Genomic DNA, 112,094 nt, shown 5'->3' with positions numbered 1-112,094 from the left:
AACTGGGACACGCCGTCCTACGATCTCGGCAACGGCTTCGGCCACCTGGCGGTGGCGGTGGAAGATGCCTACGCGGCGTGCGAGAAGATCAAGGCGCAAGGCGGCAAGGTCACGCGCGAAGCGGGCCCGATGAAGCACGGCACGACCGTGATCGCGTTCGTCGAGGATCCGGACGGCTACAAGATCGAGTTCATCCAGAAGAAGGCGCACTGAGCGCTGGATGAACGAACCGCGGCGCGCGATGCGCGCGGCGGTGGCGCGAACGGGCGGTGCGGGGTGACCCGCATCGCCCGTTCGCGTTTACGGCAAGGCGGCGGACGTTACAACGACGGCAGCAGCTCGGGCGGATGATGCTTGAGCGTGTGACGTGCCTCGCGGAACTCGGGGAAGATCGATTCGACGGTCTGCCAGAAGGCCGGGCTGTGGTTCATCTCGCGCAGGTGCGACAGCTCGTGCGCGACGACGTAGTCGATGATCGACATCGGGAAATGGATGAGCCGCCAGTTCAGGCGGATCTTGCCGTCGCTCGAGCAACTGCCCCAGCGCGTCGCGGCGGACGACAGCGCGTACATCGAATACGTGACGCCGAGCATTTCCGCATAGACCGCGAGGCGTTCGCCGAAGATCCGCTTGGCCTCGCCCTGCAGCCAGCCCTGCACGCGATCCTTGATCTGCTGCATGTCGGCCTGCACGGGCAGCGGCAGCGAGAGCCGCAACGCGTCGGCATCGAACGCGACGGCGCCCGCGCCGAGCGCGATCGTCACCGTCTTGCCGAGATACGGAAGCTCTGCGCCGTCGCGCCAGTCGATCTGCGGCAGCGCGCGCTGCTCGGTGCGTGTCTTCCACTCGGCGAGCTTCGCGAAGATCCAGCGCTGTTTCTCGGAGATCGCGGCTTCGATGTCGGCGAGCGTGACCCAGCGCGGTGCGGTGATCGACAGCCCGCTGCCGTCGATCGTGAAGCCGATCGTGCGGCGCGCCGAGCGCTTCAGGCGGTATTCGAGCACGCGGCTGTCGAGGGCGAACGTGCGCACGCGCGAGCGATCGGGTGCCGGGCCCGGATCGAGAGGCGCTGCGGGCGCCGCTTCGGGGGGCGCCGGCGGTTTGGCGGGCGCCGACGGTGCGGCGGCCGGCCCGTCGAAGAGCGGCAGATCCATCTGGCGATGATCGAGGGCCACGACGGCAGGCCGTGGCCGCGGACGCTGTTTCATCAGTTCGCTTCTTGTTGTCGTATGCAACGGCTGCAATCCGGGGGATTCAGACGCGCGCGGCATCGCGCGTGCCTGCATTGCCCGCCTGGCGATAGGAGTCGGGATCGATGCGGCGCATTTCCGCTTCGATCCATGCTTCGACCTGCGAGTTCAATGCATCGGGCGTCAGCCCCTCGACGGGGATCGGTTTGCCGATCGACACGGTGACGACACCCGGGAATTTCGTGAACGAGTTGCGCGGCCACACCCGTCCTGCATTGTGTGCGATCGGCACGACGGGCGTGCCGGTTTCGATCGCGAAGCGTGCGCCGCCCGTCTTGTACTTGCCCTGCTTGCCGACCGGCGTGCGCGTGCCTTCGGGGAACATGATCATCCACGCGCCTTCCGACAGGCGCTTCTTGCCCTGGCGGATCACCGAGGTGAACGCGTTCTTGCCTTCCTTGCGGTTGATGTTGACCATGTGCAGCATCCCGAGCGCCCAGCCGAAGAACGGCACGTACAGCAGCTCGCGCTTGAACACGTAGCAGAGCGGCTTCGGCATCAGCGCTGGAAACGCGAGCGTTTCCCACGCGGACTGATGCTTCGACAGCAGCACGGCCGGGCCGTCGGGCAGGTTGTCCATCCCTTCGATCCGGTAGCGGATGCCGTTCAGCCAGCGCACGACCCACAGCGTCGATTTGCACCAGCCGGCCGCCATCCAGTAGCGCGCGTCGGGGCGCATGAACGGGAACGCGATGAAGCACGCGGTGGCGTACGGCACCGTGTACAGGATGAAGTAAATCAGGAGCAGCAGGGAGCGGACGAAGCGCATCGGCGTGGGTCTGGCGTTAGGGAGGATGCGCGCGGCGGCTGCATCACTCGTGTTCGTGTGAAAGGAAATCGAGCGCGAACGCGCGCAGGTCGTCGTGGACCTTCGTGCCGGACGGCAAATTGCCCGCGGCGAGCGTTTTCTTGCCCTTGCCGGTCAGCACGAGGTGCGGCTGGAAGCCGACCGCGACGCCGGCCTGCAGGTCGCGCAGCGAATCGCCGACGACCGGCGTGTGATCGGGATCGATCTCGAAGCGTTCGGTGATCATCTGCATCATGCCGGGATTCGGCTTGCGGCAGTCGCAGTGATCCTCGGCCGTATGCGGGCAGAAGAACACCGCGTCGATGCGCGCGCCGACCGCGGCCGCCGCGCGATGCATCTTCAGGTGCATCTCGTTGAGCGTGGCCATGTCGAACAGCCCGCGACCGATGCCGGACTGGTTGGTCGCGACGACCACGCGATAGCCTGCGTGGTTGAGCCGGGCGATCGCCTCGAGGCTGCCGGGCAGCGCGATCCATTCGTCGGGCGTCTTGATGAACGCATCCGAATCGACGTTGATCACGCCGTCCCGGTCGAGGACGACGAGCTTTCGGTTGGGGCTGGTCGGCATCGTGCGGCCCTTATGCGGCGAGCTTCGAGATGTCGGCGACGCAGTTCATCTGCTGGTGCAGCGCGGACAGCAGTGCGAGACGGTTCGCTCGCAGCGCGGGATCCTCCGCGTTGACCATCACGTCGTTGAAGAACGTGTCGACCGGCACGCGCAGCGCGGCGAGCGCCGACAGCGCGCCCGTGTACGCACGCGCCTCGAGCTGCGACTGCACGTGCGGCGTCACGGCCGTGAGTTGTTCGTGCAGCGCCTTCTCTGCGGCTTCGACGAGCAGCGCCGGCTGCACCGTGCCGGTCGCGCCGCCTTCCGATTTCTTCAGGATGTTCGAGATCCGCTTGTTCGCGGCCGCGAGCGCTTCGGCTTCCGCGAGGCGCGTGAACTCGCGCACCGCGTCGAGACGCGCGACGAGATCGTCGACGCGCGTCGGGTTCAGGCTCAGCACCGCGTCGACTTCGCCGGCCGAATAGCCGCGCTCGCGCAGCAGGCCGCGCAGGCGATCGATGAAGAACGCGAAGATGGCGTCGGTCGATTCGGCCACGCCCGGCACGCCTTCGAAGCGCGCATGGGTCGTGCGCAGCAGCGACACGAGATCGAGCGGCAGCTGCTTCTCGAGCAGCAGGCGCAGCACGCCGAGCGCGTGACGGCGCAGTGCGAACGGATCCTTCTCGCCGGTCGGCGCGAGGCCGATGCCCCAGATGCCGACGATCGTCTCGAGCTTGTCGGCGAGCGCGACGGCGGTCGACACGGGCGTGGTCGGCAGCGTGTCGCCGGAGAAGCGCGGCTGGTAATGCTCGGCGCATGCGAGGGCGACGTCGTCGGCTTCGCCGTCGTGGCGCGCGTAGTACGTGCCCATCGTGCCCTGCAGTTCCGGGAACTCGCCGACCATGTCGGTCAGCAGGTCGGCCTTCGCCAGGCGCGCGGCACGCTGCGCGTGCGCGGCGTCGGCGCCGATCGCGGGCGCGATCTCGCCGGCCAGCGCCTCGAGGCGCTCGACGCGCGCGAGCGCCGAACCGAGCTTGTTGTGATACACGACGTTCGCGAGCTGCGGCACGCGGTCGGCGAGCGGCTTCTTCTTGTCCTGCTCGAAGAAGAACTTCGCATCGGCGAGGCGCGGGCGCACGACGCGCTCGTTGCCTTCGATGATCTCGCCCGGCGTCTTGGTCGCGATGTTCGACACGATCAGGAAGCGCGAGCGCAGCTTGCCTTCGACGTCGGTCAGCGCGAAATACTTCTGGTTCGTCTGCATCGTGAGGATCAGGCATTCCTGCGGAACCTGCAGGAATTCGTCCTCGAAGCGGCACGGGTAGACGACCGGCCATTCGACCAGCGACGTCACTTCGTCGAGCAGCGATTCGGGCATCACGACCGTGTCGCCGTTCGCGTGTTCGTTCAGTTGCGTGCGGATCGTTTCGCGGCGGTCGACGAAGTGCGCGATCACGCGGCCCTTGTCGCGCAGCGTGTCGGCATACGCGCTTGCGTGCTGGATCGCGACGAGGCCGTCGGACAGGAAGCGATGGCCGAGCGTGGTGTCGCCGGCGTCGATGCCGAATGCGGTGACGGGCACGACGCGATCGTCATGCAGCACCGTCAGGCGATGCACGGGGCGCACGAACTTCACGTCGGAGCCGTCCGGGCGCTGGTAGGTCATGAACTTCGGGATCGGCAGCTTCGCGAGCGTTTCGTCGAGCGCGGCCTGCAGGCCGTCGGCGAGCGTCGCGCCGGCTGCCGAATAGTTGACGAAGAACGCTTCGGCCTTGCCGTCCTGCGCGCGCTCGAGATCGGCGATCGACAGGTTCGGGTGGCCGAGCGCCGCGAGCTTCTTCGCGAGCGGGGCCGTCGGCTTGCCTTCCGCGTCGAGCGCGACCGACACGGGCAGGACCTTTTCGCGGACCTGCTTGTCCGGCGCGACGGCGCGCACGTTCTGCACGACGACGGCGAGGCGGCGCGGCGTGGCGTAGCGTTCGAACACGAGTTCGCCTTCGACGAGGTCGCGCGCCGCGAGGCGTTGCGCGAGACCTTCGGCGAATGCGTCGCCGAGGCGCGCGAGGGCCTTCGGCGGCAGCTCTTCGGTCAGCAGTTCGACGAGCAGGGGGGCGGGATGATTGTGCGTCATGTTTGGAATAAATCTCGTCTCGTCAGTCCTGATCGATCTTGCGTTCGACCTTGAGCGGCGGCGCCCATGCCGGTTGCGCGGCTTCCTGGGCGTCGGTGGTGAGGCCCGGCACGCCCGGCGGGTTGCCGAGCATCGGGAAGCCGAGCTTCTCGCGCGAGTCGTAATAAGCCTGTGCGACGAGACGCGACAGCGCGCGGATGCGGCCGATGTATGCCGCGCGCTCGGTCACCGAGATCGCGCCGCGCGCATCGAGCAGGTTGAACGTGTGGCCGGCCTTCAGCACGAGTTCGTACGCGGGCAGCGCGAGCTGCGCGTCGATCATCCGCTTCGCTTCGGCTTCGTAGCTGTTGAAGAACGTGAACAGCAGATCGACGTTCGCGTGCTCGAAGTTGTAGGTCGACTGCTCGACTTCGTTCTGGTGGTACACGTCGCCATACGACAGGCGGCGCAGCTCGGGGCCGTTCGGGCCTTGCTCTTCCCACTCGGTCCACACGAGGTCGTACACGTTCTCGACCTTCTGCAGGTACATCGCGAGGCGCTCGAGGCCGTACGTGATTTCGCCGAGCACGGGCTTGCATTCGAGGCCGCCGACCTCCTGGAAATACGTGAACTGCGTGACTTCCATCCCGTTGAGCCACACTTCCCAGCCGAGGCCCCATGCGCCGAGCGTCGGGTTTTCCCAGTCGTCCTCGACGAAGCGCACGTCGTTCTGCTTCAGGTCGAAGCCGAGCGCTTCGAGCGAGCCGAGGTACAGGTCGAGGATGTTCTCCGGCGCCGGCTTGAGCACGACCTGGTACTGGTAGTAGTGCTGCAGGCGGTTCGGGTTCTCGCCGTAGCGGCCGTCCTTCGGGCGGCGCGACGGCTGCACGTAGGCGGCGCGCCACGGCTCGGGGCCGACCGCGCGCAGGAACGTGTGGACGTGCGACGTGCCCGCGCCGACTTCCATGTCGATGGGCTGGAGCAGAGCGCAACCCTGCTTGTCCCAGTAGGACTGCAGCGTCAGGATGATTTGCTGAAACGTAAGCATGAAGAGCCTTCGTGGCGCTGGCGCTCCGTTGCGGGCGGCGCTCCGGGCGGGCCCGGAGGGTCGGCTCGCGCGGCGGCGCGGCTTGTTAGTGTGCTGAAACGCGTAATTTTACCGGATCGGCGACCGGATGCGGCCGGAACGCGGCAGAAGGCCCCGTCGCGCCTGTTCGGGCCGCAGGTTCCGCGCCGCTCCGTGCGGGCGGTAAGATGCGCGTATTGCGGCGCGCGACGCGTGCCGCGCCACCGCTTGCCGATCCCGATTGCATGGACGACTCGACCGACATCCTCATTCCGCTGCTTCCGCCATTGCTTGCGCTGCTCGGGCAGGCCGCCGATGCGCAGGCGCGCGGCGAGCGCGCCGCGCACGATCTGTGGCTCGCCGCCGCCGCCCATCTGCATGCGGTCGACGCCGATGCGCTCGCGCAACTCACGGTGGCGCTCGTCGCGCGGCAGCGCGTGGCCGACGCGCTCGCGCTCGCCGAATGCGCGGCGCGCGTGCAGCCGGGTGCCGCCGCGCACTTCAATCACGGCTACGCGCTGCAGATGGCCGGCCGTCACGCGGACGCCATCGCGCCGTACCGCGCCGCGCTTGCGGTCGATGCCGGCTGGCCGTCGCTGCGCAACAACCTCGCGATCGCGCTGCGGCTGTCGGGCGGCGACCGCGCGGAGGAGATCGCGCTGCTCGACGCGGCCGTGATTGCCGATCCGCGCGACGTGCAGGCGTGGATCAACCTCGTCGTCGCGCGGATCGCGACGCACGACCTGGACGGCGCGCTCGCGTGCGCCGCGCGGCTCGCGGACCTCGCGCCCGACAACGGGCTCGCGATGAACAACGTCGCGATGGCGATGAAGGAGGCGCAGCGCTGGGACGATGCCGAGCGTTTCGCGGCGCGCGCGTGCGAGCTGGCGCCCGACGACGCGTCGTTCCGTTTCAACCTCGCGATCATCCAGCTCGTGCGCGGCAATTACGCGGCCGGCTGGCGCGGCCACGAGGCGCGCTGGGACGGCGCGGGCGAGCTGCGCGGCCGCCGGCCGGTACTGCCGGGCCCGCGCTGGCAGGGCGAGCCGCTCGCGGGCAAGACGCTGCTCGTGTGGGGCGAGCAGGGGCTCGGCGACGTGCTGCAGTTCAGCCGCTTCGTCGCGCCGCTCGCCGAGCGCGTGCATCGCGAGGGCGGCCGGCTCGTGTGGAATACGTTCCCGCAAGTGGGCACGCTGATGCAGCGCAGCCTCGGTGCGCATGCGGACGCGTTCGGCGCGGGCGGCGGTGTCGACGTGCTGCCCGCATTCGATTACGAAGTGCCGCTGATCGGCCTGCCGCTGATGCTCGGCATGGAGAACGAGACGCTCGGATCGTCGGTGCCGTACCTGCGGGCCGATCCGCGCGCGCGCGATGCGTGGCGCGCGCGGCTCGCGGGCGACGGCCGGCTGAAGGTCGGGCTCGTGTGGACGGGTAGTGCGGGCCACCAGCGCAATCCGTTCCGGCGCGTCGGGCTCAAGCGTTATGCCGATGCGTTCCGCGGGATCGACGGCGTCGCGTTTCATTCGCTGCAGCCAGGCGCGCACGCGGATGTCGCGGCGGCGCGCGCGGCCGGCTTCGCGATCGAGGACTGGACGGCGGAACTGACGAGCTTCGACGATACGGCCGCGTTCATCGGCGCGCTGGATCTGGTGATTACCGTGTGCACGTCGGTCGCGCACCTGTCGGGCGCGCTCGGCGCGCGCACCTGGGTGCTGCTCGACGTGAATCCGCACTGGCCGTGGCTGCTCGAGCGCCGCGACAGCCCGTGGTATCCGACCGCGACGCTGTACCGGCAACGGACGTTCGGCGCGTGGGAGCCGGTGATGGAGGGCGTGAGTCGCGACCTGCGGAGCCTGGCCGCGCAGCCGGCGCGGCAGGGCTGAGCGGCCGACCGGTTCGCGGTCGCGGGCCGCCGCGCGCGGCGGCCGCCTGCCGCGTCAGGCCTGCTGGTCGTCGCCGTTCCTGCGGCCGTTGCGCCGGCGCAGCCCGGGCCCGAACGTGAAGCCGAACGCGAGCAGCACGAACGACACCGCGAGCACGATGTTGTTGCCGCTCGTCACGTAGGGCGTGAAGCCGCTGGTGCCTTCGATCCGCACGTCGAGCGAGCCGATCGTGAACGGCTTCAGCTGACCGAGCACGCGGCCGTGCGCGTCGATCGCGGCCGTCATCCCCGTGTTGGTCGAGCGCAGCATCGGCCGGCCCGTCTCGAGCGAACGCATCCGCGCGATCTGCAGGTGCTGGTCGAGCGCGATCGTGTCGCCGAACCACGCGAGGTTCGTCACGTTGACGAGCACGCCCGGCGGCTGCGGATTGTCGCGGATCGTCGCGGCGATTTCCTCGCCGAACAAGTCCTCGTAGCAGATGTCGGCCATCACGGGCTGGTTGTGCACCAGGAACGGCTTCTGCACGGGTGCGCCGCGCGCGAAATCGCCGAGCGGCATCTTCATCAGGTCGACGAACCACCGGAAGCCCCACGGGATGAATTCGCCGAAGGGCACGAGGTGGTGCTTGTCGTAGTGATAGATGTCGCGCGAGTTCGGCGTCACGCCGTACAGGCTGTTCGTATAGTCGACGTAACGACCGTCTTCGGTCACCGAGGCGCCGACCGCGCCGAACAGCACGGCCGAGCCCGTTGTGTCGCTGAACTTGCGGATCGCGACGGCGAACGGCTCGGGCAGCTCCTGGATCATCACCGCGATCGCGGTCTCGGGCGTGACGATCAGGTCGGCCGGCTTCTCGACGATCATCTGCTGGTACATCTTGATCGCCGCGTCGATGCCCGCTTCCTCGAACTTGATGTCCTGCTTCACGTTGCCTTGCAGCAGCCGCACTGTTAGCGGCGCGTTCGCGGGCACGGTCCACGTGACCTGCGACAGCCCGAGGCCGGCCGCGACGAGCGCGACGGCGATGCCGGCCGGCGCGGCGATTCGCACGCGCGCGTTGCCGCCGGCGCCGCTTTCATGCTCGGCCGACGGGCGCGCGGCGGCGAGCGCCTGCACGACCAGCGCGGCGAACAGCGCGAGCACCCAGGCTATCCCGTACACGCCGACGATCGGCGCGAAGCCCGCGAACGGGCCGTCGACCTGCGGGTAGCCGCTCGCGAGCCATGGAAAGCCGGTGAAAAGGGTGCCGCGCAGCCATTCGCTGAAAGCCCACGCGCTCGCGAACGCGAACGCGTCGTGCCAGGTCGGCGAGAACGGCCGCGGGTCGGGTTCGCGGCGATGCCACGCATGCCCCGCGCAGAACGACCACAGCCCGGCCGAGAACGCCGGGTACAGCGACAGATACAGCGAGAACAGCACGAGCGCGCCGCCCGCGAGCGGCGCGGCCATCTCGCCGTACACGTGCATGCTGATGTAGAGCCACCAGATGCCGCTGATGAAGTTGCCGAAGCCGAACGCGCCGCCCGTGAGCGCGGCGCCGCGCCAGCTCGACGTGCGCGTCAGTTGCGCGAAAAACCAGACGAATACGACGAGTTGCAGCCAGCCGCCGTGCGGCGTCGGTGCGAAGCTGAGCGTATTGGCCGCGCCGGCGAGCAGCGCGGCCGGGTAGTGCCAGCGCGGCAGCGCGCGGCCGGGCGCCGGCGCGAGAAGGCCGCCAGCCGGGCGGGACGGGATCGGATCGTCCATGTGAAGCGGAAGTGGGCGAGCGGTTGAAGGAAACGCGGCTGGCGCGGGACGCTCAGTCCTCGTGCGAGGTTTCGGCGCGACGGCTGGTGAGCGGGTTGCGGCGCACCAGCAGCACATGAACCTGGCGCGCATCGCCGCGCTGGATCTCGAACACGAGGTTGCCGAGCTGCAGCTTTTCGCCGCGGTGCGGAACGCGTCCGAAATGATGGGTGATCAGGCCGCCGATCGTATCGACCTCGTCGTCGGGGAAATCGGTGCCGAACACGTCGTTGAACTGTTCGATCTCGGTGAGCGCGCGCACGCGGTAGCGGCCGTCCGGGCCCGAGATGATGTTGCCGGCTTCCTCGTCGAAGTCGTATTCGTCCTCGATGTCGCCGACGATCTGTTCGAGCACGTCCTCGATCGTGATCAGCCCCGCGACACCGCCGTATTCGTCGACGACGATCGCCAGGTGGTTGCGGTTCACGCGGAAGTCGTGCAGCAGCACGTTCAGGCGCTTCGATTCCGGAATGAACACGGCCGGGCGCAGCATCCCGCGCACGTCGAACTCTTCTTCGGCGTAGAAGCGCAGCAGATCCTTCGCGAGCAGCACGCCGATGACGTTGTCGCGGTTCTCCTCGTACACGGGGTAGCGCGAGTGCGCCTTCTCGAGGACGAACGGGATGAAATCCTCGGGCTTGTCCGCGATGTTGATCGCGTCCATCTGGGCGCGCGGCACCATGATGTCGCGGGCGCACAGATCGGATACCTGGAACACGCCTTCGATCATCGACAGCGAGTCGGCGTCGATCAGGTTGCGTTCGTGGGCGTCCTGGAGGATTTCCAGCAGCTCGCCGCGGGATTCGGGCTCGGGCGAGATGAAGTCGGTCAGGCGCTCGAGCAATGAGCGCTTTTCTTGCGGTTTGTCGGTTGGCTTACGACTGGGATACGAATCGTTCATGGTGGTGCGCCCGGGTCGTGCCGGGGCGCGCTGTCACGGAGTAGGCAAGGATACACCAAGGGCACGACGCGACCGTGTCACACCGGCCGCACGGCCAGGGTGGGCAGCTCGCGCGGGCCCCGCTCGCGGACGGCCGCGCCGGGCGCGACATCGTCCTTGTGTCCATCCTATCTCAGAAAAGGCCGGCGGCGCAGCAGCGGCAAAAAACGGGTGCGGGAAGAGCGGGCCGGTATGACGTGGAAGGGCGCCCGGCCGGCCGGGCGGCGCCGGCGGCATTCTGCCGCATGCGATCGCGTTCGGCGCGCGGCTCAGAACCGCATGCCGGCCGCGCAGCCGCCGGCGGCTCCGCCGTTGCTCGCGGCGCCGCCGCAACCGAATATTCCGCAGCCGGACAGCGCGACGCTCGCGGCGACGAGCAGCGCGGCGATCTTGCAGCGCGACCAATGTGACGGTTTCATCGGCAGGGGCCTCGTTCGAATCAGCGGGGAGTGCGGCATCGGGTGGCGGCAAGCGGGGCGGCGCGTGGCGTCACCGGCATCGCGCGAGCAGCCCTTCCAGCGCGCGATCGGGGATGCCGCTCGCGCGCAGCGCGTCGACCGTGCGGCTCACGTAGTCGAGCGTCGTACCGTAGCGGCCGGCCGCGCAGCTGAAAACTTCCTTCACGACGGGGTCGGACAGCTTGCCCGTATAGGTCGGCGCGTCGCGGCGCATCACGAACGCGAGCGCGTTCACGCGTTCGCCGTTCTCGAGCGAGCACGGCAGCCACGCGGGCCGATACGACCCCATCGGCATCTCGCGTTTCCACAGCGTCTCGAGGTGCGGCTGCGCAGTCGGGCCCGCGAGCCGGAACGCAATGCCGGAGCACGAGCCGCCGCGATCGAGCGCAAGCACGAGGCCCGGGCGTTCGGGCGTGCCGCGGTTCACGCGCGACCACAGGTAGAGCCCGCGATGGTAGCCGTGTACCTTGCCGTGCACGGCGGCAACGGTCGGCAAGCCCGGGTTCCAGATCAGCGAGCCATAACCGAACAGCCAGAGATCCTGCCGGCCGTCCCAGTCGCGCATCGTGTGCGCGAGCGATGCCGCGAGCTCGTCTTCCGTCAGCAGCCGCCCGTCGCCGATCGACGGCGGGTAGGCGGGCGGGAGCATCGCGGCGTTGCGCATCGGGCGACTGACTTACTGATACGGATTCGGGAAGCCCAGCTTCGCGAGGATGTCGACTTCGAGCGCTTCCATTTCGGCCGCGTCCTCGTCGCTCGTCTCGTGGTCGTAGCCCTGCGCGTGCAGCGCGCCGTGCACCAGCAGGTGCGCGTAGTGGGCCGCGAGCGGCTTGCCCTGGTCGTGCGCTTCCTTCTCGACGACCGGGCAGCACAGCACGAGGTCGCCGATCACGGTGCCGTCGGGCGCCGCGTCGTATGCGAAGGTCAGCACGTTGGTCGGGTAGTCCTTGTGGCGGTAGCCGTCGTTCAGCGTGCGGCCTTCCACTTCGCCGACGAAGCGCACGGTGAGCTGCGCGCTGGCGAACAGCGCCGGCTCGATCCATTCGGCGATCAGCTTGCGCTTGGGTAGCGTCTTGCGCACGTCGCTCGTGATCTCGTCGCCGTACTGCACGGACAGGTCGAGTTCCAGCTCGAGCAACTCGTCGTCGGTTTCGTCTTCGCGCGGCGCGGGCTCGGCACCCACGTGCAGCGTCACGCTGTCGTAGTGTTCGGGTTGCAGCGCGAGCTTCGCGCGCATCGCCGGATCGTTGTGCTGAGCGACGATCGCGACGGCCGCGTCGCCCGAGCTGCCCGACAGGTCGAACATCAGGCTGCGACCGTCCGGGAAGTCGATCCGCAGCCCTTGCGCGTTGACGGTCCGGGCCTTGCCCTTCGCATCGAACAGCGAAAGACGGGGAGATTCGGGCGCGGTGGACTGGGCGCGCCCGGACTTGCGAGAACGGGAGGATTTCATGACGCGTGCGGCGATTGGGACGCGTTGAGGATACACCAAACGGCCGATCGCACCCGAATTCGCGCGGGCGAAAAAAAGCCCGGCGCGCCGTCTGGCGGGCCGGGCCGGGATGCCGGGGCAGCGCGCGGGCGCCGCCGGCCGGTCAGCCGTCCTGGTGCTGCGCGTGGAATTCGTCGTACGCCTCGACGATGCGCGCGACGAGCGGATGGCGCACGACGTCCGCGCTCGTGAAGCGCGTGAGCGCGATGCCGCGCACGCCGTTGAGTACCTGCTGCGCCTCGACGAGGCCGCTCTTGTGGCCGCGCGGCAGGTCGACCTGGCTCGTGTCGCCGGTCACGACCGCCTTCGAGCCGAAGCCGATCCGCGTGAGGAACATCTTCATCTGTTCGGGCGTGGTGTTCTGCGCCTCGTCGAGGATGATGAACGCGTGATTCAGCGTGCGGCCGCGCATGTACGCGAGCGGCGCGATCTCGATCATCTGGCGCTCGAACATCTTCGCCGTCTTGTCGAAGCCGAGCAGGTCGTACAGCGCGTCGTACAGCGGTCGCAGATACGGGTCGACCTTCTGCGCGAGGTCGCCCGGCAGGAAGCCGAGCCGCTCGCCGGCCTCGACGGCCGGGCGCGTCAGCACGATCCGCTTGACCTGGTCGCGCTCGAGCGCGTCGACCGCGCAAGCGACCGCGAGGTAGGTCTTGCCGGTGCCGGCCGGCCCGATGCCGAGCGTCACGTCGTGCGACAGGATCTGTTTCAGGTATTCGCGCTGCGCGGGCGTGCGGCCGCGCAAGTCGGCGCGCCGCGTGTAGAGCTTCGGCCCCTGCTCTTCGAGCGCCTCGTCGTCGAGCTGCACGACCGGCTCGTCGAACGGATGATCGGGGTCGCCGCGGAATCGCACGTCGAGCGTGGTCTCCCGGCCGTTGCCGGCGGTGTGGCGCACTTCGACCAGCGCGAGTTGGATGTCGTCGACCGACAGCGGATCGCGCGCGCGGTTGTAGAAGTTGTCGAGCGCCGCGAGCGCGAGCTTGGCGCCGCGCCCGCGGATCGTGATCCGGTGGCCGCGTCGCGCGAGCGTCACGTCGAGCGCCTGTTCGATCTGCCGCAGGTTTTCGTCGAGCGGGCCGCAGAGATTGGCGAGGCGCGCGTTGTCGTCGCGCGGCGCGATGAATTCCAGGGGTTGGGTGGTCTTCAAAGTGGCGTCGGGCTCCGGTGATGCGTCAGTCAGTGGGTGGCCGCGCTCGCGTCGTCGCTGACGAGCACGAGCTCGCCGCGCAGCGAGTGCGGGTACGCATGGTTGATCTTCACGTCGATCATCTGGCCGATCAGGCGCGGGTGCGATGCGAGCGGCGCCGGGAAATTCACGACCCGGTTGTTCTCGGTACGGCCCGCGAGTTCGTTCGGGTCCTTGCGCGACGGGCCCTCGACGAGGATCCGCTCGACCTTTCCGACCATCGACTGGCTGATGCGCGCGACGTTTTCCTCGATGGTCGCCTGCAGATGTTGCAGGCGTTTGAGCTTCACTTCGCGCGGCGTGTCGTCGTGCAGGTTCGCGGCCGGCGTGCCGGGGCGCGGGCTGTAGATGAACGAGAAGCTCGTGTCGTAGCTCATCTCGTGCACGAGCGCCATCATCTTGTCGAAATCGTCCTCGGTCTCGCCGGGGAAGCCGACGATCATGTCGGTCGACAGCGACAGGTCGGGGCGGATCGCGCGCAGCTTGCGGATCACCGACTTGTATTCGAGCACCGTGTAGCCGCGCTTCATCGCCATCAGGATGCGGTCGGAGCCGTGCTGGACCGGCAGGTGCAGGTGGCTCACGAGCTTCGGCACCTTCGCGTAGGTGTCGATCAGGCGCTGCGTGAATTCCTTCGGGTGCGACGTCGTATAGCGGATCCGCTCGATGCCGGGGATGTCGGCGACGTATTCGATCAGCGTCGCGAAATCGGCGATCTCGGACGCACCGGCCGTCAGCGCGCCGCGATAGGCGTTCACGTTCTGGCCGAGCAGCGTGACTTCGCGCACGCCCTGGTCGGCGAGGCCGGCCACTTCGGTCAGCACGTCGTCGAGCGGGCGCGATACCTCGTCGCCGCGCGTGTACGGCACCACGCAGTAGCTGCAGTACTTCGAGCAGCCTTCCATGATCGACACGAACGCGCTCGGCCCCTCGACGCGCGCGGGCGGCAGGTGGTCGAACTTCTCGATCTCGGGGAACGAGATGTCGACCTGCGCGCGGCCGCTCTCGCGGCGCGCGTCGATCATCTGCGGCAGGCGGTGCAGCGTCTGCGGGCCGAACACGAGGTCGACGTACGGCGCGCGCGACACGATCGATGCGCCTTCCTGGCTCGCGACGCAGCCGCCGACGCCGATCAGCAGGCCGGGCTTCGCTTCCTTCAGCTCGCGCACGCGGCCGAGATCGGAGAACACCTTCTCCTGCGCCTTTTCACGCACCGAGCACGTGTTGAACAGGATGATGTCCGCGTCTTCCGGCGTGTCGGTCTTTTCGAGGCCTTCGGCCGCATTGAGTACGTCCACCATCTTGTCCGAGTCGTACTCGTTCATCTGGCAGCCGAAGGTCTTTACGTAAACTTTCTTGGTCATGGGGGTTCGCCGTTCGCAGTGGTTGACCTGGGGGCGTCGTCAAGGGTGAATCGGGACGGCCGCGCGCGGCACGCAGGTGGCGCGCATCAAGCATGGAAAGCCGTCGGAAAAGCTTTCCATTATAGCTTTTCACGCCGCCCCGGACGGGCGGCCGGTTGCGGCGGCGCGACGCCGAGCGTCAGGTTCCGACCCCTGGACGGCGGTGCGCCGGCCGTCAGCGGCACGCGTTCAGCAGGTCGTCGAGCGCGGCTTCCTCGCGCGCGAAGCGTTCGGCGAGAAAGTCGAGCAGCACGCGCACGCGCGGCGCCATGTAGCGCTTGCTGTGATAGATCGCATGCAGCGGCGCGTCCTGATGGCGCCAGTCGGGCAGCAGCACGCGCAGCCGGCCGGCGCGGACGTCGTCCGCGATGTCCCACAGCGATTTCAGCGCGATGCCGTGGCCGCGCAGCGTCCATTCGCGCGTGAGGCCGCCGTCGTTGGTCTCGAACGCGGTCGACACCGGCACCGTGTGGATCTGCACCTCGTCGCCGCGCGTGAAGTGCCAGGTGTTCATCGGCCCGGACGCGATCGTGATCACGTTGCACGGAAAGCGGGCCAGATCGTGCGGATCGGCCGGCACGCCGTGGCGTTCGACGAACGACGGCGCCGCGCACAGCACGCGCCGGTTGGTCGCGAGCCGGCGGGCGATCAGCGCGCCGTCGGGCGGCGCGGCGAAGCGGATCGCGAGGTCGATCTCGTCCTGCCACAGGTTCGACGACGAATCGGACGCCGTCAGCGAGAACGTGACGTCGGGATGGCGCGTCGTGAATTCGTCGAGCCAGTCGAGCAACTGATTGCGGCCGAAATCGGACGTCGACGACAGCCGCACCTTGCCGCTGACGACGTTGCGGCCTTCCTGCAGCATCGCGTCCGCGTCGTCGAGTGCCTGTAGCGCCTGCCGGCAGCAGTTCAGGTACAGCCGGCCCTCGTCGGTGAGTCGCAATTGCCGCGTCGAACGCTCGAACAGCCGCGTCGCGGTCTTCGCCTCGAGCTTCGCGAGGCGCGCGCTCGCGGCGGCCGGCGTGAGGTTCAGCTTGCGCCCGGCCGCGGACAGGCTGCCCAGTTCCGCCGCTTCCACGAACAGCCGGATATCGCCCAGTCGATCCATTCGATTTTCCAAAATTATTTGAAAATGGTTCAAACGCCACGCCAATTATCAAATATAGGCGTCTTCGGGACAATGCGCGCACATCCCGCATTTTGTGCGGTGCGGCACCGACCGGGCGCCGCGTCCGCCGCCCTCCGGAGAACGTCATGCCCATTCCGTTACTGGCGCTTGCGATCAGCGCCTTTGCCATCGGCACCACCGAATTCATCATCATGGGCCTGCTGCCCGAAGTCGCGCACGACCTCGCCGTGTCGCTGCCGTCGGCCGGCCTGCTCGTCACGGGTTACGCGCTCGGCGTCGCGGTCGGCGCGCCGCTCCTCGCGGTGCTGACGAGCCGCATGCCGCGCAAGGCCGCGCTGCAGTTGCTGATGGCGATCTTCATCGTCGGCAACGTGCTGTGCGCCACCGCGTCCGGCTACGCGATGCTGATGGTCGCGCGTGTCGTCACGTCGTTCGCGCACGGGTCGTTCTTCGGGATCGGCGCGGTCGTGGCCGCGTCGCTCGTGCCGGCCGACAAGCGCGCGAGCGCGATCGCGCTGATGTTCACGGGGCTCACGCTGTCGAACGTGCTCGGCGTGCCGTTCGGCACCTTCGTCGGCCAGCTGCTCGGCTGGCGCGCGTCGTTCTGGATCGTCGCCGCGCTCGGCGTGCTGGCGCTCGGCGGCGTCGCCGCGCTCGTGCCGAACCGCCACGACAGCGGACCGGTCGGCCTCGGCCACGAGGTGCGCGTACTGAAGGAGCCGCAGGTGTGGCTCGCGCTGCTGATGACCGTGCTCGGCTTCGGCGGCGTGTTCGTCGTGTTCACGTATATCGCGCCGATTCTCGAAACCGTGTCGGGCTTCTCGCCGCGCGCGGTCGCGCTGATCCTCGTGCTGTTCGGCGCGGGACTGACGGTCGGCAACACGCTCGGCGGCAAGCTCGCCGACCGCGCGCTGATGCCGTCGCTGATCGCGATCCTCGTCGCGCTGATGGCCGTGATGGCCGTGTTCGCGAAGACGAGCCACCTGCCGGTCGCGGCCGCCGTCACGGTGTTCGTGTGGGGGATCGCCGCGTTCGCGACGGTGCCGCCGCTGCAGGCGCGCGTGGTCGAGAAGGCCGCGAGCGCGCCGCATCTCGCGTCGACACTGAATATCGGCGCATTCAACGTCGGCAACGCGGGCGGCGCGTGGCTCGGCGGCCTCGCGCTGGAGCACGGCTTCGCGCTCGATGCGCTGCCGTGGGTCGCCGTCGCGGTGACGTTCGCGGCGCTCGTCGTCACGTGGTTCGCGATGCGGCTCGATGCGCGCGGTCCGGCACGCGGTGCGGCGCCGGCGCCGCAATGAGCGGCGCCATAGCGGCAGGAAAAGGTTCGCGAGGAACGCATTCCTCCGCGATGCTGATAACGGTGTGAAGATAACTTCGTTTGCCCGCGCAAGGCCGGGTGATAGCGTCTCGATACGCGCCATTGCTGGCGCAACCCGATTCCGATCCCGGCTTACCCCATACGCAGGGCCGCGCAGCGGCCCGGAGGCAATGCTATGTCTTCATCCCTGGCGCTCGTGCGCGACGTGTCTTCCTTCGAGTCCGGCAACGCCGCCGACGCGCGGGCGTCCGCGTCGCTCGATGTCCTCGAACAGGTCGTCGGCGTGAACCTCGCGCGGTTGCGTGCCGAGCGGCAACTGTCGCTCGATGCGCTCGCGCGGTTGTCCGGCGTGTCGCGTGCGATGCTCGCGCAGATCGAGTCGGCGCGCAGCGTGCCGTCGATCAAGGTGCTCTGCAAGATCGCCGCGGCGCTGAAGGTGTCGGTCGCCGCGTTCCTGCGCCGCCACGCGGTGAACGGCTTCGAGCACTTGGCGGCCGAGCGCGCGTCGCGCGTCGTCAGCTCGAACGGCCGCTTCTCGGCGCGCGCGCTGTATCCGGAAGGCGAACCGGCCGCGGCCGAGTTCCACGAACTGCGGATCGCACCGCTGCATACGGAGCCCGGCGCACGCCGCGCGCCCGGCACGACCGTCAACCTCGTCGTCAGCGAAGGCACGCTCGAAGTCAGCGTGCATGATCGCCGCCAGTTGCTCGCGACCGGCGACGCGATCGTGTTCGATGCCGACCAGCCGTACAGCCTGCGCAACCCGGGCGACAGCGAGGCGCGCGCGTTTCGCGTGACGGTGAGCCCCGAGGTGCCGCCGCGCTGGCTCGTGCCCGATGCGGCGCACGCGGCCGGCTGACCGCGCAGGCCGCACGGAACGGACGCTGTCCCTGCCTCGGGCGGGGTCGCACCCGGGCCGTCGGCCGTTTGGACGATGCCGTTAGACGGAGTCGTCAGTAAGGTTATCGATGTGGTTCGCTGCGCCGCGCGCGCAGCTGTTGTATGCTTGGCCCGCCGACGATGGGCAGTCCCCATCCGGCAATCAGTGCGTCTTCAGGGCGGGGCGAAATTCCCCACCGGCGGTAGGCTGGCGTAAGCCGGCGAGCCCGCGAGCGCCCGCGCATTCGCGCGGGGTCAGCAGATCTGGTCGAATGCCAGAGCCGACGGTCATAGTCCGGATGAGAGAAGATGTGCAGATAGTCATGTCCGCCAGGGCCGCTTCGCGCTACTTGCGAAACGGGTTGTCGTTCTGTCTGTTTGCAATGCCCTGAAACGTTTTTCGCCCAAATCGTATTTGCGAGGAGCGTTTCACATGTCCTTGATGTCCGTTTCGTCGGCACCCGCCGACGCCTTTGCCGATCTCCCTTTGCTGGATTCCGAACCGGTGCCGCCGCGCATCGCCGCTGCGCTCGACGCCATGCGCGCGGGCCGTGCGGTCGTGCTGCAGGATGACCACGACCGCGAGAACGAGGCCGACCTGATCGTTGCCGCCGAGCGCATCACGCCCGAGACGATGGCGCTGCTGATCCGCGAGTGCAGCGGCATCGTGTGCCTGTGCCTGACCGACGACACGGTGCGCGCGCTCGAGCTGCCGCCGATGGTGCAGACCAACGAGAGCCGCAACGGCACCGCGTTCACCGTATCGATCGAGGCACGCGAAGGCGTGCATACGGGCGTATCCGCGGCCGACCGTGTGACGACGATCCGCGCGGCGATCGCAGAAAACGCGAAGCCGCACGACATCGTGCGTCCGGGTCACGTGTTTCCGTTGCGTGCGCAACCGGGTGGCGTGCTGGCGCGCCGCGGTCACACCGAAGGCACGGTCGACCTGTCGATCCTTGCGGGCCTGAAGCCGGCCGGCGTGCTGTGCGAGCTGATGAATCCGGATGGCACGATGACGCGCGGCGATGATGTCGCGCGTTTCGCGCAACGGCACGGCCTGCCGATGCTGACGATCGCGGAGCTCGTCGAGTTCCGCGAGGCGCTGGCTGCTGCACGCGAAGGCTGCCTGAGCGAAGCGTAGCCGGATGGCCGCGCGGGCTCCGAAATCTGGAGATTCGGTGATGTTCGGCTTCCGGATCGCTACCTATACTCGACCGGGCTCGACGGCATTGCGCACCGACAGTCCGGTTCGTGGTGCCGTGCTTGCACGGGAGCCCGTGACGACCGCGCACGGGGTCGATCACGAACCAACAGAGGTAGGCAAATCGTGCGAACAATCAACGTGACGGAACGCGCGTGCGTCGGTGGCGGGGCAGGCGGCCAGAACACGATTCAGTTGCCGGCAGGCACCATCGATGCGCGGAGCGCGGCCCGCGAGGATACGGCACAGCGTGGCGTTTGGCCGGGGGCGGCGGTTGGCGGCTCGCGCGGCCGCTATTTCATCTACATGTTTCCGGACGGCTACACCCCGCCGGAGATTCCGCGAGAATGGCTGCGTTAAGTGCCGATGGCCCGGCGTGAAGCCGGGCGCCAGCACAGCGAGCCCGGCTTCACGCCGGGCATTACACTGACGACGTGTCCTGCTGATCAAGTCCGGCAATTGGCCGGCCGGCTTCCGTTCCTGCAGCATCCCGCTGCCCTTGCCGCGCTGCACGGCGCATTTCGTTTGCGACGGTTTGTCGATCAACGACGTGCCGTCGCGCTACGTTTACGACTGCACGTCGCCGAATTCACCGCGCATGCCGGCTTCGACGAGCGACGGCAGTTCGTCCATCTTGCGCATGATCCGCGTGATGCCCATCGCGCGCAGCGCGTCCGCGTAGTTGTCGGGGATGTGGCTCGCGCCGACGAACGCGATCGTCTTCATCCCCGCCGCGCGCGCGGCATTCAGCCCCGACACGCTGTCCTCGACGACAATGCAGCGCTCCGGCGCGACGCCGAGCGTTTGCGCCGCATGCAGGTAGACGTCGGGGTAGGGCTTCGGCCGCGATACTTGCTCGGAACTGAACACGCGGTCGCCGAAGATCTCGGTGAGCGAGGCGCGCTTCAACGAGTTGCGCACGCGCACGAGCCGGCTGTTCGACACGACGGCCGCCGGCAGGCTGACCTTCAGCAGCGCGTCGCGCACGCCGGTGATCGGCGCGAGCGATTGCGCCAGCGCGATCTCGATGTTGTGCTCGATGGTCTCGATGAAGTTGGCGGGCGTTTCGATCCCGAAGCGGGATTCGAGCCCGGCGAGGAAGCGCGACGTCTGCTGGCCGAACGCCGACTTCGCGGCAGCTTCGAAATCGATGTTCGGGAACGTGGCGGACAGCGTCTCGAGCAGCACGCGGTCGGCGATGACTTCGCTGTCGACGAGCACGCCGTCGCAGTCACAGATGAGGTGATCGAGCATGATGGTGAAAAAGCGGGTGTCGGCGACGCCGAGCATCTCGCAATGATACGTGCTTTCACGCGCATGCCGAGCGGCGTTTCGGCAAATATGCCCGATGCGCCGGACGGTCGCCGCATTTCGTACAGGTGTGCTGCCGATCGCGCCCGCGCGCCGCGGGGCGGTCGTACGGCGGTGGCCTGCTTGCGCGGGCCGCCGCCGCTTTCGTCACATCTCGATCACGCGCCCCGTTTTCCACGACGTCATCGCGGCCTCGGCCAGCTCGAGCGCGGCGAGCCCGTCGTCGATCGTCGTCCTGACCGGCGTGCCGTCGCGCAGCGCGTCGACGAAGTGCGCGATCTCGGCCGCGTACGCATGCCGGTAGCGTTCGAGGAAAAACGGCTCCGGCACGTCCGTCGCGATGCCGCCCGCGAGCCACGCGCTTACTTCGGTCGGCCGCACGTTGCCGGCCTGCAGCATCCCGTTGCTGCCGAGCAGCTCGAAGCGCTGGTCGTAGCCGTACGCGGCGCGCCGCGACGTGTTGATCTGGCACAGCAGCCCGCGCCGCGTGCGGATCGTCACGGCGGTCGAATCGATATCGCCGGCATCGAGCACGGCCGGGTCGGTCAGGCAGCTACCTGTCGCGTGCAGCGTCTGCGCTTCGTCGCCGAGGATCCAGCGGAACACGTCGAAGTCGTGAATCAGCATGTCCTTGAAGATGCCGCCCGAGCTGCGGATGTAGTCGGCGGGCGGCGCGCCCGGGTCGCGGCTCGTGACGATCAGCATTTCCGGCGCGCCGATTTCGCCGCGCTCGACGCGCGCCTTCAGCGCGGCGAATGTCGGGTCGAAGCGGCGCTGGAAGCCGAGCATGCAGGTCACACCGTTGCGCCGGACGACGTCCGCGCATGCGCGCGAGCGCTCGACGCTCAGGTCGACCGGCTTCTCGCAGAACACGGCCTTGCCCGCGTTCGCGGCCGCGACGATCAGGTCCGCATGTGTGTCGGTGCTCGACGCGATCACGACCGCTTGCACGGCCGCATCGCCGAGCGCGCGATCGATGTCGGCGACCTGCGCGCCGTGTGCGTGCGCGAGCGCTTCGGCCGACGGCGCATGGCGGTCGATCACGTAGCGAAGTGTCGCGCCCGGATGGCGTGCGAGATTCGCCGCGTGGATCTTGCCGATTCTTCCCGCGCCGAACAAAGCGAATTCGATCATTCCGTTCTCCTGTTGAGTGGGTTGTCTTCTGTCGGTGCGCGGCTCGTGTCGGCGCGCACCGTGGCGACGGTCAGCGATCCGCCAGTTCGCCGCGCACGTATTCGATGCTGGCCCGCAGCCGGTCTTCGATGTCGTCGGCTTCGGCGATTTCGTTTGCGAACGGCTCGAACGAGAACGCGCCGCGGTAGCCGCGCTCGAGCAGCTCGCGCAATTGCCGGAGGTTGCCGAGCCGGTCGGCGCCGCCGACCAGCACGCGATGGCCGTCGCGCATCTGGTCGACCGGCAGGTCGTCTTCCTCGACGCCCGAGATGTGCACGAGGCCCGTCAGGTTCGGGAAGAAGATGTCCTCGCCCGACAGGTGATGGTGGAACGTGTCGTGCACGAGCCGGAACACCTGTTCGCCCGCCGCGTCGTAGATGCCTTTCACCGCGTCCGACTTGCGGCGTAGCGCGCACTCCTCGAAGCCGAGCGGCTCGATGAAGCCGAGCAGCCCGCGGGCGTCGAGGATCGGCTTCAGCGCTTTCAGCGCCTTCACGAGATCCGCATGGCGCATATCGGCACCGCGCGTGTCGCCGCGGCTGTTGGTCGGGCACAGCACCAGCGCGCGTGCGCCGCAGTGCGCCGCGTAATCGGCCAGTGCGGTCGCCTCGTCCGCACGCTCGGCGTTCCATTGCTCGAAGCGCTGCAGCGCGTTGATCGTCAGGATCGTCACGCCGCCGGCTTCGGCCGTCGCGCGCACGGCGGCGGCCGGCGTGCCGTCGGCGATCTCGACGCCGTCGAGATCGTTGCGGATCTCGATCGTGTCGATGCCGAGGCGCCGGCACAGCGCGACATAGCGGTCGAGGGGCAGGCGCGGCGCGCTCATGCGGTTCAGCGAAAAGTGGAAGGCTTGCGTCATCGTTCTGTCCTCGTGTCTCGAGTGGGGCTGGGTTCGAATCGGGTGCCGGCGCGCACGACGTCGCCCGCCGGCAGGTTCGCCGGCGGCGCGGCGAGCGCATGCCACGTATCGCGCAGCCATTGCGCGCACGCGACGTTGTTGTCGAAGATCGAATAGCGCGCGCCGCCGCCGTAGTCCGGAAACGGAATGAACTCGCAACTGATCTGCTCGAGGCGAGCCGGCCGCGCATGAACCTGCGCTTGCAGCAACTGGCGCAGCGCGGCCTTCCACGTGTCGAGCGCCGCCGCGCACCATTCGCCGTGCCAGGCGCCCGGCGCGGGCGCGACGAACGGATACTGGATGCCGCGCCCGGGCCTGTCGTCCGCGCGGCGCATCCAGCGGTTGTCCGGATTGTTCGGAATCACGCTGCGCGCATGCGCATGACGGACCCAGCCGCGCGCGATCCAGTCGGCGTAGATGGCCGCGGGCGATGCGGGGTCGAGCACGACGCGGCCGCTGTCGACCTGCTCGCGAATGCCCGATGCTTCGAGTTCGGCGCGATTGCCGATCTTGAACAGCAGGTGCGAATGATCAAGCGTGATCCGGAACGGCGCACCGGCCTGCTCGACATGCCGTGCGACGCGCGCGATGCGCGTGAAATCCTCGCTCCACATGTCGACGTGCACTTCGAGGCTCGGCAGGCAGCCGGCCGGCTCGCCGCGTTCATAGCCGCGCAGGTAGAAATCGGCGACTTCGCGGTCCGACAGCGGATGGCCGTCCGCGTGATGCGCGTACAGCTGGCAGTTGAGCACCGTGCTGCCGAAGCGCGCGCCCGCATCGATGAGGTCGGCCACGTGCGCGTCGTCGCGGCCGGCGCGCCAGATGCCGCCGATCACGCGAATCGGCAGCGCGTGGCGTTCGGCCAGCGCGAAATACGGCGACAGATCTTCGCCGCGCGCCGGGTTCTTTTCGACGTAATCGAACACGCCGGCGCTGGCGATCATCCGGAAGCGTTCGGCCGGCGCGGGCAGCGGCAGGCCGTCGTGTTCGAGCACGCCGTCGAGGTTCACGCCGATGAGGATCGGTTCAGCCATCGTCTCCTGTCCGTTGTTGTCCTGGGGAAGGCTGCCCAATGTACGGATGCGGCGCGCGGGCTGCATGACAAACGTTGACGAAAAATCGCCAATGCGGCGGTCGATTTTTTCGCCACGCGCTGGCGGCGCGCGGCGCGGCGACATTCAGGCCTGCAGGTAGGCGCTGGTCCTCACGTTCGCCGGGCAGAACACGCGGAATTCGACCGGGTCGCCCGGCGGCGGCTGTTCGACGATCCCGCATGCATGCAGCACGTGTTGCAGCGCGGAAATCGCCTGGCCGTCCGGATCCTGGTCGATGGCGAGATCCATCGCGCCGGCTTCGATGAAGGCGCGGTGTTCGTCGAGCATCTCGTGTCCGATCCAGACCACGCGCCCGGTCGCGCCCGCCTTGCGCAGCGCGGCCTCGATGCCGGCCGAGCCGGCGCCGCTGTTGTAGATCGCGACCACGTCGTCGTGGGCCTGCAGCGCCTTCGTCACCGCGCGGTAGCAGCGGTCGTCCTGGTCGAGCGTCTCGACCGGCTCGCCGTCGCAGCGCAGCGCGGCGAACGCGTCGGCGAGCTGGTCGCGGCAGCCGGCCATCCGGTCGACGTGCGCGCGGTAGCCCATGCGCCCGCCGAGCAGCAGCACGCGGCCGGGGCGCGCCGCCAGGCGGCCGATGTAGTAGCCGGCCGTGCGTCCGGCGCGGTAGTTGTCGATGCCGGCGTAGTGCCTGCGTGCGATGCCGCCGATGTCGGTGACCATCGTGACGACGGTCTCGCTGCGCGCGATCGCGCCGGCCAGCGCGTCGCGCACGCGGGCCGTGTCGCGCGCCGTGACGATCAGCGCCGCGCGCCGGTAGGCGGGCCGTTCGATCAACGCGGCGGCCCGTTCGTCGTCCGCGGCGGGCAGGATCGTCCGGTGCACGACCACGCGCCGGTCGAGCATCTGCAGCGAACGCTGCAGCGCCTGTTGCAGCCGCCGGAAGAACGGCGTGTCGGTGTCCGGCAGCAGCACGTCGACGTGGATCAGCCCGTGCCGCGTGTCGGGCAACTGACGCGGCACGCCGAGCTGCCGCGCCGCCGCCACCACGCGTTCGCGCGCCTGCGCCGAGACGCTGCCGCGCTCGTTCAGCACGCGGTCGACGGTGGTCGTGCTGACGCCGGCGAGCGCCGCGATCTCGTCGAAGCGCGCGGTGCGCTTGCGCCAGCGCGGCCCGGATTCACCTGCCATGGTCGTCTCCATCGTGGTGGTCGCCATCATCGGGTGCGTGGCGTTGCCGGGAACGCTAAAACGATGGCGAAATTTCGTCAACGTTTCGATTGAGCGGGGGCGGCGGGACGCCTAATTTCGGAGATATGCCGAAGCCGCCTGTCGCGCTTCTCACGCACAACGAACCCAGGAGACACGAGTGGCCCATTCGGACGACCAGGCGCACGATCGCAGGGCGGCGCGCCGTCAGGAATACCGACTGATCGGCGGCGCCGGCGAGCGCGCACACGCGGCGGGGCTCGTCAACGCCGCGTGGTACCGATGCGCGGTGCCGCGGCCGCTGATGAAGCAGCTGATGCAGCGCGGCGACGCGCGCGCGATCCGCGACACGCTGATCTGGTACGTGGCGATCGCGGCCAGCGGCGTGCTTGCGTGGTTCGCGTGGCACACGCATTCGGCATGGGCGATTCCCGCATTCTTCGTGTACGGCACGCTCTACTGCAGCCCGGCCGACTCGCGCTGGCACGAATGCGGGCACGGCACCGCGTTCCGCACGCGCTGGATGAACGACGCGCTGTACCAGGTCGCATCGTTCCAGGTGTTTCGCGGCGCGACGGCATGGCGCTGGAGCCACGCGCGCCATCACACCGATACGCTGGTCGTCGGGCGCGATCCGGAAATCGCCGCGCCGAAGCCGACCGACTGGCTCGCGCTCGTGCTGAACGTCGTCGCGCTGAAGCATGTGGCCGGCGAGTTGCGCAAGATGATCGCCGTCGCGTTCACCGGCCGGCTCGACGACGAGGCGCGCACCTACGTGCCTGAATCGGAATGGCCGAAGGTCGCGCGCGAGGCGCGCATCCATCTCGCGGTCTACGCGCTCGTGGCGGGTGCTTCGCTGTACTGGCGCACGATCCTGCCGCTGCTCTACATCGGGCTGCCGAGCCTTTACGGCGCGTGGCTGTACCTGTATTTCGGCCTCACGCAGCACGCGGGCATGCCCGAGAACGTGCTCGATCACCGGCGCAACTGCCGGACCGTGATGATGAATCCCGTGTTCCGCTTCCTGTACTGGAACATGAACTATCACGTCGAGCACCACATGTTCCCGATGGTGCCGTTCCACGCGCTGCCGAAGCTGCACGAGGCCGTGAAGGCCGACATGCCGCCGCCGTACCGCAGCACGCTCGCCGCGTATGCGGAGATCGTGCCGGCGCTGGTCCGGCAGACGCGCGATCCGTCCCATCACGTCGTGCGGCCGGTGCCGGACACGGCGCGCGCGTGACGGACATCGAACCACCCGATCAAGGAGACACGCATCATGACGCAATGGATCGACACCGGCGCGCTCGACGACATCGACGATGAAGACGTCGCGCGCTTCGATCACGCAGGCCGCACGTACGCGATCTACCGGATCGACGGTCACGTTTATGCGAGCGACGGCCTGTGCACGCACGAGCACGTGCATCTCGCGGACGGGCTCGTGATCGATCACGTGATCGAATGCCCGAAGCACAACGGACGCTTCGACGTGCGCGACGGCCGGCCGCTGTCCGCGCCCGCGTGCGAGAAGCTGCGCACGTATCGCGCGAAGGTGGAAGGCGGCCGTATCCTGATCGAGGTGTGACGCGATGACGACCGACCGTGTGATGGCGATCGTCGGCGCGGGCCATGCGGGCGGCCGCGCGGCGCAGGTGCTGCGCGAGTCCGGCTGGCGCGGGCGCATCGTGATGATCGGCGCGGAAGCGCACTTGCCGTACGAGCGTCCGCCGTTGTCGAAGGGCGTGCTGACGGGCGAGCGCAGCGCGGCGCAGTGCCGGTTGCGGGATCCGGCCGCCTGGGCGGCCGACGGCATCGAGCCGGTCGTCGCGACGGTCGAGCGCATCGATCCGCACGCACGCGAAGTGCGCGTGTCCGGCGGGCGAGTGTTCGGCTACGACGCGCTGCTGCTTGCGACCGGCGGCCGCGCGCGCCGTCTCGCGATTCCGGGCGCGGCGTTAGACGGCGTGTTTGCATTGCGCACGCTCGACGACGCGGCGGCGCTCGGCGCACGGCTCGTACCCGGCGCACGGATCGTGCTGATCGGCGGTGGTTTCATCGGTCTCGAAGTCGCCGCGTCGGCGCGATTGCGCGGCTGCCGCGTGACGGTGCTCGACGCGGCGCCGCGCCTGCTCGGGCGTGCCGTGCCGGAAACGATCGCGGCGCGCGTGCAGGCGCTGCACGAGCAGCAGGGCGTGGCGATCCGTGTGAACCGGAAACCCGTTGCGATCGAGCGCGCGGCAGGCGGCGCGCTGACCGTCGTGCTCGACGACGGCGACACGCTGATCGCCGATACGGTCGTGGCCGGCATCGGCCTCGAACCGGCCGACGAGCTGGCGCGCGAAGCAGGCCTCGCGGTCGATCGCGGCATCGTCGTGAACGCGCGGCTCGAGACATCGGTGCGCGGCATTCATGCGGCCGGCGACGTCGCGGTGTTTCCGAGCGCGTTGTCGGGGCGGCTCATCCGGCAGGAGACATGGCACGGCGCCGAGACGCAGGCGCGCATCGCCGCGCGCAACATGCTCGGCGCCGACGAGCCGTATCGCGAGACGCCATGGTTCTGGTCGGATCAGTACGACGCGCAGTTGCAGGTGGCCGGGGAGCCGGCACTCGGCGAACGGTCGGTCGCGCGCGTGCTCGGCGACGACGCGGAAATCCATTTCCATTTCGACACCCACGCGAGGCTGGTCGCGGCAAGCGGTTTCGGCCGCGCGTCGGGATTCGTCAAGGAGATGCGCGTGGCGAGAATGCTGGTCGAGCGGAGGATCGACGTGACGCCGGCCGCGGTCGCGGATGCGGGCGTGAAGCTGAAATCGCTGGTGTCAGCCGAAGGCGAGCGGTAGCGGGAGGCGGTGCCGGCGAAGCGGCGGTGATGCGGGGGAGGGGAGGCGAAAAACGCGCGGCGATGAACGCCGCGCGTTTCGGTGAAACAGCGATCAGACCGTCGCGTGCAGGTGCAGATACAGCCCGGCCGCCGCGGCGCCGCCCAGCAGCGGGCCGACGACGGGCACCCATGCATAGCGCCAGTCGCTGTCGCGCTTGCCGGGAATCGGCAGCAGCGCGTGCATGATGCGCGGCGACAGGTCGCGAGCGGGGCTCATCGCATAACCGGTCGGGCCGCCGAGCGAGATGCCGATGCCGAGCACGAGCAGGCCGACGGGCAGCGCGTCGAGTGCGCCGAGGCCGACTTGCGGCGAGGCGAGGTACAGCACGCCGAGGATCAGCACGAACGTGCAGATCGCTTCGGTCAGCACGTTGTGCGTGACGCTGCGGATCGCGGGCGCGGTGCAGAACACCGCGAGCTTCAGGTCGGCATCGGCTTCCTTCGCGAAGTGCTGACGATAGGCGAGCCACACGAGCAGTGCGCCCGCCATCCCGCCGAGCATCTGCGCGAGGATGTAGCCGCCGACCTTCGACCACGCGAACTTGCCCGCGAGCGCGAGACTGATCGTCACGATCGGGTTCAGGTGTGCGCCGCTGAACGACGCGGTCACGTAGACCGCGACGAAGACGGCCATCGCCCAGCCCATCACGATCACGATCAGGTCCGCGCCTTTGCCCTTGGTCTTTGCAAGCAGCACGTTTGCGACCGCGCCGTTGCCGAGCAGCACGAGGATCGCTGTGCCGATGAATTCTGCAATATATGGTGACATGATTGTCTCTCGTATGTCACGGCGGACTCGCGCGTTGCGCGGTCCGCCGGTGTTGTTGTATTTCGTATGGAGTGCTGACGGTTACTGCGTGTCGTCGGCCCACGCCTTCGCCGCGCGCACCGCACGCTGCCAGCCGGACATGCAGCGTTCGACCTGCTCCTTCGGCATCGACGGCGAGAAGCGGCGGTCGAGCTGCCACTGGTCGCGCACTTCGTCGAGGTTCTTCCAGTAGCCGATCGCGAGACCCGCGAGATACGCCGCGCCGAGCGCGGTCGTCTCGGTAATCTGCGGACGCACCGCGTCGACGCCGAGCAGGTCGGCCTGGAACTGCATCAGCAGGTTGTTCGCGCTCGCGCCGCCGTCGACGCGCAGCTCGCCGATGCTGATGCCCGAATCGGCCTCCATCGCGGCCAGCACGTCGAGCGACTGGTACGCGATCGCATCGAGCGCCGCGCGCGCGAGGTGCGCGGAGGTCGTGCCGCGCGTGACGCCGAACACCGAGCCGCGCGCCCGCGCGTTCCAGTGCGGTGCGCCGAGGCCGGCGAACGCGGGCACGAGATAGACGCCGTCGGTGTGCGGCACGCTCGCGGCGAGCGCTTCGATTTCCGCCGCGCTCTTGATGATGCCCATGCCGTCGCGCAGCCACTGCACGACCGCGCCCGCGATGAAGATGCTGCCTTCGAGCGCGTACTGCACGTCGTCGCCGACCTGCCATGCGATCGTCGTGACGAGGTTGTTCTTCGACTCGATCGGCTTGTTGCCGGTGTTCATCATCAGGAAGCAGCCGGTGCCGTAGGTGTTCTTCACCATGCCCGACGTCGTGCACATCTGGCCGAACAGGGCGGCCTGCTGGTCGCCGGCGATGCCCGCAAGCGGGATCTTCGATGCGAACACGGTCGTCTTCGTGTAGCCGTAGATTTCCGACGACGCCTTTACTTCCGGCAGCATGCTGCGCGGGATGTCGAGCAGCTCGAGCAGCTCGTTGTCCCACTCGCGCGTATGGATGTTGAACAGCATCGTGCGCGATGCGTTCGTCACGTCGGTCACGTGCAGTTCGTGCTTCGTGAAGTTCCACACGAGCCAGCTGTCGACGGTGCCGAACGCGAGCTTGCCCTGGCGCGCCTTGTCGCGCGCGCCCGGCACGTTGTCGAGGATCCAGCGGATCTTCGTCGCCGAGAAGTACGAGTCGATCGGCAGGCCGGTCTTCGCGCGCACCTTCGCTTCGAGACCCTGCTGCTTCAGCGAGTCGCAGAAATCGGCCGTGCGGCGATCCTGCCAGACGATCGCGTTGTAGACGGGCTGGCCCGTCTCGCGATCCCAGACGATCGTCGTTTCGCGCTGGTTGGTGATGCCGATCGCAGCGATCGACGTGCCGTTCAGGCCCGTGCGCGTGACGGCTTCAGCGGCGACGCCGGCTTGCGTCGACCAGATTTCCTGAGGGTCGTGCTCGACCCAGCCGGGTTGCGGGTAGATCTGTTCGAATTCCTTCTGGGCGATCGATACGATATTGCCCTGGCGATCGAACAGCATCGCGCGGGAACTCGTGGTGCCCTGGTCAAGCGCGAGGATGTACTGGTCCTGCATGTCTCTCATCTCCATCCGTGGATTGGCTTAGTTGTGATGCGCGCCGCATGGTGGGCGGCGCGTCGGTGAGTCAACGTCGGTAAGACAACTGCAACTGCATTCGGATCACGCGTGCGGCGCGTGCGCGGCGGCGAACCATGCGTCGACCGCGGCCGTCACGGCATCGAGCGAGCCCGGCGTGACGTGCAGGCCGAGCTTCGAGCGGCGCCACAGCACGTCCTGCGCGCAGGTTGCCCATTCGGCGTCGCGCAGGTAGCGCAGTTCGGCGTCGTGGATGCCCGGCGCGATCTCGGCGCCGAGATCGGCGAGCGACTTCGCGCCGTCGACCACGCGCTCCGCACGCGTGCCGTAGGCGCGCGCATAACGGCGGGCGAGCGCGGCGGGCAGCCACGGATGACGTTTGGCGAACGCGTCGGCGAACGCGTCGAACTTCGCGTTCGCGATGTCGCCGCCCGGCAGTGCGACGCCGGCCGTCCAGGTTTTCGCGTCGCGGCCCAGCGCGCGGCACAGCATGTCGCCGGCTTCTTCCGCGAGCTTGCGGAAGGTTGTGATCTTGCCGCCGAACACCGACAGCAGCGGCGCGCCCGCGCCGTCGTCCAGCTCGAGGCGGTAGTCGCGCGTGACGGCCGATGCGTTCGTCGCGTTCTCGTCTTCCAGCAGCGGGCGCACGCCCGAATAGGTCCAGTGCACGTCGGCCGGCGCGATCTTGCGCTTGAAGTAGCGGTTGATCGAATCGCACAGGTACTGCGTTTCGTCGCGGTCGATCGCGACCTTCGCGGGATCGTTCGTGTATTCGACGTCGGTCGTGCCGATCAGCGTGAAGTCTTGCTCGTACGGAATCGCGAAGATGATCCGCTTGTCCGGGTTCTGGAAGATGTACGCGTGATCGTGTTCGAACAGGCGGCGCGTGATGATGTGGCTGCCCTTCACGAGCCGTACGCTATGATGCGCGCCGCGGCCGAGCGCGCCGTGCAGCACTTCGCCGACCCACGGGCCGGCCGCGTTCGCGATCGCGCGCGCATGCACGACGCGGATCGAACCGTCGGCGTGCTGCAGCCGCGCTTCCCATTCGTCGCCGCGGCGTTCGGCGGACACGAGCTTCGTGCGCGTCAGGATCTCGGCGCCGCGCTCTTTCGCGTCCATGGCATTCAGCACGACCAGGCGCGCGTCGTCGACCCAGCCGTCCGAGTACACGAAGCCGCGCTTGATCGAGTCGATCAGCGGCGCGCCGGCCGCATGGCGGCGCATGTCGATGCCGCGCGAGCCGGGCAGCAGTTCGCGTTTCGCGAGGTGATCGTAGAGGAACAGGCCGATGCGGATCAGCCAGGCCGGCCGCAGGTTCGGCATATGCGGCATCACGAAGCGCAGCGGCCACATGATGTGCGGCGCCGCGCGCAGCAGCGTCTCGCGTTCCTGCAGCGCCTTGCGCACGAGCCCGAATTCGTTGTACTCGAGATAGCGCAGGCCACCGTGAATCAGCTTCGTGCTGGACGACGACGTGTGCGACGCGAGATCGTCCTGCTCGCAGAGCATGACCGACAGGCCGCGGCCGGCCGCATCGCGCGCGATACCCGCGCCATTGATGCCGCCGCCGACCACGAGCAGATCGAAGCGATTCGGTTGGGTCACCTGCTGTCCTTATCGTCTGAGGGAAATGGGCGAACACGAAATGTTCGAATTCGAAATTTAACGAACGGAATCGAAAAAGTAAAGTTCGAAGAAGCGGGGCCAGTAGCGCGCGACACGATCCCGGACGATACTGGCGGAATCGACCGTTTCGCGAGGTGAATCATGCGTATTGGGATGTGGGCCGGCGCGTGCGCCGTCCTTCTGGCCGGGTGCAGCGCCGGCACGCCGCCGCTGGCCGGCAACTGGCGGGCGCCGTCGTTCGTCGATCTGCAGACGTCGTGCGGCGGCACGGCGCGCGACTGGGGCGCGGATGCGCAGCCGGTCTATTCGACGCTGTACGACGCGTATGTGGCGAAACGGTATCGCGGGCTGACCGAAGCGAACTATTGCGGGTTCGTAAACGAACTTTCGACGCGCTATGTGGCGCCCGACGCGGCGGCGCGCGCCGGCTGGATCGCGTATTTCAACGGTGCGCGCGCGCAGGCCATCAGCTGGCGGGCGGCGGTCGATCCGACGCTGCGCGGCGGCTGAAGCAGGCCGCGGCGAACGGGCGGGGAGGCGGGAGCGACGGCGCGGCCGGGAATCCGGCCGGCGCGGTCAGGTCAGGAACAGCGTGGCTTTACGAATAGCGGTACTTGATGGATCGCAACGCGGCGTCGCCGGTCTCGGTCACGCAGTATTTGCGCCCCGAGCCGAGCCCTTCCAGGCGGACGAGCTGCTGTTCGAGCAGGATGTCCAGTTCATCCCGATCCATGTCGCGCTGGTCAGGCGCGTCCTTCACAAGCAATAGCGTGGCGAATTCATGCGGACTCAGCATCGTTCTCTCCATGGCATCCGGTCTGCCCGCGCGGCCGGCGCAAACGCCGGTGCACGATACCCCGGGGGGTATGGCTTGGGGGGAAAAGCTGTATTCGCCGACCCTGAGATTCGCACACGCCTTGGCACGGGCGGATCGGGCGAACGGGCCGGGGAACTGGAGTCTAGTCGAGCGCGCAGGCAACGACAAATCGTGCCCCGTTAATTTTCCGTTTGACAGCCGGGCCGCACGCAAGCGGTCCGCTTGCGCCGCCAACTTCTTGATTTCACTTGAAGTTTCGGGTGCGGTGCAGCATCGCCACCGTCATTCCGCGACGAACACCTGGGTGCCGGCGGCGGCCACCGTGTCGGCCATTTCGGGCGGCAGCGGCTTGTCGGTGAACAGCGCGTGCACCTGGCTCAGGTGGCCCTGGCGCACCAGCGCGGGACGGCCGACCTTCGAATGGTCGGTCACGAGGTAGACCGTGCGCGCGTGCTGCATGATGGCCTCGGCGACGCGCACCTCGCGCGTGTCGAAATCGCGCAGCGTGCCGTCGGCCTCGATCGCCGACGTGCCGATGATCGCGTAGTCGACCTTGAACTGGCGGATGAAGTCGATCGCGAGCTCGCCGACGATGCCTTTGTCCCACGGCCGCACGATGCCGCCGGTGATCAGCACCTCGCAGTCGGGGTAGCCGCTCATCATCGACGCGACGTTCAGGTTGTTCGTGATCACGTGCAGCCCGTGGTGGCGGTTCAGCGCGCGCGCGACTTCCTCGGTCGTCGTGCCGAGGTTGATGAACAGCGATGCCTGATCGGGGATATGCGACGCGGCGAGCGCCGCGATGCGCCGCTTCTCGTCGTGGAACATCCGCTGGCGCGCCGTGTACGACACGTTCTCCGAGCTGGTCGGCAGGCTTGCGCCGCCGTGGTAGCGGCGCAGCAGGTTCAGGTCGGCGAGCCAGTTCACGTCGCGGCGGATCGTCTGCGGCGTTACCGCGAAGTGCGCGGCGAGATCGTCGACGGTCACGAAGCCGTCGCGCTGCACCCATTCGAGCAGTTCCTGCTGACGCGCGTTGAGGGTGAGGCGGGGATCTCGGGTCATGGCTCGATGGTCGTGTCGTGAGACGGAGCGGCTATTGTAAGGGCGGTAACGGCGTTCGGCCGGCTTGCTGCGCGTGGTCGCCTGTCATTCATGCGGAAAACGCATTGATTCATGTGACAAATGAATTTGTACGATTGCGCTGATCGCGCTGCAATGACGGATTGCCCGCGCTCGCGGGCGCGCACTCATTCAGCTTTCGACGAGGTGGAACCGATGACTGGCTTCAACTGGCACAACCCGTATCCGACGACCCGCATTCCGGTGTTCGCGCGCAACGTCGTGTCGACGTCGCACCCGCTCGCCGCGCAGGCCGGGCTGCGGATGCTGTGGAAGGGCGGCAATGCGGTCGACGCGGCGCTGGCCGCCGCCGCCGCGATCACGGTCGTCGAGCCCGTGTCGTGCGGGCTCGGTGGCGACGCGTTCGCGCTCGTGTGGGACGGCGAGCGGCTGTCCGGGCTGAACGCGTCGGGCGTCGCGCCGTCCGCGTGGAACGTCGACTATTTCCGCAAGCGCCACGGCGAGGATGCGCACGGCTTCGCGAACAAGCCGACGCGCGGCTGGGATACCGTCACCGTGCCGGGTGTGATCGCGGGCTGGGAAGCGCTGCACGCGAAGTTCGGTTCGCTGCCGTTCGCGGACCTGCTCGAGCCGGCGATCGAGATCGCGGAGCGCGGTTATGCGGTGCCGCCGATCGTCGCGCACAAGTGGGCGGCCGCCGTGCCCGCGCTGCAGGGGCTGCCTGGTTTCGCGGAGACCTTCATGTCGCGCGGCCGTGCGCCGCTCGTCGGCGAGCGCGTGTGCCTGCCCGGCCATGCGCAGACGCTGCGCACGCTTGCGAAGGACGGCGCGCGCGCGTTCTACGAGGGCGCGCTGGCCGAACGCATCGCCGCGTTCTCCCGCGAAGGCGGCGGCGCGCTGACCGAAGCCGACCTGCGTGCGTATCGGCCGGAATGGGTCGAGCCGATCGGCAAGCGCTTCGGCCGCCACACGATTCACGAGATTCCGCCGAACGGGCAGGGCATCGCCGCGCTGATCGCGCTCGGCATCGCCGAGCATGCGGGCGTGACCGAATGGCCGGTCGATTCGGTCGACTCGCAGCATCTGCAGATCGAGGCAATGAAGCTCGCGTTCGCGGACGTCTATCGTTATGTCGCCGATCCGCGCGCGATGGAAGTCACGCCCGAGCAGATGCTCGACGATGCGTACCTCGCCGAACGCGCGAAGCTGATCGATCCCGCGCGTGCGACGCACTTCGGCGCCGGCCGGCCGCATTCGGGCGGCACGATCTACCTGTCGGCGGCCGATGAGCGCGGGATGATGGTGAGCTTCATCCAGTCGAACTACATGGGCTTCGGTTCGGGGCTCGTCGTGCCCGGCACCGGCATTGCGCTGCAGAACCGCGGGCACGGCTTCTCGATGGATCCGGCTTCGCCGAACGTCGTCGCGGGCGGCAAGCGGCCGTTCCACACGATCATCCCGGCGTTCGTCACCGAGGAGGTCGACGGCCGCACCGAGGCCGTGATGAGCTTCGGCGTGATGGGCGGCGACATGCAACCGCAGGGCCATCTGCAGACCGTCGTGCGGATGCTCGGCTACGGGCAGCAACCGCAGGCCGCATGCGATGCGCCGCGCTGGAAGGTCAACCGCGACTTCACGCTCGACGTCGAGGCGACGATGAATCGCGCGACCGTCGATGGGCTGGCCGCACGCGGCCACACGATCAAGTCGATCGACGATCCTTACATGGATTTCGGTTCGGGGCAGTTCATCTGTCGTCTCGACCGCGACGATCGCGAGCGTGGCTACGTGGCCGCGAGCGACAGCCGGCGCGACGGTCTGGCGGCCGGTTTCTGACGGTTCGCTTCCATTTCGATGCTCGACGGGCGGCCGCATGGCCGCCCGTTTCGTTTGGTGCGGCCCGTGTCGTCGAGCGGGCGCGACGGGTTCGAAGGACTCGTCTAACGAACGGCAACAGACGCCGCGGAACTGCGCTTGTCCGGTATGGTCAGTGCTCTGGAGCACGAACATCAAAGTCCGGCTAAGATGCCAGGATGGTTCGGCCGGACCGATTCACTATAAACGCAAGTAAAACGCCGCCTGCTGGACGGTTGGCGCCTGTGCCGAAGGCATGGGCCGGCCCCTGCACGACGACTGGGAGCGCACCACCATGCACACCGAAACGACACATGTGATGCCGTGGCGAATCGAGGACATCGACCTGAACCGGATCGATCGTCAGCGTGCCGCCGCGAACGAAGATCTGCTGCTGTTGCTGTGCGCATCGTCGTTCATCGAAAGCGGCTCGGATCTCTACACGAGCAATCTGAGCGAATTCTTCAACGACGATCCTGAAGTATCGGCGTGGCTCAACAATGCATGGGAGCACGAAGAATTGCAGCATGGCCGCGCGCTGAAGGCGTACATCGCGCACGTGTGGCCCGAGTTCGACTGGGATACCGCGTTCGCGAATTTCTTCGCCGAGTATTCGAAGACCTGCAAGGTCGAGGCATTCGAGAAGACCCGCGCGCTCGAGATGGTCGCGCGCTGCGTCGTCGAGACAGGCACGGCCACGCTCTATCGCGCGATCAACGAGTGCTCCGACGAGCCCGTGTTGAAGGAAATCACCGACAACATCCGCACGGACGAAGTGCGTCACTACAAGCACTTCTTCAAGTTCTTCAAGAAGTACAACAAACTCGAAGGCAATGGCCGGCTCGCGGTGCTCGGCGCGCTGATGCGCCGCGTGATGGAAATCAAGAACGAGGATTCGGAGATTGCGTTGCGCCACGTGTTCGCAGTCCGCTATCCGGATCGCGTCGGCGACAGCCAGTACAACCGCGAACGCGCCGCGCGCATCAGTACGCTCGTGCGGCGCAACCTGTCGGCCGACATGTGCGTGAAGATGCTGCTCAAGCCGCTCGACCTGCCCGCGAAGATCCAGCCGGGCGTCCACTATCCGCTCACGAAGATCACGCGGCACGTATTCCTGCGCTGATCGCCGCGGCGCGGCCTGTCGGGCGTATGCTGGCGCATCGACATCCGATCCGTACCAGGGCCACGCCACCATGACCGATACCCATCGCCACGCGCTCGAACAATGGACGTTCGACGCGTGGCCGCCGGCCGTCGTCTCGCTGTTCGACGGCACCGCGCTCGAGCGTCATGCCGATATCGCGGCATCCTTGATCGTCGCGACCGACGACGGCCAGTTGCGCACGACGCTGCTCGGTGTCGGCGAAATCTATGCGCACGATGCATGCACGCTGCTGCTCGCGTTATGGCCGCAATCGCGTGCGGCGCGCGCGCTCGCACAACGGCGCGCGGCCGCGTTGACGCTGGTCGCGGACGGCGCGTTCTTTCAGGCGCAATTGAGGCTCGAGCCGCTCGAAGGCGACTTCGGCGGACTGGCCGGATTCGCTGCGACGATCGCGCACGGCGATGCACAGCGGGTCGGTTATGCGCGTCTCGCGACAGGCGTCACGTTCACGCTGGAAGGGGAGCGCGCCGCGGTGCTCGCACGCTGGCAACGCCAGGTCGAGCACCTGCGGCGCGCGGCCGAGCGGCTTCAGTGACCGCGCTGGCCGCTGCGCGACGAACGATTGCGGTTCGGGTGCGCGGCGTTGCCGCTCGCCGGGCGCGCGCTGTTGCCGCCGCCCGACGGGCGTCCGCCGGTGCCGCCGGCGCCGCCTTGCGTGCGCGGCTTCGCGGCCTTCGGCTGCGCCGCTTTCGGTTGCGCGCTGCCTTCGCGTTTCGCGGCCGGCTGGCCTGAGCCGCCCGCGCGCGGCTGGCGATTGCCGCCGCCACCACCGCCACCGCCGCGCGGCTGTTGTTGCCCGCGGCGTTGCTGGATCGGCTCCGGCTTCACGTTCGGATCGGGTTCGAAGCCCGCGATCACTTCCTGCGGAATCTCGCGCTTGATCAGCCGCTCGATGTCGCGCAGCAGTTGCTTCTCGTCGACGCACACGAGCGACACGGCTTCGCCGGTCGCGCCCGCGCGGCCCGTGCGGCCGATCCGGTGCACGTAATCCTCGGGCACGTTCGGCAGGTCGAAGTTGACGACGTGCGGCAACTGGTCGATGTCGATCCCGCGCGCGGCGATGTCGGTCGCGACAAGCACCTGCAGCGTGCTGTTCTTGAACTCGGCCAGCGCGCGTGTGCGTGCCGACTGGCTCTTGTTGCCGTGGATCGCCATCGCGCTGATGCCGTCCTTCGTCAACTGCTCGGCAAGGCGGTTCGCGCCGTGCTTCGTGCGCGTGAACACGAGCACCTGGAACCAGTTGTGTTCGCGGATCAGGTGCGTGAGCAGCTCGCGCTTGCGGTCGCGGTCGACCGGGTGGATCTTCTGCGCGACGCTTTCGGCGGTCGTGTTGCGGCGCGCGACTTCGATCAGCGCGGGCGAGTCGAGCAGGCTGTCGGCGAGCGCCTTGATCTCGTCGGAGAAGGTGGCCGAGAACAGCAGGTTCTGGCGCTGCGGCGGCAGCTTCGCGAGCACGCGCTTGATGTCGTGGATGAAGCCCATGTCGAGCATCCGGTCGGCTTCGTCGAGCACGAGGATGTCGAGATCCGACAGGTCGATCGTCTTCTGCTGCATGTGGTCGAGCAGACGCCCCGGCGTCGCGACGACGATGTCGACGCCGCGCTTGAGCGCATCGATCTGCGGATTGATGCTGACGCCGCCGAACATCACGGTCGAACGCAGCTTCAGGTACTTGCTGTATGCGCGCACGCTTTCCTCGACCTGGGCGGCGAGTTCGCGCGTCGGCGTGAGGATCAGCGCGCGCACCGCGCGCTTCGCGCCGCGATGTTCGGCGTAGTACGTGTGCAGGCGCTGCAGGATCGGCAGCGTGAAGCCGGCGGTCTTGCCGGTGCCCGTTTGCGCGCCGGCGAGCAGGTCGCCGCCGCCGAGCACGGCGGGGATCGCCTGCTGCTGGATCGGAGTCGGCGACGTGTAGCCGAGCTCGTTGACCGCCTTGACAAGCGGTTCGGCCAGGCCGAGAGATTCGAAAGACATAGATACCACTCTTGAGTTTTATGATCGGCGACACCTCGCGCGGCCCGCGCGGGGACTGGCGTCGCAAAAAGCAAAGGGGCGCGGCTGCGGTTTCCCGCAGCCGCGCCCCGTTTGCGTCACGCGTTATTTAGTCAAGCGGCGCGGAACGCAGGTCACTCACCTGTTGTGGCGAGATCGGCGTACCGTTGTTGCCCCAGGACATCCGGATGTACGTTACCACTGCTGCGACTTCCTGGTTCGACAGCGACTGCGCGAACGGCGGCATGCCGTACGGACGCGGGTTCTTGAACGTGCTCGGCGGATAACCACCATTCAGCACCATGCGGATCGGGTTGACCGCCGATTCCATCATGATCGAGTGGTTGCCCGCGAGCGGCGGGTAGGCCGGCGGCTTGCCCGAGCCCGTTTCGGCGTGGCAGGTCGCGCAGTTGTCCGCGTAAATCTTCTTGCCCTGGTCGAACAGCGCGTTGCCGAACTGCTTCGACGGCTCGTACTGCATGTTCTTCGGCGCTTCAGCCTTCTGCGGGATCGACTTCAGGTACGTCGACATCGCGCGCGTATCTTCGTCGCTCATGTACTGCAGGCTGTTGTGGACCACGTCCGCCATCGGGCCGAACACCGCGCCCTTGTGCGACACGCCGGCTTGCAGCAGGTCGGACAGCTCCTGCACGTGCCAGTCGCCGAGGCCGAGTTCCTTGTCGTTCGTCAGCGACGGCGCATACCAGTTCTGCAGCGGGATCAGGCCGCCGGCGAACGCCGACGAGCTCACCGGGCCGCCCATCATGTTGATCGACGTGTGGCACATCGAGCAGTGGCCGAGGCCTTCGACGAGGTAGGCACCGCGGTTCCACTCGACCGACTTCGTCGGATCCGGCTTGTACTCGCCTTCCTTGAAGAACAGCGTGCGCCAGCCGATCAGCAGGTTGCGGTTGTTGAACGGGAACTTCAGTTCGTGCGGACGGCTCGGCACCGACACCGGCGCGACCGAGCGCAGGTACGCGTAGATCGCATCCGAATCCGAGCGCGTGACCTTCGTGTAGCTCGCGAACGGGAAGCCCGGGTAGAGCAGGCTGCCGTCCTTCGAGCGACCCGTGTGCATCGCGCGGTAGAAGTCGTCCGACGTCCACTTGCCGATGCCGGCCTGGTCGTCCGGCGTGATGTTCGGCGTGTACATCGTGCCGAACGGCGTCGCCATCGGCAGGCCGCCCGCGAACGACTTGCCGCCGCGCACGGTGTGGCACGCGATACAGTCGCCGACGCGCGCGAGGTATTCGCCCTTCTTGATCAGCGCGGCCTGGTCGGCCGGCGTCGCGGCGACGGCGGATGCGCCGTGCAGCGTGTCGTTGCCCGGCCACAGGACCGGCACGAGGGCGGCGGCCGCGACGATCGCGACGGCCGAGAGTGCAAACAGGGACTTGCGTTTCATTGTGTCTGTCTCCCTTGCCTTATTGCGGTTCGCTGCCGCAGGCGAGCGGAGTCTTCATCGAACGCGCCGGGGCCGGCACGGGGTTGGCGGGCGCCGGTTGCGCGGCGAGCCACGCGGTCACGGCCGTCACGTCTTCGTCGGAAAGCTTCGATGCGATGTCGTGCATGCAGTCGGGTGCCTTGGCGTGGCGGTTGCCCGAGCGCCATGCGCCGAGCTGCGCGCTCAGGTAATCGGCGTGCAGGCCGACGAGGCCGGGGATCGCCGGCTGCATGCCGGTCAGCCCCGCGCCGTGGCAGGCCGCGCAGGCCGGCAGCTTGCGGGACGGATCGCCCTGCGTGACGAGCTGCTTGCCGCGTGCGAGCGTCGCGGCCGGCAGCGTCGGCTTGGCCGGCGTCGGGTACGGCGGACGCTCGGCCGAGAAGTGCTCGGCGATTTCGCGCAGGTAGTCGTCGTTCAGGTACGTCAGCAGGTAGTTCATCGGCGGGTACTTGCGCCGACCGTCACGGAAGTTGACGAGCTGGTTGTACAGGTACTCGGCCGGCTTGCCGGCAAGACGCGGGAAGTAGTCGTTGTCCGTGCCCTGGCCGTGGACGCCATGGCATGCAGTACAGCCGCGCACGCGCTCGGCCATGGTATCGGGTGCCTTGAGCGGCGCCTGCTGGGCGTGCGCTTGCTCCGTGGGCTTGGTCTGCGCTTGGGCAGCGCTCATAAGGCCCGCTCCGCCGATCAACAGAACGGCGAGCAGCGGACGGAAGAGGCGTCTTGAAGACACACGAGACTCCATGTTTATTCGTCGGGGACCTGTCCGGGCTACGATCGGCTCGGCGCGTGGACGGCAGGACAGCCGGGCTGCTGCGACGCGGCATTCTATCATCGATGGGTAATGACGGCTATTTGGCAAAACGACATCGGTTCCTGTCTGTTCGCGACTTGCGACAATTTGACGCGTATCGCGCCGTGTTTGTGTGAACCGGCGTGCGCTTTCACCATCGAAGACCGTACACTCGCGGGTCGCGCGGCGCCGCCTCCGCCGCAGGTCCAGTCATTTCTCCCGTTTCCGGATTTATCAATGACGTTTTCTACCGTGCCGTTGCCTCCTTCGCACTGTCTCTCCCGTTGCCGTCGCACTGCCGGCCTGCCGTATGCGGGAGGGTGCGCGCGATGAAGTTCGACAGCTTGTGGATCGGGCAGGTCGCGCTCGCGGCGCTGATGGACGCCGCGTTCGCGATGGCGGTCGGCTCGGCGCTGCTCAAGGCGTGGCTCGGCAAGGACGGCGCGCGGCCGATCGTCGCGCCTTCGCATCCCGCGTGGCTGCGTGCGCAACATTCGCTGGTCGCGGCGGCGCTGGCGCTCGTGCTCGCGGACCTCGGCTGGCTGGTCTACGAGGCCGCGACGATGAGCGGCGCGGGGCTCGGCGGCGCGTTCGCCGCGATTCCGACCGTGCTGATGCAGACGCACACGGGTTTCGCGTGGAGCGTCGCGTTCGCCGGTGCCGTGGTGCTCGCGATCGTCGCGCTGGCGAAGCCGGACAGCCCGGCCGCGCACGCGGTGCTGTGGCTCGCGGTGATCGTGGTCGCGGCCAGCAAGGCATCGCTCGGCCATGCGGCCGACACGGGTGCGCTGTCCGCGGCGGTCGGTGTGCAGACGCTGCACCTGCTCGCGACGGCGGTGTGGGGCGGCCTCGTGCTCGCGGGCGGGCTCGCGGTGCTGCCGGCGCTCGGTTCGTCGGTCGCGCGCGGTGCGCTGATCCGCATCGGCCAGCATCTGTCGCGTACGTCGATCATCGCGGTCGTATTCGTGCTCGGCACGGGTGCACTCAATGCGATCCGCGGGCTCGGCGGTTCGCTCGCGCCGCTCGACGGCAGCACGTGGGGGCGCTTGTTGCTGCTGAAGCTGCTGCTCGTCGCGCTCGCGCTCGTGCTCGGCGGCCTGAACCGCTTCTCGGCGCTGCCGCGCTTGCGCCGCACCGCATCGACCGAGGACGCACACACGTTCCGCAACATCCTGCATCTCGAAGGGCTGACGATGATCGGCGTGTTCGTCGCGGCCGCCGTGCTGTCGTTCAGCGTACCGGGGTTCGCGGCGCTCGGCTGACGGCGGGTTCCACGCGGCGCGCGGCGAGGCCGCCGGGGCGCGCCCGGCACGTGGCACCCGTCGCGCCGCGCATGTAAAAACGGCCGCCTGTCGGGCGGCCGTACTCGAATCGATGCGTACCGCGCGGGCCGCAGCCGCGCGCGATGCGCATCGCGCTCACCACTCGGCGACGCTGCCGTCCGCGTGGCGCCACACCGGGTTGCGCCAGCGGTGGCCCGTCTTCGCCATCTCGCGCACCTTCTCCTCGTTGACGTCGATGCCGAGCCCCGGGCCCTGCGGGATCGCGACGAAGCCATCCTCGTAGCGGAACACCTCGGGGTTGCGCAGGTAGTCGAGCAGGTCGTTGCCCTGGTTGTAGTGAATGCCGAGGCTCTGCTCCTGGATGAACGCGTTGTAGCTGACCGCGTCGAGCTGCAGGCACGCGGCGAGCGCGATCGGGCCGAGCGGGCAGTGCAGCGCGAGCGCGACGTCGTAGCTCTCCGCGAGCGTCGCGATCTTGCGGCACTCGGTGATGCCGCCGGCGTGCGACGCGTCGGGCTGGATGATGTCCACGTAGCCGCCCGCGAGGATGTGCTTGAAGTCCCAGCGCGAATACAGCCGTTCGCCGAGCGCGATCGGCGTGTTGGTCTGGTTGACGATGTCGCGCAGCGCCTCGGCGTTCTCCGACAGCACGGGCTCCTCGATGAACATCAGCTTGTACGGGTCAAGCTCCTTCGCGAGCACCTTCGCCATCGGCTTGTGCACGCGGCCGTGGAAGTCGACGCCGATACCGACGTGCGGGCCGACCGCGTCGCGCACGGCCGCGACGTTCGCGATCACCTGCTCGACCTTGTCGTAGGTGTCGACGATCTGCAGCTCCTCGGAGCCGTTCATCTTCACCGCCTTGAAGCCGCGCTCGACGACCGCGCGCGCATTGTTCGCGACGTCGCTCGGCCGGTCGCCGCCGATCCACGAATACACCTTGATGCGATCGCGCACCTGGCCGCCGAGCAGCGCGTGCACGGGCACGCCGTGATGCTTGCCCTTGATGTCCCACAGCGCCTGGTCGACGCCCGCGATCGCGCTCATCATGATCGGGCCGCCACGGTAGAAGCCCGCGCGGTACATCACCTGCCAGTGATCCTCGATCAGCAGCGGGTCGCGGCCGACGAGGTAGTCGGCCAGCTCCTGCACCGCGGCCTCGACCGTGTGCGCGCGGCCTTCGACGACCGGCTCGCCCCAGCCGACGATGCCCTCGTCGGTTTCGATCTTGAGGAACAGCCAGCGCGGCGGGACGACGAAGGTTTCGAGGCGGGTGATTTTCATGACGCGAGTCTCCATGGTTGACCGGCGCGGGCGCTCGGGCGCGGCGCACGGTCGCGTGCTTTGGCGGTTATCCTAGCGTAGACCGATAAATAATAGTATTAATAGCACTATTGTGCAGATAGTGGGCAGCCGGCCCGCCGGCCCAACGGAGAACGATCATTCAACGCGACCTGCATGGACAGACGGCTTTCCGGCTGGCGACGGCGATCCTGCGCGGCGACTATCCGCCCGAATCGTTGCTGCCGAGGGAGCCCGACCTGATGGAGCTGTACGGCGTGAGTCGCACGGTGATGCGCGAGGCGCTGCGCACGTTGACGTCGAAGGGGCTGGTCGAATCGCGGCCGAAGGTCGGCACGCGCGTGCGGCCGAGCCGAGCGTGGAACCTGCTCGACGCCGACCTGCTCGACTGGTACGCGCGCGTCGCGCCGCCGCTCGCGTTCGCGCTGAAGCTTCAGGAGATGCGCGAGATGATCGAGCCGTACGCGGCCGCGCTCGCCGCGCGCGCGCATACGCCGGAAGCGTTCGACGCGATCGACGACGCGGCGCGCGCGATGGCCGCCGCGCGCAACGTCGACGAGTGGGTGCGCGCCGACCTGCGCTTTCACCTGAGCGTGCTCGAGGCCGGCGGCAACGAACTGCTGGTGCCGCTCGGCGCGCTGATCGATCGCACGCTCGAGGCGCAACTGCATCTGAATGCGCGCCGCGCGGACGTCTACAACGCGTCGCTTGCCGAGCACACGGCCGTCAGCGACGCGATCCGCGTGCGCGACGAGGACGGCGCGCGCCGCGCGATGGCGGCGCTGCTCGCGGTGACGCGCGCGCGGATCGAGATGTCGTGACGGAGAGGGGCGGGCGATGCGGCGCCGTCAGGCGCTCACGCAGCCGCCCGGCTTGTGGATGCGCTCCGTCGACGCCGGGTACTTTGCGAGCAGGCTCGCCGACCGCCGCGGTCGCACAACCAGATCGCCGCCGCAGTTCGGGCAACGGCCCTTCAGCACGTTGTCGGTGCAGCTCGCGCAGAACGTACATTCGAAGGTGCAGATGCGCGCATCCGCCGAATCGGGCGGCAGGTCCTTGTCGCAGCATTCGCAGCCGGGGCGCAGTTCGAGCATGAGTGTCTCCTCGTTTTGAAAAAGGCGGGCGCCGGCGCACGTTGCGCACGGCGCGGGTGCGCGCTACTGTACCCGCATCGAATCGGCTTGGCCAACGGTGTCCGCCCGGGCGCCGTCGACGCGCGCGAGCCGCACCGGGAGACGACCATGCTTTATCGCGGAAGCTGTCATTGCGGAGACGTGAAGTTCGAGGCGGAAGGCGACCTGCAAGGCGTGATGGCGTGCAATTGCTCGATCTGCCAGCGCAAGGGCGCGCTGATGTGGTTCGTGCCGCGCGACCACATGAAGCTCCTCACGCCCGACGAGAATCTCGCGACCTACCTGTTCAACAAGCACGTGATCCGGCATCGCTTCTGCAAGCGCTGCGGGATCCATCCGTTCGGCGAAGGCGTCCATCCGAACGGCACCGCGATGGCGGCGATCAACGTGCGCTGCCTCGAGGATGTCGATATCGACGCGCTGCCCGTCACGCACTACGACGGCCGCTCGCACTGAGCGGCGCGTCACGGCATGAACCTGCGCGCCGGGCTCAGGACGGCCGCACTGCGGCGGCGCGCGGCGCGGGCATTTCCGCCTGCGGCGCGGGGCCCGCGGTGCGCGTGCCGGCATCGGCCGGGCGTTCGATCAGCGGCGCGAGCGCCGGCGCCATCGAGCGCAGCAACTGCACGGCCATCGCGCTCGTGAAGTCGTAGCGCGCCGCATACGGTTCGTGCGCGGTCGCCGTCAGGACCCCGAAGAACCGGTCGCCGATCACGAACACGAACGTGCCGCTGCGGTTCACCTTGCGCGACTCGATCAGCCGCGCGCCGCGCGCGTAGACGTTGAAGCGCTGGTCGCCCGTCCCCGTCTTGCCGTACACCTCGAGCGTCTTGCCGTCGGGCAGCGTGAACCCGCCCGCGAGACGGCGCGCGGTGCCGTTGAGCACGACGTCGCGCAGCAGCGTGTGCGCGACGTTGACGATCTCGGGCGACAGCATCGGCTGCGGTTGTGCGGCCGCGCGCACGAAGCGCGTTTCGTACGGCGTGCCTTGCGCGAAGTCGAGCCGCGTGATGGTTTCCGTCGGCGCTTTCTGGCCGCCGTTCGCGATCAGGCCGATCAGTTTTGCGAGCGCGTCGGGCTGGTCACCCGATGCGCCGATCGCGGCCGCGTAGGACGGTGTGACTTCCGCGAACGGGTAGCCAAGTGCGCGCCACGCCTTCGTGATCTCCGCATACGCACGCAACTCGACCATGCGGCGGATGCGCCGGTCCTGGGTCGCGTGGTAGCGCGTCTTGTACAGCCACGAGTACGTGTAGAAACGCGCATCGCGGCTGTCGCGCTGGACATCGCCGAGCGACGCGCCCGGGTGTGCCCGCAGGTAGTTGAGCGTCCACAGCGCGAGCGGGTGCACGCTCGCGATATAGCCCCGATCGTTGAGGTTGAAGCGGTCGATCGCGTACTTCGCGTAGAGCGCGGCGAGGTCGTCGTCGGACAGCGATGCGGCCGGCGTGCCCTTCAGCTGCACGCGCATCTGCGCATCGAACCACGCGAGCGATTCGTTCGGCGCGACGCTGCGCAGCACGGTCGCGATCTTCGGCGGCGACTTGCGCACGTCGTGCAGCATCAGCGCGAGCGCGTCGTCGGGCGCCTTGCCCGCATAGCGCGTGTAGTAGCGCTTCACGTAGACCTGGCTTTCGCCGTCGACGAACTGCTGCAGGTAATGCTGGCGCTGCTCGGGATCGTTGAGCCACGACGACGACGGGCCGGCGGCCTGCAGCGTCTCATAGTGGACGATGTCGCGCATCAGCCGCACGAACACGAGGTTGACCGAATGCTCGAACGCCGCGTGCAGCGTCAGGATGCGACCGTTGTCCGACTTTTCGAAGTTCGAGAACACCTGCGCGCCGCCGCCCGTGTAGAACACGTCGGGGCTCGCCGAATACTTGCGTTCGACGGCCGCGTCGAGCATCGCCTGCAGCGAGCGGTCGCGCGTATGCGACAGATAGTCGAGCGCCCAGTGCGACAGCCCGTCGATCGGGTCTGGCTTCACCCGGGCCAGCGCCGCGTTCGACAGGTTCGCATAGCGCGCATGCAGGTCGGAGACGATCTGCAGGTACGTGATCAGCGTACGCAGTTTCGCGGTCGAGCCGAGGTTGATGCGGCCGCCGCGGTTCACGTCGAACGGCTCGTTCACGCTGTCGGTCTGCACGCGCAACATGTTCGCGCCGTTACGGCGTTCGTACAGCGTGAAGCTGTACGTGAGGTGCGACGGGTCGTCCTTCGGTGCGAGCATTTCAAAACCGTACAGGCCGGCGGCCTGCGCGCCGTCGCGGGTCGACGCCAGCGCGAGCCGTTCGGCGACGGCCTGCTGCACGCGGTTGTCGAGCGTGCTCGTGGCCTGCAGGTCGAACTGGTCGAGCTGGTACAGGTCGCTGATGCCGAGCGCCGACAGCAGCGACGCGCGCGCGGACGTCACGGCCTTGCGCGACACGAACGACTGCACGTGCGCGGCGGCCGGCGGCGCGCTGCGTTCGATCTGCGCGGCGAGCGCGGCATCGCGCAGCGCGGGCGAGATCACGCCGCCGCTCGACAGCAGCCGCAGGTAGCTGTCGGTCAGCCGCTGCAGCGCCGGATAGCCGCTGTTGAGGAAGTACGACGGCGCGCGCTGCGCGATGATCAGCGACAGCACCTCGCGGAACGCCTTGCCCTGTTCGTCGACGTTGTCGCCGGTCGTCGGCGCGGACAGGATGCGGTTCACGTCGTTGAAGTCGCGCCCGTACCACGCGGTGAGACCGTCGCCGATGCCCGTGATCTCGCCGACGTGCGGCCGCGCGGCGAGCGGCACCGAGTTCAGGTAGCGCACGACGATCGTGCGGCGCGCGAGCATCGTCTGCGGGCCGTTCAGGTACGCGCGGACCGATGCGGACGCAATCTGCCGGAGCTTTTCGGGCGGCGTCGCGGTGCGGCCTTCGGGCGAATGGCGGAACTTCTCGATCTGCGTCGCGAGCGTGCTGCCGCCCGGGCGCGCCTGGTGACGGTTGACGACGTGCAGCGCCTGGTCGGCGACCGCGCGGCTGAAGCGCCCCCAGTCGATCGCCGGGTTGCGATTCGGCTGGTTCGCGTCGAGCAGGTAGCGATCCTCGATGAACAGCAGCGAATCGGCGACCACGCGCGGCACCATGTCGAAGTCGGCGTAGACGCCCTGCGGGAACACGGTCGCGAACAGCGGCGCGCCCGTCGAGTCGAACAGCATCAGGCCGGCCTGGTCTTTCTCGTCGTAGGGGAGGAACAGCCCGCGATCGCCGAGCGACAGCATCCGCTGCGAATCGCGCGCCTGCTTGCTGACGACGAAACCGCGCGCGAGCAACCGTTCCTGGAACGACGGAATCATCGCGTAGCCGAGGCGCTGGTCGTAAGGGCCGTTCGCGGGGAAGCGGATGTGATCGCTCGGGCCCGTCTCGACCGTGTAGCCGACGTCGCGGGTGAGCTCGGACAGGTAGTGCGCCTGCAGCCGGGACGTTTCGATCTCGGTCTGCACGAGTCGCGCAACGATTGCCGCCGCGATCAACAGCGCGGCGAGCAAAGACCACTTGACCCACGTCCAGACCGATGCGAGACCGGTCACGCGCGGCAGGATACGATTCAGCGGCCGATTCATGGCGGCGTCTCCCTGAAGGCGCGGGCTCCGGCCGCACCCCATTAAGGATTAGTGTAGTCCTCAACGGCGGGCTGCCAAGGGTGGTTCTCTACCGAGATGCGCAGACGCAACGCGCGTGCCTGTGACGCGCGGCAACCGGCGTTGCGGTGCGGCGGCGCGCGCCGCCGCGGGCTAACGTTTGCGCGTTTCGCGCCGAAGGTTCCGCGCGACAAGGGTGTCCGCGGGCAGGCCCGGGTGGCTGCGCAGGTGGCCGATGCACCGGTTTCGTGCGGCGCAGTATCGCTGCAAATCGGGCCGGAACCTGTTCGCGAAATCGTCGGCGGCATGTGTAGACGCTACGGGTTTCCGTGATGGTCGCGCACGCAGGCGGAGGGTAGGATCGCCGGATGTGCGGCGCATTTCCGCTTTCGCCGGGAGCCCCATGTCGATCCATCCCGTCGCGCTCGTTTGCACGGCCATCCTCGGGCTGCTGTTGTTTGGCCTCGGCCTCGTCGTGTCCGTCACGCGCTTCCGGCACACCACCGGAACCGGGTGTGCCGCCGATCCCACCAACGGGCTGCACAAGATCGTGCGCGCGCACGGCAACACGGCCGAATACGCGCCGTTTCTCGCGGTGCTGTTCCTCTATTTCGGCGCACACGATCCGTCGCGCGCGATTCTGTCGCTGATCGTCGTGGCGACCGCGTGCCGCTGTCTGCTCGTGATCGGATTGCTCGCGTGGCCGACGATGGCCGCGCCGAATCCCGTGCGTTTCATCGGTGCGCTCGGCACGTATCTGTGCGGTGCCGCGCTGTGCATCGCGCTGTTCGTCTGACTCGGGTGCGGTAGCCGGCGGGTTCGACGTGCCGGCCGACCGCAGGCGTGCAGCCCCGATCGATTCCGCGCTCGCCGTCGACGTACCCGTTCATAGCAGCAGGTCGAGTTGATCGAACAGCCGCTGGTTCTCCGTTGCGGCCGAGCGGCTGCGCTTGCGGATCGTTTGCGACAGGCTGTCGACGAAGCACTGGCTTGCCTGGCTGCGCATCGCGTTGTGCAGGCCGATGACGGCGACGCGGCCGGCGTCGAAGCGCTCGGCGAGCTCGAGTGGATGTGCCCAGTCGCGCATCGCATCGGTGAGGAGCAGCGGCTCGGGGCAATGGCTGAGCATGTCGTTGCGGCGGACGAGTTCCAGCATCAGCGCGCTGGAATGGGCGCAATGCAGGCGGGAACGATCGATCGCGGCGCCGTGCTGCCAGAAGATGTTGTGCATCGTCTCGTCATAGCTGGTCGCCGTGTAGTTGACCGCCCAGTCCTGCTCGAGCAGATCGTGAATCGAACGCCGGTTCGCGAGCGGGTGGCCGCGCCGTGCCACCACGCACGACTGATACGAGAACAGCGGCTCGTGATCGAATTCCCGGCTCGACACGACCGACGTCAGTGGCACGACCGACAGGTCCAGCGTGCCCTCCCGCAGCCGCGGCAACGCGACGGCCGTCAGGCCCTCGAAGATCTCGAGCTGCACCTTCGGCATCTGCTTGCGGAACAGCGTGATCGCTTCGGTCATGAACGTCAGCATGACAAGCGGCGTGACTGCGATCGTGAGCTTGCCGGTCTGGTCGCCGCGCAGCCGGGCGAGCGCGTCGTTCGCGCGTTCGAACTGCCCGATGATCAGCCGTGCATGACCCAGTAGCGTATGCCCGGCGTCGGTGAGGCTGACGCCGCTCGAGCTGCGCGACAGCAGCGTCAGTTTCTGCTCCTGCTCGAGTTCGCGCAGCGCCTTCGTCACCGCAGCCTGCGATACGCCGAGCAGCCTTGCCGCCGCCCGGATGCTGCCCGCGTCGGCGACCGCGACCAATGCATGGATCTGATGATTTTTCATACGATAGGCGTGCCGTGCACCGTGATAACCATTGGTTGTCAATATAACCAAATTGCGGCTTCCGGGGACGAATTGCGCTGCTTATGATCGGCTCCGCCTTGGTTGTCTGACCTACACGGAAGCCTCTTCATGTCCATCTCGTCCAATGAATTCGTGCCGCAAGGCATGCGCAATATCGAACGCGAGATGATCGCGCTGCGTCGGCAGATTCATGCCGATCCGGAGCTGAGCTTCCAGGAATACGCGACGAGCGCACTGGTCGCGGAACGTCTTGCGCAGTGGGGCTACGACGTGCATTGCGGGATCGGCGATACCGGTGTCGTCGGGACACTCGGCAACGGCGCCGGACGCACGATCGGACTCCGGGCGGACATGGATGCGTTGCCGATCGTCGAGGCAACCGGGTTGCCGTATGCGAGCACGAACCCAGGCGTCATGCATGCCTGCGGTCACGACGGACATACGGCGATGCTCCTCGCCGCCGCGCGGTATCTGGCGCAGAACCGGTGCTTTTCGGGCACCGTGCGCGTGATCTTCCAGCCGGCGGAAGAAAGCGGCGGCGGTGCGCTGCGAATGCTCGAAGAAGGTTTACTCGAGCGCTTCCCGTGCGATGCCGTATTCGCGATGCACAACATGCCGGGCTTGCCGGCTGGCCAGTTCGGATTCCGAAGCGGTGCCTTCATGGCATCCGCCGACTCGGTCACGATTCGCATCGCCGGTTACGGCGGCCACGGCGCAATCCCGCACAAGACGGTCGACCCGGTCGTCGCGAGCGCGTCGCTCGTCATGGCGCTGCAAACGGTGGTGGCACGCAATGTCGATCCACTCGAAACGGCCATCGTGACGGTCGGATCGATCCACGCGGGCAGTGCGTCCAACATCGTTCCTGACGCCGCCGTCATCGGCCTGTCGGTGCGTGCGCTCGATCCCGGCGTGCGCGACCTGCTGCAAGCGCGGATCACCGCGCTTGCGCACGCTCACGCGGAGGGTTTCGGCGCGCGGGCGGAGGTCGAGTACGAGCGCGGTTATCCGGTGCTGATCAATCACCCCGACGAGACCCGGCTGGCCGAATCCGTCGCCCGCGACTGGCTCGGCGACGGCGGACTCGTCCGCGACATGAAGCCGATCACGAACAGCGAGGATTTCGCGTATGTGCTCGAGCGCTGCCCCGGCTGTTACCTGTTGATCGGCAACGGTGAGGGCAAGGGCGGATGCATGGTCCACAACCCGGGTTACGACTTCAACGACGACATCCTGCTGACCGGCGCGAGTTACTGGGTCCGGCTGGTCGAACGCTTCCTTGCATAACGCGGCCCTGCTTCACCCGGAGCAGACAGGCGCCGTCGCCTGCCTGCCGTTCTAACAAACATTGACGGCAACGCGTTCGTGTCACGCGCGAACGTGCTTTCTCATCCTGGCTTGGAGACACCATGAAACGCCTTGTCCGCTCTAGTCTGTTCGCGCTCTGCGCCATTCCGCTGCTCGCTTCCGCGGGTGAACTGCAGACCCTTCGCTTCGGCATCGATCCGACCTATCCGCCGTTCGAATCGAAGCTGCCCGACGGTTCGTTCGTCGGCTTCGACGTCGATCTCGGCAATGCGATCTGCGCGAACCTGCGTATGCGTTGCGTATGGGTGGAGCAGGGCTTCGACGCGATCATTCCCGCGCTGAAGGCGCGCAAGTTCGACGCGATCCTGTCGGCGATGACGGCCACGCCGGCGCGCCGGCAGCAGATCGATTTCACCGAGCGTCTCTATTCGGGCGCGCCGCGCCTGATCGCCCGGGCGGGCTCCACGTTGCAGCCGACCGCGGCATCGTTGAAGGGGCGCCGGATCGGCGTTCAGCAAGGGTCGTTGCAGGAGACCTATGCGCGGGCCGAATGGGCATCGAAGGGCGTGGAGGTCGTGTCGTATCCGGGTACCGACCAGATCTATCAGGACCTCACGACCGGCCGCCTCGACGCGTCGTTCCAGGCGGCCGTCCAGGCCGACATCGGGTTCCTGCGCACGCCGCGCGGCAAGGCGTTCGCGTTTGCCGGCGCCGAGGTCAAGGACAAGCGTGCAGCGGGCGAAGGTGTCGCGATCGGTATCCGCAAGGGCGACACGCAGCTCGCGGCGAAGATCAATCAGGCGATCGCGTCCATTCGCAAGAGCGGCGAGTACGACAAGCTCGCGCGCAATTATTTCATGTTCGATATCTACGGCGAGTAAGCGTGACGTCCCGGGTTTCCCGGGCGTCTGACGCGGGACCGACGGATTCGCGACATCCACCGACGCATGCCGGGGACGGCGCACGCGCGCAACGAGCGCGTCGTGCGTGCTCGCGGCCGACCGTCCCGCCTGTTCGGCAAATCGGAGGAGACTGAAACATGAAGAAGCAGATGATCGGCCTGTTGCTGGCCGGCGGCGCGGTAACGTCGGCGCACGCCCAAAACAGCGTCACGCTGTACGGATTGATCGACGAAGGCGTGAACTACACGAGCAACGTGAACGGCCACTCGGCGTGGGAAATGTCGAGCGGCATCGTGCAGGGCAGCCGCTGGGGGATCAAGGGCGGCGAGGATCTCGGCGGCGGGTTCAAGGCCGTGTTCAGGCTCGAGAACGGTTTCGACGTCAACACCGGCCGGCTCAACCAGGGCGGCCGCGAATTCGGCCGCCAGGCTTATGTTGGTCTGTCGAAGGACGGTGTGGGTACGCTGACGTTCGGCCGCCAGTACGACTCGCTGGTCGAATTCCTCGGGCCGTTGACCGCGAACGGCAGTTGGGGCGGCTTCATCTTCGATCACCCGTACGGCAACGACAACACGGACAACTTCTTCCGGCTCGACAACGCGGTGCAGTTCTACAGCGCCGATCTGTCGGGCTTCCAGATGAGCGCAACCTACGCGTTCTCGAACAGCGCGGGCCAGTTTTCGCTGAATAATGCGCAGAGCGTCGGCGCTGGTTATTCGAACGGTCCGTTGACGGTCGGCGTCGGTTACCTGAACGTCAATCGCGGTGGCGCCAACACGGTCGGCGCGGTGACCACGGACGACGCGGGCTTCCTCGCGGAGCGCCAGCGCGTGTTCGGTGCGGGCATCAACTATCAGCTCGGCAAGGCGATGCTCGGCTTCGTCTACACGCACAGCGATATGAAGAACCCGACGTCGTTCCAATACATCAGCGGTTCGATCGTGCCCGCGGGACAGGCCGTGTCGCACCTGAAGTTCGACAACTATGAAGTCACCGCGACGTACCAGGTGACGCCGGCGCTGCTGCTCGGCGCGATGTACTACTACACGCAAGGGTCGCTCGACGCGTCCGGCGGAAAATCCCGGCCGCATTGGCAGACGGTCGGCCTGATGGCGGACTACAACCTGTCGAAGCGGACCGACGTGTATATCCAGGGCAGCTACATGAAGGTGAACGGATCGACGGGGACGGCGCTCGACCATGCCTACAATCCGGCCGCCGACGATTCGTCGTCGAACGACCGTCAACTGATGGCGCGCATCGGGATTCGCCACAAGTTTTGACGGGCGCGGCTGCGGCGACCGGCACGCGGCCGCCGCGCGGGGTGATATGCTCCCGGGACGACCGCGACCGACGGGCGGATTCCGACTGCCCGCGCGCGGCTCGCTGCCGCGCGGCGCGGCGTTTCCGAGGGAAGAACCGACATCATGAGCCGCAAATTCATTCTGAAGGGCGACACCACCGACCACGGCGGCGTGGTGCTCGAAGGGATCGCCAATTCATCGTTCGACGGACGCGAACTCGCCTATCTCGGCGCGCCCGTGTTCTGCGCCGCATGCAAGTCGCCGGGCGTGATCGTGTCGGATGGCGGCGAGCGGACGATGACCGTGATGGGCAAGGTCGTCGCGCTCGAACACGACCTGTGCCAGTGCCTGTGCACGCCGCAGCCGAAACTGATCGCGTCGCAGGCGACGGGCACCATCACGGGGTGAAACCCGCCGCGCGGATTCGGTTGCCATCCGCGCTGTATCGACGTACAGCCGCCGGCCGTCAGACGCTGCCTTCGGTCTCGATCACGAGGATGCGCGCTTCGCCAAGCGGATGCGCGACGTGCTCGGTGCCGACCGTCGCATGGAACACGTCGCCCGCTTCGAGCACCGTCGCGTGCTCGACGCCAGCTTCGCGATAGCGCATCTCGACGCGACCGTCGAGCACCGCGAACACTTCCTCGTCGTCGTTCACATGCCATTGATAGGGCTGGTCGGTCCAGTGCAGGCGGACCGTAACGCCGTTCAGGTTTGCAATGTCGAGCGCGCCCCACGGGCGGTCCGCGGTGAACGCGGCGCTGCGGATGATGTTCATCGATGTGTTCTCCGGCGCGTATGCGCGTCGTCTGCCAGCCAGTTTCCCCGTACCCACATTCAGCGCGACGTCGCGCGCAGCGCCTGCTCGATGATCTGCTTGCGCTTCGCGAAGCCGGCCGCCGACCGCTCGGTAACACGCTTCACGACCGCCGCCGGCGCGGTGTCGGGCGAGCCCGCGTCGAACGGTGGCGCGGGCGCGTATTCGAGCTGCAGCTGGATCGCCTGCGCCTCTTCGTCGCCGGCCAGTTCCGCGGCGATCGTCAGCGCGAAGTCGATGCCGGCCGTCACGCCGCCGCCCGTGATCAGGTTGCCGTCGCGCACGACGCGCTCGCGCACGGGCACCGCGCCCAGCGGTTCGAGCAGCGCGTGGAACGCCCAGTGCGTCGTCGCGCGCCGCCCGCGCAGCAGGCCGGCCACGCCGAGCAGCAGCGCGCCCGTGCAGACCGACGTCACGTAGCGCGCGGTGGCCGCGCGCTGCTGCACGAACGCGATCGTTTCGGCATCGAGCAGCAGGTCGTTGATCCCGATCCCGCCCGGGATGCAGATCACGTCGAGCGGCGGGCAGTCGTCGAACGTCGACGTCGGCGCGAGCGCGAGGCCGCTGCTCGACGCGACGGCGTCGCGCGACTTCCACACCAAGTGGACGGCCGCGTCCGGTAGCGACGCGAGCACGTCGTGCGGGCCGGTGAGATCGAGTTGCTGGACGCCCGGAAACACGAGTAAGCCGATATGCAGGGTCATGCGAAGACTCCGAGTGGAAGTGGTACACGCCGTTGCCGGCACATGATGGACAGATCGATTCTAGGCGCGTAGTGTTTGGCGAAATCGCCATATCACCCACGTTTTCAGCCAATCGCCATGCCTGCCGCTCCGCGCTCGATCCTGGTCCTCGCGTTCCCCCGCGCGCAACTGCTTGACGTGTCGGGGCCGCTGCAGGTGTTTGCGTCCGTCAACGAACTCGCGTTGGAGCGCGGGCAGCCCGCGCCGTATGCGCCACGCGTCGTCGCGGCCGATGCCGGGCCCATCGAGACGTCGTCGGGCCTCGTCGTGATGGCCGAGTCGCTGCGCTCGGCCGCGCGCGCTCCCGATACGCTGATCGTCGCCGGCGGCAAGGGCGTGCACGCGGCATCGCGGGATGCGCGGCTGGTGCGCTGGGTGCGGCAGCAGGCCGGGCGCGCGCGACGCGTCGCGTCGGTCTGCACCGGCGCATTCCTGCTCGCGGAGGCCGGCCTGCTCGACGGGCGGCGCGCGGTCACGCACTGGGCGCGCTGCGACGAATTCGCGGCGCGCTACCCGAACGTGCACGTCGAGTCCGACCCGATCTTCATCTGCGAGGGCGCGCTGTGGACGTCGGCCGGCGTGACGGCCGGCATCGATCTCGCGCTTGCGCTGGTCGAGGAGGATCTCGGACGCGCGACCGCACTCGACGTCGCGCGCGAACTTGTCGTGTTCCTGAAACGTCCGGGCGGCCAGGCGCAGTTCAGCGCGATGCTGTCGATGCAGCGCACCGACGAGCGGTTCGGCGAGCTGCATGCGTGGATGGCCGAGCACCTGACGGCCGACCTGTCGGTGCCCGCGCTGGCCGAACGCGTGCGCATGAGCGAGCGCAGCTTCGTGCGCCACTATCGCGCGGGAACCGGCCGCACGCCCGCGCGCGCCGTCGAACAGATCCGCGTCGAGGCCGCGCAGCGCCTGCTCGGCGAAACGGCATGGCCGGTCAAGCGGATCGCCGCGCGTTGCGGATTCGGTTCGGAGGAGACGCTGCGGCGCAGTTTCGTGCGCGTGCTGGGCGTGTCGCCGCAGGGGTATCGCGAGCGGTTCGTGCGGTGATGCAGGGGAGGCGGCTCGGGGCGGGAGCGGTTATCGCGTGGAACTGAACGGAAATCGATCGCTTTCCAGTGCGAAATGCCGAAACTATTCAGGACGATAGAACAATAGGTGGGGGCTTGTGCCGTGCCCGCTGCGCGCTCTATTCTGTTCCGTTGGCGATTCGAAGGGGGGCAGCATGGACCGAATCCAGGCAATGGAAGTTTTTACCCGCGTGGTCGACGCGAACAGCTTCACACGCGCGGCCGACACGCTCGCGATGCCGCGCGCGTCGGTGACGACCATCATCCAGAATCTCGAGGCGCTGCTCGGCGTGCGCCTGATGCACCGGACGACGCGCCGGCTGTCGCTGACGCCGGAGGGCGCCGCGTACTACGAGCATTGCACGAAGATCATCTCGGAGATCGCGGAAGCCGACGCGAGTTTCCAGGTCGGCAACCGCAAGCCGAGCGGCGTGCTGCGCGTCCACATGCCGAGTTCGCTCGGGCGGCGCGTCGTATTGCCGTCGCTGTCGATTTTCCGGCAGAGCTATCCGGACATCACGCTCGAACTGGGGCTCTCCGACCGCTACGTGGATCCGGTCGAGGAGGGTATCGACTGCATGATCCGGGTCGGGCCGCTCGAGGATTCGTCGATGGTCGCGCGGCGGATCGGGATGCTCAAACGCGTGACCTGCGCGTCGCCCGACTACCTCGCGCGTCACGGCGAGCCGCACGAGATTGCCGATCTCGCCGAGCATCATGCGGTGAATTTCCGGTCGAGCCACGGCGCGCGGGCGATTCCGTGGGTGTTCATGATAGACGGCAAGCCGTTCGAGGTGCGGATGAACGCGAGCGTGACGGTCAACGATTCCGATGCCTACGTGACGTGCGGGCTCGAAGGGTTCGGGATGATCCAGCCGACGCTGTTCATGGTGCTGCCGAACCTGCTCGACGGATCGCTGGTCGAGGTGCTGCCGGACTGCAATCCGAAGCCGAAGCCGATCTCGATCGTCTACCCGCACAACCGGCATCTGTCGCAGAAGGTGCGCGTGTTCGCCGACTGGATCGCGGAGCTGTTCGAGTCGACGCCGTCGCTGGAAGGCGGGGAGAACTGGCGCGGGAAGGTGCAGGGGAAGGCGGCGGAGGAACGGCGTGGGGCGGTGGCGGCGTAGGACGTCGCGACGAGGCCGGGCGGTTGGGCGGACGTGACGGGTGCTGATGCCGCATGCTTCTCGCGGAGCACGAGAAATTTCGAGGAGCAAAGAAAAAGGGCCCAGCTTGCGCTGGGCCCTTTTTGCATTTGGTGGCGAATCAGGGATTCGAACCCCGGACCTGCGGATTATGATTCCGTCGCTCTAACCGACTGAGCTAATTCGCCGAAGAAATAAATTATGCCGATGAGGCGTTTTGCTGTCAACACCTTTTTTCATCTGGCATGAAAAAAGTTGCCCTCGGCCCGTGTCGGCTTCGTCGCGGGGCGGGTTGCCGTTGGCCGGAACGCATCCGGCAACCGCCGCTCGCCCGCGCGTCGGCATCAGTCCTGCGCGTAGATGTTCGTGTCCTTCGTCTCCTTGACGAACAGCAGCCCGATCACGAACGTGGCCAGTGCGATCACGATCGGATACCAGAGTCCCGAATAGATGTTGCCCTTCGCCGCGACGATCGCGAACGCGGTTGCCGGCAGGAAGCCGCCGAACCAGCCGTTGCCGATGTGATACGGCAGCGACATCGACGTATAGCGGATCCGCGTCGGGAACATCTCGACCAGCATCGCCGCGATCGGCCCGTAGACCATCGTCACGTAGATCACGAGGATCGTCAGGATCACGATCGTCATCGGCCAGTTGAGCTGCGCGGGATCGGCCTTCGCCGGATAACCCGACGACTTCAGCGTGGTCGCGAGCGTCTTGTCGAATGCCGCCCCCTTCGCCTTCGCGTCGGTTCCCTTGGCGTCGTACGCTTCGACCACGGTGTCGCCCACCTTGATCTGCGCGGTCGTGCCGGCTGGTGCCGCGACGTTCTCGTAGTTCAGGCCCGCCTTCGCGAGCGCGCTCTTCGCGATGTCGCACGAGTCGGTGAACTTCGACGTGCCGACCGGGTTGAACTGGAACGAGCAGGTGGCGGGATCGGCGACGACCGTGATCGGCGCCTTCTGCGTGGCGATCTCGAGCTGCGGGTTCGCGTAGTGCGTGAGCGCCTTGAACAGCGGGAAGTAGGTCAGCGCCGCGATCAGGCAGCCCGCGAGGATGATCGGCTTGCGGCCGATCTTGTCCGACAGCGAACCGAAGAACAGGAAGAACGGCGTGCCGATCAGGAGCGCGATCGCGATCAGGATGTTCGCGCTCGCGCCGTCGACCTTCAGCGTCTGCGTGAGGAAGAACAGCGCGTAGAACTGGCCCGTGTACCACACGACGGCCTGGCCGGCCGTCAGGCCGACGAGCGCGAGGATCACGATCTTCAGGTTTTTCCACTGGCCGAACGCTTCGGTCAGCGGCGCCTTCGACGTCTTGCCTTCCGCCTTGATGCGCAGGAACACCGGCGATTCGTTCAGCTGCAGCCGGATCCACACCGACACCGCGAGCAGCGCGATCGATGCGACGAACGGCACGCGCCAGCCCCAGTTGCCGAACGCTTCCTCGCCGATGAAGGTGCGTACGCCGAGAATCACGAGCAGCGACAGAAACAGCCCAAGCGTCGCGGTCGTCTGGATCCACGCAGTGTAGAAGCCGCGGCGGTTCGCCGGCGCATGCTCGGCGACGTAAGTCGCCGCACCGCCGTACTCGCCGCCGAGCGCGAGGCCCTGCAACAGCCGCATCGCGATGAAGAGCACGGGCGCGGCGATGCCGATCGACGCATAGCCGGGCAGGAAGCCGACCACGAACGTCGAGATGCCCATGATCACGATCGTCACGAGGAACGTGTGCTTGCGTCCGACCATGTCGCCGAGCCGGCCGAACACGATCGCGCCGAACGGGCGCACGGCGAAACCGGCCGCGAAGCCGAGCAGCGTGAAGATGAACGCGGCGGTCGGATTGACGCCGGAGAAGAAGCTCTTGCTGATGTAGGCCGCGAGTGAGCCGGCCAGGTAAAAGTCGTACCACTCGAACACGGTGCCGAGCGACGACGCGAAGATCACCTTCTTCTCTTCGCCCGTCATCGGCGAGTGCGAAATTTGCCCGCCTAACGTTGCCATGAATCGTCTCCAAGTCCCTTGATATAGATGTGCGGCCGCCTTGGGTGGGCGGGCCTGTCGACGATTATTGGCACGGAAACTTACGGCGCACTGACTCGCGCGCACAAAACGACTGCGCGTTAACCCGCGCCGAATCAGCTTCTATACGTGCCGATTGTGATGCGAACGTTCGGTAAATCGCCGGTTTCGATGCGATTTCGGCGCGCCGCGGCGGTGCGTATCAGGGTTAATCCGGGGCGGTTTCGGCCAACGGCAGGCTGATGCGCACGAGCGTGCCGGCGAGGCGCGGTTCGCGCTGGTAGACGTGATCGTCGAGCGTCAGCGTGCCGCCGTGCTGCGTGGCGATCTCGCGCACGATCGCGAGCCCGAGGCCGCTGCCGTCGCCTTCGCGGCCGAGGATCCGGTAGAAGCGCTCGACGACGCGCTCGCGTTCGGCGGCGGGGATGCCGGGGCCGGTGTCCTCGACTTCGAGATGCACGAACCGCGCCGCCGGGTCGGCGTGCACGCGCACCGTGATGCGGCCGCCTTCCGGCGTGTAGCGGATCGCGTTGTCGACCAGGTTGCCGAGCATCTCGCGCAGCATCACCGGATTGCCGTCGACGTCGAGCGGCGTGTCGTCCGGTGGGCCTTCGTAGCCGAGATCCATCCGTTTCGCGAGCGCGGCCTGCACCCAGTCGCGCACCGTGCGCCGCGCGAGCGCGGCGATCTCGACCGGCTCGAACGTGAGCCCGCTCGCGCGGTTCTCGGCGCGCGCGAGCGCAAGCAGCTGCGTGACGAGCCGCGCGGCCTGCTCGGAGCTCGTCGCGATCTGCTCGAGCGAGCGCTGCACGTCGGGCGGAACCGGGTGGCGCAGCGCGAACTCGGCCTGCGTGCGCAGGCCCGCGAGCGGCGTCTTCATCTGGTGCGCGGCGTCGGCGATGAAGCGCTTTTGCAGCGCCATGTTCTGTTCGAGACGCGCGAGCAGATCGTTGAACGACGTGACGAGCGGCTCGATCTCGGGCGGCGCGCGCTGCGCCTCGACGGGCGACAGGTCGTCGGGTCGCCGCGCGCGGATGTGCGCCTGCAGCGCGTTGAGCGGCGCGAGCCCGCGCGACAGCCCGAACCAGACGAGCAGGATAGCGAGAGGCAGGATCACGAATTGCGGCAGGATCACGCCCTTGATGATGTCGTTCGCGAGCGCGTTGCGCTTGTCGAGCGTTTCGCCGACCTGCACGAGCACGGGCTGCGTGCCGCTCGATTGCGGCAGCGCGACCGTCGTATACGCGACGCGCACGTCGTTGCCGCGCAGCAGGTCGTCGCGAAACACGACGACGCCCGGCGGCGGGCGGTCCTCGTCGCGCGGCAGCGGCATGTCGGCTTCGCCCGCGACCAGCTCGCCGCGCGTGCCGAGCACCTGGAAGTAAACGCTGTCGACGTTGTCCGCGCGCAGGAAGTCGCGCGTCTGCTCCGGCAGCGTCAGCTCGGCGACGCCGTTCACCGGGTGGATCTGCCGTGCGAGCACGTAGGCGTTGGTCTCGAGTGTGCGGTCGAACGGGCTGTTCGCGATCGTCTTCGCGACGAGGTAGGTGACGGCGATGCTCATCGGCCACAGCAGCAGTAGCGGCGCGAGCATCCAGTCGAGGATTTCGCCGAACAGCGAGCGCGGGCGCGGGGCCTCGGGCGTATCGGTTTCGTCGGGCGGCGCGAACGGGTTCTCGTAACGTGCGTCGCGCGCGTCGTCGGCGGCCGACGACGGCGCGCCGGTCGGGTGGCGGGAATGGGCCGGCGTGGCCATCGCGGCGACGCCCGGCTTCAGCGCAGCGGCGTGCCGGCCACCGCGGGCTGGGGCGCTGTCGTGCCGGCCGGCGCGGCGGGCGCGACCTTCTCGAGGCAATAGCCGAGGCCGCGCACGGTCGAGATCCGTACGCCGCTCGGTTCGATCTTCTTGCGCAGCCGGTGCACGTAGACTTCGATCGCGTTGTTGCTGACTTCCTCGCCCCATTCGCACAGATGGTCGACGAGCTGCTCCTTCGACACGAGCCGGCCGATCCGCTGCAGCAGCACCTCGAGCAGGCCGAGTTCGCGCGCGGAGAGATCGAGCACGAGATCGTTCGCATACGCGATGCGGCCGACCTGGTCGAACGCGAGCGAGCCGTGCCGGACGACGGTCGGGCCGCCGCCCGCGCCGCGCCGGGTCAGCGCGCGCACGCGCGCCTCGAGCTCGTTGAGCGCGAACGGCTTGGCCATGTAGTCGTCGGCGCCGAGGTCGAGCCCCTTCACGCGCTCGTCGACGCTGTCGGCGGCGGTCAGGATCAGCACGGGGAGGTTGGAATTGCGGGCGCGCAGGCGCTTGAGCACGTCGAGCCCGGACATTTTAGGCAGCCCGAGATCGAGGATCAGCAGGTCGAATGTCTGCATCGACAGCGCCGTATCGGCGTCGACGCCGCTCTTCACGTGGTCGACGGCATAGCCCGATTGGCGGAGTGACCGGGTGAGGCCGTCCGCGAGTATGCTGTCGTCTTCGGCGATGAGAATTCGCATGTTGCTGACCGATGGCCGGCAAGGTGTTCGCGCCGGCGCGGCTGTCTCCGAAGTTATTTGTGTACAACACAGCCTGCATTGCGGGCTTGCATAAAACACTGTTTTTTTATACAGTGTCTGCATTCGTGGGCGGCGCTTGAAAGCGGGCGCGCCTTTAACAGACGCTGCTCATCATAGCAAAGGACGATTCATGGAAGAAAGCAAGAAAGGCTCCGGGATGACCGCCGAGAAGAGCAAGGCGCTGGCGGCCGCACTCGCGCAGATCGAGAAGCAGTTCGGCAAAGGGTCGATCATGCGCATGGGCGACGGCGAGGCGGCCGAAGACATCCAGGTCGTCTCCACGGGTTCGCTGGGGCTCGACATCGCGCTTGGCGTCGGCGGCCTGCCGCGCGGCCGCGTGGTCGAGATCTACGGCCCGGAATCGTCCGGTAAAACCACGCTCACGCTGCAGGTCATTGCCGAACTGCAGAAGATCGGCGGCACGGCCGCGTTCATCGACGCCGAACACGCGCTCGACGTTCAATATGCGTCGAAGCTGGGCGTGAACGTGCCGGAACTGCTGATCTCGCAGCCGGACACCGGCGAGCAGGCACTGGAAATCACCGATGCGCTGGTGCGCTCGGGCTCGGTCGACATGATCGTCATCGACTCGGTCGCGGCGCTCGTGCCGAAGGCCGAAATCGAAGGCGAGATGGGCGATTCGCTGCCGGGCCTGCAGGCTCGCCTGATGTCGCAGGCGCTGCGCAAGCTGACCGGCACGATCAAGCGCACGAACTGCCTGGTGATCTTCATCAACCAGATTCGCATGAAGATCGGCGTGATGTTCGGCAACCCGGAAACCACGACGGGCGGCAACGCGCTGAAGTTCTATGCGTCGGTGCGTCTCGATATCCGCCGGATCGGCTCGATCAAGAAGAACGATGAGGTGATCGGCAACGAAACCCGTGTGAAGGTCGTCAAGAACAAGGTGTCGCCGCCGTTCCGCGAAGCGATCTTCGACATCCTGTATGGCGAGGGTATTTCGCGCCAGGGCGAGATCATCGATCTCGGCGTGCAGGCGAAGATCGTCGACAAGGCGGGCGCCTGGTACAGCTACAACGGCGAGAAGATCGGCCAGGGCAAGGACAACGCGCGTGAATTCCTGCGCGAGAATCCGGAAATCGCACGCGAGATCGAGAACCGCATCCGCGAATCGCTTGGCGTCGTCGCAATGCCTGATGGCGCAAGCAACGAAGCCGAGGCGGTGGACGAAGAAGAGTGATGGTCGCGCGCCGAGGTCAGGCTGGCGAGCCGGAGGAGAGCGACATGCCCGAAACGGCGGGTCGCTCCGGCCGGCGAGCCGGATCCTCGGGCGCCGATCGGCGGGGCGCAGGCAGCCATGCCGCGAACCGCACCGCGACGAGGGCATCCGACGATGCCCTCGTTTCGTTTGAGATTACCGCGCCGGACGATCCGTTCGACGACGATGAATCGTTCGACGCACACGACCGGCCCCGCCGTCGCGTGTCCGGTGTCAGCTTCCCGGGTGAGCGCGCATCCGACGCATCCGCACCCGCCACGGAAGACGTCTATACGCGCAGCAGCCAGCATCCGCGCCGCACGCGTCGTGGGCCCGGCGCTTCTTCCGGCGACGATCCGGGCGCGGGAGAGCGCAAGTCGTCGAAGCCGCCGCGTTCGTTGAAAGGCCGCGCGCTCGGTTATCTGTCGAGGCGTGAATACAGCCGCACGGAACTCGCGCGCAAGCTCGCGCCGTACGTCGGCGAAGACGAATCCGTCGAGCCGGTGCTCGACGCGCTGGAAAAGGACGGCTGGCTGTCCGACGCACGCTTTGCCGAGAGCCTGGTGAATCGCCGCGCGTCGCGCGTCGGCGTCGCGCGCATCGTCAGCGAACTGAAGCGCCATGCGGTCGGCGACGTCCTTGTCGAGGAGGTGAACGCGCAGCTGCGCGAGACCGAATGGGCCCGTGCGCAGGCGGTCTGGCGCAAGAAATTCGGTGCACTGCCGCAAACGCCGGCCGAGCGTGCGAAGCAGGCACGTTTTCTCGCCGCGCGCGGCTTCTCGAGCGCGACCATCGTGAAGTTGCTGAAGGTGGGCGACGATTTCCCGATCGACGACTGACCCGGCCGGTCGCGTGCGTGGCGCGCGATTTTGCTGCAATGCAACCGCTTCCGGACAGGCGGGAATACCCGCCGTCGCGTCAAACTGTCTCAAATACCCAATATGCTAAAATCCATGGGTTTTCCTCTTCGGCCTCAACCTCCAGCATGCCGCTATCCGAGCCCGTGCCCCGTCAGTTGCGACATCAACGCGCAATCCGAGCGGAAGCTTACGAGCGCGGCGACGGCTTGTGGGACATTGAAGCCTGCCTGACCGACCACAAGCCGCGCGATGTCGCGCTTGCGTCGGGCATCCGGCCCCAGGGCCTGCCGATCCACGAACTCTGGCTGCGCGTGACTATCGATCGTGAACTCAATGTCGTCGACGCCGAAGCGTCTTCGGAATGGGTGCCGTATCCCGGTCAGTGTCAATCCGCCCCTCCCGCCTATCGGGCCCTCATCGGGCTCAATCTTTTCCGCCACTTCCGCCGCGATGCGAACCGACTGCTGTCGGGTGTCGCAGGCTGCTCCCACCTCACCGAACTGTGCGCCGTGCTGCCGACGGCAGCGATCCAGGCGTTTGCCGGTGACGTATGGAACGTGCGCGAGGAGGGTGGTGAAGGGCCGGATCACGACGGCGCGCACGACGAACCGCCGTTCCAGCTCGGTCGCTGCCGGGCGCTGCGGTTCGACGGCGAGGTCGTGCGGCAGTTCTACCCGCGCTGGTATGGTGCGGAACGGCCGGGCGTGCCCGGTGACGGCAGCACGAAGGAATGAACGGAAATCATTCGAAGAAGCGTCTTAAGCGACTTTTCATCCAACTCTCAGACTGAAGGGAATCACGCATGAAGATTCACGAGTACCAGGGTAAGGAAATCCTGCGGAAATTCGGAGTCGCGGTACCGCGCGGCAAGCCGGCGTTCTCGGTTGACGAGGCCGTCAAGGTGGCGGAAGAGCTGGGCGGCCCGGTTTGGGTCGTGAAGGCTCAGATTCACGCGGGTGGCCGTGGCAAGGGCGGCGGCGTGAAGGTGGCGAAGTCGATCGAGCAGGTTCGCGAATACGCGAACCAGATCCTCGGCATGCAGCTCGTCACGCACCAGACCGGTCCGGAAGGCCAGAAGGTCAACCGTCTGATGGTCGAAGAAGGCGCCGACATCAAGCAGGAACTGTATGTCAGCCTCGTCGTTGATCGCGTGACGCAAAAGATCGTTCTGATGGGTTCGAGCGAAGGCGGCATGGACATCGAGGAAGTTGCCGAAAAGCACCCGGAACTGATCCACAAGGTCATCGTCGAGCCGTCGACCGGCTTGCTCGACGCGCAGGCCGACGACCTCGCCGCGAAGATCGGCGTGCCGGCTGCTTCGATTCCGCAAGCGCGTGCCATCCTGCAAGGCCTGTACAAGGCATTCTGGGAAACCGACGCGTCGCTGGCCGAAATCAACCCGCTGAACGTCTCCGGCGACGGCAAGGTCATCGCACTCGACGCGAAGTTCAACTTCGACTCGAACGCGCTGTTCCGTCATCCGGAAATCGTCGCGTACCGCGATCTGGACGAAGAAGATCCGGCTGAAATCGAAGCGTCGAAGTTCGACCTCGCGTACATCTCGCTCGACGGCAACATCGGCTGTCTCGTGAACGGCGCAGGCCTGGCGATGGCGACGATGGACACCATCAAGCTGTTCGGCGGCGAGCCGGCGAACTTCCTGGACGTCGGCGGTGGCGCGACGACCGAGAAGGTCACGGAAGCGTTCAAGCTGATGCTGAAGAACCCGGACCTGAAGGCGATCCTCGTGAACATCTTCGGCGGCATCATGCGCTGCGACGTGATCGCGGAAGGCGTGATCGCCGGTTCGAAGGCCGTGAACCTGAAGGTGCCGCTCGTCGTGCGCATGAAGGGCACGAACGAGGACCTCGGCAAGAAGATGCTGGCCGACTCGGGCCTGCCGATCATCTCGGCGGACAGCATGGAAGAAGCCGCGCAGAAGGTCGTCGCGGCTGCCGAAGGCAAGTAAGCGCGCTATTGAACACGCATGGCGGCGCGGCTTGCACGCGACGCCAATCGAACAGAGGTCAAAATACATGTCGATTCTGATCAACAAGGACACGAAGGTCATCACGCAGGGCATTACCGGCAAAACCGGTCAGTTCCATACGCGCGCCTGCCGTGAATACGCAAACGGCCGCGAAGCATTCGTCGCGGGCGTGAACCCGAAGAAGGCCGGCGAAGATTTCGAAGGCATTCCGATCTACGCAAGCGTCAAGGAAGCGAAGGCAGAAACCGGCGCGACCGTGTCGGTCATCTACGTTCCGCCGGCAGGCGCGGCCGCTGCGATCTGGGAAGCGGTCGAAGCCGATCTGGATCTCGCGATCTGCATCACGGAAGGCATTCCCGTCCGCGACATGATCGAAGTGAAGGACCGCATGCGCCGCGAAGGCCGCAAGACGCTGCTGCTCGGGCCGAACTGCCCGGGCACGATCACGCCGGACGAACTGAAGATCGGCATCATGCCGGGTCACATCCACCGCAAGGGCCGCATCGGCGTCGTGTCGCGTTCGGGCACGCTGACGTATGAAGCCGTTGCGCAGCTGACGGCACTCGGCCTCGGCCAGTCGTCGGCAGTCGGTATCGGCGGCGACCCGATCAACGGTCTGAAGCACATCGACGTGATGAAGATGTTCAACGACGATCCGGATACGGATGCGGTCGTGATGATCGGCGAAATCGGCGGTCCGGACGAAGCCAACGCTGCTCAGTGGATCAAGGACAACATGAAGAAGCCGGTCGTCGGCTTCATCGCGGGCGTCACGGCGCCCCCGGGCAAGCGCATGGGCCACGCCGGCGCGCTGATCTCGGGCGGTGCGGATACGGCCGAAGCGAAGCTGGAAATCATGGAAGCGTGCGGCATCACCGTCACGCGCAACCCGTCGGAAATGGGCCGTCTGCTGAAGAAGGCGCTGTAATATTTCCACGTGGGTTCGTCCTGCAGAAAACGCCGGCTTTGCCGGCGTTTTTTGTTATGCTCGCGCAATGAATTCGTAAGCACCGGGCATGCGTCGCGCATGTGCCGGCGATGAACCGGGCCGCCCGCCGGGCGGCCAAGCCCTGCACATCTTCCCCATGCTCGAATTCCTCGCGTCGCTGCACTGGGGCGCCGTTCTCCAGATCGTCATCATCGATATCCTGCTCGGCGGCGACAACGCGGTCGTGATCGCGCTCGCCTGCCGCAACCTGCCGGCGAGCCAGCGGCTGCGCGGCGTCGTCTGGGGTACCGCCGGGGCGATCCTGCTGCGCGTCGCGCTGATCACCTTCGCGGTCGCGCTGCTCGATGTGCCGTTCCTGAAGATCGGCGGCGGGCTGCTGCTGCTGTGGATCGGCGTCAAGCTGATGGCGCCGGCCGCCGACGCGCACGATCACATCAAGCCGGCCGACCGGCTGTGGGACGCCGTGAAGACGATCGTGATCGCCGATGCGGTGATGAGCCTCGACAACGTGATTGCCATCGCAGGCGCGTCCGAGCAGGCTGATCCGTCGCATCGGATGGCGCTCGTGATCTTCGGGCTCGTCGTCAGCGTGCCGATCATCGTGTGGGGCAGCACGCTGGTGCTGAAACTGCTCGACCGCTTCCCCATCGTCGTCACGCTCGGCGCCGCGCTGCTCGGCTGGATCGCGGGCGGGCTGATCGTGAACGACCCCGTCGGCGACCGCTGGCCGGTGCTCGATACGGCACCCGCGATCTACGGCGCGAGCATGGCCGGCGCACTGTTCGTCGTGGCGGCCGGCTACGCGCTCAGGCGGCGCCGCGGCGCACCGCACGCGCACTGACACTGGCCGTCCGGCCGACTGCCGGGTTCGCGGCCCGCTGGCTACGATCGAGACGCCTGCCTTTACCGACAGGCGTTTTTCGTTTCCGGAGCCTGCCATGTTCGAAGCCTTTTCCGTTTCCCTGTTCCGTCGCGTGGCCGCCGATCTGCGGCGCGCGAACCGGCCGTCGCCGCGCTGGCGGCCGGCCGGCTTTACGCTGATCGAGTTGATGATCGTGCTGGCGATCGTCGGCGTGATCGCGGCCTATGCGATTCCCGCGTACCAGGATTACCTTGCGCGCTCGCGCGTCGGCGAGGGGCTCGCGCTCGCGTCGTCCGCGCGGCTCGCGGTCGCCGACAACGCGGCGAGCGGCGCGAGCCTCGACGGCGGCTACAGTCCGCCGGCCGCGACCCGCAACGTCGAATCCGTCGCGATCGACGGCGAAACCGGCCAGATCACGGTCGCGTTCACCACCCGCGTTGCCGCAACCGGCACGAATACGCTGGTGCTCGTGCCGTCCGCGCCCGACAAGGCCGACACGCCCACCGCGCGCGTGCCGCTCAAAAAGGGTGCGCTGCAAGCCGGTACGATCGCGTGGGAGTGCTTCGCCGCGGGCAAGGATGCGTCGTCGCTGCCGGCGCCGGGGGCCGGGCCATTGCCGGGCGACGCCGCGACGCTGCCTGCGAAATACGCACCGGCCGAGTGCCGCGCGTAGCGCCGGCGGGGGCGCCGTGCGGCGGCGCGCGCGGCATGCCGGCCGCCGCTTCGGCCGGCCGGGGCGGTCGCCCCGCACCCGGTCGCGGCGCGACCGCGCCGCACAGAGGGGGGAAAGTTTTGTATAGTGCGCCGGTTGCTGACATCCGGTTCGCTCATGCCTTCTACTTTTTCCCGTTCGTTGTCGCTCGTTGCGCTGGCTGTCGCCTTGATCGTGCCGTATGCGATCACGAATCACACGTATCCGATCCCGACCTTCTATTCCGAGTTTTCCGCGCTGGTGCTGTATCTGCTGGTGGGGCTGTCGGTCGTGCTGCTCGTGCGCACGGGCCGCCCTGCCGAGCCGTTTGCCGCGCCGGCCGCGTTCGTCGTGCCGCTCGGGTTCGCCGTGGTGCTCATCGCGCAGGTCGCGCTGATCCCGCTCAAGGTGCCGTCGATGAACTGGCTGGCGCTCGGCTATCTCGCCGCCGCGCTGGTCGCGATGCAGGCCGGCTACGCGCTCGCGCGCGACGGGTTGGCCGAAGTCGTTTCGCGGATGATGGCCGGTGCGCTGCTCGTCGGCGGCGTGTTCGCGGTCGGCACCCAGATCGTGCAGATGTTCCACCTCGAGTCGGCTGTGTCGCCGTTCGTCGTGATGTACAACGTCGCGGTCGATCGCCGTCCGTACGGCAACATGGCGCAGGCGAACCATCTGGCCACCTACATCGCGTTCGCGCTCGCGGGCGCGCTGTATCTCGTGCAGACGCGCCGGCTCGCGGTATGGGCGTGGCTCGCGCTGTCGCTCGTGCTGTCGGTCGGTCTCGCGCTGACGGTGTCGCGCGGGCCGTGGCTGCAGGTCGCGGTGATGGTCGTCGCGGGCTTCTGGATGGCGTGGCTCGAATCGCGCCGCGCGCCGGGCAATGCGCGCGCGTGGCTGATTCCGGTCGTGCTCGCGGTTGCGTTCATCGCGGTGAACGTCGCGGTGCGCTGGGCCAACGTGCACTATCACCTGAATCTCGCGGAGTCGGCGGCCGACCGGATGCGCGACGCGGGGCAGATCGCGCCGCGCCTCGCGCTGTGGAAGTACGGGCTCGCGATGTTCCGCGAGCATCCGCTGCTCGGCGTCGGCTGGGGCGAGTTTCCGTCGCACCAGTTTGCGCTCGTGCGCACGCTCGGCGGCGTCGAGATCGCGAACAACTCGCACGACATCTTCATCGACCTGCTCGCGAAGTCCGGCCTGATCGGCCTCGGCGTGCTCGTCGTCACGCTCGTGATGTGGTTCGTGCGGGCGCTGCGCGCGCCGCAGTCGAGCATGCGCGTGTTCGGCTTCGCGCTGATCGGCATCCTGCTGATGCATGCGCTCGTCGAGTATCCGCAGCAGTACATGTTCTTCCTGCTGCCGGCGATGTTCGTGATCGGTCTGCTCGACGTGAAGCCGCTGCGCATCCTGCCGGGGCGCGCGGCATTCGGGCTGTTCGCGGTGCTGTCGTTCGGCGGCGTGCTCGCGGCGGTGCCGGTGCTGCGCGACTACCAGCGTGCGGAAGTGCTGTATTACGGCAGCGACCCGGCCGCGCAGTACCGCGATGCGCCGTCGCTGCTGTTCGGCGCGTGGGGCGATTACGGTGCGGCCACGCTGCTCGCGATTTCGCCGGAAGACTTGCCGGCCAAGCTCGCCGCGCATGAACGCGCGATCGCGCTGCTGCCCGGCGAGACGGTGCTGCGTCGTTATGCGGCGCTGCAGGCGCTGGACGGCCGCGAAGCCGACGCGCTCGATACCGTCGCGCGCCTGCATGTGTTTGCGAAGGAGCTGAAGGACTGGCCGCAACAACTTGCGTCGCTGTACAAGCTGTGCGACCAGCAGCCGGCGCTGAAGGCGTTCAAGGCGGCCGTCGTCGCGAAGTACGGTGAAGTTCCCGCCGATGCGGCCGACGATTCGGACGACGACGATTCGGATTGACGCGCGCAGCGGTCGCCGGAACGGGGAATTCCGGCGCGAGCCGCGTCGCGGCGCATGACGGCGGTGGCGGTCGGGCAGATCGGCCGGCGCGAGCCGCGAATCCGGCCCGGTATCGATTACCTCGTGAATGGCGGGGATTCCGGTCGATCGCGCGTCGATTCGCGTCAACCATTGTCAAATCGCGGCCGTTGGCTGGGTGGCGCGTGCACAATGCGATGCACGTGACGCGGGGGCGATGTGATTCGGTACGCGGCGCGTTCGTCCAGAACAGCACTGAAGAACGATATTCGACCATGACCATTCGCTCGACCTATCTGATCCTGCCCGCCGTCGCGATGCTGTTTTCCGGCTGCGCGATGCTGTCGTCGTCGCAGGAAAGCAAGCTGACGTGCCACATTCCGCGTGCCGTCTATCCGGACACCGCGAAGCCGCTCACGCGTCCGGCAACCGTGCTCGTGCGCGCGCTGATGACGACGTCCGGCGAAGCGCAGAACGTCACCGTGACGACGAGCAGCCGCAACGCGACCGCCGATCGCGCGGCCGTCGATGCGATGACGCACGCGACCTGCGCGCAGACGGGCGCGACCGCGAATCCGTTCCTGTTGACCCAGCCGTTCGTGTTCGAGCCGCGGCGCGGCGAGTGACGAGCCCGGCGGGTTTGTCACGAAGCGGGCCGATCGTTCAGTCGGAGGCGTCGCTCGCGTTCGTTTCAATCAAAAACAAAGACCGCTTCGACATCGACGAAGCGGCCTTCATTCGACCCGATCGTCCGGGCCGGATCAAGAAACGACTTCAAGCAGCCTGAGCGGGTTTGAGAACCGTCTCCAGTTGGGCTTGCAATTGGTCGAGGTTAAATCGGGATTCGACGCGCTCGACCACATAACCCTTTCCTGCCAATTCCCGGATATACATCTTGTTGTAGATCACGGCAAAGACGATCCAGGGAATGAAGGCGCCGAACCCGAGCGTCACCAATGCGACGCCGAACGTGACGAGGATGTTGATCGCAGCCCACTTGAAGTCACCGCGGAAAATGGCCGGGAAACATCCGAAACACAGGGTGGTCCATGAAAATCCGACCGGCGCGTTCCTGATGGTCCCGAAATTCGGTTGTTTGAATACTATGGTCGAGTGAGCCATAAAACCCCGTAGTGTCGTTTGTTATGAATTCAATGCTTACAGAATTCTACACGTACGCTTACGGAAGACAAGACATCGGGGCGACGCAGAGCGTGGCGAGGCGTAGGCGGGCGAAAGTCATTCCGGCGCCGGGCCATGCATTTACCCGGAGACGGAAAGTATGGGCAGCACGAATCGTTTCGAGGCCATGCGTTCACTGCCTTTATCGGATTCAATTCAATTAACGCGCAGTCGGAAGCAGCCGCACGCTTAATCGGCGGACAGGAAGCCGTTCGGCAAAAAGCTGATTCGCATTGCTGGTGGATCGCAGGCGAATATCGAATAGAGCCTGTTCGTGTGAAACCAGCATCAGGCCGCACGTGTGACCAATTTGCTCCGGAAGCCGGCGCGCAATCGATGCATTACTCTTCCGCCTTCCAGTCCCCCGACTTGCCGCCGCGCTTTTCGCGCACGCTCACGTCGGTGATCACCATCCCGCGATCGACGGCCTTGCACATGTCGTAGACGGTCAGCAGCCCGACCTGCACGGCGGTCAGCGCTTCCATCTCGACGCCGGTGCGGCCGAACGTTTCGACCTGCACGACGCAGTGGACGCCCGGCAGCGTGTCGTCGAGTTCGAAGTCGACGGCCACGCGCGTCAGCGCGAGCGGGTGGCACAGCGGAATGAGGTCGGCCGTGCGCTTGGCGCCCTGGATGGCTGCGATGCGCGCGACGCCGAGCACGTCGCCTTTCTTGGCCTTGCCGTCGCGGATCAGCGCGAACGTGGCCGGCAGCATCCGGATCGTGCCGCGCGCGATCGCGATGCGTTGGGTTTCCTGCTTGCCGCCGACGTCGACCATATGCGCATGGCCGGCGGCATCGAAATGGGCGAGTCCTGACATGTCATGCCCTGCGTGCAGACCGGCGCAACCGCGAATCCGTTCCTGCTGACCCAACCGTTCGTGTTCGAGCCGCAACGCGGCCGGTGACGCGCGCGCGACTTGCGGTCCGGTTTCGCTTCCGGCCGGCCGCACCGTTTCACGTAACCGTCGAAAGTCGATATGCGCGGCCGTCGCGGCACGCGCGCTCGATGCTCAGTGCTGCGGCATCAGGTTCGCGCCGCGGCAGGCCGGCTCGGCCGCATTGTGCAGCCCGAGCATCGTGAACCCGTTGCGCTCCTGGCGAATCAGCGCATAGCGCCGCGCGACGGTTTCCCCGCTCTTGCCCGTCAGATCCAGTTCGACCTGAAAGCGGTCCTTGCCGTCCGAGCAGCCGCGCACGGGGCCGTACGCGAACCCGGTATCGGGCGCCTTGCTTTCCGTGTTGAACGCTTGCCGGGCTTTCAGCGCGGCCGCGGCGTCGGCGGGCTCGCTCCATTCGCGCGCCGGCGCATCGTCCGCCTTCAGCCACTCGTCGACGAAATCGCGGCCGTTGAGCGCGACGGGCTGCACGCGTTGCACGGTATCGCCGTCGACGCGGTAGCGGAAAATGCCGGGCCGCGTCATCACGTCGCTGTCGAGCGAGCCGACCGTCGTGCGCAGCTCGAAGCCGTCGGGGCGCACCTTGAAGCGGAGCGCGTTGTCGTCGAGTACGTAGCCGTGCTCGGTATGGAACAGCGTGCGTTGCGCGGCCGAGCCGTTTGCCGGGGCGACCACGTCCGCGCCGAACCGGCTCCAGCGCGACGAGCACCACGGCGTACCGTGGACGACCGCGACCTGGCCGCCGGGCAGCGCCGAGAACCAGAAGCCGCCGCCGTAGGCACCGCCGATGTCCTTGTAGTCGTCGGCCTGCCAGCGCAGCACGCGCCGCCAGCCGCCGTTCTCCCATGCGTACGCGGTGAGCAGGTTGTCGTCGCCGCATGCGATGTCGAAGCCGGCGCGCACGAAGAGGAGCGGGCGGGACGTGCCGCCGCGTTCGACGTCGACGTCCGGATTGCGGCCGAACGCCGATTCGCCGTTTTTCGCCTGGACGGATTGGGCCGGCACGCCGAGCGCGGCCGCGAGTGTACGTTTCAGCGCAACCGGTTCAACGTGTTCGTCGCTGCACGCGAGCCGCGCGTCGATCGCGCCGACGAGCGCCTGCTTGTATGCGCGAAGCGCGTCGCGCAGCGGCGGCGAGATATCGACGTTGCCGCCGCCGTCGCCTTGCGGATTGCGGACCTGCTGGACGCGCTGCTGCGCGTCGATTGCCGCGCGCGCGGCGGTGTCTGCGGCGGGGCAGGTGCCGGCGGCGAGCGCGGCGGCCGGTGCGGCGCAGACGATGGAAAGCGCCAGTGTCGCGCGGGTCAGCATTTTTTTCATCTAGGCTTTTCTTCGTTCTCTTGTTCGTTCTCTTGTTCGTTCAGGACGGAAAGCGGCTGGCCGGATACCTAACCGGAATCGAGACTCGATGCGGAATTGCGTGAAGCTTGAGCAATTCGGCCGGTCGCCGAGACTTCCGGCGCATGGTCAGAAGGTCCGCTTCTTCAGCGTGAATGCGTGCAGCCAGTACAACGTGTTGGTCTGGGCGTCGAAGTAGCCGCCTTGTGCGCTCTTGTCGGTCGTTTGATCCCACGACTTGCCGGCGTTGGTGCTGCTGAACGTCAGGTCGATCGGTGCGCCGCCACTGCGGCCGTCACTGCCCGTGTTCGGGTCGGTGGCATAGACGAGCAGGAGGCCGTCGCGACCGACGCTCAGGCTGTCGAGCCTGAACTTCTCGTCGAAGGTGCGCAGTTGCTGCACGGACTCGGGATGATCGCTCGTCCACGTGGAAATGGCGCCCGTGCGGCGGCCATTGTCGCGAACCTCGCCGTTCTGCGGCTTGTCGAGGCGCGACAGCACGTACAGCGAATAGCGTGATGTCGGCCCCGGCGTGGTGTCGAGGGCGGTGACGATCTGGCCCGGCAACACGGTATCCGTCACGAACGCGTGCTGCTCCCAGTCGAGCCGGTCGATCACGCTGTGCGCCGGCGCGTCGACAGTCTGAGCGACGTGGTACGCGATGCGCAGCACGCCGTCAGGGCCAAGGCTGATGGCATTGAAATTCTTGCGCGTCTTGCCGGCGACATGCGCATCGGCCGGCACGTCGATCGCCTGCCACGAGTTTCCGCTATCGGAAGTCCGCCATACGCGCGGCCCCCAGCCGATCGCGTAGCCGCGCTGCGGGTTGATGAAGAGCAGGCGGTCGATGTTCTGGCCTTCGGGCCATTGAAGCGGCAACCATGTCTGGCCGCCATTGGTCGACTTCCACAGCTTCGTGGTTTGTGGTGCGTCGCCGCCTTGCGCCTCGGGGGCTTTGTAGTTCATCCACGACGTGCTGATGAACTGAACCGACCAATCCGGCGAGTACCACCAGGCGGCATCCTGGCCGACTTGCTGGAAATGACGTTTCATCCCGCCATCGACGGTTCCCCGGAAGAAGCTGATCGTCATGCGGTTCAGCAATTCGCCGGTGTCGTTCATCCACGCTTCGGTCGGCTCGGCCCGTTGGGGGGCCCTCAGCTCGGATGCCGGCTTGAACGTGACCTCGGGAAGGGCGAGCCTTACGCTCATCACCTGGTTTCCGTTGATGCGGTAGTTGCCGCCGCCATACGACGTGTCGTCCTGCATGAATCGCGTCGAGATCGTTTCCCAGCCTGTTGTCGTCCGAACGTATCCGTACATTGCAATTGCCAGGACGACGACGATTCCGACGATCCCGTTCCGGCGCGTGTGCTTTTGCATGTCAGTTGGCATGCGATCGTCAGGGCACACGTCCGGCCCGGGACGAGCCGGTATCTGACGCTGAGGGACGAGGCGTGGGAAGCGGTGTCACGATTGCATCGTATGGGCGCAGACGGGTTGCCAGCCCTGTCGGGCCATTGCGGCCGATCGAAGGCCGAGGAACCGAGGCGCGATCAGCGACACGGGCTCCGCGGCAAACGCATCGGAATGGTCAGAACTGCCGTTTCTTGAGCGTATAGGCGACCAACGAATACAGCGTATTCGTTTGAGCGTTGAAATATCCGCCCTGGGTCGCCTTTTCCTTGGTCTGACTCCAGGTTTTTCCCGCATCGCTGCTGATGAACGTGAGATCGATCGGCGCGCCGTTCCGATTGGGATCTGTCGCGTACACGAGCAACAATCCGTCCCGGCCGACGCTCAAGCTATCGAGCGTCAACGTTTCGTCAAACGCATGCAACTGTTGAACATGCTCGGGCGTGCTGCTCGTCCAAGTCGAAATTGCACCGACTCGTTGGCCCTTGTCGGCGGGATCGTCGAAGTTTCGCGGTTCGCCGACGCGCGACAGCGCGTAAAGCGCGTAGTGGCCTGACGTGACGGGTGACGACGACAGGTTGACGATGACCTGTCCGGGGAGGGCGGCATCGGCGGTGAACCCGGATTGCTCCCAATCCAGCCGGTAGACGACGCTTCCCGCGGGAGCGTGATCGGATTGTGCGACGTGGTACGCCACGCGCAACGTACCGTCCGGGCCGAGATCGATGCCGTCAAAGGTACGGCGAGGTTTGCCGGCCTTCGCGGCACCCGGCGGCAGTTCGATTTCCCGCCACGATTGACCGCCGTCGGCAGTGCGCCACACGTGCGGGCCCCAACCGATCGCATAGCCGCGCTGCGGATCGAGAAACAGCAGCCGACCGATGTTCCGATCTTCGGGCCACGCGAGCTGGGCCCAGTCGCGTCCGCCGTTGGACGACTTCCAGAGCCTGGTCACCTGCGGCGTCAGACCGTCGGCAGGCTGAGGCGACTTGTAGTCCATCCAGCCGGTGCTGATGAATTGGACTGTCCAGTCCTTGGCGTGCCACCAGGCGGCGTTCTGACCCACCTGTTTGAAATGGCGCGTCATGTCACCGTTCACCGGGCCGCGCCAGAGTTCGACCGACGTCCGGTTCAGCGTTTCGCGACTGTCATTCATCCAGGTTTCGGCCGGCTCGGCCTTTTCCTTGTCTTTCCATTCCGCGTACGGCTTGAAGGTGATTTCAGGATCGCTGATCTTCAGCGTGATCGCCTCGTTTCCCGAGATCACGAAGTCGCCGCCGCCGTAAGGCTTGCTGTTCTTCATGAAATTGTTGGAAACGACCTGCCAGTCATTCGACATATATGAGTACCCGACAATCAAGACAATGAGCATGACTGCCGCACCCAGCGACAGCTTCAGGAATTTTCTCGTCATTTCATTTCGACATCAGTTTGTCGAGTGCCCGGGCCACAGGATCGACGACGTGTTCGTTGACGGCGTTGCTTGCTGCGTTTCCTGCGGCCTTTGCGTAATCCACCGTGTTGTCGATATATTGCTTGCTGACACCGACACCGCTGTCGTACGCCTGATACAGCGTTCTGACATCGCCCCATTCCTGGGTATTGGGCTCGCCCAGAATTTTGACCATATCGAGCGGCCCGAGTCCGGCCAGGCCGCCGTCGAGGTACGCGAGTGGGTGGGTCTTGAACGCAAACGTCTTGAACGTGTAGTCGTCCAGTTCCAGCGAGTACTGCGGGACGTTCATCGCGCAGGTACCGCTGTTCGCCTTCTTGCCTCTGATGGAAATGGTGTCCCCGCGCATGTTCTGCTGCAGCCCCTGTTCCATGTAGTGCTGGAGAAACCAGCGCGCGCTTGCCAGCCAGGCCTTGCCTGTATCGGTCAGCCGCGGTGCGAGTTTTGCGCCGTAGTTCGAGCAGTAGTAATAGCCATAGCTGACGTAATATCCCGGCGGCTTATGCCCGCATCCGATATGGCGCATCATGAAATTGCCATGGCGCGACCAGTCGGAATTGGTGCTTCCCAGTTTGATCAGGTCCTCGCGCCGGTGCAGCAGGCGACGGGCGACCTCCTTGTCCTTCCACGGATCCCATGAAGTCGCAAACGTCTTGACCGTCTCCCAGATACTCGATTTGCTGACCTTCTCGACGGTCTCCCAATATTCGCCATGAAGTGGCTGGTAGTAGAACGTGCAAGTGCCGATGACAGCATCCGCAGCCGGCGTTACATGCTTGTCGCAGATATTGATATCGACCTTCGGCCGATCCTTGTATCCCGTCGGCGTCAGCATCCCCGAACCGGCGCCCAGTACGTTCTTTTCCTGTTGTCCGTCAGCCATTCGATTTCCCTAGAAACTTGACGACGACGTCATGCGGCACGTGGCTCTGCGTAAGCCCCGTCTCTCCTGCCGCGTTGGTGACGCCTTCCGAGAGCAGCTTGCCGTTCGAGAACATCTGGTACCGCGTGTTCGCGACCGGAATGTCGGTGCCGGCCCAGTGCGCGATGAACGCCTGATCGTAGTTGCCGGTCGAGTTCGGCAGCGTCGGCATGGTTTGCGACAGGTGCGTGGGACCGCTGAACGCGTGCTGCGCGCCCTTGATGTCGATCTTGCCGGGCGCGTGCACTTCGATGTTGCCGTCCGCGATGCGGATGTAGGCGCCGCCGGACGTCAGCAGGATTTCCTTCGCCGCGGCGCCTTCGATCGACTCGGTGACCGCCATCAGCTTCAGCGCCTTCTGCGCGGTCAACTCGATGTTGTCCGCGTGCGCCTGGATTTCGACCTTGCCCTTGCCGGCGAACAGTTTCATCCCCGCGTTCTGCGCGAACAGGCTGATCCGGTCGAGGACGCTCGCAATCAGCGACTTCCCGGCGGCGACGTGCGTGCTTTGCCCGCTGACGAGGTTGATGTGCTGGTCCGCGGCGAGCTGCGTGGACTGCTGCGTGGACATGCCGATGCCGGCCGGGCTGCCGAACAGCATCACCGGCTCCTTGAACGCATTGGCGCTGCCGGTTCCGCCGCCGGCGGTTCGGCCGCCGGATGCACTGCCGCTCACGCTGTTTTGCGTCGCGTCGGTGAACCGCTTCAGCGCCGCGTGGCCGGGGTCGAGCGATTCGCCCTGATGCTGTGCGCTGACATCCGACATCGCCTCCATCAGGCCTTCCGCGCGAACGAGTTGCTGTTGCGTCTCTTCGACGTCGAGCGGTTGGCTTGCCGGCTGTTTCGGATACGTCGTGACGTACAGGCCGCGGTTCGCGCGCACGGCGCCGTATGCGTCGGACCGCAGGTCGAAGCCGCTGCCGAGATAGCTGCCGCGGTTGTTGCCCGTGTGGTCGATCAGGTAGCCGAGGTGCAGGTGTGCGTTGGTCTGGCTGCTGTACAGGTGCACGCGGTTCTGCGACGTCGCGTCGTCGAGGACCAGCTGGTTGTAGCCGGCGCCCGCGTATTCCCTGGACCGGTATCCGGACAGGATCCCGTTGGTGTGCCACTGCGGACTCGTCGCGCCGTTGTACACCTTGCCGACGATGATCGGGCGATCGCAGTCGCCACCGACGAAATCGACCAGCACTTCCTCGCCGCTGCGGTGCGGGTGAACGGCGCCATAGCCGTTGCCTGAATCCGACGACACGGCACGCAGCCAGCACGACGCTTTCTCGTCGCCGTCGTTGAGACGGTCCCAATGGAAGCGGACCTTGACCCGGTTGAGTTCGTCGGTGTGGACTTCCTCGCCTTGCGGCGCGACGACGATCGCCGATTGCAGGTGCATCGGCGGTTTCGCGTGGTCGAGCGGGCTGCGGAACGGCACCGTCGTGCGCTGCGCTTCGACGCTGATCCGAAAAAAACCTTCGCTGCCGTCAGGATGGCGAACGCGCGACGGGTCGCCGCCGCTGGCCTGCACGATGCTGCCGACCTCGGCCTGCAGGCTGTGCGGGAACGCGGCCTGCCCGTCGGCGACGGGCAGGTTGTTGACGATGATCCATGCGGTCTCGATCACGGCGAATTCGCGCTGGCCGGCATCGTCCTTGTCGTGTTCGGGGTGATCCGCGAACTCGAACGTGCGTCCCGCATCCATGCGTCGCACGCCGCCGACGCCGTGAAAGCGCTTCGCGTGCGACTCCTGCTCCTCCATCCAGATCTTCGACAGATGGTCGCCGCGAGACTGCTCGGGGTAGGTGTAGCCGCCCGTGTATTCGTAGACTTCGAGTTGCTGCGGCAGGTCGCCCTGGTTCGCGATCGTCGGCGTATGGGTCGCTTTCGGATTCGACGCGGTGGGCGGCTGCTTGTAGTCGAACGTGCGCGTGGTGCGCGCGACGCTTCGCAGCGTGCGCGTACCGGAGAACTGGACGAGCGTGTCGGCCTCGTCGCCCGTGCCGGCGTGGTGAAAGCGCACGGTGCGCGGCGACAGCGCGGGCAACGCGTCGATGCGGTCGACGATGACGAGCTGATGCGACTTGCCGTCCTTGTCCTGTTCCCAGAAGCCGTACAGGCCTTCCGATTCCATCAGGCGATGCACGAAATTCCAGTCGTCTTCGTATTGCATGCAGAACGAGCGGGGCGGCAGCGGCTGGTAGAGCTTGAAGGTGAAGCGGCCCTTGGCCTGCGGATGCTGGTTCAGCACGTCGGCGATGATGTCGTCCGCGGCCCGGTCCTGCCAGATGCGCTGATCGCGGCGGAACTTCAGGAAGTGCAGGAACGACGCGAAGACGATCTGATAGTGCGTGACGCCGCTGTCCGATCCGAGCCGGCGGGCGGCATGCACGTAGCCGTGGTGCGGCGCGTACGACTGGTCGGCCTGCTGGATCCACAGCGTGACCGGCTGCGCGATCAGTTTCTTGAGTTCGAGGTTGTCGGACACCGAGACGGTATCGACAGTGAACTCGAAATGACGCCCGAGCCGCGATCGTCCCTTGACGCGATGCGGCAGCAGGACGTCGGGGCCGAGCGGCGTATCCAGTTTGACAAGCCGTTCATGCTGAACCGGACCGGCCAACAACGCGCTTCTTGACGCTTGTGAATTCATCACCAGTGCTCGCTCTTTTTGTGCTGGTTCGCACGCTCTCTCGTGCGGAATTCAGTAATTGTATGAGATAACCGGGTTTATCCCGAATTTGCCGGCTGGCGGCGTCCCGGCCGTTCAACCCGCGACGTCTTCCGCCTTCCAGTCCCCCGACTTGCCGCCGCGCTTTTCGCGCACGCTCACGTCGGTGATCACCATTCCGCGATCGACGGCCTTGCACATGTCGTAGACGGTCAGCAGCCCGACCTGGACGGCGGTCAGCGCTTCCATCTCGACGCCGGTGCGGCCGAACGTTTCGACCTGGACGACGCAGTGGACGCCCGGCAGCGTGTCGTCGAGTTCGAAGTCGACGGCCACGCGCGTCAGCGCGAGCGGGTGGCACAGCGGAATGAGGTCGGCCGTGCGCTTGGCGCCCTGGATGGCCGCGATGCGCGCGACGCCGAGCACGTCGCCTTTCTTGGCCTTGCCGTCGCGGATCAGCGCGAACGTGGCCGGCAGCATCCGGATCGTGCCGCGCGCGATCGCGATGCGTTGGGTTTCCTGCTTGCCGCCGACGTCGACCATATGCGCATGGCCGGCGGCATCGAAATGGGTGAGTCCTGACATGTCATGCTCCGTCTCAACGGGCGCCTATCATAGCAGCGGCGTTCGCGTCGCCGGAGGCGCAGATGACGCATGCGCGGCACGAGACAGTCGCCGCGGCGCCGGTACAATGACCCGAATATTCTGACCAAACGCCGCGATGCGCGCCCGGCGCGCGGGACGGCGTTGTTTTCATCCTGCCATGCGTGTCAAACAGTTGCTTGCCGTGTCGCTGTCGGCGGCGCTCGCGCTACCGCCGAGCGGCCATGCGCAGAGCGCGTCCGCGCCGCCGCTCGAGCCGGCGACCGGCGACGCCCGGTCGATTTCCACGGTGCCGTCCGGCATCGCGGCCGGCGTTTTCGGCACCTACGGCGGCGCGGAGAGCCGGTTTTCGGATACGGGCGGCGCGTCGGCGCCGGCCGCGAGCCTGCGCGCGCCGCTTCGCGCGCTCGAGCTGCCTGACCTCGGCGACGGCTCCGGCGGTTCGCTGACGCCGCGGGCCGAGCGCCGGCTCGGCGAGCGCGTGATGCGCGAAGTGCGGCGCGACCCCGACTATCTCGACGACTGGCTCGTACGCGACTACCTGAACGCGATGGCGGCGCGCCTCGCGGCCGCGGCGGCCGCGCGCTTCATCGGCGGCTATACGCCGGACTTCGACCTGTTCCCGGTGCGCGATCCGCAGATCAACGCGTTTTCGATGCCGGGCGGCTTCATCGGGATCAACAGCGGGCTCGTCGTCACGACGCAGACGGAGTCGGAGCTTGCATCGGTGGTCGGTCACGAGATGGGGCACGTGCTGCAGCGGCACATCGCACGGATGATCGGCGCGAGCGAGAAGACGGGCTACACGGCGCTGGCGACGATGCTGCTCGGCGTGCTGGCCGGCGTACTCGCGAGAAGCGGCGATCTCGGCAGCGCGATCGCCGTGGGCGGGCAGGCGTACGCGGTGGACAACCAACTGCGCTTCTCGCGTTCGGCCGAGCGCGAGGCCGATCGCGTCGGCTTCCAGTTGCTCGCGGGCGCGGGTTACGACCCGTACGGGATGCCGGGCTTCTTCGAACGGCTCGACCGCGCGTCGATGGGCGATGCGGGCGTGCCGGCCTATGCGCGCACGCACCCGCTGACCGGCGAGCGGATCGCCGACATGGAGGATCGCGCGCGCCGCGCGCCGTACCGGCAGCCGCGCCAGTCGGCCGAATACGGGTTCGTGCGCGCGCGGCTGCGCATCCTGCAGAACCGCGCGCCGACCGACATCGCGGCCGAAGCGCGCCGGATGCAGCTCGAGATCGACGACCGCACCGCGCCGAACGTCGTGGCGAACTGGTACGGCATCGCGCTCGCGAACACGCTGCTCGGTCAGTACGACGCGGCAGACAAGGCGCTTGCAGCGGCACGCGGCGCATTCGATGCGCGCGAGCGGCGCGAGGACGATCCGGTGATGAGTTCGCCGAGCCTCGACGTGCTGGCCGCCGACATCGCGCGCCGCGCGGGCCGGACCGACGACGCGGTGCGGCTCGCGGCGCTCGCGCAGCGGCGCTGGCCGGCGTCGCACGCGGCAATCGTCGCGCACCTGCAGGCGCTGATCGCCGCGCGCCGTTTCGCCGAAGCGCAGGCGCTCGCCCGCACGCAGGCGAAGGCCGATCCCGAGCAGCCGGACTGGTGGGACTACCTCGCGAAGGCAAGCGACGGCAAGGGCGACGAGCTTGCGCGGCGCCGCGCGCTCGCGGAGAAGCTCGCGCTCGACGGCGCGTGGCCGGCGGCGATTCGCCAGTTGAAGGAAGCGCGCGATGCGAAGGACGTGTCGTTCTACGAGCAGTCGATCATCGGCGCGCGGCTGCTGGAATTCGAGGCGCGCTACAAGGAAGAGCGCGAGGACGACAAGAATGGCCGAGGGTAGCGGCCCGTGCAGGGCGAACGCGGGCGGGGCGGCGGCGGATCAGTCGCCGCTGTCGGCGGCGTCGCGCGCCCGCCGCGCCGGACTCGCGACGTAACCGAACCGCGCGGGCACGTCCGCGCAGACGATGGTGTCGAGCGGCAGCGTGCGGCCGTCGCGCCAGCGCAGCACCGGCGGCGCGGCGTCGAAGTCCGCGTGATCGGCGAACAGCCCGAGGTCGTGGTCGTGCAGCGCTGCGATGCGCGGCGGCGTGCCCGCATCGCGGAACAGCACGCCGCCCCCGTCGTCGAGCCAGGCTTCGTCCGGTTCGAACGGCGCGCCCGTCTGGTCGGTGAGCGTGAGCTGTCCGTCGCGCTCGGCGAGCCGGACGACCCACGGCGTATAGGCGAGCTCGACGTACACGCGCTGCGGCCCGTTCTGGAAGAACCACTGGCCCTGCGCGTCGCATTCGTAGTTGCGGCCGATGAACGCGTTCAGCGCCGCATGCCGGATCGGCGAGCCGAGTTCGCCGGCCGCCTGCGCCGCGTCGTCGCGCAGCCGCCATTCGCCGCGCCGGTCGAGCAGCAGCCAGCCGGTGCAGTGCGGCACGTTCGGCCATTTGGCGAGCGCCTGCCTGACGATGTCATCCATGGTCGACGAATTTCGAGCAATAGCCGAACACCCGCGCCGACAGCCAGTCGAGGCGGCCGGGGAACGGCCCGGTCATGAATCCCGCGTGGCCGCCGTCCGCGGGCTGGTCGAGCTCGACGGCCGGCGACACGTCGGCCGGCCCCGGCAGCGCCGACTCGGGCAGGAACGGGTCGTTGCGGGCGTTGAGGATCAGCGTCGGCACGTCGATCGCGGGCAGCAGCGGCCGCGTCGTCGCTTTCGTCCAGTAGTCGTCGGCGTCCGCGAAACCGTGCAGCGGCGCGGTCACGATTTCGTCGAAGTCGCGCATCGTCACGGCCTGCAGCATCGCGTCGCGGTCGAACAGCCCCGGGTACTGGTCGAGCTTCGTGAGCGCCTTGCGCTTGAGCGTCTTCAGGAAGCTGCGCGTGTAGACCATCGCGAACCCCTGCGACAGCGCGCGGCCGCCCGCGTGCACGTCGATCGGCGTCGAGATCGCGGCGGCCGCCCGCAGGATCGATGTATCGCTGCGATGCTCGCCGAGCCAGCGCAGCAGCACGTTGCCGCCGAGCGACACGCCGGCCGCGACCAGCGGCCCGCGATGTTGCGCGGCCAGCCGGCGCAGGATCCAGTCGACCTCGGCGCTGTCGGCAAGATGATAGAAGCGCGGCTGGCGGTTGATCTCGCCGCTGCAACTGCGGAAGTGCGGCACGACGGCGTGCCAGCCCTTCGCGCGCGCGGCGGCCATCATCGCGAGCGCGTAGTGTGAGCCGGAGCTGCCTTCGAGGCCGTGGAACAGCACGAACAGCGGCGCATCGGGCGGCGGCGCCGCGCTGTCGAGATGGGCGACCCAGTCGAGATCGATGAAGTCGTGATCGGGCGTTTCCCATCGCTCTCGCCGGTATGCGACAGCCGGACGCCGCGCGAACAGCGCGGGCACGATGGTTTGCGCATGGCTGTTCGGCAGCCAGCGTGGTGCGCGATAGCGCAGTGTGTCGTCGTCTGGGGCCGGAGCCCCGGTCAGCGGCGAGGTGGGCGGAGAAGCCGTACTCATGATCGCCCCGCGTATGCGTTGCTTCGTCTTTTCGTCAGTGCAGCGGGCCCTGCCCATGACGGATCTTCGCGGCGAACTGCCCGGCCGCTTGTTCGGGAATCGGGCTCGCGTGGATGTGCGCGATGCGCCACTCGCCGCGTTCGTGGATCATCACGTACGTCGCGAAAACCATGTCGGGTTCGGCCGTCAGGTCGGCCTGCTGATGCGCCTCGGCGATCGTATAGACGACCGTGCCGAGACTGTCGTACACGCGGATGTCGAGCGGTTCGATCGTCACGGGGCGCGTCGCGAGCCGGTTGGCGAGCCCGCTGCGGATCTGGTCGAGGCCGTGCAGATGCTCGCCGTCCGCCCACACGCAGCTGGCGAAATCCTCGTCGATCCACAACGCCAGCAGCGCGTCGAGATTGGCATCGGCGACGGCCTGATAGTAGGCGTTCAGCGTATCGGCAGCGGCTTCGAAGAGGCGGGCAAAACGTGGCATCGGGGTTATCTCTCGCGCGCGTCGCGCGCCGTATTCAGCACGGCGGCCCGGATGGGGCCGCCGTACACCGGTGAATCGGATTGCCCGGCGCGTCGTGCGACGCTGCCGGTCAGGGTCAGCGCTGCCCGACGAGCATGCCGCGCAAATCGCCGAATACCTGCTCGGGACCGAGTTCGCGCAGGCACTTCAGGTGGCCGAGCGGGCACTCGCGTTCAAAGCAGGGACTGCATTCGAGATGCAGCCATTGTACCTTCGCCAGGTCCGACAGCGGAGGGGTGTGGCGCGGATCGGTCGATCCGTACAGCGCGACGAGCGGCCGTCGCAGCGCGGCGGCGACGTGCATCAGCCCCGAATCGTTGGTGACGACGGCGTTCGCGCGCGCGATCAGCGCGCACGCCTCGGACAGCGACGTCTGCCCGCACAGGTTGCGCACGTTCGGCGCGTGGTCGGCGATCGCCTGCGCGGCCGCGGCGTCCTTCTGCGAGCCGAGCGCGACGATCTGCGTGTACGGGAACGACTGGTGCACGATCGTCGCGAGCGACGCGAAGTGCTCGGGCGGCCAGCGCTTGGCCGGGCCGTATTCGGCGCCCGGGCAGAACACGACGAGCGGCTTGCGTGTATCGAGATTGAAACGCGCGGACACGCGCGCTGTTTCGTTCAGGTCCGCGTCGAGGCGCGGCGCGGGCAGCGTCTTCATCGACTCGGGCAGCTTCGCGCCCGGCGCGTAGGCGAGCGCCGCGTAGTGGGTCGTCATCGGCGGCCGCTCGCCCGACTTGGTCGGGTTCGCGTGCCGCACGTTCAGCAGCCCGTAGCGGTGCTCGCCCGTGTAGCCGATCCGCAGCGGGATGTTCGCGAGCCACGGGATCACCGCGGACTTCAGCGAATTCGGCAGCACGTACGCCGCGTCGTAGCCGACGTCGCGCAGGTCGCTCGCGAGCTGCCAGCGGCGCAGCAGTTGCAGCTTGCCGTGCGCGAGATCGGTCGCGTAGACATCGTGGATCTCGGGCATCCGCTCGAGCACGGGCGCGACCCACGAGGGCGCGACCGCATCGATCGCGATGCGGGGATGGAGTTTCTTCAGCAGCGCAAAAAGCGGCTGCGCCATCAATGCGTCACCGATCCAATTCGGTGCGATAACCAGCGCTCGACGCATCAGGTCGACTTCCGATGTCGTAATGAAGCACGGCGCGCGGGCGCCGCGTTCGGGTTGCCAGAATGGAGAAGGGCGGCGCGCCGGGCATCCGGCTGCGCCGCCTCGCGAGTCGGCGGGCCCGCGGGCCCGGCCGCCCGGGCTCAGTGGCCCTTGACGACCTCGCCGTCGCGCAGCTTGTAGCGCGTGCCGCAGTACGGGCAGCGTGCCTCGCCGTGAGAGACGTCGATGAAGACGCGCGGGTGCGCGCTCCAGCGCGCCATGGCCGGGTTCGGGCAGTACGCGGGAAGATCCTTGGCCGTCAGCTCGACCAGCGGCATTTCCTTGATTTCACTCATGAGACTTTCTCTTATCACTCTTTTGTGGGGCGGTCGGGGGCGCGGCGCGCTCAGACCTTCGTCAGCCAGTGCGCATACTTCGCGTTCTTGCCCGTCACGATATCGAAAAACGCAGACTGGAGCTTTTCCGTGACGGGGCCGCGCGCGCCGCTGCCGATCGTGCGGTTGTCGAGCTCGCGGATCGGCGTGACTTCAGCGGCGGTGCCGGTGAAGAACGCTTCGTCGGCCGTGTAGACCTCGTCGCGCGTGATGCGCTTCTCGATCACCTCGATGCCGGCATCCTTCGCGAGCGTGATGATCGTGTCGCGCGTGATGCCGTCGAGGCACGACGACAGGTCGGGCGTGTACAGCTTGCCGTTGTTCACGAGGAAGAAGTTCTCGCCCGAGCCTTCCGACACGTAGCCGTCGACGTCGAGCAGCAGCGCTTCGTCGTAGCCGTCGGCCGTCGCTTCCTGGTTCGCCAGGATCGAGTTCACGTACCAGCCCGACGCCTTCGCGCGCACCATCGACACGTTCACGTGGTGGCGCGTGAACGACGACGTCTTCACGCGGATGCCCTTCGCGAGGCCGTCCTCGCCGAGGTACGCGCCCCACGGCCACGCGGCGATCGCGACGTGGATCGTGTTGCCCTTCGCCGACACGCCGAGCTTTTCCGAGCCGACCCAGATGATCGGGCGCAGGTAGCCCGACTCGAGCTTGTTCTCGCGCACGACTTCGAGCTGCGCGGCTTCGAGCGTTTCACGGTCGAACGGCACGTCCATCTGGAAGATCTTCGCCGAATTCAGCAGACGTTTCGTGTGCTCGCGCAGGCGGAAGATCGCCGTGCTGCCGTCGGCCGCCTTGTACGCGCGCACGCCCTCGAAGACGCCCATGCCGTAGTGCAGCGTGTGGGTCAGGACGTGGATCTTGGCGTCGCGCCAGTCGATCAGCTTGCCGTCCATCCAGATCTTGCCGTCGCGGTCGGCCATTGACATAGGATTCTCCTGGGATGCGGTTGTGTGCAGCGTTGAGCCGGAAAGACGCTTATTTTAGCGTCATTTGGTGACGACCCGGTCGGTCGGCGCGGGGGCGGCGCTATAATCGCCCGGTACCGATTCCAATAACGATGGGGCGTACCGGCAGGAGGCGCCGGCGTCCCGACGAACCGCCCGCTGCGGCCCGCTTTCCCATGCTCGCTCGATTGTCCGCCACCGACCGCTTCGCGCTGATCCAGGGCGCGCGCGACTATTCCCCGACACTGATGGCGATCCTGTCCTGGGGGCTCGTCACCGGCATCGCGATGAGCAAGTCGGTCATGACGCTCGGGCAGGCGAGCGCGATGTCGCTGCTCGTCTACGCGGGCTCGTCGCAGCTCGCGGTGCTGCCGCTCCTTGCGGCGAAGCTGCCGATCTGGACCGTGCTGCTCACGGCCGCGATGGTCAACACGCGTTTCGTGATCTTCAGCGCCGGGCTTGCTCCCCATTTTTCCTACCTGCCGCTGTGGCGGCGTCTCGCGATCGGCTATTTCAACGGCGACGTGATCTACCTGCTGTTCCAGAAACAGGGCTTCGCATACGGCCAGGTGCCGGGCAAGGAAGCGTATTTCTGGGGGATGGCGCTCGCGAGCTGGGTGTCGTGGCAGGTGTCGTCGCTCGCCGGCATCCTGCTCGCGAGCTTCTTCCCCGCGAGCTGGGGCCTCGAGCTGGCCGGCACGCTCGCGCTGATCCCGATCATGGTGTCGGCGGTCGCGAACCGCTCGACGCTCGCGGCCGTCGCGGTCGCGGGCATCGTGTCGCTCGTCGCGTTCGACCTGCCGTACCGGCTCGCGCTGCCGTTGGCGGTGCTCGCCGCGCTCGCGGCCGGCTGCTCGGCCGATTTCTTCGTCGAGCGGGCCGACTGGCGGCGCATCCGCACCGAAACCGTGCACGAAAAGGAGATCGAATGAGCGCGACGGAGATCTGGATCGTCATCGTCGGGATGACGATCGTCACGGCCGTCACGCGCGCACTGTTCCTGATCGGCGGCGAGCGCACCGTGCTGCCGGAACGCGCGCAGCGCGCGCTGCGCTACGCGCCGGCGGCCGCGCTCGTCGCCGTCGTGCTGCCCGACGTGCTCGAAACGCCGGCCGGGCTGTCGTTCGCGCTGTCCAACCATCCGTTCTACGCGGCGCTCGCCGGCCTCGGCTGGTTTTTGTGGCGGCGCAGCATGCTCGGCACGATCGTCGTCGGGATGCTCGTCTTCACCGTGCTGCGCGTGATCTTCTGATGGGCCGCCGTTCCGGCCGGCCGGGCGCCTGCCGCCCGCGCGGCTGCATTGCTGCGTTGCGGCAATGTGTCCGTTCCCGCACGCGATCCCAAATAGGCGGAATTCGCCGCCGCACGGGTCAGTCTGCCGGGTGGATCGGCTAGAATGCCCGTTCGAGATTTTTTACCCGTGCGCGTCATGCGAACCGCCAGCCACGGCCGCATCCGGCGCCCTTTCGCGGCAGCCCGCGCACATCCAGCGTGAACCCCCTTTCCCCATCCACTACTTCAATCTGTTCAACATGAGCCAAGTCAAGCGTCTTACCGACCTGATCGCCGCCGGCCAGCTCGCCGGCAAGCGGGTGTTCATCCGCGCCGACCTGAACGTCCCGCAGGACGACCAGGGCAACATCACCGAGGACACCCGCGTGCGTGCGTCCGTGCCGGCCATCCAGGCCGCGCTCGACGCCGGCGCGGCCGTGATGGTCACGTCGCACCTCGGCCGCCCGACCGAAGGCGAATTCAAGCCGGAAGACTCGCTCGCGCCCGTCGCGAAGCGCCTCGCCGAGCTGCTCGGCCGCGACGTGCCGCTCGTCTCGAACTGGGTCGAAAACGGCGTGAACGTCGCGCCGGGCCAGGTCGTGCTGCTCGAGAACTGCCGCGTGAACAAGGGCGAGAAGAAGAATTCGGACGAGCTCGCGCAGAAGATGGCGAAGCTCTGCGACGTGTACGTGAACGACGCGTTCGGCACCGCGCACCGCGCGGAAGCGACCACGCACGGGATCGCGAAGTACGCGCCGGTCGCGTGCGCGGGCCCGCTGCTGGCCGCCGAACTCGACGCGCTCGGCAAGGCGCTCGGCAACCCTGCCCGCCCGCTGGTGGCGATCGTCGCCGGCTCGAAGGTGTCGACCAAGTTGACGATCCTGAAGTCGCTGGCCGAGAAGGTCGACCAGCTGATCGTCGGCGGCGGCATCGCGAACACGTTCATGCTCGCGGCCGGTCTGCCGATCGGCAAGTCGCTCGCGGAAACCGACCTCGTCGGCGACGCGAAGGCGATCATCGACGACGCGCGCAAGCGCGGCGCGTCGGTGCCGATCCCGACCGACGTCGTGACGGCCAAGGAATTCTCGCCGACGGCCGTGGCCACGGTGAAGCAGGTCGCCGACATCGAGGCTGACGACATGATCCTCGACATCGGCCCGGATACCGCCAAGGCGCTCGCGAGCCAGCTCGAGAAGGCCGGCACGATCGTGTGGAACGGCCCGGTCGGCGTGTTCGAGTTCGACCAGTTCGGCAACGGCACCAAGACGCTCGCGGAAGCGATCGCCAAGTCTTCCGCGTTCTCGATCGCGGGCGGCGGCGACACGCTCGCGGCCATCGCGAAGTACGGCATCCACGACCAGGTCAGCTACATCTCGACGGGCGGCGGCGCCTTCCTCGAGTTCCTCGAGGGGAAGAAGCTGCCGGCGGTGGAAGTGCTCGAAACGCGGGCGGCCTGAGCGTGGCGGCGCGCGCAGGGGTGACGAAGGCCGCGCGCTCCGCGAAAGCGGAGCAGCCGGCCGGCGCGGGCAAGCGCAAACGCGCGCCCGCGCGGGCGAACACCGCCCCGCGCGCACCGGCGGCCGCCGGCGACGCGGCCGTGCAGCACCACGAAATTCAGAACAAAGCGATGCCGGGCGCAAGCACCGGCACGCCCTCCGGAACGGCCGCCGCTGGGCCCGCCGCTTCCGGCTCTCGCAGCGTTTCACCCAGCGCATCCACCTTGATCCAGATGAGGAGTTTCATGCAGCGCGCCACCAAGATAGTCGCCACGATCGGCCCGGCTTCCAGTTCGCCGGAGATTCTGCTGCAGATGATGCAGGCGGGCCTCGACGTCGTGCGGCTCAATTTTTCGCACGGCACGGCCGACGATCACCGCCAGCGCGCCGAGATGGTGCGCGAGGCCGCCCGCAAGGTCGGCCGCGAGATCGCGATCATGGCCGACCTCCAGGGCCCGAAAATCCGCGTCGGCAAGTTCGAGAACGGCAAGACCACGCTCGTGCCGGGGCAGCCGTTCATCCTCGACGCGGCTTGCGAGCTCGGCAACGACGAGCGCGTCGGCCTCGACTACAAGGAACTGCCGCGCGACCTGCGTCCGGGCGACCTGCTGCTGCTGAACGACGGCCTGATCGTGCTGACCGTCGAGCGCGTGCTCGGCGACGAGATCCACACGACCGTCAAGGTGGGCGGCGAGCTGTCGAACAACAAGGGGATCAACCGCCAGGGCGGCGGCCTGTCGGCGCCCGCGCTGACCGCGAAGGACATGGAAGACATCCGCACCGCGATGTCGCTCGGCGCGGACCTCGTCGCGGTGTCGTTCCCGAAGAACGCGACCGACATGGAAATGGCGCGTCAGCTCGCGAACATCGCGGGTGCGCCGTACGGCATCAAGCCGAAGATGATCGCGAAGATCGAGCGAGCGGAGGCGATCCCGGCGCTGCAGAGCATCCTCGACGCGTCCGACGGCATCATGGTCGCGCGTGGCGACCTCGCGGTGGAAGTGGGCAACGCGGCCGTGCCGGCGCTGCAGAAGCGGATGATCCGGATGGCGCGCGAGTCGAACAAGCTCGTGATCACCGCGACGCAGATGATGGAATCGATGATCTACGCGCCGGTGCCGACCCGCGCGGAAGTGTCGGACGTCGCGAACGCGGTGCTCGACGGCACCGACGCGGTGATGCTGTCGGCCGAGACAGCCGCCGGCAAGTACCCGGTCGTCACGATCGAGACGATGGCGGCCGTGTGCGTCGAGGCGGAAAAGTCGGAGCACGTCGAGCTGGACAAGGATTTCCTCGACCGCACGTTCACGCGCATCGACCAGTCGATCGCGATGGGCGCGCTGTTCACCGCGTACCACCTGGGCGCGAAGGCGATCATCGCGCTGACCGAATCGGGCGCGACCGCGCTGTGGATGTCGCGTCACTACACGCACGTGCCGATCTTCGCGCTGACGCCGCGGGTCGGCAGCGAGCGCACGATGGCGCTGTACCGCAACGTGACGCCGCTGCACGTCGAATTCAACAGCGACCGCGACTCGGCGCTGCAGGCGGCGCTCGAGATCGTCGTCAAGCAAGGCTACGTGCAGCACGGCGACATGGTCGTGCTGACCGTCGGCGAGCCGATGGGGCAGGCGGGCGGCACCAACACGCTGAAGATCGTGCGGGTCGGCGAGCACTATTGAGCGCCGATTGAGCACCTGGCCGGCCTGCGGGCCGGCGGTCCGGTCGATCGAATTCGATCGGGCACCGTTTTTCACGCAAAAGCCGCGCGGGGTCCGAAGCCCCGCGCGGCTTTTTTTCTCTTTTTTGCCCGCATTGTGCCGTGCGAACGTAACAAATTGCGAGTGGGCGTCACCGGGCGGTCGGCATCGGAGGCGCTTCGCGATAAAATGCGGCTATTCGACGCTCAGCCGCGCCGCGCCACCCCGGTTTGAACGGGAGCGAGCGCCGCGCCGGCGTCAGGGCGCACCGGTTTTCATTCCAAGGAGTTCCACAATGCCTCTCGTATCAATGCGTCAATTGCTGGACCACGCGGCAGAGCACGGTTACGGCCTGCCGGCCTTCAACGTGAACAACCTGGAGCAGGTCCAGGCGATCATGGCGGCGGCGGACCAAGTCGGCGCGCCCGTGATCATGCAGGCATCGGCCGGCGCGCGTAAGTACGCGGGCGAGCCGTTCCTGCGCCACCTGATCGAAGCAGCGGTCGAGTCGTACCCGCACATCCCGGTCGTGATGCACCAGGATCACGGCCAGTCGCCGGCCGTCTGCATGGGCGCGATCCGCAGCGGCTTCACGAGCGTGATGATGGACGGTTCGCTCGAAGCCGACGGCAAGACGGTCGCGTCGTACGAGTACAACGTCGACGTGTCGCGCAAGGTCGTCGAGATGGCGCACTCGATCGGCGTGACGGTCGAAGCCGAACTCGGCGTGCTCGGCTCGCTCGAGACGATGAAGGGCGACAAGGAAGACGGCCACGGCGCGGAAGGCACGATGACCCGCGAGCAGCTGCTGACCGATCCGGAGCAGGCCGCCGACTTCGTAAAGCTGACGCAGTGCGATGCGCTCGCGATCGCGATCGGCACGTCGCACGGCGCGTACAAGTTCTCGAAGAAGCCGACGGGCGACATCCTGTCGATCCAGCGCATCAAGGAAATCCACGCGCGCATCCCGAACACGCACCTCGTGATGCACGGTTCGTCGTCGGTGCCGCAGGAACTGCTGGCCGAGATCCGCGAATTCGGCGGCGACATGAAGGAAACCTACGGCGTGCCGGTCGAGGAAATCCAGGAAGGCATCAAGCACGGCGTGCGCAAGATCAACATCGACACCGACCTGCGTCTCGCGATCACCGGCGCGATCCGTCGTTACCTGTTCGAGAACCCGGGCAAGTTCGATCCGCGCGACTACCTGAAGCCCGCGCGCGAAGCGGCGAAGCAGGTTTGCGTCGACCGTTACCTCGCGTTCGGCTGCGAAGGCCAGGCCGGCAAGATCAAGCCGGTGTCGCTCGACAAGATCGCCGAGCAGTACAAGTCCGGCGCGCTCGCGCAGGTCGTGCGCTGAGACTGTAGTACGATTGCCCCGCCCGATTCTTCCGCAAGGCAGGGGCGGGCAGCCAGGCCGGACCTGATCCGGCCCCAGGCAGCCGTACCGTCCGGCCGAACGAGGGCCGGCCGGCAGCCGCCCGGGCGCAGTCGCCCGGCCGGTTCGCCGACGTATTGCAAGACCGCCGTTCCCGCCTGCCGCGGGGAACGGCGTTTCCCTTTTTGTTTGGCTCCTTATCTGCGAAAAGACGATGTCTACCCTTTACGAATCCACGCTCCGCTCGCTGCCGCTCCTCGGTCGCGGCAAGGTCCGCGATAACTACGCGGTCGGCAACGACAAGCTCCTGATCGTCACGACCGACCGCCTGTCGGCATTCGACGTGGTGATGGGCGAGCCGATTCCGAACAAGGGCCGCGTGCTGAACCAGATGGCGAACTTCTGGTTCGACAAGCTCGCGCACATCGTGCCGAACCACCTGACGGGCGACGCGCCGGAAGCGGTCGTCGCGGCCGACGAGGTCGAGCAGGTGACGGGCCGCGGCGTGGTCGTCAAGCGCCTCGAGCCGATCATGATCGAGGCGGTCGTGCGCGGCTACCTGGCCGGCAGCGGCTGGAAGGAATACCAGGCGTCCGGCGCCGTGTGCGGCGTGCAGCTGCCGGAAGGCCTGCAGAACGCGCAGAAGCTGCCCGAGCCGATCTTCACGCCGGCCGCGAAGGCCGAGATGGGCGAGCACGACGAGAACATCACGTTCGAGGAAACCGAGCGCCGCATCGGCACCGAGTTGGCCGCGACGATCCGCGACATCTCGATCAAGCTGTACAAGGAAGCGGCCGACTACGCGGCGACGCGCGGCATCATCATCGCCGATACGAAGTTCGAATTCGGCCTCGACAACCACGGCAGGCTGTTCCTGATGGACGAAGTGCTGACGGCCGATTCGTCGCGCTTCTGGCCGGCCGACCAGTACCAGGTCGGTACGAACCCGCCGTCGTTCGACAAGCAGTTCGTGCGCGACTGGCTCGAGGCGCAGCCGTGGGGCAAGACGGCGCCGGCGCCGGCGCTGCCGGCCGACGTCGTCGAGAAGACGGCCGCGAAGTACCAGGAAGCGCTCGAGCGCATCACGGGCCAGTCGCTCGCCTGAGCGAGCTTTGCATGGGACCGGAGGTGGCGCCGAAGCGCTAACTCCGGTCGACAGGAAATAACGAAATGAGTGAAGTTCAGACCGCCCACACGCACAGCGCGCCGCTCATCGGCGTGCTGATGGGTTCGAGTTCCGACTGGGACGTGATGAAGCACGCGGTAGCGATCCTGCAGGAATTCGGCGTGCCGTACGAAGCGAAGGTCGTGTCCGCGCACCGGATGCCCGACGAGATGTTCGACTATGCGGAGAAGGCGCGCGAGCGCGGGCTGCGCGCGATCATCGCGGGCGCCGGCGGTGCCGCACACCTGCCCGGCATGCTTGCCGCGAAAACCACGGTGCCGGTGCTCGGCGTGCCGGTCGCGAGCAAGTATCTGAAGGGTGTCGATTCGCTGCACTCGATCGTGCAGATGCCGAAGGGCGTGCCGGTCGCGACGTTCGCGATCGGCGAAGCCGGCGCCGCGAATGCCGCGCTGTTCGCAGTGTCGATCCTGTCCGGCACGTCGGTCGACTACGCGAACCGGCTCGCGGCGTTCCGCGTGCGCCAGAACGAAGCCGCGCACGCAATGGTGCTGCCGCCGCTGGAATGACGGCGCACCGGCGGCCGCGCGTCGCGGCTGCCTGACCTACCACTGCGGCGGGCAGCGCCCGCCGCGACCGACCACTGACATGACCGCAACTCCTGATTCCGTTTCCCCGATCCTGCCCGGCGCGTGGCTGGGCATGGTCGGCGGTGGCCAGCTCGGCCGCATGTTCTGCTTTGCCGCCCAGTCGATGGGCTATCGCGTCGCCGTGCTCGATCCCGATCCGACGAGCCCCGCCGGCGCGGTCGCCGACCGCCACCTGCGCGCAGCCTACGACGACGAAGCCGCGCTCGCCGAACTGGCCGACCTGTGCGAAGCGGTGTCGACGGAGTTCGAGAACGTGCCGGCCGCGAGCCTCGATTTCCTCGCGCGCACGACGTTCGTCGCGCCGGCCGGCCGCTGCGTCGCGGTCGCGCAGGACCGGATCGCGGAGAAGCGTTTCATCGAGGCATCGGGCGTGCCCGTCGCGCCGCACGTCGTGATCGAAGCGTCGGCGGCGCTCGCCGCGCTCGACGATGCCGCGCTCGACGCGGTGCTGCCGGGCATCCTGAAGACGGCGCGCCTCGGCTACGACGGCAAGGGCCAGGTGCGCGTGAGCACCGCGCAGGAAGCGCGCGACGCGCATGCGGCGCTCGGCGGCGTGCCGTGCGTGCTCGAGAAGCGCCTGCCGCTGAAATACGAAGTGTCGGCGCTGATCGCGCGCGGCGCGGACGGCCGCTCGGCTGCGTTCCCGCTCGCGCAGAACGCGCACCACAACGGCATCCTCGCGCTGACCGTCGTGCCCGCGCCGGCCGCCGATGCCGCGCGCGTCGAAGAGGCGCAGCAGGCGGCCGTGCGGATCGCCGACACGCTCGGCTACGTCGGCGTGCTGTGCGTCGAATTCTTCGTGCTGGAAGACGGCTCGTTCGTCGCGAACGAGATGGCGCCGCGCCCGCACAACTCCGGCCACTACACGGTCGATGCGTGCGCAACGAGCCAGTTCGAGCAGCAGGTGCGCGCGATGACGCGCATGCCGCTCGGCAACCCGCGCCAGCATTCGCCGGCCGCGATGCTGAACATCCTCGGCGACGTGTGGTTCCCGAACGGTGCGGCGGCCGATGCCGTCACGCCGCCGTGGGACACGGTCGCGGCGATGCCGACTGCGCACCTGCACCTGTACGGCAAGGAAGACGCGCGCGTCGGCCGCAAGATGGGCCACGTGAACTTCACGGCCGAGACGCGCGACGAAGCCGTCGCCGCGGCTACCGCGTGCGCGCAGTTGCTGCGCGTGCCGCTCGACTGAGGCACCAGCCGATGTCCATCGATCTCCTGAAGTCCGTGACGCCCGCGCAGATCGGCGCGGCCGCCGCGCTGCTCGACGCGGGGCAACTGGTTGCGTTTCCGACCGAAACCGTCTACGGGCTCGGCGGCGATGCGGCGAATCCCGAGGCCGTCGCGCGCATCTACGCGGCGAAGGGGCGCCCCGCGAACCATCCGGTGATCGTGCACCTGCCGCCCGGCGGCGATCCGGGCTACTGGGCCGACGCGCTGCCGGCCGATGCGCAGGCGCTGATCGATGCATTCTGGCCGGGCCCGCTGACGCTGATCCTGAAGCGCCATGCGCGCATTCCGGACGCGGTGAGCGGCGGGCAGGATTCGGTCGGGCTGCGCTGCCCGTCGCATCCGGTCGCGCAGGCGCTGCTGGCCGCATTCAGCGCGCGACGCGGCGGGCACGGCGGCGTTGCCGCGCCGTCCGCGAACCGGTTCGGCCATGTGAGCCCGACGACCGCGCAGCACGTGCGCGACGAATTCGGCGACACCGTGCATGTGCTCGACGGCGGTGCTTCCGAAGTCGGCATCGAATCGACGATCCTCGACCTGTCGCGCGGCTTCCCGGCGCTGCTGCGCCCGGGCCACGTGACGCCGCAGCAGATCGCGGACGTGCTCGGCCGCGCGCCGCGGCTGCCGGACGGCAGCGACGCCACCGCGCCGCGCGCGTCGGGCACGCTGAAGGCCCATTACGCGCCGCGCACGCCGCTCGCGCTGCTGCCGTTCGATGCGCTCGAGCCGCTGCTCGCGGCCGCGCAAACCGACGGCGAGCGTGTCGCGCTTGTTGCGCGCGCGTCGCGTGCGGGACGTTGGGCACAGGCCGACGGTGTGCATTTCGTCGCGGCGCCGGAAGATCCGCAGGCCTATGCACGGGATCTGTACGGGATGCTGCGTGCGCTCGACCGCGCGCAGGTCGCGCGCATTCTCGTCGAGAAGTTGCCGGAAACGGTCGAATGGATCGCGGTCAACGATCGCCTCGGCCGTGCGGCGGCCGCGTTCGAAGCGCGCGACTGACGAAGTCCGCCGCTTCAGGAATAAAAAACGCCCGACCGGCAAACCGGTCGGGCGTTTTTGTTTGGGCGCGTGGCCGGCGGCTTACTTGCCGACGCCCGAAGCCGCGATCTGCTTCTCCACGAACTGCGAGAACAGCGCGTGCAGGCGCGTCGTCGGGTGGACCGTGTCGGCGAACATGTAGGTCTGGTCCGCGTTCGCGACCGTGTAGGTCTGCGGCGAGCAGAACAGCGACGAGCCGAACGCGGTCGCGTTCGCGACGCCATACTGCGTCGCGGCCTGGACCATGGCCTTCAGGTTACACGCGGTGTCGGTGTTCGACACGCTGAAGCCGTTCGCCTGATAGTTCGCGAGGATGCCGTCCTGCCACGTGAACGTGTCGAGCAGCGCGTACTTGGTCGTGTCGACCTTGAGTGCCTGCAGCGTTGCGGCGAGCGTGCCGTTGAACAGCATCGACAGTTGCGTGAGGGTCGTCTGCGTGCCGCCCTGGAGGGCGAGCGGCGTGCCGCCGATATCGGGCACGTTCGACACGAACACGTGCGTTGCGCCGGAGGCGACGATCTGCTGCACCACGCCCGCGAGCTGTTGCGCGGCGGCGCCGATGTTCTGCTGCAGTTGCGTCGGCGTGATGGCGCCTGCCTGCAGGGCCGCGACCTGATAGAAGATGTCGTTCGCGCCGCCGTTCAGCAGCACGATCTGGCCACCGTTGAAGCTGCCGTGCTGCGTCAGGTACTGCTTGACCTGGTCGGCGATCGGCGTCGTGGTCGCCTGTGCGTAGTCGGGGTTCGGCACGCTTGCGTCCGCATGGCCGATGCCCGGCTGCTGCGTCACGCGCGAGCCGCCCTGCGCATAACCGAGACCGCCGGTGGCCTGCAGCGGGATGCCGAAGCCGCCCTGGTTCGCGGGTTGCAGCGTGTCGCCATAGTATTGCGCGACGTTCTGCGTCCACACCTGACCGGGGTTGGTCGTGAAGCGGCCGCCGCCGAAGCCGAGCTTGATCTGCGAGTAGGTGCCGGCGTCGGACAGGCTGTCGCCGAACGACACGATCTGCATCTTCACGCCCGACGGTGGCGTGTTCGATGCGCTGCTGTTGTTGTTGTCGTCGCCGCCGCCGCAGGCGGCGAGCAGCGCGAGCGCGGCGCCGGCGATCGCGACCTGCGCGGTGCGCAGCAGGCGTTGCCGGGTGCACGACGGGAATTGTTGTTGTGACTGCATCGTTCGATCTCCTCGTAGATATGGCCTGATGTGTTTCTCATCTGCCGCGTGCCTGCTCGGTTCCGGGCTGCGCGGCGGCCGTTGGCTAAAACGGTTTATTGTTCACGCGCAGCCGCGAGCGGCACGGTGCGCGGATCCTGGTTCGCGGCCTCGGCGATCTGCGCATGATAAGCGCTCGCCCACTCGGGCGGGCCGAAAATCGCGCGCAGCTTGTTGCGCCATCCGTCGACGCGCAACGCGTCGGCCGCCATCGACCCCCACTCGTGGAACGTCGCGACGAGCGGGTTGTTCGAGCCGAGCCGCTCGACGATCCCGTACTGCGGCGGATCGTCGGCCGTTTCCTCGACATAGCTGCCGAACAGGCGATCCCAGATCACAAGGACGCCTGCGTAATTGCGGTCGATGTAGCGCGGGTTGCGCGCATGGTGCGCGCGGTGGATCGACGGCGTGTTCAGCACGTATTCGAGCCAGCCGAGCTTGCCGATCGCCTGCGTGTGCACGAAGAACTGGAACGCGAGGTTGATCAGCACGATGCCGACGACCTGCTGCGGCGGAAAGCCGACGAACGCGAGCGGCAGCCAGAACGCCCACATGCCCGCGACGGGGTACATCAGGCTCTGCCGGAACGCAGTCGAGAAATTCATCCGCTCGGACGAGTGGTGCACGACGTGCGCGGCCCACAGCCAGCGCACGCGATGGCTCGCGCGATGGAACACGTAGTAGAGGAAATCCTGCGCGACGAACAGCACCGCGAACGACAGCCAGCCGTCGTGCCACGTGAACAGGCGATAGTGCTGGTAGCAGTACGCGTAGACGGGGATCACGAACAGCCATGCGATCTTGTCGGCGCCCTGGTGCATCAGCGCGAGTGCCGCATTGCACAGCGTGTCGCGCCACGCATAGACATGGTCCTGCGCACGTGTGCGGGCGAGGTGCCAGGCCTCCCACGCGATGCAGAGCAGGAAGACGGGCGCCAGCGCGAGCAGAAGCAATTCGACGTCGAATCGCATGGGCGTGTCTCCTTCTTTCCCCTGCAAGCCTTGAGGCCGGGCGTATGGCCCGTTGTAGATATCGGTCAGGCCATCAGCCTACGCAAACACCACGCGCTAGGCGAGAGGGGAGCGTAGAGGGTTCCCTCTGAGGACAGGGTTTCTACGGAAGCCGCGCGGCGCGTGGCCGGGCGGTGCGGCCCCGATTGATTGGCATGGTTGGGGACGGAACGGGACGCGTGCGCCGGCCGTGATGCGTGGCGGCCGGCGCACGGGAAGAGGGGCGCGCGCACGAGCGTGCGCGCCGGGGCATCGTCAGTGCGCGCCCGCGTAGATCCATTCGAGCAGCGTGTCGTGCGCGGCGCGCGCGCCCTCCGCGTGATCGTTGTTGATGAAGCTGACGACGATGTAGCTCTGGCCGTCGGCGCCGGCGACGTAGCCGGCGATCGCGCGCACGTCGCGCAGCGTGCCGGTCTTGATGTGCGCGTTGCCGAGCACGCCGGCGTTGGTGAGGCGGTTCTTCATCGTGCCGTCGATGCCGGCGATCGGCAGCGAATCGACGAACGCCTGCGCGACGGGGCTCGCGTTCGCGGCCTGCAGCAGCGCGGCGAGCGACAGCGCGCTCACGTGCTCTTCGCGCGACAGCCCCGAGCCGTTCTCGAGCACGAGGTCGGGCATCGCGATCCCGTTTTTCTGCAGGAACGCCTCGATCGCGCGGCTCGACTGCTCGGGCGTCGCGGGCGGCTTGCCGCTGACCGCGCCGATCGTCAGGAACAGGTTGCGCGCCATCACGTTGTTGCTGAACTTGTTGATGTCGTAGACGATGCTGCCGAGTACCGGGCTGTGATGCACGGCGACGGGCCGCGCGGTGGTCGGCACCTTGCCTTCGCTCACGGGCCCCGTGATCGTGCCGCCGTCCTGCTGCCACAGCGCGAGGAAGCCGCGCGCGAAGAAGGTCGTGTGATCGAGGATCGCGAGGTTGGTCGTGTGCGCGCCGCAGCGCAGCGGATAGTCGCCGGCGAACGACGCGGTCATCATCCCGCCGCCGGCCGTCAAGGTCGGGCGCGCGGCCGCGGCCGCCGCGCTGCACGAGCCGGTGCCCTCGACCAGCTGGTTGTCGATCGACAGATCCGCGAGCGGCGGCAGCACGTCGACGGCCACCTTGCCGTCGTCGCCCGGCGTGACCGTGAACGACACGGCCTTGAATGCGTACAGCAGCGGATCGGGGCCGACGTTGTACGGCGCGCTCGCGTCGTCGTCGAACGACGGCAGGTCGCGCGTCGATGCCGCGAAATAACTCTTGTCGAGCACGAGGCCGCCGGCCACGCGCTTGATGCCGGCCTTGCGGATCTTGTCGACGAGGTCGATCAGCTCTTCGGGCACGAGCTTCGGATCGCCGGTGCCCTTGATGTACAGGTTGCCCTGCAGCGTGCCGTCGGGGTCGACCGTGCCGTCCGTGTAGGCGGTCGTGCGCCAGCGGAAGTCGGGGCCGAGGATCGACAGGCCCGAGAAGGTCGTCACGAGCTTCATCGTCGACGCCGGCAGCATCGGCCGGCTCGCATTCCACGCGATCAGCGGTTCAGGATCGCCGACGCGCTCGACCACGACGCTCATCGCCGACGCCGGCACGTTCGCGCGCTGCAGCGCGACGAGCACGGTCGCCGGCAGGCCGGCCGCGCGCGCGGCGGGCGACACGACGGCGGTCTTGCGCGCTTGCTTGTGGGATTTCTTGCCGGCTTGCGCGGCGGGCGCGAAGGCCAGGGCCGTGCAGGTGGCGAGGACGGCGGCTGCACGCAGGCAGACACGGGTGCGGGGGGCGAACCGGGCGGAAAGGGCGGAAATCGGCATGGACGAATACGGGTAGGCAGGGGCTCGGGCGGCGCGCGTGTCGCGCGCAAGCGCATATTGTAGAGAAACTGGGCAAATGCCCGCTGAAATCGCGTGTCGTGCCGCTTGGCGGCATCACTTTGTTGCGCACATGCCGCGCACGCGATTCGCGGCGCTACAATGGTCGGCGTGTTTCACCCGACCCATGGATGCCTGTCCCGATGCGGATTCTGCTTGTCGAAGACGACCGAATGATTGCCGAGGGCGTGCGCAAGGCGCTGCGCTCGGACGGCTTTGCGGTCGACTGGGTGCAGGACGGCGACGCGGCGCTCACGGCGCTCGGCGGCGAGACGTACGACCTGCTGCTGCTCGATCTCGGCCTGCCGAAGCGCGACGGCATCGACGTGCTGCGCACGCTGCGCGCGCGCGGGCTGTCGCTGCCCGTGCTGATCGTCACCGCGCGCGACGCGGTCGCCGATCGGGTGAAGGGGCTCGACGCGGGTGCCGACGACTACCTCGTCAAGCCGTTCGACCTCGACGAGCTGGGCGCGCGGATGCGTGCGCTGATCCGCCGCCAGGCCGGGCGCAGCGAGTCGCTGATCCGCCACGGCGCGTTGACGCTCGATCCCGCGTCGCACCAGGTGACGCTCGACGGCGCGCCAGTCGCGCTGTCCGCGCGCGAGTTCGCGCTGCTCGAGGCGCTGCTCGCGCGGCCCGGCGCGGTGCTGTCGAAGAGCCAGCTCGAGGAGAAGATGTACGGCTGGGGCGAGGAGATCGGCAGCAACACGGTCGAGGTCTACATCCACGCGCTGCGCAAGAAACTCGGCTCGGACCTGATCCGCAACGTGCGCGGGCTCGGCTACATGGTCGTCAAGGAAAGCTGACGCGTGAGGTCGATTCGTCATCAATTGTTGATCTGGCTGCTCGCGATCGTCGTCGCGGGCGTGGGCATCGCGGGCTGGCTCATCTATCGGCAGGCGCTCGCCGAGGCGAACGAGCTGTTCGACTACCAGCTGCAGGAAATCGCCGCGGCGCTGCCGTCCGAGCCGTTCTCGCAGGTGTTCGGCTCGCGGACCAACGGCGACGAAGGCATCGTGATCCAGATCTGGAACCGCAACGGCGTGCTGATGTACTTCTCGCATCCGCGCGCGCCGATCGCGCCGCGCGCGGAGCTCGGCTTCTCGACCGAACGTACCGACCGCGGCGAATGGCGCGTGTACGGTGCGATCGTCGGCGACAACGTCGTGCAGCTCGCGCAGCCGCTGTCGGTGCGCAACCGGCTCGCCGCGAACGTCGCGCTGCGCACGCTGTGGCCGCTGATCGTGCTGCTGCCGTTCCTCGGCGCGGCCGTGTGGGTGATCGTCGGGCGCGGGCTCGCGCCGCTCGGCCGCGTGACGCGCGCGGTCGAGGCGCGCCGGCCCGAGGCGCTCGATCCGCTGCCCGACGGCCGCCTGCCGCTCGAGGTGCAGCCGCTCGTGCGCGCGCTGAACGGGCTGCTCGCGCGGCTCGCGGCGGCGCTCGATACGCAGAAGGCGTTCGTCGCCGATGCCGCGCACGAGTTGCGCACGCCGCTCGCGGCCGTGCAGATCCAGGCGCAGCTCGTCGCCCGCGCGAAGGACGACGCGTCGCGTCGCGAGGCGGTTGCGGATCTCCAGGACGGCGTCACGCGCGCGACGCGGCTCGCCGAGCAGTTGCTCGCGCTCGCACGCGCCGAACCCGATGGCGCGACGATGCGCGAACCGGTCGACCTGCAGTCGCTGCTCGCCGAATGCGTGGCCGCGCATGCGCCGCTCGCGCAGCGGCGCAATATCGATCTCGGCTTCGAGGAGACGCGCGCGGCGAGTGTCGTCGCGGACATCGGCGCGCTGCGCGTGATGTTCGGCAACCTGCTCGACAACGCGGTGAAGTACACGCCGGACAGCGGCCGCATCGATGTGTCGCTGACCGCCGACGCGGCCGGCCGCGCGTGCGTCCAGATCGGCGACAGCGGGCCCGGCATCCCGGCGGACGAGCGCGAGCGCGTGTTCGACCGCTTCTACCGCGACAGCTCCGCGCGGGCACGCACCGACTTGTCGGGCAGCGGCCTCGGGCTGGCGATCGTCAAGCGCGTGGCGGCGCAGCAGGGCGCGACGGTATCGCTCGGCGACGCGGCCGCGGGCGGCCTGCTTGTCAGCGTCGTGTTTCGCGCCGCCGAGATGCCGGCCCAGGCGCCGCGCCAGCCGGAATCTGCCTGAAGAGCAGCGCCGGGCGGGCCTCGCGGCCCGCTTAAGCCCCACTTAAGGTTGATTAAGCCTCCTTTAAGTCAGGGTCGTTACGCTGCGTCCTAACAAAGAGGAGGTCCTACGATGAATACCCGATTCCTTGCGCGCGGCGCCGTCGCGGTCGCCGTCGCGGCCGCCCTGTCGGCAGGTTATGTCGCCGGCACCCGCCGCGCCGATCCGCAGATCATCACGCCTGCGCAGGCGGCCGCGCTGATGCCGGCCGAAGCGGCTGCCAAGACCGGCATCCCCGATTTCTCCGGGCTCGTCGAGACCTACGGCCCGGCGGTCGTGAACATCAGCGCGAAGCACGTCGTGAAGCAGGTGTCGCGGCGCGTGCCGCAGCCGCAACTGCCGATCGACCCGAGCGACCCGTTCTACCAGTTCTTCAAGCATTTCTACGGCCAGGTGCCGGGCATGGGCGGCGACGCGCAGCCGGACGACCAGCCGAGCGCGAGCCTCGGTTCGGGCTTCGTCATCAGCTCCGACGGGTACATCCTCACCAATGCGCACGTGATCGACGGCGCGAACGTCGTCACGGTCAAGCTGACCGACAAGCGCGAATACAAGGCGAAGGTCGTCGGCCTGGACAAGCAGTCCGACGTCGCGGTGCTGAAGATCGACGCGAGCGGCCTGCCGACCGTGAAGATCGGCGATCCGGCCCAGAGCAAGGTCGGCCAGTGGGTCGTTGCGATCGGTTCGCCTTACGGCTTCGACAACACGGTCACGTCGGGCATCATCAGCGCGAAGTCGCGCGCGCTGCCGGACGAGAACTACACGCCGTTCATCCAGACCGACGTGCCGGTGAACCCGGGCAACTCGGGCGGCCCGCTGTTCAACCTGCAGGGCGAGGTGATCGGCATCAACTCGATGATCTACTCGCAGACGGGCGGCTTCCAGGGCCTGTCGTTCGCGATCCCGATCAACGAGGCGATCAAGGTGAAGGACGAGCTCGTGAAGACGGGCCACGTGAGCCGCGGCCGCCTCGGCGTCGCCGTGCAGGGGCTGAACCAGACGCTCGCGAGTTCGTTCGGGCTGCAGAAGCCGGACGGCGCGCTCGTCAGCTCGGTCGATCCGAACGGCCCGGCCGCGAAGGCGGGGCTGCAGCCGGGCGACGTGATCCTGTCGGTCAACGGTTCGCCGGTCGCCGATTCGACGTCGCTGCCCGCGCAGATCGCGAACCTGAAGCCGGGTTCGAAGGCCGACCTGCAGATCTGGCGCGACAAGTCGAAGAAGTCGATCAGCGTGACGCTCGGCGCGATGGCCGATGCGAAGCTCGCGTCGAATGACGGCGGGCCCGTCGAGCAGGGGCGCCTGGGCGTCGCGGTGCGTCCGCTGTCGCCGCAGGAACGCAATGCCGACAACCTGTCGCACGGGCTGATCGTGCAGCAGGCCGGCGGCCCGGCAGCCAACGCGGGCATCCAGCCCGGCGACGTGATCCTGGCGGTCAACGGCCGCCCGGTCACGAGCCCCGAGCAGCTGCGCGATGCGGTCAAGGGCGCGGGCAACAGTCTTGCTCTGCTGATCCAGCGCGATAATGCACAGATCTTCGTGCCGGTCGACCTGAGCTGACCGGCCACGGCCGACGGCCGGCCTGGCCGGCCGCGGCGGGCGCCGCCGCCGTTCGATCGCATGACGCGGCGCCCTGTATGTGTTCCGACCCCAAGGAGAGAGCCATGCAATATCTACGCAACGTGTCCCGATTTGCCGTCGCCGCGGCGTTGGCCGCCGGCCTCGCAGCCGGTGCGACCGGCGCGTACGCGCAGTCGGACGGCTTGCCCGCCGCGCGCCAGCAGGGCGACGTCACCTTCGTGTCCGGCGGCGTCGGGCAGGACGAATCGACGGCGTTTCAGCGCAACGAGGCGAAGTGGCCGCTGGCCCTGCGCTTCACCGGCAAGGGCGGCGAGTTCCTGGCCGACGTCCATGTGCTGATCGTCGACGGCAAGGGCGCCGAAGTGCTGAAAACCGACGCGCGCGGGCCGTACATGCTCGTGAAGGTGCCGCCGGGGCGCTATACGGTGCATGCGTCGTACCAGGGTAACGATGAATCGCGCGCCGTCACCGTCGGCGCGAAGGGCGGCGCGAAAACCGCGTTCCAGTGGAGCGCGCAGTAGCCCGCCGCACGCGGCCCCGGCCCGGGTCGCGCAATCGGACGAAGATTCGCCCATAATGAAAGCCACGGCATGCGTGCCGTGGCTTTTTTCGTTTCCTGCCACCGGCCTGCCTGCCGGGCCGCCCGAAGGAGAAACGATGTCCGATGCCGCCGACCCTCGCCTTGAAATCGTGCCGAACCGCCATCGCGTGCGCGTGATCCATCGCGGCATCACGTATGCCGATTCGCACGGCGTGTTGACCGTGCGCGTGACGGGGCTGCCGGACACCCATTACCTGCCGCGCCGCGACGTCAACATGCGCAGGCTCGTGAAGTCGGGTGTGACGACCGCCTGCCCGTTCAGGGGGGAGGCCGTGCATTTCGACTTGCAGACGGAAGACGGCGTGATCGAGAACGCCGCGTGGAGTTTCGAAGAACCGAAGGAGGCAGCCGCCGCGCTTGCGCACTACGTCGCCTTCGATGTCGCACGGATCGACAGTCTCGTCGAGACGTCCTGATGCGGCGCGTGTTCATCGGGGAGGCATCATGGAACTGAACGACACGTTACGCGTACCGCTCGCGCCGCCTGTCGTGCGGGAGGCCTTCGAGGATCTCGCATTGCTGCGGGCGAGCTTCGATCATTGCGAATCGTTCGTGAAGCTCGCGCACGACGAGTTCGCGCTGACGATCACGGTGCCGCTCGGCCCGCTGCGCGCCCGCTACGACGTGCGTGCGCATGCGGCCGGCGAGCAGGGCGACGCGGAAGGGCAGCCGCGCCGTGTGATCAACTTCAAGGCGCGGGCCGACGGCCTCGGCGCGCTGCGCGGCCAGGTCGAACTCGTGCTGATGCCGGATGACGACGAGAACGCCACGTGCATCGAGTACGTGGTCTGGGCGACTGCGAGCGGACCGCTCGCCGAGCTGCCGGGGCGGCAGATCGACAATGCGCTGCGCGAATGGACCGACGATTTCTTCCGTGAGTTCTGCGCGGTCGTGCAGGCCAAGCATGGACTCGCGCCGAATCGCGCCCGCTCGGCCGCGCACCGGCGCCAGCATGTGTTCCTGCGGCCGGCGTCGTTGGTGGCCGCGACGAAGCGTTCGCTGCCGCCGCACCTCGGCGGCGCGCTGACCGGGCGTGCCGCCAGCGCGCTCCCGCATCGCGGTTCCGGCACGGTGCCCGTCTGGGCCTGGGCGGCGATGATCGTGTTCGTCGCGTTGCTGCTCTACGCGGCACGCTGGATCAACGGCGGCTGAGCGGCCGCGCGTCGCCGTTCCGCTTCACGGCCCGCCGCCCGCGCGGCGGGCGTTACCGCCCCGCATCGGCACCGGCTCCGGCGCCGCGAAATTCCCTTCGATACGCAGACGGCGAGGTGCCGAGCGTGCCCGCGAAATGCTGGCGCAGCGACACGCTCGACCCGTAGCCGGCCGCTTGCGCGATCGCATCGATCGATTGCCCGGTGGTTTCCAGCAGATGCTGCGCGCGCGTGAGCCGCTCGGCCTGCAGCCACGCGGTGACGGTCGTGCCCGTTGCCTGGCGGAAGTGGCGTGTGAATGTGCGCCGGCTCATCAGCACGCGTTCGGCGAGCGAATCGACGCTGTGCGCGGCGTCGAGGTGCGCGCGCACCCAGTCGAGCAGGCCCGCGAGCCGCGCATCGCGCGGGTGCGCGGCGACCGGCTGCGGCACGTACTGGGCTTGCCCGCCCTGGCGATGCGGCGGGATCACGAGGCGGCGCGCGATCTGGTTCGCGGCGTCCGAGCCGAAGCGCTGCCGCACGACGTGCAGACAGCAGTCGAGCCCCGCGGCCGTGCCGGCCGACGTCATCAGGTTGCCGTCGTCCACGTACAGCACGTCGGGGTCGAGCTTCACGCGTGGGAAGCGTTCGGCGAAATCGTCGGCCCAGGCCCAGTGCGTGGTGGCCGGGCGGCCGTCGAGCAGACCGGCTGCGGCGAGTACGTAAGCGCCGAGGCATAGCCCGACGAGCTGCGCGCCGCGTGCGGCGACCGCGCGGACGGCGTCGAGCAGCACGTCGGGCGGCGCTTCGTCCGGGTCGCGCCAGGCCGGCACGATGACGATGTCGGCGTCGTCGAGCCCGTCGAGGCCGTACGGTGCGGTGATCGTGAAGCCGCCCGTCGTCGACAGCGGGCCGCGCTCGGCCGAGCACACGCGGAACTCGAACGCGGGCGATGTGGCCGCGTCGCGTTCCTTGCCGAACACGACGGACGGCACCGACAGGTGGAACGGGCTGATGCCGTCGTAGGCGATCACGGCGACGATGGTCGGAACGGGCGTGGCGGGTGACGCGGCGGTCATGGCGGGCTCCGGAATGGCGATGGCCCGATTTTATCGAAGAATGACTATTGGGCCACTATCTGCAGGAATGATGCGGCCCGACAATGCATCGCATCGCGCCGCTGGCCGTCCCGTTCCGGGGCGGGGCCGCGCCCCTGGGCCAGGAGCCTGCCATGTCGAACACCGTCCCGCATTCCGCTTCCCGTTCCGTCGCCCATCCGGTTTCCCGTCGTGCGCTGATCGTGATCGACGTCCAGAACGAATATGTGACGGGCAATCTGCCGATCGAGTATCCGCCGCTCGACGTGTCGCTCGCGAACATCGGCCGTGCGATCGATGCCGCGCATGCGGCCGGCGTGCCCGTGATCGTCGTCCAGCACGTGGCGCCGGCCGGCGCGCCGATCTTCGCGCCCGGCACCGACGGCGTCGCGCTGCACGCGGTCGTCGCGAGCCGGCCGTACGCGCACCTGATCGAGAAGACGCAGGCGAGCGCGTTTGCCGGCACCGATCTCGCCGCATGGCTCGATGCGCACGGGATCGACACGCTCGCGGTGGCCGGCTACATGACGCACAACTGCAATGCGTCGACGGTTTATCACGCGGCGCATGCGGGGCTGACGGTCGAGTACCTGGACGACGCGACGGGCGCGTTGCCTTACGAGAACGAAGCGGGCGCGGCGAGCGCCGAAGAGATTCACCGGGCGTACACGGTGGTGTTCCAGTCGAATTTCGCGGCCGTGATGTCGACCGACGCGTGGATCGCGGGACTGGCCGGCGCGCCGATGTCGAAGCCCGATTCGGTGGCCGCGTCGAACCGGCGGGCCCGCGCGCAGCGCGCGAAGGCGGCCTGAGCCGACCGGACAAACGGGGGCGGGCAGTGCGACGCGGCGGCGGCCGCGATCAGTCGCCTTCCTTCAGCATCGCCGGGCTCAAGCGCAGCATGTCGAAGCAGCCGTCGACGAGCTTTTCCGCATGCTGCTCGGCGTCGATCTCGTCGGGCAGCATCAGCATGTCGCGTACGAAACCGCTGACGAGCGTGTGCAGCATCAGCGTCGCGCGCCAGGTGTCGAGCCGTTCGGGCAGCAGCTTGAGCCGCACGGCCCCCGCGAGATCGGCGTCGATCGCGTGCAGCGCCTCGCTCATCCCGGCGCGATTGCGCTGCAACAGCGGCTCCATGTCCGCGACGTACTCGCACTTCATGAACAGGACGCTGAACACGCGCCGCAACTGCGGGTCGCGCTGCACGCCGAGCAGGCACCAGATCAGGATCTTGCGGATCTTCTCGAGCGGATTGCCGCCCGGCGCGTCGAGCGGCATCCGCTTCAACTCGTCGATCGGCAGAAACACGCGGTCGAACATCGCATCGAACAGTTCGCTCTTGTTCGCGAAATGCCAGTAGATCGCGCCGCGCGTCACGCCGGCGTGCTGGGCGATGTCCGCGAGCGACGTGTGCGACACGCCCTTCTCGAAGAACACGTGTTCGGCGGCGTCGAGAATGCGATTGCGCGTCTCGAGCGCCTCCTCCTTGGTACGTCTGACCATGTGCAGGCCTGATTGGATCGATCGTTGGTAAATTTAGGGTCCGCAACCCTCGTCGTCGCCATGGAGACGGGCTATGCTTGCGACTGGTAACAATCCGTAAGACTGGACAGTCGGCGCGACACAAACGGGCTTTTTACATACATTCGTGAATGTATATACAATACCACCCTACGATCGAATGACCCAAGTGGCAATCAGTTAATATCCCACTCTGCTGATTCCCGCCCTAGTACCAGTCCGCAGTTCGCGGCATCCCGTCGGCACGGAGGTCTCGTGCCGACGTGCTGTATCCAGCAGTCCAGTAATTCAGGTGTTCGATCTGCGCCGCGAGGCGCATCCGTGTTGCGCTCCCGCCGGGTGCTGCACTTATTCCATTGGCTATACACAGAGGTCGCTCCATGCGCGTCGAACGGGTTCCATACCGCTTGATCACTGTCGCGGCAGCCGCGGTTTTCCTGGCTGCATGCGGAAAAAAAGAATCGGCACCGCCGCCGCAAACGCCGGAAGTCGGCGTCGTCACCGTCCAGCCGCAATCCGTTCCGGTCTTCACCGAGCTGCCGGGCCGCACGAGTGCGTTCCTCGTCGCGCAGGTGCGCGCACGGGTCGACGGCATCGTGCTGCGCCGTGAATTCACCGAAGGCACGGACGTCAAGGCCGGCCAGCGCCTCTACAAGATCGATCCGGCACCGTACGTCGCCGCGTTGAACAGCGCGAAGGCGACGCTGGCGAAGGCGCAGGCGAACCTCGTGACGCAGAACGCACTGGTCGCGCGCTACAAGGTACTGGTGGCGGCGAACGCGGTCAGCAAGCAGGACTACGACAACGCGGTGGCCACGCAAGGTCAGGCCGCGGCGGACGTCGCGGCCGGCAAGGCAGCGGTCGATACCGCGCAGATCAACCTCGGCTACACCGACGTGGTCTCGCCGATCACCGGCCGTGTCGGCATCTCGCAGGTGACGCCGGGCGCATATGTGCAGGCGAGCCAGGCGACGCTGATGTCGACGGTGCAGCAGCTCGACCCGGTGTATGTCGACCTCACGCAGTCGAGCCTCGAAGGGCTGAAGCTGCGCCAGGACGTGCAGAGCGGGCGTCTGAAGACGACCGGCCCGGGCGCCGCGAAGGTGTCGCTGGTGCTGGAAGACGGCAAGACCTATGCGGAGCCGGGCAAGCTGCAGTTCTCGGACGTGACGGTCGACCAGACCACCGGCTCGGTGACGATCCGCGCGGTCTTCCCGAACCCGGGCCGCGTGCTGCTGCCGGGGATGTTCGTGCGCGCACGGATCGAGGAAGGCGTGAACGAGAACGCGTTCCTGGTGCCGCAGATCGGCGTCACGCACGACCAGAAGGGCCAGGCGATCGCGATGGTGGTGAACGCCAGCAACAAGGTCGAGCCGCGTCCGCTGAAGACCACCGGCATGCAGGGTCCGAACTGGGTCGTCGAAGGCGGTCTGGAGGCGGGCGATCACGTGATCGTGCAGGGCATCGACAAGGTGCGCCCGGGCGCGACCGTGAAGTCGGTATCCGCGCAGATCGCACCGGCGGCCGATGCCGCATCGGGCGCTGCCGCCGCATCCGACGCGCCGGCTGCCGCCGGTTCCGGCGCCGCTGCCGCTTCCGGTGCCGCCGCATCGGGCGCCGCGCCGGCGAGTGCTGCCGCTGCTTCGAGCGCGCAATAACAGGGAGCCTGTTTCATGGCAAAGTTTTTTATCGATCGCCCGATCTTCGCGTGGGTGATCGCCATCATCCTGATGCTGGCCGGGGTTGCGGCGATCTTCACGCTGCCGATCTCGCAGTATCCGACGATCGCGCCGCCATCGATCCAGATTACCGCGAACTATCCGGGCGCTTCCGCGAAGACGGTGGAAGACACGGTGACGCAGGTGATCGAGCAGCAGATGAGCGGTCTCGACAACTTCCTGTACATGTCGTCGACGAGTGACGACTCGGGTAACGCAACGATCACGCTGACGTTCGCGCCGGGCACCAACGCCGACATCGCACAGGTCCAGGTGCAGAACAAGCTGTCGCTCGCGACGCCGGTTCTGCCGCAGGTCGTGCAGCAGCTCGGCCTGTCGGTGACGAAGTCGAGCAGCAGCTTCCTGCTGGTGCTCGCCTTCAACTCCGAAGACGGCAGCATGAACAAGTACGACCTCGCGAACTTCGTGGCGTCGCACGTGAAGGATCCGATCAGCCGGTTGAACGGCGTCGGTACCGTCACGCTGTTCGGCTCGCAGTACGCGATGCGGATCTGGCTCGACCCGAACCGCCTGACGAACTACGGCCTGACGCCGGTCGACGTGTCGTCGGCGATCACCGCGCAGAACGTGCAGATCGCGGGCGGCCAGATCGGCGGCACGCCGGCCACGCCGG

106 protein-coding genes, 1 tRNA gene, 1 pseudogene and 1 riboswitch (1 of these 109 running past the window's edge) are annotated in these 112,094 nt (G+C 67.5%); of the genes and pseudogenes, 52 read left to right on the top strand and 56 right to left on the bottom strand.

Annotated features, from left to right (window positions below; translation table 11 throughout):
* Positions 1-213: the 3' portion of a lactoylglutathione lyase gene (gloA, locus tag VL15_RS01545; RefSeq protein ID WP_031401084.1), read on the top strand. It extends 177 nt beyond the left edge of the window; only the last 213 of its 390 coding nucleotides appear in the window; the start codon falls outside the window, past its left edge; the stop codon is at positions 211-213.
* Positions 214-320: 107 nt separating this feature from the next.
* Here gloA and VL15_RS01540 read toward each other — a convergent pair whose 3' ends face one another.
* Genes VL15_RS01540 through glyQ form a run of 5 tightly spaced genes read right to left on the bottom strand, consistent with a single transcriptional unit; the run spans position 321 to position 5,763 of the window.
* Positions 321-1,208 (bottom strand): M48 family metallopeptidase, encoded by an 888-nt coding sequence (locus tag VL15_RS01540; RefSeq protein WP_048242719.1) that lies wholly within the window; start codon positions 1,206-1,208, stop codon positions 321-323.
* A 46-nt stretch (positions 1,209-1,254) separates the two neighbouring features.
* Positions 1,255-2,019 (bottom strand): lysophospholipid acyltransferase family protein, encoded by a 765-nt coding sequence (locus VL15_RS01535; protein ID WP_048242718.1) that lies wholly within the window; start codon positions 2,017-2,019, stop codon positions 1,255-1,257.
* Positions 2,020-2,062: 43 nt separating this feature from the next.
* Positions 2,063-2,626 (bottom strand): D-glycero-beta-D-manno-heptose 1,7-bisphosphate 7-phosphatase, encoded by a 564-nt coding sequence (gene gmhB, locus VL15_RS01530; RefSeq protein WP_048242717.1) that lies wholly within the window; start codon positions 2,624-2,626, stop codon positions 2,063-2,065.
* A 10-nt stretch (positions 2,627-2,636) separates the two neighbouring features.
* Positions 2,637-4,736, bottom strand: coding sequence for a glycine--tRNA ligase subunit beta (glyS, locus tag VL15_RS01525; RefSeq protein WP_048242716.1), 2,100 nt, complete (start codon positions 4,734-4,736; stop codon positions 2,637-2,639).
* 22 nt (positions 4,737-4,758) lie between these two features.
* Complete coding sequence (gene glyQ / locus VL15_RS01520; RefSeq protein ID WP_080970672.1) at positions 4,759-5,763, bottom strand: glycine--tRNA ligase subunit alpha; 1,005 nt, start codon at positions 5,761-5,763, stop codon at positions 4,759-4,761.
* A gap of 263 nt (positions 5,764-6,026) precedes the next feature.
* Here glyQ and VL15_RS01515 point away from each other — a divergent pair, with 263 nt between their 5' ends.
* Entirely contained in the window at positions 6,027-7,664 is a 1,638-nt protein-coding gene (locus VL15_RS01515; RefSeq protein ID WP_048242715.1) for a tetratricopeptide TPR_2 repeat protein, read from the top strand.
* Positions 7,665-7,718: 54 nt separating this feature from the next.
* Here the strand turns inward: VL15_RS01515 and lnt are convergent, their stop codons facing one another.
* The 8 genes from lnt to VL15_RS01480 all read right to left on the bottom strand — a co-directional run bounded on the left by lnt (position 7,719) and on the right by VL15_RS01480 (position 16,036).
* Complete coding sequence (gene lnt / locus VL15_RS01510; RefSeq protein ID WP_048242714.1) at positions 7,719-9,410, bottom strand: apolipoprotein N-acyltransferase; 1,692 nt, start codon at positions 9,408-9,410, stop codon at positions 7,719-7,721.
* 52 nt (positions 9,411-9,462) lie between these two features.
* Positions 9,463-10,350: an HlyC/CorC family transporter gene (locus tag VL15_RS01505; RefSeq protein WP_048242713.1), complete on the bottom strand. Its 888-nt coding sequence runs from the start codon at positions 10,348-10,350 to the stop codon at positions 9,463-9,465.
* 308 nt (positions 10,351-10,658) lie between these two features.
* Positions 10,659-10,808, bottom strand: coding sequence for a hypothetical protein (locus tag VL15_RS42570; RefSeq protein ID WP_196319532.1), 150 nt, complete (start codon positions 10,806-10,808; stop codon positions 10,659-10,661).
* A 70-nt stretch (positions 10,809-10,878) separates the two neighbouring features.
* Positions 10,879-11,511, bottom strand: coding sequence for a gamma-glutamylcyclotransferase (locus tag VL15_RS01500; protein WP_048242712.1), 633 nt, complete (start codon positions 11,509-11,511; stop codon positions 10,879-10,881).
* A 12-nt stretch (positions 11,512-11,523) separates the two neighbouring features.
* Positions 11,524-12,300: an rRNA maturation RNase YbeY gene (gene ybeY, locus VL15_RS01495; RefSeq protein WP_048242711.1), complete on the bottom strand. Its 777-nt coding sequence runs from the start codon at positions 12,298-12,300 to the stop codon at positions 11,524-11,526.
* Between the two features lie 142 nt (positions 12,301-12,442).
* Positions 12,443-13,486 carry a PhoH family protein gene (locus VL15_RS01490; protein ID WP_048242710.1) on the bottom strand — a complete coding sequence of 348 codons (1,044 nt, stop codon included), beginning with the start codon at positions 13,484-13,486 and terminating at the stop codon, positions 12,443-12,445.
* A gap of 29 nt (positions 13,487-13,515) precedes the next feature.
* On the bottom strand, positions 13,516-14,889 hold the full coding sequence (miaB, locus tag VL15_RS01485) for a tRNA (N6-isopentenyl adenosine(37)-C2)-methylthiotransferase MiaB (protein ID WP_048242709.1): 1,374 nt from the start codon (positions 14,887-14,889) through the stop codon (positions 13,516-13,518).
* 214 nt (positions 14,890-15,103) lie between these two features.
* Positions 15,104-16,036 carry a LysR family transcriptional regulator gene (locus VL15_RS01480; protein ID WP_048242708.1) on the bottom strand — a complete coding sequence of 311 codons (933 nt, stop codon included), beginning with the start codon at positions 16,034-16,036 and terminating at the stop codon, positions 15,104-15,106.
* Between the two features lie 146 nt (positions 16,037-16,182).
* Between VL15_RS01480 and VL15_RS01475 the strand changes: the two genes are divergently transcribed.
* The 4 genes from VL15_RS01475 to VL15_RS01460 all read left to right on the top strand — a co-directional run bounded on the left by VL15_RS01475 (position 16,183) and on the right by VL15_RS01460 (position 19,821).
* Positions 16,183-17,358, top strand: a complete 1,176-nt coding sequence (locus tag VL15_RS01475; protein ID WP_048242707.1) for an MFS transporter — start codon at positions 16,183-16,185, stop codon at positions 17,356-17,358.
* Between the two features lie 195 nt (positions 17,359-17,553).
* The gene (locus tag VL15_RS01470; protein ID WP_048242705.1) at positions 17,554-18,237 is read left to right on the top strand and encodes a helix-turn-helix domain-containing protein; all 684 of its coding nucleotides are present in this window, start codon (positions 17,554-17,556) and stop codon (positions 18,235-18,237) included.
* 186 nt (positions 18,238-18,423) lie between these two features.
* Positions 18,424-18,572: riboswitch (FMN riboswitch) on the top strand.
* 118 nt (positions 18,573-18,690) lie between these two features.
* Positions 18,691-19,401, top strand: coding sequence for a 3,4-dihydroxy-2-butanone-4-phosphate synthase (gene ribB, locus VL15_RS01465; RefSeq protein ID WP_048242704.1), 711 nt, complete (start codon positions 18,691-18,693; stop codon positions 19,399-19,401).
* 201 nt (positions 19,402-19,602) lie between these two features.
* Complete coding sequence (locus tag VL15_RS01460; RefSeq protein ID WP_155420094.1) at positions 19,603-19,821, top strand: hypothetical protein; 219 nt, start codon at positions 19,603-19,605, stop codon at positions 19,819-19,821.
* A 207-nt stretch (positions 19,822-20,028) separates the two neighbouring features.
* Here the strand turns inward: VL15_RS01460 and VL15_RS01455 are convergent, their stop codons facing one another.
* The 5 genes from VL15_RS01455 to VL15_RS01435 form a co-directional block, all read right to left on the bottom strand.
* Positions 20,029-20,715, bottom strand: coding sequence for an HAD family hydrolase (locus tag VL15_RS01455; RefSeq protein WP_048242804.1), 687 nt, complete (start codon positions 20,713-20,715; stop codon positions 20,029-20,031).
* 204 nt (positions 20,716-20,919) lie between these two features.
* Complete coding sequence (gene iolG / locus VL15_RS01450) at positions 20,920-21,906, bottom strand: inositol 2-dehydrogenase (RefSeq protein WP_048242702.1); 987 nt, start codon at positions 21,904-21,906, stop codon at positions 20,920-20,922.
* 70 nt (positions 21,907-21,976) lie between these two features.
* On the bottom strand, positions 21,977-22,804 hold the full coding sequence (locus VL15_RS01445; RefSeq protein WP_048242701.1) for a TIM barrel protein: 828 nt from the start codon (positions 22,802-22,804) through the stop codon (positions 21,977-21,979).
* Complete coding sequence (locus VL15_RS01440; RefSeq protein WP_230684292.1) at positions 22,801-23,877, bottom strand: xylose isomerase; 1,077 nt, start codon at positions 23,875-23,877, stop codon at positions 22,801-22,803. The genes VL15_RS01445 and VL15_RS01440 overlap by 4 nt, the downstream gene beginning before the upstream one ends.
* 144 nt (positions 23,878-24,021) lie before the next feature.
* A complete protein-coding gene (locus tag VL15_RS01435) occupies positions 24,022-25,086 on the bottom strand; it encodes a LacI family DNA-binding transcriptional regulator (protein ID WP_048242700.1) in 1,065 nt (354 codons plus the stop codon).
* Between the two features lie 178 nt (positions 25,087-25,264).
* Between VL15_RS01435 and VL15_RS01430 the strand changes: the two genes are divergently transcribed.
* Genes VL15_RS01430 through VL15_RS01420 form a run of 3 tightly spaced genes read left to right on the top strand, consistent with a single transcriptional unit; the run spans position 25,265 to position 27,947 of the window.
* Positions 25,265-26,347 carry a fatty acid desaturase family protein gene (locus VL15_RS01430; protein ID WP_048242699.1) on the top strand — a complete coding sequence of 361 codons (1,083 nt, stop codon included), beginning with the start codon at positions 25,265-25,267 and terminating at the stop codon, positions 26,345-26,347.
* A gap of 36 nt (positions 26,348-26,383) precedes the next feature.
* Complete coding sequence (locus VL15_RS01425) at positions 26,384-26,692, top strand: non-heme iron oxygenase ferredoxin subunit (RefSeq protein ID WP_048242698.1); 309 nt, start codon at positions 26,384-26,386, stop codon at positions 26,690-26,692.
* A gap of 4 nt (positions 26,693-26,696) precedes the next feature.
* Entirely contained in the window at positions 26,697-27,947 is a 1,251-nt protein-coding gene (locus VL15_RS01420) for an NAD(P)/FAD-dependent oxidoreductase (protein ID WP_048242696.1), read from the top strand.
* 93 nt (positions 27,948-28,040) lie between these two features.
* Here VL15_RS01420 and VL15_RS01415 read toward each other — a convergent pair whose 3' ends face one another.
* From VL15_RS01415 to glpD, 3 genes are all read right to left on the bottom strand, one after another.
* Positions 28,041-28,757, bottom strand: a complete 717-nt coding sequence (locus VL15_RS01415; RefSeq protein WP_048242695.1) for an MIP/aquaporin family protein — start codon at positions 28,755-28,757, stop codon at positions 28,041-28,043.
* Positions 28,758-28,838: 81 nt separating this feature from the next.
* Positions 28,839-30,341 carry a glycerol kinase GlpK gene (glpK, locus tag VL15_RS01410; RefSeq protein ID WP_048242694.1) on the bottom strand — a complete coding sequence of 501 codons (1,503 nt, stop codon included), beginning with the start codon at positions 30,339-30,341 and terminating at the stop codon, positions 28,839-28,841.
* A gap of 105 nt (positions 30,342-30,446) precedes the next feature.
* The gene (gene glpD / locus VL15_RS01405) at positions 30,447-31,970 is read right to left on the bottom strand and encodes a glycerol-3-phosphate dehydrogenase (RefSeq protein ID WP_048242693.1); all 1,524 of its coding nucleotides are present in this window, start codon (positions 31,968-31,970) and stop codon (positions 30,447-30,449) included.
* Between the two features lie 162 nt (positions 31,971-32,132).
* Here glpD and VL15_RS01400 point away from each other — a divergent pair, with 162 nt between their 5' ends.
* Positions 32,133-32,501 (top strand): hypothetical protein, encoded by a 369-nt coding sequence (locus tag VL15_RS01400; protein WP_048242692.1) that lies wholly within the window; start codon positions 32,133-32,135, stop codon positions 32,499-32,501.
* An 88-nt stretch (positions 32,502-32,589) separates the two neighbouring features.
* Here the strand turns inward: VL15_RS01400 and VL15_RS01395 are convergent, their stop codons facing one another.
* Positions 32,590-32,787 (bottom strand): hypothetical protein, encoded by a 198-nt coding sequence (locus VL15_RS01395; protein WP_006477892.1) that lies wholly within the window; start codon positions 32,785-32,787, stop codon positions 32,590-32,592.
* A 303-nt stretch (positions 32,788-33,090) separates the two neighbouring features.
* Complete coding sequence (locus VL15_RS01390) at positions 33,091-33,870, bottom strand: DeoR/GlpR family DNA-binding transcription regulator (RefSeq protein WP_048242691.1); 780 nt, start codon at positions 33,868-33,870, stop codon at positions 33,091-33,093.
* Positions 33,871-34,083: 213 nt separating this feature from the next.
* Between VL15_RS01390 and VL15_RS01385 the strand changes: the two genes are divergently transcribed.
* From VL15_RS01385 to VL15_RS01375, 3 genes are all read left to right on the top strand, one after another.
* Entirely contained in the window at positions 34,084-35,724 is a 1,641-nt protein-coding gene (locus tag VL15_RS01385; RefSeq protein WP_048242690.1) for a gamma-glutamyltransferase family protein, read from the top strand.
* Between the two features lie 313 nt (positions 35,725-36,037).
* Positions 36,038-36,865 carry a ferritin-like domain-containing protein gene (locus VL15_RS01380; protein WP_048242802.1) on the top strand — a complete coding sequence of 276 codons (828 nt, stop codon included), beginning with the start codon at positions 36,038-36,040 and terminating at the stop codon, positions 36,863-36,865.
* A 70-nt stretch (positions 36,866-36,935) separates the two neighbouring features.
* A complete protein-coding gene (locus VL15_RS01375; protein WP_048242689.1) occupies positions 36,936-37,442 on the top strand; it encodes a hypothetical protein in 507 nt (168 codons plus the stop codon).
* On the opposite strand, the gene VL15_RS01370 is transcribed toward VL15_RS01375, so the two are convergent.
* The 3 genes from VL15_RS01370 to VL15_RS01360 all read right to left on the bottom strand — a co-directional run bounded on the left by VL15_RS01370 (position 37,436) and on the right by VL15_RS01360 (position 41,091).
* The gene (locus VL15_RS01370; RefSeq protein WP_048242688.1) at positions 37,436-38,881 is read right to left on the bottom strand and encodes a DEAD/DEAH box helicase; all 1,446 of its coding nucleotides are present in this window, start codon (positions 38,879-38,881) and stop codon (positions 37,436-37,438) included. The genes VL15_RS01375 and VL15_RS01370 overlap by 7 nt on opposite strands.
* A 127-nt stretch (positions 38,882-39,008) precedes the next feature.
* Positions 39,009-40,307 (bottom strand): c-type cytochrome, encoded by a 1,299-nt coding sequence (locus VL15_RS01365; protein WP_048242687.1) that lies wholly within the window; start codon positions 40,305-40,307, stop codon positions 39,009-39,011.
* Positions 40,308-40,326: 19 nt separating this feature from the next.
* On the bottom strand, positions 40,327-41,091 hold the full coding sequence (locus VL15_RS01360) for a c-type cytochrome (protein ID WP_048242685.1): 765 nt from the start codon (positions 41,089-41,091) through the stop codon (positions 40,327-40,329).
* Between the two features lie 377 nt (positions 41,092-41,468).
* Here VL15_RS01360 and VL15_RS01355 point away from each other — a divergent pair, with 377 nt between their 5' ends.
* Positions 41,469-42,401: a copper resistance D family protein gene (locus VL15_RS01355; protein WP_048242684.1), complete on the top strand. Its 933-nt coding sequence runs from the start codon at positions 41,469-41,471 to the stop codon at positions 42,399-42,401.
* Positions 42,402-42,557: 156 nt separating this feature from the next.
* Here the strand turns inward: VL15_RS01355 and dgoD are convergent, their stop codons facing one another.
* Positions 42,558-43,706: a galactonate dehydratase gene (gene dgoD / locus VL15_RS01350; RefSeq protein ID WP_021160175.1), complete on the bottom strand. Its 1,149-nt coding sequence runs from the start codon at positions 43,704-43,706 to the stop codon at positions 42,558-42,560.
* Between the two features lie 155 nt (positions 43,707-43,861).
* On the opposite strand from dgoD, the gene VL15_RS01345 reads away from it, so the two are divergent.
* Positions 43,862-44,545 (top strand): FadR/GntR family transcriptional regulator, encoded by a 684-nt coding sequence (locus tag VL15_RS01345; protein ID WP_048242683.1) that lies wholly within the window; start codon positions 43,862-43,864, stop codon positions 44,543-44,545.
* 27 nt (positions 44,546-44,572) lie between these two features.
* Here the strand turns inward: VL15_RS01345 and VL15_RS01340 are convergent, their stop codons facing one another.
* Positions 44,573-44,818 carry a DUF1272 domain-containing protein gene (locus tag VL15_RS01340; RefSeq protein ID WP_048242682.1) on the bottom strand — a complete coding sequence of 82 codons (246 nt, stop codon included), beginning with the start codon at positions 44,816-44,818 and terminating at the stop codon, positions 44,573-44,575.
* Positions 44,819-44,965: 147 nt separating this feature from the next.
* Between VL15_RS01340 and VL15_RS01335 the strand changes: the two genes are divergently transcribed.
* Positions 44,966-45,313 carry a GFA family protein gene (locus tag VL15_RS01335; protein ID WP_048242801.1) on the top strand — a complete coding sequence of 116 codons (348 nt, stop codon included), beginning with the start codon at positions 44,966-44,968 and terminating at the stop codon, positions 45,311-45,313.
* A gap of 34 nt (positions 45,314-45,347) precedes the next feature.
* On the opposite strand, the gene VL15_RS01330 is transcribed toward VL15_RS01335, so the two are convergent.
* Positions 45,348-48,455, bottom strand: coding sequence for a transglycosylase domain-containing protein (locus VL15_RS01330; protein ID WP_048242681.1), 3,108 nt, complete (start codon positions 48,453-48,455; stop codon positions 45,348-45,350).
* A 421-nt stretch (positions 48,456-48,876) separates the two neighbouring features.
* Here VL15_RS01330 and VL15_RS01325 point away from each other — a divergent pair, with 421 nt between their 5' ends.
* On the top strand, positions 48,877-49,269 hold the full coding sequence (locus tag VL15_RS01325) for an MAPEG family protein (RefSeq protein WP_048242680.1): 393 nt from the start codon (positions 48,877-48,879) through the stop codon (positions 49,267-49,269).
* Between the two features lie 90 nt (positions 49,270-49,359).
* Here VL15_RS01325 and VL15_RS01320 read toward each other — a convergent pair whose 3' ends face one another.
* On the bottom strand, positions 49,360-50,313 hold the full coding sequence (locus VL15_RS01320; protein WP_048242679.1) for a LysR family transcriptional regulator: 954 nt from the start codon (positions 50,311-50,313) through the stop codon (positions 49,360-49,362).
* 129 nt (positions 50,314-50,442) lie between these two features.
* Between VL15_RS01320 and VL15_RS01315 the strand changes: the two genes are divergently transcribed.
* The 4 genes from VL15_RS01315 to VL15_RS01300 all read left to right on the top strand — a co-directional run bounded on the left by VL15_RS01315 (position 50,443) and on the right by VL15_RS01300 (position 54,256).
* Positions 50,443-51,621 (top strand): M20 aminoacylase family protein, encoded by a 1,179-nt coding sequence (locus VL15_RS01315; protein ID WP_048242678.1) that lies wholly within the window; start codon positions 50,443-50,445, stop codon positions 51,619-51,621.
* A gap of 122 nt (positions 51,622-51,743) precedes the next feature.
* On the top strand, positions 51,744-52,523 hold the full coding sequence (locus tag VL15_RS01310; protein ID WP_048242677.1) for an ABC transporter substrate-binding protein: 780 nt from the start codon (positions 51,744-51,746) through the stop codon (positions 52,521-52,523).
* Positions 52,524-52,681: 158 nt separating this feature from the next.
* Positions 52,682-53,827, top strand: coding sequence for a porin (locus VL15_RS01305; protein ID WP_048242676.1), 1,146 nt, complete (start codon positions 52,682-52,684; stop codon positions 53,825-53,827).
* Between the two features lie 144 nt (positions 53,828-53,971).
* Positions 53,972-54,256 carry a PAAR domain-containing protein gene (locus VL15_RS01300; RefSeq protein ID WP_048242675.1) on the top strand — a complete coding sequence of 95 codons (285 nt, stop codon included), beginning with the start codon at positions 53,972-53,974 and terminating at the stop codon, positions 54,254-54,256.
* A gap of 58 nt (positions 54,257-54,314) precedes the next feature.
* Here the strand turns inward: VL15_RS01300 and VL15_RS01295 are convergent, their stop codons facing one another.
* A complete protein-coding gene (locus tag VL15_RS01295; protein WP_048242674.1) occupies positions 54,315-54,626 on the bottom strand; it encodes a cupin in 312 nt (103 codons plus the stop codon).
* A 59-nt stretch (positions 54,627-54,685) separates the two neighbouring features.
* Positions 54,686-55,369, bottom strand: a complete 684-nt coding sequence (locus VL15_RS01290) for a DJ-1/PfpI family protein (protein WP_048242673.1) — start codon at positions 55,367-55,369, stop codon at positions 54,686-54,688.
* A gap of 117 nt (positions 55,370-55,486) precedes the next feature.
* Between VL15_RS01290 and VL15_RS01285 the strand changes: the two genes are divergently transcribed.
* Both VL15_RS01285 and VL15_RS01280 read left to right on the top strand, forming a co-directional pair.
* Entirely contained in the window at positions 55,487-56,458 is a 972-nt protein-coding gene (locus tag VL15_RS01285) for a GlxA family transcriptional regulator (protein ID WP_048242672.1), read from the top strand.
* A 175-nt stretch (positions 56,459-56,633) separates the two neighbouring features.
* On the top strand, positions 56,634-57,608 hold the full coding sequence (locus VL15_RS01280) for a LysR family transcriptional regulator (RefSeq protein ID WP_048242670.1): 975 nt from the start codon (positions 56,634-56,636) through the stop codon (positions 57,606-57,608).
* 129 nt (positions 57,609-57,737) lie between these two features.
* On the opposite strand, the gene VL15_RS01275 is transcribed toward VL15_RS01280, so the two are convergent.
* From VL15_RS01275 to VL15_RS01260, 4 genes are all read right to left on the bottom strand, one after another.
* Positions 57,738-57,814, bottom strand: a tRNA-Met gene (locus tag VL15_RS01275).
* 156 nt (positions 57,815-57,970) lie between these two features.
* Positions 57,971-59,629, bottom strand: a complete 1,659-nt coding sequence (locus VL15_RS01270) for an MFS transporter (RefSeq protein ID WP_048242669.1) — start codon at positions 59,627-59,629, stop codon at positions 57,971-57,973.
* Positions 59,630-59,855: 226 nt separating this feature from the next.
* A complete protein-coding gene (locus VL15_RS01265) occupies positions 59,856-61,403 on the bottom strand; it encodes a sensor histidine kinase (RefSeq protein ID WP_048242668.1) in 1,548 nt (515 codons plus the stop codon).
* 17 nt (positions 61,404-61,420) lie between these two features.
* Entirely contained in the window at positions 61,421-62,149 is a 729-nt protein-coding gene (locus VL15_RS01260; protein WP_048242667.1) for a response regulator transcription factor, read from the bottom strand.
* A 190-nt stretch (positions 62,150-62,339) separates the two neighbouring features.
* Here VL15_RS01260 and recA point away from each other — a divergent pair, with 190 nt between their 5' ends.
* From recA to VL15_RS01215, 9 genes are all read left to right on the top strand, one after another.
* Positions 62,340-63,410: a recombinase RecA gene (gene recA / locus VL15_RS01255; protein ID WP_048242666.1), complete on the top strand. Its 1,071-nt coding sequence runs from the start codon at positions 62,340-62,342 to the stop codon at positions 63,408-63,410.
* Positions 63,410-64,267 carry a recombination regulator RecX gene (gene recX / locus VL15_RS01250; RefSeq protein ID WP_048242665.1) on the top strand — a complete coding sequence of 286 codons (858 nt, stop codon included), beginning with the start codon at positions 63,410-63,412 and terminating at the stop codon, positions 64,265-64,267. Before recA ends, recX begins: the two co-directional genes overlap by 1 nt.
* A gap of 146 nt (positions 64,268-64,413) precedes the next feature.
* Positions 64,414-65,022, top strand: coding sequence for a DUF2889 domain-containing protein (locus tag VL15_RS01245; RefSeq protein WP_048242664.1), 609 nt, complete (start codon positions 64,414-64,416; stop codon positions 65,020-65,022).
* Positions 65,023-65,090: 68 nt separating this feature from the next.
* On the top strand, positions 65,091-66,257 hold the full coding sequence (gene sucC / locus VL15_RS01240; RefSeq protein ID WP_048242663.1) for an ADP-forming succinate--CoA ligase subunit beta: 1,167 nt from the start codon (positions 65,091-65,093) through the stop codon (positions 66,255-66,257).
* Between the two features lie 67 nt (positions 66,258-66,324).
* Entirely contained in the window at positions 66,325-67,206 is an 882-nt protein-coding gene (gene sucD / locus VL15_RS01235) for a succinate--CoA ligase subunit alpha (protein ID WP_010090788.1), read from the top strand.
* Between the two features lie 157 nt (positions 67,207-67,363).
* Positions 67,364-68,068 (top strand): TerC family protein, encoded by a 705-nt coding sequence (locus VL15_RS01230; protein WP_048242799.1) that lies wholly within the window; start codon positions 67,364-67,366, stop codon positions 68,066-68,068.
* A gap of 97 nt (positions 68,069-68,165) precedes the next feature.
* Complete coding sequence (locus VL15_RS01225; protein WP_048242662.1) at positions 68,166-68,762, top strand: pilin; 597 nt, start codon at positions 68,166-68,168, stop codon at positions 68,760-68,762.
* A gap of 156 nt (positions 68,763-68,918) precedes the next feature.
* Positions 68,919-70,697: a PglL family O-oligosaccharyltransferase gene (locus VL15_RS01220; protein WP_048242798.1), complete on the top strand. Its 1,779-nt coding sequence runs from the start codon at positions 68,919-68,921 to the stop codon at positions 70,695-70,697.
* Between the two features lie 293 nt (positions 70,698-70,990).
* On the top strand, positions 70,991-71,341 hold the full coding sequence (locus tag VL15_RS01215) for an energy transducer TonB family protein (protein WP_048242661.1): 351 nt from the start codon (positions 70,991-70,993) through the stop codon (positions 71,339-71,341).
* A 148-nt stretch (positions 71,342-71,489) separates the two neighbouring features.
* On the opposite strand, the gene VL15_RS01210 is transcribed toward VL15_RS01215, so the two are convergent.
* Positions 71,490-71,837, bottom strand: a complete 348-nt coding sequence (locus tag VL15_RS01210; RefSeq protein WP_048242660.1) for a hypothetical protein — start codon at positions 71,835-71,837, stop codon at positions 71,490-71,492.
* 401 nt (positions 71,838-72,238) lie between these two features.
* Positions 72,239-72,718, bottom strand: coding sequence for a cyclic pyranopterin monophosphate synthase MoaC (moaC, locus tag VL15_RS01205; RefSeq protein ID WP_048242659.1), 480 nt, complete (start codon positions 72,716-72,718; stop codon positions 72,239-72,241).
* A 9-nt stretch (positions 72,719-72,727) separates the two neighbouring features.
* Here moaC (VL15_RS01205) and VL15_RS43030 point away from each other — a divergent pair.
* A pseudogene (locus VL15_RS43030) lies at positions 72,728-72,805 on the top strand (energy transducer TonB); the annotation flags it as partial.
* Between the two features lie 105 nt (positions 72,806-72,910).
* Here the strand turns inward: VL15_RS43030 and VL15_RS01200 are convergent.
* The 6 genes from VL15_RS01200 to moaC (VL15_RS01175) all read right to left on the bottom strand — a co-directional run bounded on the left by VL15_RS01200 (position 72,911) and on the right by moaC (VL15_RS01175) (position 81,169).
* The gene (locus tag VL15_RS01200) at positions 72,911-74,116 is read right to left on the bottom strand and encodes a hypothetical protein (RefSeq protein ID WP_048242658.1); all 1,206 of its coding nucleotides are present in this window, start codon (positions 74,114-74,116) and stop codon (positions 72,911-72,913) included.
* A 147-nt stretch (positions 74,117-74,263) separates the two neighbouring features.
* Positions 74,264-75,457 carry a WD40/YVTN/BNR-like repeat-containing protein gene (locus tag VL15_RS01195; RefSeq protein WP_048242796.1) on the bottom strand — a complete coding sequence of 398 codons (1,194 nt, stop codon included), beginning with the start codon at positions 75,455-75,457 and terminating at the stop codon, positions 74,264-74,266.
* Positions 75,458-75,728: 271 nt separating this feature from the next.
* Complete coding sequence (locus VL15_RS01190) at positions 75,729-76,889, bottom strand: WD40/YVTN/BNR-like repeat-containing protein (protein ID WP_048242795.1); 1,161 nt, start codon at positions 76,887-76,889, stop codon at positions 75,729-75,731.
* 76 nt (positions 76,890-76,965) lie between these two features.
* Positions 76,966-77,886, bottom strand: coding sequence for a hypothetical protein (locus VL15_RS01185; protein ID WP_048242657.1), 921 nt, complete (start codon positions 77,884-77,886; stop codon positions 76,966-76,968).
* Positions 77,879-80,566 carry a type VI secretion system Vgr family protein gene (locus VL15_RS01180; protein ID WP_048242656.1) on the bottom strand — a complete coding sequence of 896 codons (2,688 nt, stop codon included), beginning with the start codon at positions 80,564-80,566 and terminating at the stop codon, positions 77,879-77,881. The genes VL15_RS01185 and VL15_RS01180 overlap by 8 nt, the downstream gene beginning before the upstream one ends.
* A gap of 114 nt (positions 80,567-80,680) precedes the next feature.
* A complete protein-coding gene (gene moaC / locus VL15_RS01175; RefSeq protein WP_048242655.1) occupies positions 80,681-81,169 on the bottom strand; it encodes a cyclic pyranopterin monophosphate synthase MoaC in 489 nt (162 codons plus the stop codon).
* Positions 81,170-81,347: 178 nt separating this feature from the next.
* On the opposite strand from moaC (VL15_RS01175), the gene VL15_RS01170 reads away from it, so the two are divergent.
* Positions 81,348-83,042: a M48 family metalloprotease gene (locus VL15_RS01170; RefSeq protein WP_048242654.1), complete on the top strand. Its 1,695-nt coding sequence runs from the start codon at positions 81,348-81,350 to the stop codon at positions 83,040-83,042.
* A gap of 39 nt (positions 83,043-83,081) precedes the next feature.
* Here VL15_RS01170 and VL15_RS01165 read toward each other — a convergent pair whose 3' ends face one another.
* The 6 genes from VL15_RS01165 to VL15_RS01140 all read right to left on the bottom strand — a co-directional run bounded on the left by VL15_RS01165 (position 83,082) and on the right by VL15_RS01140 (position 87,642).
* Positions 83,082-83,669 (bottom strand): DUF2946 family protein, encoded by a 588-nt coding sequence (locus VL15_RS01165; protein WP_048242653.1) that lies wholly within the window; start codon positions 83,667-83,669, stop codon positions 83,082-83,084.
* Positions 83,662-84,699: a hydrolase gene (locus VL15_RS01160; RefSeq protein ID WP_048242652.1), complete on the bottom strand. Its 1,038-nt coding sequence runs from the start codon at positions 84,697-84,699 to the stop codon at positions 83,662-83,664. The genes VL15_RS01165 and VL15_RS01160 overlap by 8 nt, the downstream gene beginning before the upstream one ends.
* 34 nt (positions 84,700-84,733) lie before the next feature.
* On the bottom strand, positions 84,734-85,180 hold the full coding sequence (locus VL15_RS01155; protein ID WP_034178922.1) for a nuclear transport factor 2 family protein: 447 nt from the start codon (positions 85,178-85,180) through the stop codon (positions 84,734-84,736).
* Between the two features lie 115 nt (positions 85,181-85,295).
* A complete protein-coding gene (gene waaF / locus VL15_RS01150; protein ID WP_027785312.1) occupies positions 85,296-86,333 on the bottom strand; it encodes a lipopolysaccharide heptosyltransferase II in 1,038 nt (345 codons plus the stop codon).
* A 140-nt stretch (positions 86,334-86,473) separates the two neighbouring features.
* Complete coding sequence (locus VL15_RS01145) at positions 86,474-86,668, bottom strand: zinc-finger domain-containing protein (RefSeq protein WP_006749970.1); 195 nt, start codon at positions 86,666-86,668, stop codon at positions 86,474-86,476.
* Positions 86,669-86,718: 50 nt separating this feature from the next.
* On the bottom strand, positions 86,719-87,642 hold the full coding sequence (locus VL15_RS01140) for a branched-chain amino acid transaminase (RefSeq protein ID WP_048242651.1): 924 nt from the start codon (positions 87,640-87,642) through the stop codon (positions 86,719-86,721).
* 194 nt (positions 87,643-87,836) lie between these two features.
* Here VL15_RS01140 and VL15_RS01135 point away from each other — a divergent pair, with 194 nt between their 5' ends.
* The 3 genes from VL15_RS01135 to VL15_RS01125 all read left to right on the top strand — a co-directional run bounded on the left by VL15_RS01135 (position 87,837) and on the right by VL15_RS01125 (position 90,389).
* The gene (locus VL15_RS01135; protein ID WP_048242650.1) at positions 87,837-88,592 is read left to right on the top strand and encodes an AzlC family ABC transporter permease; all 756 of its coding nucleotides are present in this window, start codon (positions 87,837-87,839) and stop codon (positions 88,590-88,592) included.
* The gene (locus VL15_RS01130; protein WP_048242649.1) at positions 88,589-88,912 is read left to right on the top strand and encodes an AzlD domain-containing protein; all 324 of its coding nucleotides are present in this window, start codon (positions 88,589-88,591) and stop codon (positions 88,910-88,912) included. The genes VL15_RS01135 and VL15_RS01130 overlap by 4 nt, the downstream gene beginning before the upstream one ends.
* 280 nt (positions 88,913-89,192) lie before the next feature.
* Positions 89,193-90,389, top strand: a complete 1,197-nt coding sequence (locus tag VL15_RS01125) for a phosphoglycerate kinase (RefSeq protein WP_048242648.1) — start codon at positions 89,193-89,195, stop codon at positions 90,387-90,389.
* A 157-nt stretch (positions 90,390-90,546) separates the two neighbouring features.
* Here VL15_RS01125 and VL15_RS43545 read toward each other — a convergent pair whose 3' ends face one another.
* A complete protein-coding gene (locus VL15_RS43545; protein WP_268991145.1) occupies positions 90,547-90,675 on the bottom strand; it encodes a hypothetical protein in 129 nt (42 codons plus the stop codon).
* On the opposite strand from VL15_RS43545, the gene pyk reads away from it, so the two are divergent.
* From pyk to VL15_RS01095, 6 genes are all read left to right on the top strand, one after another.
* Positions 90,674-92,110, top strand: a complete 1,437-nt coding sequence (gene pyk, locus VL15_RS01120; protein ID WP_048242793.1) for a pyruvate kinase — start codon at positions 90,674-90,676, stop codon at positions 92,108-92,110. The two genes, VL15_RS43545 and pyk, sit on opposite strands and share 2 nt — an antisense overlap.
* 313 nt (positions 92,111-92,423) lie before the next feature.
* Entirely contained in the window at positions 92,424-93,488 is a 1,065-nt protein-coding gene (gene fba, locus VL15_RS01115) for a class II fructose-bisphosphate aldolase (protein WP_047898922.1), read from the top strand.
* Positions 93,489-93,720: 232 nt separating this feature from the next.
* Positions 93,721-94,611 (top strand): phosphoribosylaminoimidazolesuccinocarboxamide synthase, encoded by an 891-nt coding sequence (locus VL15_RS01110; RefSeq protein WP_048242647.1) that lies wholly within the window; start codon positions 93,721-93,723, stop codon positions 94,609-94,611.
* A 65-nt stretch (positions 94,612-94,676) separates the two neighbouring features.
* Positions 94,677-95,198, top strand: coding sequence for a 5-(carboxyamino)imidazole ribonucleotide mutase (gene purE, locus VL15_RS01105; RefSeq protein WP_031402584.1), 522 nt, complete (start codon positions 94,677-94,679; stop codon positions 95,196-95,198).
* A 79-nt stretch (positions 95,199-95,277) separates the two neighbouring features.
* Positions 95,278-96,474, top strand: coding sequence for a 5-(carboxyamino)imidazole ribonucleotide synthase (locus VL15_RS01100; protein ID WP_048242646.1), 1,197 nt, complete (start codon positions 95,278-95,280; stop codon positions 96,472-96,474).
* 11 nt (positions 96,475-96,485) lie between these two features.
* Positions 96,486-97,514 carry an L-threonylcarbamoyladenylate synthase gene (locus VL15_RS01095; RefSeq protein WP_048242645.1) on the top strand — a complete coding sequence of 343 codons (1,029 nt, stop codon included), beginning with the start codon at positions 96,486-96,488 and terminating at the stop codon, positions 97,512-97,514.
* A gap of 81 nt (positions 97,515-97,595) precedes the next feature.
* Here the strand turns inward: VL15_RS01095 and VL15_RS01090 are convergent, their stop codons facing one another.
* From VL15_RS01090 to dacB, 3 genes are all read right to left on the bottom strand, one after another.
* Complete coding sequence (locus VL15_RS01090) at positions 97,596-98,726, bottom strand: SGNH/GDSL hydrolase family protein (RefSeq protein WP_048242644.1); 1,131 nt, start codon at positions 98,724-98,726, stop codon at positions 97,596-97,598.
* Between the two features lie 95 nt (positions 98,727-98,821).
* Complete coding sequence (locus tag VL15_RS01085) at positions 98,822-99,736, bottom strand: sterol desaturase family protein (RefSeq protein ID WP_048242642.1); 915 nt, start codon at positions 99,734-99,736, stop codon at positions 98,822-98,824.
* A gap of 294 nt (positions 99,737-100,030) precedes the next feature.
* Entirely contained in the window at positions 100,031-101,563 is a 1,533-nt protein-coding gene (gene dacB, locus VL15_RS01080) for a D-alanyl-D-alanine carboxypeptidase/D-alanyl-D-alanine-endopeptidase (RefSeq protein ID WP_048242641.1), read from the bottom strand.
* A 200-nt stretch (positions 101,564-101,763) separates the two neighbouring features.
* Between dacB and VL15_RS01075 the strand changes: the two genes are divergently transcribed.
* From VL15_RS01075 to VL15_RS01050, 6 genes are all read left to right on the top strand, one after another.
* Complete coding sequence (locus tag VL15_RS01075) at positions 101,764-102,426, top strand: response regulator (protein ID WP_041490448.1); 663 nt, start codon at positions 101,764-101,766, stop codon at positions 102,424-102,426.
* A 3-nt stretch (positions 102,427-102,429) separates the two neighbouring features.
* Complete coding sequence (locus tag VL15_RS01070; RefSeq protein WP_048242640.1) at positions 102,430-103,776, top strand: ATP-binding protein; 1,347 nt, start codon at positions 102,430-102,432, stop codon at positions 103,774-103,776.
* Between the two features lie 111 nt (positions 103,777-103,887).
* Entirely contained in the window at positions 103,888-105,372 is a 1,485-nt protein-coding gene (locus VL15_RS01065) for a DegQ family serine endoprotease (protein ID WP_048242638.1), read from the top strand.
* Positions 105,373-105,476: 104 nt separating this feature from the next.
* Positions 105,477-105,914, top strand: coding sequence for a carboxypeptidase-like regulatory domain-containing protein (locus VL15_RS01060; RefSeq protein ID WP_048242636.1), 438 nt, complete (start codon positions 105,477-105,479; stop codon positions 105,912-105,914).
* 136 nt (positions 105,915-106,050) lie between these two features.
* Entirely contained in the window at positions 106,051-106,410 is a 360-nt protein-coding gene (locus VL15_RS01055) for a DUF427 domain-containing protein (protein ID WP_048242634.1), read from the top strand.
* Between the two features lie 28 nt (positions 106,411-106,438).
* Positions 106,439-107,146: a CoxG family protein gene (locus VL15_RS01050; protein ID WP_048242632.1), complete on the top strand. Its 708-nt coding sequence runs from the start codon at positions 106,439-106,441 to the stop codon at positions 107,144-107,146.
* A 52-nt stretch (positions 107,147-107,198) separates the two neighbouring features.
* Here the strand turns inward: VL15_RS01050 and VL15_RS01045 are convergent, their stop codons facing one another.
* On the bottom strand, positions 107,199-108,203 hold the full coding sequence (locus VL15_RS01045) for a helix-turn-helix domain-containing protein (RefSeq protein ID WP_048242630.1): 1,005 nt from the start codon (positions 108,201-108,203) through the stop codon (positions 107,199-107,201).
* Positions 108,204-108,355: 152 nt separating this feature from the next.
* Between VL15_RS01045 and VL15_RS01040 the strand changes: the two genes are divergently transcribed.
* Positions 108,356-109,033: a cysteine hydrolase family protein gene (locus VL15_RS01040; protein WP_048242792.1), complete on the top strand. Its 678-nt coding sequence runs from the start codon at positions 108,356-108,358 to the stop codon at positions 109,031-109,033.
* 49 nt (positions 109,034-109,082) lie between these two features.
* Here VL15_RS01040 and VL15_RS01035 read toward each other — a convergent pair whose 3' ends face one another.
* On the bottom strand, positions 109,083-109,724 hold the full coding sequence (locus tag VL15_RS01035; RefSeq protein WP_048242628.1) for a TetR family transcriptional regulator: 642 nt from the start codon (positions 109,722-109,724) through the stop codon (positions 109,083-109,085).
* Positions 109,725-110,122: 398 nt separating this feature from the next.
* On the opposite strand from VL15_RS01035, the gene VL15_RS01030 reads away from it, so the two are divergent.
* Positions 110,123-111,400, top strand: coding sequence for an efflux RND transporter periplasmic adaptor subunit (locus VL15_RS01030; protein WP_048242627.1), 1,278 nt, complete (start codon positions 110,123-110,125; stop codon positions 111,398-111,400).
* A 15-nt stretch (positions 111,401-111,415) separates the two neighbouring features.
* A partial coding sequence (locus VL15_RS01025) for an efflux RND transporter permease subunit (protein WP_048242626.1) occupies positions 111,416-112,094 on the top strand: 679 nt, incomplete at its 3' end.

The sequence above is a fragment of the Burkholderia cepacia genome (assembly GCF_001039005.1).
GTDB classification, from domain to species: Bacteria; Pseudomonadota; Gammaproteobacteria; order Burkholderiales; family Burkholderiaceae; genus Burkholderia; species Burkholderia theae.
The sequence above is the reverse complement of the archived record's forward strand: the minus strand, read 5'-3'. Positions and strand labels throughout refer to the sequence as shown.

Coding starts and splice junctions, on each gene's coding strand:
- VL15_RS01445 (WP_048242701.1), bottom strand. CDS start 22,804: ATGACGCAAGCCTTCCACTTTTCGCTGAACCGCATGAGCGCGCCGCGC.
- VL15_RS01035 (WP_048242628.1), bottom strand. CDS start 109,724: ATGGTCAGACGTACCAAGGAGGAGGCGCTCGAGACGCGCAATCGCATT.
- VL15_RS01110 (WP_048242647.1), top strand. CDS start 93,721: ATGTCTACCCTTTACGAATCCACGCTCCGCTCGCTGCCGCTCCTCGGT.
- VL15_RS01420 (WP_048242696.1), top strand. CDS start 26,697: ATGACGACCGACCGTGTGATGGCGATCGTCGGCGCGGGCCATGCGGGC.
- VL15_RS01140 (WP_048242651.1), bottom strand. CDS start 87,642: ATGTCAATGGCCGACCGCGACGGCAAGATCTGGATGGACGGCAAGCTG.
- VL15_RS01360 (WP_048242685.1), bottom strand. CDS start 41,091: ATGGAGTCTCGTGTGTCTTCAAGACGCCTCTTCCGTCCGCTGCTCGCC.
- VL15_RS01515 (WP_048242715.1), top strand. CDS start 6,027: ATGGACGACTCGACCGACATCCTCATTCCGCTGCTTCCGCCATTGCTT.
- VL15_RS01475 (WP_048242707.1), top strand. CDS start 16,183: ATGCCCATTCCGTTACTGGCGCTTGCGATCAGCGCCTTTGCCATCGGC.
- VL15_RS01055 (WP_048242634.1), top strand. CDS start 106,051: ATGTCCGATGCCGCCGACCCTCGCCTTGAAATCGTGCCGAACCGCCAT.
- VL15_RS01535 (WP_048242718.1), bottom strand. CDS start 2,019: ATGCGCTTCGTCCGCTCCCTGCTGCTCCTGATTTACTTCATCCTGTAC.
- VL15_RS01265 (WP_048242668.1), bottom strand. CDS start 61,403: ATGGCCACGCCGGCCCATTCCCGCCACCCGACCGGCGCGCCGTCGTCG.
- VL15_RS01160 (WP_048242652.1), bottom strand. CDS start 84,699: ATGAGTACGGCTTCTCCGCCCACCTCGCCGCTGACCGGGGCTCCGGCC.
- VL15_RS01415 (WP_048242695.1), bottom strand. CDS start 28,757: ATGTCACCATATATTGCAGAATTCATCGGCACAGCGATCCTCGTGCTG.
- VL15_RS01220 (WP_048242798.1), top strand. CDS start 68,919: ATGCCTTCTACTTTTTCCCGTTCGTTGTCGCTCGTTGCGCTGGCTGTC.
- VL15_RS01135 (WP_048242650.1), top strand. CDS start 87,837: ATGCTCGCTCGATTGTCCGCCACCGACCGCTTCGCGCTGATCCAGGGC.
- VL15_RS01305 (WP_048242676.1), top strand. CDS start 52,682: ATGAAGAAGCAGATGATCGGCCTGTTGCTGGCCGGCGGCGCGGTAACG.
- VL15_RS01355 (WP_048242684.1), top strand. CDS start 41,469: ATGAAGTTCGACAGCTTGTGGATCGGGCAGGTCGCGCTCGCGGCGCTG.
- dacB (WP_048242641.1), bottom strand. CDS start 101,563: ATGCCGATTTCCGCCCTTTCCGCCCGGTTCGCCCCCCGCACCCGTGTC.
- ribB (WP_048242704.1), top strand. CDS start 18,691: ATGTCCTTGATGTCCGTTTCGTCGGCACCCGCCGACGCCTTTGCCGAT.
- VL15_RS01330 (WP_048242681.1), bottom strand. CDS start 48,455: ATGAATCGGCCGCTGAATCGTATCCTGCCGCGCGTGACCGGTCTCGCA.
- purE (WP_031402584.1), top strand. CDS start 94,677: ATGAGTGAAGTTCAGACCGCCCACACGCACAGCGCGCCGCTCATCGGC.
- fba (WP_047898922.1), top strand. CDS start 92,424: ATGCCTCTCGTATCAATGCGTCAATTGCTGGACCACGCGGCAGAGCAC.
- VL15_RS01270 (WP_048242669.1), bottom strand. CDS start 59,629: ATGGCAACGTTAGGCGGGCAAATTTCGCACTCGCCGATGACGGGCGAA.
- VL15_RS01435 (WP_048242700.1), bottom strand. CDS start 25,086: ATGGCAGGTGAATCCGGGCCGCGCTGGCGCAAGCGCACCGCGCGCTTC.
- VL15_RS01185 (WP_048242657.1), bottom strand. CDS start 77,886: ATGGCTGACGGACAACAGGAAAAGAACGTACTGGGCGCCGGTTCGGGG.
- VL15_RS01500 (WP_048242712.1), bottom strand. CDS start 11,511: ATGCGCAACGCCGCGATGCTCCCGCCCGCCTACCCGCCGTCGATCGGC.
- VL15_RS01440 (WP_230684292.1), bottom strand. CDS start 23,877: ATGGCTGAACCGATCCTCATCGGCGTGAACCTCGACGGCGTGCTCGAA.
- VL15_RS01180 (WP_048242656.1), bottom strand. CDS start 80,566: ATGAATTCACAAGCGTCAAGAAGCGCGTTGTTGGCCGGTCCGGTTCAG.
- VL15_RS01480 (WP_048242708.1), bottom strand. CDS start 16,036: ATGGATCGACTGGGCGATATCCGGCTGTTCGTGGAAGCGGCGGAACTG.
- VL15_RS01425 (WP_048242698.1), top strand. CDS start 26,384: ATGACGCAATGGATCGACACCGGCGCGCTCGACGACATCGACGATGAA.
- VL15_RS01315 (WP_048242678.1), top strand. CDS start 50,443: ATGTCCATCTCGTCCAATGAATTCGTGCCGCAAGGCATGCGCAATATC.
- VL15_RS01065 (WP_048242638.1), top strand. CDS start 103,888: ATGAATACCCGATTCCTTGCGCGCGGCGCCGTCGCGGTCGCCGTCGCG.
- moaC (WP_048242655.1), bottom strand. CDS start 81,169: ATGTCAGGACTCACCCATTTCGATGCCGCCGGCCATGCGCATATGGTC.
- VL15_RS01200 (WP_048242658.1), bottom strand. CDS start 74,116: ATGAAAAAAATGCTGACCCGCGCGACACTGGCGCTTTCCATCGTCTGC.
- sucD (WP_010090788.1), top strand. CDS start 66,325: ATGTCGATTCTGATCAACAAGGACACGAAGGTCATCACGCAGGGCATT.
- waaF (WP_027785312.1), bottom strand. CDS start 86,333: ATGCGTCGAGCGCTGGTTATCGCACCGAATTGGATCGGTGACGCATTG.
- VL15_RS01165 (WP_048242653.1), bottom strand. CDS start 83,669: ATGGATGACATCGTCAGGCAGGCGCTCGCCAAATGGCCGAACGTGCCG.
- gmhB (WP_048242717.1), bottom strand. CDS start 2,626: ATGCCGACCAGCCCCAACCGAAAGCTCGTCGTCCTCGACCGGGACGGC.
- VL15_RS01050 (WP_048242632.1), top strand. CDS start 106,439: ATGGAACTGAACGACACGTTACGCGTACCGCTCGCGCCGCCTGTCGTG.
- VL15_RS01310 (WP_048242677.1), top strand. CDS start 51,744: ATGAAACGCCTTGTCCGCTCTAGTCTGTTCGCGCTCTGCGCCATTCCG.
- glpK (WP_048242694.1), bottom strand. CDS start 30,341: ATGCAGGACCAGTACATCCTCGCGCTTGACCAGGGCACCACGAGTTCC.
- VL15_RS01090 (WP_048242644.1), bottom strand. CDS start 98,726: ATGCAGTCACAACAACAATTCCCGTCGTGCACCCGGCAACGCCTGCTG.
- VL15_RS01390 (WP_048242691.1), bottom strand. CDS start 33,870: ATGACCCGAGATCCCCGCCTCACCCTCAACGCGCGTCAGCAGGAACTG.
- VL15_RS01385 (WP_048242690.1), top strand. CDS start 34,084: ATGACTGGCTTCAACTGGCACAACCCGTATCCGACGACCCGCATTCCG.
- iolG (WP_048242702.1), bottom strand. CDS start 21,906: ATGATCGAATTCGCTTTGTTCGGCGCGGGAAGAATCGGCAAGATCCAC.
- VL15_RS01060 (WP_048242636.1), top strand. CDS start 105,477: ATGCAATATCTACGCAACGTGTCCCGATTTGCCGTCGCCGCGGCGTTG.
- VL15_RS01400 (WP_048242692.1), top strand. CDS start 32,133: ATGCGTATTGGGATGTGGGCCGGCGCGTGCGCCGTCCTTCTGGCCGGG.
- VL15_RS01455 (WP_048242804.1), bottom strand. CDS start 20,715: ATGCTCGATCACCTCATCTGTGACTGCGACGGCGTGCTCGTCGACAGC.
- dgoD (WP_021160175.1), bottom strand. CDS start 43,706: ATGAAAATCACCCGCCTCGAAACCTTCGTCGTCCCGCCGCGCTGGCTG.
- VL15_RS01370 (WP_048242688.1), bottom strand. CDS start 38,881: ATGTCTTTCGAATCTCTCGGCCTGGCCGAACCGCTTGTCAAGGCGGTC.
- VL15_RS01170 (WP_048242654.1), top strand. CDS start 81,348: ATGCGTGTCAAACAGTTGCTTGCCGTGTCGCTGTCGGCGGCGCTCGCG.
- recX (WP_048242665.1), top strand. CDS start 63,410: ATGGTCGCGCGCCGAGGTCAGGCTGGCGAGCCGGAGGAGAGCGACATG.
- VL15_RS01195 (WP_048242796.1), bottom strand. CDS start 75,457: ATGTACGGATACGTTCGGACGACAACAGGCTGGGAAACGATCTCGACG.
- VL15_RS01325 (WP_048242680.1), top strand. CDS start 48,877: ATGTCGATCCATCCCGTCGCGCTCGTTTGCACGGCCATCCTCGGGCTG.
- VL15_RS01130 (WP_048242649.1), top strand. CDS start 88,589: ATGAGCGCGACGGAGATCTGGATCGTCATCGTCGGGATGACGATCGTC.
- VL15_RS01505 (WP_048242713.1), bottom strand. CDS start 10,350: ATGAACGATTCGTATCCCAGTCGTAAGCCAACCGACAAACCGCAAGAA.
- VL15_RS01095 (WP_048242645.1), top strand. CDS start 96,486: ATGTCCATCGATCTCCTGAAGTCCGTGACGCCCGCGCAGATCGGCGCG.
- VL15_RS01245 (WP_048242664.1), top strand. CDS start 64,414: ATGCCGCTATCCGAGCCCGTGCCCCGTCAGTTGCGACATCAACGCGCA.
- glyQ (WP_080970672.1), bottom strand. CDS start 5,763: ATGCTTACGTTTCAGCAAATCATCCTGACGCTGCAGTCCTACTGGGAC.
- VL15_RS01045 (WP_048242630.1), bottom strand. CDS start 108,203: ATGACCGCCGCGTCACCCGCCACGCCCGTTCCGACCATCGTCGCCGTG.
- VL15_RS01085 (WP_048242642.1), bottom strand. CDS start 99,736: ATGCGATTCGACGTCGAATTGCTTCTGCTCGCGCTGGCGCCCGTCTTC.
- VL15_RS01340 (WP_048242682.1), bottom strand. CDS start 44,818: ATGCTCGAACTGCGCCCCGGCTGCGAATGCTGCGACAAGGACCTGCCG.
- VL15_RS01540 (WP_048242719.1), bottom strand. CDS start 1,208: ATGAAACAGCGTCCGCGGCCACGGCCTGCCGTCGTGGCCCTCGATCAT.
- VL15_RS01075 (WP_041490448.1), top strand. CDS start 101,764: ATGCGGATTCTGCTTGTCGAAGACGACCGAATGATTGCCGAGGGCGTG.
- VL15_RS01375 (WP_048242689.1), top strand. CDS start 36,936: ATGACCGATACCCATCGCCACGCGCTCGAACAATGGACGTTCGACGCG.
- VL15_RS01365 (WP_048242687.1), bottom strand. CDS start 40,307: ATGAAACGCAAGTCCCTGTTTGCACTCTCGGCCGTCGCGATCGTCGCG.
- VL15_RS01280 (WP_048242670.1), top strand. CDS start 56,634: ATGGACCGAATCCAGGCAATGGAAGTTTTTACCCGCGTGGTCGACGCG.
- VL15_RS01335 (WP_048242801.1), top strand. CDS start 44,966: ATGCTTTATCGCGGAAGCTGTCATTGCGGAGACGTGAAGTTCGAGGCG.
- VL15_RS01380 (WP_048242802.1), top strand. CDS start 36,038: ATGCACACCGAAACGACACATGTGATGCCGTGGCGAATCGAGGACATC.
- VL15_RS01285 (WP_048242672.1), top strand. CDS start 55,487: ATGCCTGCCGCTCCGCGCTCGATCCTGGTCCTCGCGTTCCCCCGCGCG.
- VL15_RS01190 (WP_048242795.1), bottom strand. CDS start 76,889: ATGTCGAATGACTGGCAGGTCGTTTCCAACAATTTCATGAAGAACAGC.
- VL15_RS01230 (WP_048242799.1), top strand. CDS start 67,364: ATGCTCGAATTCCTCGCGTCGCTGCACTGGGGCGCCGTTCTCCAGATC.
- VL15_RS01155 (WP_034178922.1), bottom strand. CDS start 85,180: ATGCCACGTTTTGCCCGCCTCTTCGAAGCCGCTGCCGATACGCTGAAC.
- VL15_RS01145 (WP_006749970.1), bottom strand. CDS start 86,668: ATGAGTGAAATCAAGGAAATGCCGCTGGTCGAGCTGACGGCCAAGGAT.
- pyk (WP_048242793.1), top strand. CDS start 90,674: ATGCAGCGCGCCACCAAGATAGTCGCCACGATCGGCCCGGCTTCCAGT.
- VL15_RS42570 (WP_196319532.1), bottom strand. CDS start 10,808: ATGAAACCGTCACATTGGTCGCGCTGCAAGATCGCCGCGCTGCTCGTC.
- VL15_RS01210 (WP_048242660.1), bottom strand. CDS start 71,837: ATGGCTCACTCGACCATAGTATTCAAACAACCGAATTTCGGGACCATC.
- VL15_RS01300 (WP_048242675.1), top strand. CDS start 53,972: ATGAGCCGCAAATTCATTCTGAAGGGCGACACCACCGACCACGGCGGC.
- VL15_RS01260 (WP_048242667.1), bottom strand. CDS start 62,149: ATGCGAATTCTCATCGCCGAAGACGACAGCATACTCGCGGACGGCCTC.
- VL15_RS01470 (WP_048242705.1), top strand. CDS start 17,554: ATGTCTTCATCCCTGGCGCTCGTGCGCGACGTGTCTTCCTTCGAGTCC.
- moaC (WP_048242659.1), bottom strand. CDS start 72,718: ATGTCAGGACTCGCCCATTTCGATGCCGCCGGCCATGCGCATATGGTC.
- VL15_RS01290 (WP_048242673.1), bottom strand. CDS start 55,369: ATGACCCTGCATATCGGCTTACTCGTGTTTCCGGGCGTCCAGCAACTC.
- VL15_RS01125 (WP_048242648.1), top strand. CDS start 89,193: ATGAGCCAAGTCAAGCGTCTTACCGACCTGATCGCCGCCGGCCAGCTC.
- VL15_RS01030 (WP_048242627.1), top strand. CDS start 110,123: ATGCGCGTCGAACGGGTTCCATACCGCTTGATCACTGTCGCGGCAGCC.
- ybeY (WP_048242711.1), bottom strand. CDS start 12,300: ATGAAATCCTCCCGTTCTCGCAAGTCCGGGCGCGCCCAGTCCACCGCG.
- VL15_RS01040 (WP_048242792.1), top strand. CDS start 108,356: ATGTCGAACACCGTCCCGCATTCCGCTTCCCGTTCCGTCGCCCATCCG.
- VL15_RS01295 (WP_048242674.1), bottom strand. CDS start 54,626: ATGAACATCATCCGCAGCGCCGCGTTCACCGCGGACCGCCCGTGGGGC.
- VL15_RS01215 (WP_048242661.1), top strand. CDS start 70,991: ATGACCATTCGCTCGACCTATCTGATCCTGCCCGCCGTCGCGATGCTG.
- VL15_RS01100 (WP_048242646.1), top strand. CDS start 95,278: ATGACCGCAACTCCTGATTCCGTTTCCCCGATCCTGCCCGGCGCGTGG.
- sucC (WP_048242663.1), top strand. CDS start 65,091: ATGAAGATTCACGAGTACCAGGGTAAGGAAATCCTGCGGAAATTCGGA.
- lnt (WP_048242714.1), bottom strand. CDS start 9,410: ATGGACGATCCGATCCCGTCCCGCCCGGCTGGCGGCCTTCTCGCGCCG.
- VL15_RS43545 (WP_268991145.1), bottom strand. CDS start 90,675: ATGAAACTCCTCATCTGGATCAAGGTGGATGCGCTGGGTGAAACGCTG.
- VL15_RS01395 (WP_006477892.1), bottom strand. CDS start 32,787: ATGCTGAGTCCGCATGAATTCGCCACGCTATTGCTTGTGAAGGACGCG.
- VL15_RS01225 (WP_048242662.1), top strand. CDS start 68,166: ATGTTCGAAGCCTTTTCCGTTTCCCTGTTCCGTCGCGTGGCCGCCGAT.
- recA (WP_048242666.1), top strand. CDS start 62,340: ATGGAAGAAAGCAAGAAAGGCTCCGGGATGACCGCCGAGAAGAGCAAG.
- VL15_RS01320 (WP_048242679.1), bottom strand. CDS start 50,313: ATGAAAAATCATCAGATCCATGCATTGGTCGCGGTCGCCGACGCGGGC.
- miaB (WP_048242709.1), bottom strand. CDS start 14,889: ATGACCAAGAAAGTTTACGTAAAGACCTTCGGCTGCCAGATGAACGAG.
- glyS (WP_048242716.1), bottom strand. CDS start 4,736: ATGACGCACAATCATCCCGCCCCCCTGCTCGTCGAACTGCTGACCGAA.